Source organism: Streptomyces sp. NPDC088124 (assembly GCF_040685895.1).
Classification (GTDB): domain Bacteria; phylum Actinomycetota; class Actinomycetes; order Streptomycetales; family Streptomycetaceae; genus Streptomyces.
Genome location: NZ_JBFBJB010000005.1, coordinates 111,605 through 225,374, shown reverse-complemented (window position 1 = coordinate 225,374; position 113,770 = coordinate 111,605). Strand labels below are relative to the sequence as shown.

105 protein-coding genes and 5 pseudogenes (2 of these 110 cut by a window edge) are annotated in these 113,770 nt (G+C 70.3%); 45 read left to right on the top strand and 65 right to left on the bottom strand.

Going from position 1 to position 113,770, the window contains the following annotated elements; genetic code table 11:
- The 5 genes from AB0P17_RS06235 to AB0P17_RS06215 form a co-directional block, all read right to left on the bottom strand.
- Positions 1 to 119, bottom strand: the 5' portion of a protein-coding gene (locus AB0P17_RS06235) for a hypothetical protein (protein WP_365808036.1). The gene continues 742 nt to the left of window position 1, outside the view; the window shows 119 of its 861 coding nt (coding positions 1-119); it begins with the start codon at positions 117 to 119; the stop codon falls past the left edge of the window.
- Entirely contained in the window at positions 116 to 1,672 is a 1,557-nt protein-coding gene (locus AB0P17_RS06230) for an AI-2E family transporter (protein WP_365808035.1), read from the bottom strand. Before AB0P17_RS06230 ends, AB0P17_RS06235 begins: the two co-directional genes overlap by 4 nt.
- A 165-nt stretch (positions 1,673 to 1,837) precedes the next feature.
- Positions 1,838 to 2,563 (bottom strand): transglycosylase SLT domain-containing protein, encoded by a 726-nt coding sequence (locus AB0P17_RS06225; protein ID WP_365808033.1) that lies wholly within the window; start codon positions 2,561 to 2,563, stop codon positions 1,838 to 1,840.
- Positions 2,564 to 2,951: 388 nt separating this feature from the next.
- On the bottom strand, positions 2,952 to 4,277 hold the full coding sequence (locus AB0P17_RS06220) for a PhoH family protein (protein ID WP_365808031.1): 1,326 nt from the start codon (positions 4,275 to 4,277) through the stop codon (positions 2,952 to 2,954).
- Between the two features lie 524 nt (positions 4,278 to 4,801).
- Positions 4,802 to 5,563 (bottom strand): isoprenyl transferase, encoded by a 762-nt coding sequence (locus AB0P17_RS06215; RefSeq protein ID WP_365808119.1) that lies wholly within the window; start codon positions 5,561 to 5,563, stop codon positions 4,802 to 4,804.
- 149 nt (positions 5,564 to 5,712) lie between these two features.
- Between AB0P17_RS06215 and mgrA the strand changes: the two genes are divergently transcribed.
- Entirely contained in the window at positions 5,713 to 6,750 is a 1,038-nt protein-coding gene (gene mgrA, locus AB0P17_RS06210; RefSeq protein WP_365808030.1) for an L-glyceraldehyde 3-phosphate reductase, read from the top strand.
- Positions 6,751 to 7,358: 608 nt separating this feature from the next.
- Here mgrA and AB0P17_RS06205 read toward each other — a convergent pair.
- Both AB0P17_RS06205 and AB0P17_RS06200 read right to left on the bottom strand, forming a co-directional pair.
- A complete protein-coding gene (locus AB0P17_RS06205) occupies positions 7,359 to 8,219 on the bottom strand; it encodes a class I SAM-dependent methyltransferase (RefSeq protein WP_365808028.1) in 861 nt (286 codons plus the stop codon).
- A gap of 102 nt (positions 8,220 to 8,321) precedes the next feature.
- Complete coding sequence (locus tag AB0P17_RS06200; protein ID WP_365808026.1) at positions 8,322 to 9,521, bottom strand: A24 family peptidase; 1,200 nt, start codon at positions 9,519 to 9,521, stop codon at positions 8,322 to 8,324.
- Positions 9,522 to 9,646: 125 nt separating this feature from the next.
- Here AB0P17_RS06200 and AB0P17_RS06195 point away from each other — a divergent pair, with 125 nt between their 5' ends.
- A complete protein-coding gene (locus AB0P17_RS06195; RefSeq protein WP_365808024.1) occupies positions 9,647 to 10,015 on the top strand; it encodes a DUF192 domain-containing protein in 369 nt (122 codons plus the stop codon).
- 43 nt (positions 10,016 to 10,058) lie between these two features.
- On the opposite strand, the gene AB0P17_RS06190 is transcribed toward AB0P17_RS06195, so the two are convergent.
- The 8 genes and pseudogenes from AB0P17_RS06190 to AB0P17_RS06155 all read right to left on the bottom strand — a co-directional run bounded on the left by AB0P17_RS06190 (position 10,059) and on the right by AB0P17_RS06155 (position 18,401).
- The gene (locus AB0P17_RS06190; RefSeq protein ID WP_365808022.1) at positions 10,059 to 10,496 is read right to left on the bottom strand and encodes a DUF3592 domain-containing protein; all 438 of its coding nucleotides are present in this window, start codon (positions 10,494 to 10,496) and stop codon (positions 10,059 to 10,061) included.
- Positions 10,497 to 10,569: 73 nt separating this feature from the next.
- A complete protein-coding gene (locus tag AB0P17_RS06185) occupies positions 10,570 to 11,193 on the bottom strand; it encodes a hypothetical protein (RefSeq protein ID WP_365808020.1) in 624 nt (207 codons plus the stop codon).
- Positions 11,194 to 11,231: 38 nt separating this feature from the next.
- Positions 11,232 to 12,779, bottom strand: a complete 1,548-nt coding sequence (locus AB0P17_RS06180) for a hypothetical protein (RefSeq protein WP_365808018.1) — start codon at positions 12,777 to 12,779, stop codon at positions 11,232 to 11,234.
- The gene (locus AB0P17_RS06175; RefSeq protein WP_365808017.1) at positions 12,776 to 13,234 is read right to left on the bottom strand and encodes a hypothetical protein; all 459 of its coding nucleotides are present in this window, start codon (positions 13,232 to 13,234) and stop codon (positions 12,776 to 12,778) included. Before AB0P17_RS06175 ends, AB0P17_RS06180 begins: the two co-directional genes overlap by 4 nt.
- A gap of 148 nt (positions 13,235 to 13,382) precedes the next feature.
- On the bottom strand, positions 13,383 to 13,970 hold the full coding sequence (locus AB0P17_RS06170; RefSeq protein ID WP_365808015.1) for a hypothetical protein: 588 nt from the start codon (positions 13,968 to 13,970) through the stop codon (positions 13,383 to 13,385).
- A 337-nt stretch (positions 13,971 to 14,307) separates the two neighbouring features.
- Positions 14,308 to 15,192, bottom strand: a complete 885-nt coding sequence (locus AB0P17_RS06165) for a hypothetical protein (protein ID WP_365808013.1) — start codon at positions 15,190 to 15,192, stop codon at positions 14,308 to 14,310.
- A gap of 190 nt (positions 15,193 to 15,382) precedes the next feature.
- Positions 15,383 to 17,038: a polymorphic toxin-type HINT domain-containing protein gene (locus tag AB0P17_RS06160; RefSeq protein ID WP_365808011.1), complete on the bottom strand. Its 1,656-nt coding sequence runs from the start codon at positions 17,036 to 17,038 to the stop codon at positions 15,383 to 15,385.
- Between the two features lie 272 nt (positions 17,039 to 17,310).
- A pseudogene (locus tag AB0P17_RS06155) lies at positions 17,311 to 18,401 on the bottom strand (epoxide hydrolase family protein).
- A 53-nt stretch (positions 18,402 to 18,454) separates the two neighbouring features.
- On the opposite strand from AB0P17_RS06155, the gene AB0P17_RS06150 reads away from it, so the two are divergent.
- Positions 18,455 to 21,223, top strand: coding sequence for a SpoIIE family protein phosphatase (locus AB0P17_RS06150; protein WP_365808009.1), 2,769 nt, complete (start codon positions 18,455 to 18,457; stop codon positions 21,221 to 21,223).
- Positions 21,224 to 21,484: 261 nt separating this feature from the next.
- Here the strand turns inward: AB0P17_RS06150 and AB0P17_RS06145 are convergent, their stop codons facing one another.
- The 3 genes from AB0P17_RS06145 to AB0P17_RS06135 all read right to left on the bottom strand — a co-directional run bounded on the left by AB0P17_RS06145 (position 21,485) and on the right by AB0P17_RS06135 (position 25,352).
- Positions 21,485 to 22,378, bottom strand: coding sequence for a hypothetical protein (locus AB0P17_RS06145; RefSeq protein WP_365808007.1), 894 nt, complete (start codon positions 22,376 to 22,378; stop codon positions 21,485 to 21,487).
- The gene (locus AB0P17_RS06140; RefSeq protein ID WP_365808006.1) at positions 22,375 to 24,576 is read right to left on the bottom strand and encodes a polymorphic toxin-type HINT domain-containing protein; all 2,202 of its coding nucleotides are present in this window, start codon (positions 24,574 to 24,576) and stop codon (positions 22,375 to 22,377) included. Before AB0P17_RS06140 ends, AB0P17_RS06145 begins: the two co-directional genes overlap by 4 nt.
- Before the next feature lie 251 nt (positions 24,577 to 24,827).
- Entirely contained in the window at positions 24,828 to 25,352 is a 525-nt protein-coding gene (locus AB0P17_RS06135; RefSeq protein WP_365808005.1) for an ATP-binding protein, read from the bottom strand.
- A 279-nt stretch (positions 25,353 to 25,631) separates the two neighbouring features.
- Here AB0P17_RS06135 and AB0P17_RS06130 point away from each other — a divergent pair, with 279 nt between their 5' ends.
- Positions 25,632 to 26,483 (top strand): helix-turn-helix transcriptional regulator, encoded by an 852-nt coding sequence (locus tag AB0P17_RS06130; protein ID WP_365808004.1) that lies wholly within the window; start codon positions 25,632 to 25,634, stop codon positions 26,481 to 26,483.
- An 11-nt stretch (positions 26,484 to 26,494) separates the two neighbouring features.
- Positions 26,495 to 26,686, top strand: coding sequence for a hypothetical protein (locus AB0P17_RS06125; RefSeq protein ID WP_365808002.1), 192 nt, complete (start codon positions 26,495 to 26,497; stop codon positions 26,684 to 26,686).
- Positions 26,687 to 26,761: 75 nt separating this feature from the next.
- On the opposite strand, the gene AB0P17_RS06120 is transcribed toward AB0P17_RS06125, so the two are convergent.
- The 19 genes from AB0P17_RS06120 to AB0P17_RS06030 all read right to left on the bottom strand — a co-directional run bounded on the left by AB0P17_RS06120 (position 26,762) and on the right by AB0P17_RS06030 (position 45,297).
- On the bottom strand, positions 26,762 to 27,400 hold the full coding sequence (locus AB0P17_RS06120) for an OmpA family protein (RefSeq protein WP_365808117.1): 639 nt from the start codon (positions 27,398 to 27,400) through the stop codon (positions 26,762 to 26,764).
- A 23-nt stretch (positions 27,401 to 27,423) separates the two neighbouring features.
- The gene (locus AB0P17_RS06115; RefSeq protein WP_365808001.1) at positions 27,424 to 28,023 is read right to left on the bottom strand and encodes a hypothetical protein; all 600 of its coding nucleotides are present in this window, start codon (positions 28,021 to 28,023) and stop codon (positions 27,424 to 27,426) included.
- Between the two features lie 31 nt (positions 28,024 to 28,054).
- Positions 28,055 to 28,720, bottom strand: a complete 666-nt coding sequence (locus AB0P17_RS06110; protein WP_365807999.1) for a pilus assembly protein TadG-related protein — start codon at positions 28,718 to 28,720, stop codon at positions 28,055 to 28,057.
- On the bottom strand, positions 28,717 to 28,968 hold the full coding sequence (locus AB0P17_RS06105) for a hypothetical protein (RefSeq protein ID WP_365807997.1): 252 nt from the start codon (positions 28,966 to 28,968) through the stop codon (positions 28,717 to 28,719). The genes AB0P17_RS06110 and AB0P17_RS06105 overlap by 4 nt, the downstream gene beginning before the upstream one ends.
- A 341-nt stretch (positions 28,969 to 29,309) precedes the next feature.
- Positions 29,310 to 30,422 carry a response regulator transcription factor gene (locus AB0P17_RS06100; RefSeq protein WP_365807996.1) on the bottom strand — a complete coding sequence of 371 codons (1,113 nt, stop codon included), beginning with the start codon at positions 30,420 to 30,422 and terminating at the stop codon, positions 29,310 to 29,312.
- A 45-nt stretch (positions 30,423 to 30,467) separates the two neighbouring features.
- Complete coding sequence (locus tag AB0P17_RS06095; RefSeq protein ID WP_365807995.1) at positions 30,468 to 31,781, bottom strand: histidine kinase; 1,314 nt, start codon at positions 31,779 to 31,781, stop codon at positions 30,468 to 30,470.
- A gap of 46 nt (positions 31,782 to 31,827) precedes the next feature.
- The gene (locus tag AB0P17_RS06090; protein ID WP_365807994.1) at positions 31,828 to 32,712 is read right to left on the bottom strand and encodes a DUF5936 domain-containing protein; all 885 of its coding nucleotides are present in this window, start codon (positions 32,710 to 32,712) and stop codon (positions 31,828 to 31,830) included.
- 12 nt (positions 32,713 to 32,724) lie between these two features.
- On the bottom strand, positions 32,725 to 33,663 hold the full coding sequence (locus AB0P17_RS06085; protein WP_365807992.1) for a type II secretion system F family protein: 939 nt from the start codon (positions 33,661 to 33,663) through the stop codon (positions 32,725 to 32,727).
- A gap of 10 nt (positions 33,664 to 33,673) precedes the next feature.
- A complete protein-coding gene (locus tag AB0P17_RS06080; RefSeq protein ID WP_365807991.1) occupies positions 33,674 to 35,011 on the bottom strand; it encodes a CpaF family protein in 1,338 nt (445 codons plus the stop codon).
- 57 nt (positions 35,012 to 35,068) lie between these two features.
- Positions 35,069 to 35,461 carry a TadE family protein gene (locus AB0P17_RS06075; RefSeq protein WP_365807989.1) on the bottom strand — a complete coding sequence of 131 codons (393 nt, stop codon included), beginning with the start codon at positions 35,459 to 35,461 and terminating at the stop codon, positions 35,069 to 35,071.
- Positions 35,462 to 35,465: 4 nt separating this feature from the next.
- On the bottom strand, positions 35,466 to 35,804 hold the full coding sequence (locus AB0P17_RS06070) for a septum formation initiator (RefSeq protein WP_365807987.1): 339 nt from the start codon (positions 35,802 to 35,804) through the stop codon (positions 35,466 to 35,468).
- A gap of 158 nt (positions 35,805 to 35,962) precedes the next feature.
- Positions 35,963 to 37,255, bottom strand: coding sequence for an AAA family ATPase (locus AB0P17_RS06065; protein WP_365807985.1), 1,293 nt, complete (start codon positions 37,253 to 37,255; stop codon positions 35,963 to 35,965).
- Positions 37,256 to 37,262: 7 nt separating this feature from the next.
- Entirely contained in the window at positions 37,263 to 37,967 is a 705-nt protein-coding gene (gene cpaB / locus AB0P17_RS06060; RefSeq protein ID WP_365807984.1) for a Flp pilus assembly protein CpaB, read from the bottom strand.
- A gap of 304 nt (positions 37,968 to 38,271) precedes the next feature.
- Positions 38,272 to 39,150: a hypothetical protein gene (locus tag AB0P17_RS06055; protein ID WP_365807982.1), complete on the bottom strand. Its 879-nt coding sequence runs from the start codon at positions 39,148 to 39,150 to the stop codon at positions 38,272 to 38,274.
- Between the two features lie 564 nt (positions 39,151 to 39,714).
- The gene (locus tag AB0P17_RS06050) at positions 39,715 to 41,157 is read right to left on the bottom strand and encodes an Nramp family divalent metal transporter (protein ID WP_365807981.1); all 1,443 of its coding nucleotides are present in this window, start codon (positions 41,155 to 41,157) and stop codon (positions 39,715 to 39,717) included.
- Between the two features lie 120 nt (positions 41,158 to 41,277).
- The gene (locus tag AB0P17_RS06045; RefSeq protein WP_365807979.1) at positions 41,278 to 42,753 is read right to left on the bottom strand and encodes a gluconate:H+ symporter; all 1,476 of its coding nucleotides are present in this window, start codon (positions 42,751 to 42,753) and stop codon (positions 41,278 to 41,280) included.
- Positions 42,754 to 42,959: 206 nt separating this feature from the next.
- Positions 42,960 to 43,406 (bottom strand): RidA family protein, encoded by a 447-nt coding sequence (locus AB0P17_RS06040; RefSeq protein WP_365807977.1) that lies wholly within the window; start codon positions 43,404 to 43,406, stop codon positions 42,960 to 42,962.
- Entirely contained in the window at positions 43,403 to 44,170 is a 768-nt protein-coding gene (locus tag AB0P17_RS06035) for an IclR family transcriptional regulator (protein ID WP_365807975.1), read from the bottom strand. The genes AB0P17_RS06040 and AB0P17_RS06035 overlap by 4 nt, the downstream gene beginning before the upstream one ends.
- Complete coding sequence (locus AB0P17_RS06030) at positions 44,167 to 45,297, bottom strand: sugar kinase (RefSeq protein ID WP_365807973.1); 1,131 nt, start codon at positions 45,295 to 45,297, stop codon at positions 44,167 to 44,169. Before AB0P17_RS06030 ends, AB0P17_RS06035 begins: the two co-directional genes overlap by 4 nt.
- A gap of 208 nt (positions 45,298 to 45,505) precedes the next feature.
- Here AB0P17_RS06030 and AB0P17_RS06025 point away from each other — a divergent pair, with 208 nt between their 5' ends.
- The 5 genes from AB0P17_RS06025 to AB0P17_RS06005 all read left to right on the top strand — a co-directional run bounded on the left by AB0P17_RS06025 (position 45,506) and on the right by AB0P17_RS06005 (position 51,565).
- Positions 45,506 to 46,798: an alanine racemase gene (locus AB0P17_RS06025; RefSeq protein ID WP_365807972.1), complete on the top strand. Its 1,293-nt coding sequence runs from the start codon at positions 45,506 to 45,508 to the stop codon at positions 46,796 to 46,798.
- 40 nt (positions 46,799 to 46,838) lie between these two features.
- Positions 46,839 to 48,476, top strand: a complete 1,638-nt coding sequence (locus tag AB0P17_RS06020; RefSeq protein WP_365807970.1) for a D-aminoacylase — start codon at positions 46,839 to 46,841, stop codon at positions 48,474 to 48,476.
- 222 nt (positions 48,477 to 48,698) lie between these two features.
- Entirely contained in the window at positions 48,699 to 49,715 is a 1,017-nt protein-coding gene (locus tag AB0P17_RS06015; protein ID WP_365807969.1) for a polysaccharide deacetylase family protein, read from the top strand.
- 95 nt (positions 49,716 to 49,810) lie between these two features.
- Positions 49,811 to 51,022 (top strand): pyridoxal phosphate-dependent aminotransferase, encoded by a 1,212-nt coding sequence (locus AB0P17_RS06010; protein ID WP_365807967.1) that lies wholly within the window; start codon positions 49,811 to 49,813, stop codon positions 51,020 to 51,022.
- 81 nt (positions 51,023 to 51,103) lie between these two features.
- Complete coding sequence (locus AB0P17_RS06005) at positions 51,104 to 51,565, top strand: hypothetical protein (RefSeq protein WP_365807965.1); 462 nt, start codon at positions 51,104 to 51,106, stop codon at positions 51,563 to 51,565.
- A 139-nt stretch (positions 51,566 to 51,704) separates the two neighbouring features.
- Here the strand turns inward: AB0P17_RS06005 and AB0P17_RS06000 are convergent, their stop codons facing one another.
- Positions 51,705 to 53,567: a phosphoenolpyruvate carboxykinase (GTP) gene (locus AB0P17_RS06000; protein WP_365808115.1), complete on the bottom strand. Its 1,863-nt coding sequence runs from the start codon at positions 53,565 to 53,567 to the stop codon at positions 51,705 to 51,707.
- 376 nt (positions 53,568 to 53,943) lie between these two features.
- Between AB0P17_RS06000 and AB0P17_RS05995 the strand changes: the two genes are divergently transcribed.
- The 3 genes from AB0P17_RS05995 (at position 53,944) to AB0P17_RS05985 (ending at position 56,036) form a co-directional block, all read left to right on the top strand.
- Positions 53,944 to 54,660 (top strand): hemolysin III family protein, encoded by a 717-nt coding sequence (locus AB0P17_RS05995; RefSeq protein WP_365807963.1) that lies wholly within the window; start codon positions 53,944 to 53,946, stop codon positions 54,658 to 54,660.
- Between the two features lie 167 nt (positions 54,661 to 54,827).
- The gene (locus AB0P17_RS05990) at positions 54,828 to 55,460 is read left to right on the top strand and encodes a TetR family transcriptional regulator (protein ID WP_365807961.1); all 633 of its coding nucleotides are present in this window, start codon (positions 54,828 to 54,830) and stop codon (positions 55,458 to 55,460) included.
- A 105-nt stretch (positions 55,461 to 55,565) separates the two neighbouring features.
- Entirely contained in the window at positions 55,566 to 56,036 is a 471-nt protein-coding gene (locus tag AB0P17_RS05985) for an Lrp/AsnC family transcriptional regulator (RefSeq protein ID WP_365807960.1), read from the top strand.
- Here the strand turns inward: AB0P17_RS05985 and AB0P17_RS05980 are convergent.
- Positions 56,023 to 56,508 (bottom strand): Lrp/AsnC family transcriptional regulator, encoded by a 486-nt coding sequence (locus tag AB0P17_RS05980; RefSeq protein WP_365807958.1) that lies wholly within the window; start codon positions 56,506 to 56,508, stop codon positions 56,023 to 56,025. The two genes, AB0P17_RS05985 and AB0P17_RS05980, sit on opposite strands and share 14 nt — an antisense overlap.
- A 420-nt stretch (positions 56,509 to 56,928) precedes the next feature.
- On the opposite strand from AB0P17_RS05980, the gene AB0P17_RS05975 reads away from it, so the two are divergent.
- The 7 genes from AB0P17_RS05975 (at position 56,929) to AB0P17_RS05945 (ending at position 63,387) form a co-directional block, all read left to right on the top strand.
- Entirely contained in the window at positions 56,929 to 57,831 is a 903-nt protein-coding gene (locus AB0P17_RS05975) for an ABC transporter permease (protein ID WP_365807957.1), read from the top strand.
- A complete protein-coding gene (locus tag AB0P17_RS05970; RefSeq protein WP_365807955.1) occupies positions 57,828 to 58,658 on the top strand; it encodes an ABC transporter permease in 831 nt (276 codons plus the stop codon). The genes AB0P17_RS05975 and AB0P17_RS05970 overlap by 4 nt, the downstream gene beginning before the upstream one ends.
- A 53-nt stretch (positions 58,659 to 58,711) precedes the next feature.
- On the top strand, positions 58,712 to 59,806 hold the full coding sequence (locus AB0P17_RS05965; protein ID WP_365807953.1) for a spermidine/putrescine ABC transporter substrate-binding protein: 1,095 nt from the start codon (positions 58,712 to 58,714) through the stop codon (positions 59,804 to 59,806).
- A gap of 1 nt (position 59,807) precedes the next feature.
- Positions 59,808 to 60,905, top strand: coding sequence for an ABC transporter ATP-binding protein (locus AB0P17_RS05960; protein ID WP_365807951.1), 1,098 nt, complete (start codon positions 59,808 to 59,810; stop codon positions 60,903 to 60,905).
- An 85-nt stretch (positions 60,906 to 60,990) separates the two neighbouring features.
- Positions 60,991 to 61,779, top strand: a complete 789-nt coding sequence (locus AB0P17_RS05955) for a carbon-nitrogen hydrolase family protein (RefSeq protein ID WP_365807948.1) — start codon at positions 60,991 to 60,993, stop codon at positions 61,777 to 61,779.
- Positions 61,780 to 61,786: 7 nt separating this feature from the next.
- Positions 61,787 to 62,479 (top strand): RraA family protein, encoded by a 693-nt coding sequence (locus AB0P17_RS05950; protein WP_365807947.1) that lies wholly within the window; start codon positions 61,787 to 61,789, stop codon positions 62,477 to 62,479.
- 95 nt (positions 62,480 to 62,574) lie between these two features.
- Positions 62,575 to 63,387, top strand: a complete 813-nt coding sequence (locus AB0P17_RS05945; protein WP_365807945.1) for a 3-keto-5-aminohexanoate cleavage protein — start codon at positions 62,575 to 62,577, stop codon at positions 63,385 to 63,387.
- Here AB0P17_RS05945 and AB0P17_RS05940 read toward each other — a convergent pair.
- The 9 genes and pseudogenes from AB0P17_RS05940 to AB0P17_RS05900 all read right to left on the bottom strand — a co-directional run bounded on the left by AB0P17_RS05940 (position 63,374) and on the right by AB0P17_RS05900 (position 74,321).
- Positions 63,374 to 64,765 (bottom strand): aldehyde dehydrogenase family protein, encoded by a 1,392-nt coding sequence (locus AB0P17_RS05940; protein WP_365807943.1) that lies wholly within the window; start codon positions 64,763 to 64,765, stop codon positions 63,374 to 63,376. The genes AB0P17_RS05945 and AB0P17_RS05940 overlap by 14 nt on opposite strands.
- A gap of 122 nt (positions 64,766 to 64,887) precedes the next feature.
- Positions 64,888 to 66,708, bottom strand: coding sequence for an asparagine synthase-related protein (locus tag AB0P17_RS05935; RefSeq protein WP_365807941.1), 1,821 nt, complete (start codon positions 66,706 to 66,708; stop codon positions 64,888 to 64,890).
- A 66-nt stretch (positions 66,709 to 66,774) separates the two neighbouring features.
- Positions 66,775 to 67,380, bottom strand: coding sequence for a hypothetical protein (locus tag AB0P17_RS05930; protein ID WP_365807939.1), 606 nt, complete (start codon positions 67,378 to 67,380; stop codon positions 66,775 to 66,777).
- A complete protein-coding gene (locus AB0P17_RS05925) occupies positions 67,377 to 68,303 on the bottom strand; it encodes a hypothetical protein (protein WP_365807938.1) in 927 nt (308 codons plus the stop codon). Before AB0P17_RS05925 ends, AB0P17_RS05930 begins: the two co-directional genes overlap by 4 nt.
- A complete protein-coding gene (locus tag AB0P17_RS05920; RefSeq protein ID WP_365807936.1) occupies positions 68,300 to 69,325 on the bottom strand; it encodes a hypothetical protein in 1,026 nt (341 codons plus the stop codon). Before AB0P17_RS05920 ends, AB0P17_RS05925 begins: the two co-directional genes overlap by 4 nt.
- Complete coding sequence (locus AB0P17_RS05915; RefSeq protein WP_365807934.1) at positions 69,322 to 70,131, bottom strand: cupin domain-containing protein; 810 nt, start codon at positions 70,129 to 70,131, stop codon at positions 69,322 to 69,324. Before AB0P17_RS05915 ends, AB0P17_RS05920 begins: the two co-directional genes overlap by 4 nt.
- Before the next feature lie 186 nt (positions 70,132 to 70,317).
- A complete protein-coding gene (locus AB0P17_RS05910; protein ID WP_365807932.1) occupies positions 70,318 to 70,845 on the bottom strand; it encodes a GNAT family protein in 528 nt (175 codons plus the stop codon).
- 137 nt (positions 70,846 to 70,982) lie between these two features.
- Positions 70,983 to 73,073: pseudogene (locus tag AB0P17_RS05905) on the bottom strand (thioredoxin domain-containing protein).
- 522 nt (positions 73,074 to 73,595) lie between these two features.
- Positions 73,596 to 74,321 carry an IclR family transcriptional regulator gene (locus tag AB0P17_RS05900; RefSeq protein WP_365808113.1) on the bottom strand — a complete coding sequence of 242 codons (726 nt, stop codon included), beginning with the start codon at positions 74,319 to 74,321 and terminating at the stop codon, positions 73,596 to 73,598.
- 125 nt (positions 74,322 to 74,446) lie between these two features.
- Here AB0P17_RS05900 and AB0P17_RS05895 point away from each other — a divergent pair, with 125 nt between their 5' ends.
- From AB0P17_RS05895 to AB0P17_RS05850, 10 genes are all read left to right on the top strand, one after another.
- Positions 74,447 to 75,280: a fumarylacetoacetate hydrolase family protein gene (locus AB0P17_RS05895; protein WP_365807930.1), complete on the top strand. Its 834-nt coding sequence runs from the start codon at positions 74,447 to 74,449 to the stop codon at positions 75,278 to 75,280.
- Positions 75,277 to 76,260, top strand: coding sequence for an acetaldehyde dehydrogenase (acetylating) (locus tag AB0P17_RS05890; protein WP_365807929.1), 984 nt, complete (start codon positions 75,277 to 75,279; stop codon positions 76,258 to 76,260). Before AB0P17_RS05895 ends, AB0P17_RS05890 begins: the two co-directional genes overlap by 4 nt.
- Positions 76,257 to 77,321 (top strand): 4-hydroxy-2-oxovalerate aldolase, encoded by a 1,065-nt coding sequence (gene dmpG, locus AB0P17_RS05885; RefSeq protein ID WP_365807927.1) that lies wholly within the window; start codon positions 76,257 to 76,259, stop codon positions 77,319 to 77,321. Before AB0P17_RS05890 ends, dmpG begins: the two co-directional genes overlap by 4 nt.
- 316 nt (positions 77,322 to 77,637) lie before the next feature.
- Positions 77,638 to 78,573: a catechol 1,2-dioxygenase gene (locus AB0P17_RS05880; RefSeq protein ID WP_365807925.1), complete on the top strand. Its 936-nt coding sequence runs from the start codon at positions 77,638 to 77,640 to the stop codon at positions 78,571 to 78,573.
- Positions 78,574 to 78,598: 25 nt separating this feature from the next.
- Positions 78,599 to 79,456 (top strand): alpha/beta fold hydrolase, encoded by an 858-nt coding sequence (locus tag AB0P17_RS05875; RefSeq protein WP_365807924.1) that lies wholly within the window; start codon positions 78,599 to 78,601, stop codon positions 79,454 to 79,456.
- Entirely contained in the window at positions 79,453 to 80,502 is a 1,050-nt protein-coding gene (locus tag AB0P17_RS05870) for an LLM class flavin-dependent oxidoreductase (RefSeq protein WP_365807922.1), read from the top strand. The genes AB0P17_RS05875 and AB0P17_RS05870 overlap by 4 nt, the downstream gene beginning before the upstream one ends.
- Positions 80,499 to 81,827 carry an MmgE/PrpD family protein gene (locus AB0P17_RS05865; RefSeq protein WP_365807920.1) on the top strand — a complete coding sequence of 443 codons (1,329 nt, stop codon included), beginning with the start codon at positions 80,499 to 80,501 and terminating at the stop codon, positions 81,825 to 81,827. The genes AB0P17_RS05870 and AB0P17_RS05865 overlap by 4 nt, the downstream gene beginning before the upstream one ends.
- A 39-nt stretch (positions 81,828 to 81,866) precedes the next feature.
- Positions 81,867 to 82,541 carry an NADPH-dependent F420 reductase gene (gene npdG, locus AB0P17_RS05860; protein WP_365807919.1) on the top strand — a complete coding sequence of 225 codons (675 nt, stop codon included), beginning with the start codon at positions 81,867 to 81,869 and terminating at the stop codon, positions 82,539 to 82,541.
- 327 nt (positions 82,542 to 82,868) lie between these two features.
- A complete protein-coding gene (locus tag AB0P17_RS05855) occupies positions 82,869 to 84,179 on the top strand; it encodes an MFS transporter (protein WP_365807917.1) in 1,311 nt (436 codons plus the stop codon).
- Positions 84,180 to 84,197: 18 nt separating this feature from the next.
- A complete protein-coding gene (locus AB0P17_RS05850) occupies positions 84,198 to 85,004 on the top strand; it encodes an alpha/beta fold hydrolase (RefSeq protein ID WP_365807915.1) in 807 nt (268 codons plus the stop codon).
- 14 nt (positions 85,005 to 85,018) lie between these two features.
- Here the strand turns inward: AB0P17_RS05850 and AB0P17_RS05845 are convergent, their stop codons facing one another.
- The 7 genes from AB0P17_RS05845 to AB0P17_RS05815 all read right to left on the bottom strand — a co-directional run bounded on the left by AB0P17_RS05845 (position 85,019) and on the right by AB0P17_RS05815 (position 91,780).
- Positions 85,019 to 85,669, bottom strand: coding sequence for a TetR/AcrR family transcriptional regulator (locus AB0P17_RS05845; protein ID WP_365807914.1), 651 nt, complete (start codon positions 85,667 to 85,669; stop codon positions 85,019 to 85,021).
- Positions 85,670 to 85,846: 177 nt separating this feature from the next.
- Positions 85,847 to 87,175, bottom strand: a complete 1,329-nt coding sequence (locus AB0P17_RS05840; protein ID WP_365807912.1) for a M20/M25/M40 family metallo-hydrolase — start codon at positions 87,173 to 87,175, stop codon at positions 85,847 to 85,849.
- Positions 87,172 to 87,330 carry a hypothetical protein gene (locus AB0P17_RS05835; RefSeq protein WP_365807911.1) on the bottom strand — a complete coding sequence of 53 codons (159 nt, stop codon included), beginning with the start codon at positions 87,328 to 87,330 and terminating at the stop codon, positions 87,172 to 87,174. Before AB0P17_RS05835 ends, AB0P17_RS05840 begins: the two co-directional genes overlap by 4 nt.
- The gene (locus AB0P17_RS05830; protein WP_365807909.1) at positions 87,327 to 88,205 is read right to left on the bottom strand and encodes an alpha/beta hydrolase; all 879 of its coding nucleotides are present in this window, start codon (positions 88,203 to 88,205) and stop codon (positions 87,327 to 87,329) included. Before AB0P17_RS05830 ends, AB0P17_RS05835 begins: the two co-directional genes overlap by 4 nt.
- Positions 88,205 to 89,341, bottom strand: a complete 1,137-nt coding sequence (locus AB0P17_RS05825) for a Rieske 2Fe-2S domain-containing protein (RefSeq protein ID WP_365808111.1) — start codon at positions 89,339 to 89,341, stop codon at positions 88,205 to 88,207. Before AB0P17_RS05825 ends, AB0P17_RS05830 begins: the two co-directional genes overlap by 1 nt.
- A gap of 255 nt (positions 89,342 to 89,596) precedes the next feature.
- Positions 89,597 to 90,574 carry a PDR/VanB family oxidoreductase gene (locus AB0P17_RS05820; protein WP_365807908.1) on the bottom strand — a complete coding sequence of 326 codons (978 nt, stop codon included), beginning with the start codon at positions 90,572 to 90,574 and terminating at the stop codon, positions 89,597 to 89,599.
- 156 nt (positions 90,575 to 90,730) lie between these two features.
- A complete protein-coding gene (locus tag AB0P17_RS05815) occupies positions 90,731 to 91,780 on the bottom strand; it encodes an Lrp/AsnC family transcriptional regulator (RefSeq protein ID WP_365807906.1) in 1,050 nt (349 codons plus the stop codon).
- A gap of 143 nt (positions 91,781 to 91,923) precedes the next feature.
- Here AB0P17_RS05815 and AB0P17_RS05810 point away from each other — a divergent pair, with 143 nt between their 5' ends.
- From AB0P17_RS05810 to AB0P17_RS05800, 3 genes and pseudogenes are all read left to right on the top strand, one after another.
- Positions 91,924 to 93,213: an amidohydrolase family protein gene (locus AB0P17_RS05810; RefSeq protein WP_365807904.1), complete on the top strand. Its 1,290-nt coding sequence runs from the start codon at positions 91,924 to 91,926 to the stop codon at positions 93,211 to 93,213.
- Positions 93,213 to 94,784: an AbgT family transporter gene (locus AB0P17_RS05805; protein ID WP_365807902.1), complete on the top strand. Its 1,572-nt coding sequence runs from the start codon at positions 93,213 to 93,215 to the stop codon at positions 94,782 to 94,784. Before AB0P17_RS05810 ends, AB0P17_RS05805 begins: the two co-directional genes overlap by 1 nt.
- A gap of 144 nt (positions 94,785 to 94,928) precedes the next feature.
- Positions 94,929 to 95,009: pseudogene (locus tag AB0P17_RS05800) on the top strand (DNA-binding protein); the annotation flags it as partial.
- A 27-nt stretch (positions 95,010 to 95,036) separates the two neighbouring features.
- On the opposite strand, the pseudogene AB0P17_RS05795 reads toward AB0P17_RS05800, so the two are convergent.
- The 8 genes and pseudogenes from AB0P17_RS05795 to AB0P17_RS05760 all read right to left on the bottom strand — a co-directional run bounded on the left by AB0P17_RS05795 (position 95,037) and on the right by AB0P17_RS05760 (position 101,414).
- A pseudogene (locus AB0P17_RS05795) lies at positions 95,037 to 95,196 on the bottom strand (DUF255 domain-containing protein).
- A gap of 129 nt (positions 95,197 to 95,325) precedes the next feature.
- On the bottom strand, positions 95,326 to 96,876 hold the full coding sequence (locus AB0P17_RS05790; RefSeq protein WP_365807901.1) for a hypothetical protein: 1,551 nt from the start codon (positions 96,874 to 96,876) through the stop codon (positions 95,326 to 95,328).
- A complete protein-coding gene (locus AB0P17_RS05785) occupies positions 96,873 to 97,505 on the bottom strand; it encodes an ATP-binding cassette domain-containing protein (protein WP_365807899.1) in 633 nt (210 codons plus the stop codon). Before AB0P17_RS05785 ends, AB0P17_RS05790 begins: the two co-directional genes overlap by 4 nt.
- Positions 97,502 to 98,239 carry a methyltransferase domain-containing protein gene (locus tag AB0P17_RS05780; protein ID WP_365807897.1) on the bottom strand — a complete coding sequence of 246 codons (738 nt, stop codon included), beginning with the start codon at positions 98,237 to 98,239 and terminating at the stop codon, positions 97,502 to 97,504. The genes AB0P17_RS05785 and AB0P17_RS05780 overlap by 4 nt, the downstream gene beginning before the upstream one ends.
- Entirely contained in the window at positions 98,232 to 98,804 is a 573-nt protein-coding gene (locus AB0P17_RS05775; RefSeq protein WP_365807895.1) for a CypD family RiPP peptide-cysteine decarboxylase, read from the bottom strand. Before AB0P17_RS05775 ends, AB0P17_RS05780 begins: the two co-directional genes overlap by 8 nt.
- Complete coding sequence (locus AB0P17_RS05770; RefSeq protein WP_365807893.1) at positions 98,801 to 99,361, bottom strand: hypothetical protein; 561 nt, start codon at positions 99,359 to 99,361, stop codon at positions 98,801 to 98,803. Before AB0P17_RS05770 ends, AB0P17_RS05775 begins: the two co-directional genes overlap by 4 nt.
- The gene (locus tag AB0P17_RS05765; RefSeq protein WP_365807891.1) at positions 99,351 to 100,856 is read right to left on the bottom strand and encodes an alpha/beta fold hydrolase; all 1,506 of its coding nucleotides are present in this window, start codon (positions 100,854 to 100,856) and stop codon (positions 99,351 to 99,353) included. Before AB0P17_RS05765 ends, AB0P17_RS05770 begins: the two co-directional genes overlap by 11 nt.
- Before the next feature lie 366 nt (positions 100,857 to 101,222).
- Complete coding sequence (locus AB0P17_RS05760) at positions 101,223 to 101,414, bottom strand: cypemycin family RiPP (protein WP_365807889.1); 192 nt, start codon at positions 101,412 to 101,414, stop codon at positions 101,223 to 101,225.
- Positions 101,415 to 102,019: 605 nt separating this feature from the next.
- Between AB0P17_RS05760 and AB0P17_RS05755 the strand changes: the two genes are divergently transcribed.
- Positions 102,020 to 102,985: an EamA family transporter gene (locus AB0P17_RS05755; protein ID WP_365807887.1), complete on the top strand. Its 966-nt coding sequence runs from the start codon at positions 102,020 to 102,022 to the stop codon at positions 102,983 to 102,985.
- 132 nt (positions 102,986 to 103,117) lie between these two features.
- Here AB0P17_RS05755 and AB0P17_RS05750 read toward each other — a convergent pair whose 3' ends face one another.
- Entirely contained in the window at positions 103,118 to 103,684 is a 567-nt protein-coding gene (locus AB0P17_RS05750; RefSeq protein WP_365807886.1) for an NAD(P)H-dependent oxidoreductase, read from the bottom strand.
- Between the two features lie 242 nt (positions 103,685 to 103,926).
- Between AB0P17_RS05750 and AB0P17_RS05745 the strand changes: the two genes are divergently transcribed.
- Positions 103,927 to 104,394, top strand: coding sequence for a MarR family winged helix-turn-helix transcriptional regulator (locus AB0P17_RS05745; protein WP_365807884.1), 468 nt, complete (start codon positions 103,927 to 103,929; stop codon positions 104,392 to 104,394).
- 93 nt (positions 104,395 to 104,487) lie between these two features.
- Here the strand turns inward: AB0P17_RS05745 and AB0P17_RS05740 are convergent, their stop codons facing one another.
- Positions 104,488 to 104,976: a carboxymuconolactone decarboxylase family protein gene (locus tag AB0P17_RS05740; RefSeq protein WP_365807882.1), complete on the bottom strand. Its 489-nt coding sequence runs from the start codon at positions 104,974 to 104,976 to the stop codon at positions 104,488 to 104,490.
- A 121-nt stretch (positions 104,977 to 105,097) separates the two neighbouring features.
- Between AB0P17_RS05740 and AB0P17_RS05735 the strand changes: the two genes are divergently transcribed.
- From AB0P17_RS05735 to AB0P17_RS05690, 10 genes and pseudogenes are all read left to right on the top strand, one after another.
- A complete protein-coding gene (locus AB0P17_RS05735) occupies positions 105,098 to 106,087 on the top strand; it encodes a pirin family protein (RefSeq protein ID WP_365807881.1) in 990 nt (329 codons plus the stop codon).
- Positions 106,088 to 106,108: 21 nt separating this feature from the next.
- On the top strand, positions 106,109 to 106,447 hold the full coding sequence (locus AB0P17_RS05730; protein ID WP_365807879.1) for a GNAT family N-acetyltransferase: 339 nt from the start codon (positions 106,109 to 106,111) through the stop codon (positions 106,445 to 106,447).
- Between the two features lie 335 nt (positions 106,448 to 106,782).
- A complete protein-coding gene (locus AB0P17_RS05725) occupies positions 106,783 to 107,442 on the top strand; it encodes a hydrolase (RefSeq protein ID WP_365807877.1) in 660 nt (219 codons plus the stop codon).
- A gap of 316 nt (positions 107,443 to 107,758) precedes the next feature.
- The gene (locus AB0P17_RS05720) at positions 107,759 to 109,066 is read left to right on the top strand and encodes a PLP-dependent aminotransferase family protein (protein ID WP_365807875.1); all 1,308 of its coding nucleotides are present in this window, start codon (positions 107,759 to 107,761) and stop codon (positions 109,064 to 109,066) included.
- 63 nt (positions 109,067 to 109,129) lie between these two features.
- On the top strand, positions 109,130 to 109,423 hold the full coding sequence (locus AB0P17_RS05715) for a Dabb family protein (protein ID WP_365807873.1): 294 nt from the start codon (positions 109,130 to 109,132) through the stop codon (positions 109,421 to 109,423).
- A 3-nt stretch (positions 109,424 to 109,426) separates the two neighbouring features.
- Entirely contained in the window at positions 109,427 to 110,002 is a 576-nt protein-coding gene (locus AB0P17_RS05710; protein ID WP_365807871.1) for a hypothetical protein, read from the top strand.
- A gap of 364 nt (positions 110,003 to 110,366) precedes the next feature.
- Positions 110,367 to 111,680 carry a hypothetical protein gene (locus tag AB0P17_RS05705; protein ID WP_365807869.1) on the top strand — a complete coding sequence of 438 codons (1,314 nt, stop codon included), beginning with the start codon at positions 110,367 to 110,369 and terminating at the stop codon, positions 111,678 to 111,680.
- Positions 111,681 to 111,843: 163 nt separating this feature from the next.
- A pseudogene (locus AB0P17_RS05700) lies at positions 111,844 to 112,305 on the top strand (helix-turn-helix domain-containing protein); the annotation flags it as partial.
- A 212-nt stretch (positions 112,306 to 112,517) separates the two neighbouring features.
- Complete coding sequence (locus tag AB0P17_RS05695) at positions 112,518 to 113,108, top strand: TIGR03086 family metal-binding protein (RefSeq protein ID WP_365807868.1); 591 nt, start codon at positions 112,518 to 112,520, stop codon at positions 113,106 to 113,108.
- 18 nt (positions 113,109 to 113,126) lie between these two features.
- Positions 113,127 to 113,770, top strand: the 5' portion of a protein-coding gene (locus tag AB0P17_RS05690; RefSeq protein WP_365807866.1) for a hypothetical protein. The gene runs 10 nt beyond the window's last position; only the first 644 of its 654 coding nucleotides appear in the window; it begins with the start codon at positions 113,127 to 113,129; its stop codon lies off the right edge, out of view.

Here is a 113,770-nt window from a genome sequence, read left to right as displayed (position 1 = left end):
TGCCCGCCCCACGTCCCCTGCCCGCCCCACGTCCCCTGTCCGCCGCGCGTTCCCTGTCCGCCGCGCGTTCCCTGTCCGGCGTCGTCGTCCTCGCCTGTTAACTCCGGCTCGGAGATCATCCCTGGCCGTCTCCCCCTTCCGCCACGGCGGGGGAGGCCGAGGGCGGCGGCGGGGTGGACCGGGCGGGCCGGGACGGCTCGCCGGAGGGCTCCGGGGCCCCGGCCGCGGTCCCTGCCACCGCGCCGGCCGGAGCGGGCGTCGGCGCGATGCCGTAGGCCGTCGCGCCGTGCGGCGGGGGCGTGTTCCTCAGTTCCTGCTCCTGGCTGTACGCACGGAGATAGCCGACGACCGTGTTGGTGACCGCCACCAGCGGCACCGCCACCACCGCCCCGCCGATGCCCGCCACCAGACCGCCGACGGCGACGGCGAGGACGACGGCCAGCGCGTGCACCCGTACAGCCCGGCCCAGGATGAAGGGCTGCAGCACATGGCCCTCGATCTGCTGCACCCCGAGCACGACGAGCAGCACCATCAGCGCGGTGAAGACGTCCTGCGTGACCAGCGCCACGACCACGGCCAGCGCGCCCGAGATGACCGCGCCGACCAGCGGGATGAACGCGCCCAGGAAGATGATGACGGCGAGCGGCACCGCGAGCGGGACGTTGAGGAAGTAGATCCCCAGACCGATGAAGATCGCGTCGATCAGCGCCACCAGGACCGTGCCCCGCACATACGCGGTGAGGGTGTTCCAGGCGCGTGGTCCGGCGCCGGCGACCCCCTCCCGGGCCGCGGCGGGGACGAGCTTGAGCGACCAGTTCCAGATCGTGCGGCCGTCGTACAGCAGGAAGAGCGTCGAGAAGACGGCGAGGAACACGCCGGTCAGCAGCTCGACGATGACGGCGACGCCCTGGAGACCGACGGAGGTGATCGCCTCGGTGTTGGAGCCGACGGCATCGCTCAAGGTCTTCGCGATGCCGTTGATCTGGTCTTCCGTCACATGGAAGGGGCTGTCGAGCAGCCAGCGCTTCAGTTCGTTGATGCCGTCCGTGACCCGGTTGGAGAGATCGTCGATGTTCTCCATGACCTGCCACACCACGAACCAGCCGACCAGCCCCATCAGCACGAATCCGGAGATCGCGGTGAGCGCGGTGGCCAGCCCGCGGGGCATTCCGTACCGCCTGAGCCAGGCGACGGTCGGCTGGAGCAGCGCGGTGATCAGCAGCGCGACGACGAAGGCCATCACGACGAGTTGCAGGGCACTGATGACGTGCATCAGTGCCCAGAGCAGCCCGCCCAGTACCAGCAGCCGCCAGGCCGCCTCGCCCGCGACGCGCATGCCCCAGGGGATGGCGGTGGCGGGGTGGCGCTCCACGGGGGGCACGACGGGAACGGGCGGCGGCGCGGGAACGGGCTCCGGAGCGGCGGCCGTGACGGGGGCGGGCGCGGCGGAGGGCGCGTGCGCGGGAGGCGGCGGGGCATCGTCCCGTACGGACCCGGCCACGGCCCGCGCATCGGCCGCGGCCCGCGCGTCGGCCGTGGTCCCGCTCCCGTTCCCGGTCCCCGCGTCGATGCCGGGCTCGGCCTCGGCCTCCGCCCGGCGCTGGTCGAGGCGTTCGCCCAGGCGGGTCAGTTCCGCACCCACCTGCCCGAGCCACTCTGGCAGTCTTGACATGAAGCTTCCGCTTCCCCCTGTCTTGCTCTCCACGCCCACTCCCCGGAGCCTGCTCGCTACGACCGTACAGGGGAGAAGCCCCCCACCGTAGGACGGCGGGGGGCTTCCCGGGGTTGAGCGGGACGAGCACCGGCGAGGAAGCCGGGTGTCACTCGTCCGGTACGGCTAGTACCAGTTGTTGGCCTGCCAGAACGACCACGCGCCACAGGGGCTGTCGTAGCGCTCGTTCATGTAGTTCAGGCCCCACTTGATCTGGGTGGCCGGGTTGGTCTGCCAGTCGGCGCCCGCCGACGACATCTTGGACCCGGGGAGCGCCTGGACCAGGCCGTACGCGCCCGAAGACGGGTTCTGCGCCTTGTAGTTCCAGGTGGACTCGTGGTTCACGATGTTGCTGAAGCACTGGAACTGGTCCGCCGGGACGATGGACCGGGCGATCGACTGGACCTCGGCGACCGTGTAGGAGCTCTGCTGCGGGAAGGAGCCGGAAGCGGAAGTGGAACGCGTCGCGTCGCGGCTCGCGCGCTCGGCGTCGTCCTTCTTCTTCTTTTCGGCGGCAGCCTTCTTCTCCGCCTCGACCTTGTCGTCGGCGGCCTGCTTCTTGTCCTTGGCGTCCTGCGCGGCCTGGATACGAGCCGACTCCTCGGCGGACTTCCGGGCCGTGGTGTCGGCGGCGGCAGCCTGGGCGTCCGCCTGCTGAGTCAGCGACGCGGTCTGCACCTGGGCCTGCTGACCCGCGGGGATGTCTGCGAGGAGCGTCATGTCCGCTGCGGTCGCCTCGAAATTATCGGTCGAGGTCTGGGGGTCGCCCGAGGCAACACCCACCACAGCGCCGACGGTGGTGACCGCAGTGGCAGAAGCCACGGCAAATCCCCGGACCGAGATCCGGCTCACACGGTGTCCTTCCAGCGTCGCCCGCACACGTGACCTCGCGGACGCGATCGTGCCCCTGGCACTGGTCTCCGTACAACATGCGTCACGGGAGACACGGGCCCGGTGGGCAATCCCCCTGCGGGGAGTGCCGCGTGGTGCGCGGGCGGCATGCGGCGGCAGCTTTGGAGTTGTATGGAACCGCACCCTGTTGGTGCGCGTGTGCCGCATGCGGGGCCTGACGGAAGCAAGACTCTGCCGGAAGGCGGCACCGGGAGGCAATTCCCCGTCGGGTGGGAAAGCTCACACCACGTTCGCCCCAGGAGTTTCAGGGAAACAGGGGCGCGGCACAACGCCGCCCGGCTAAGCTCTTTCGGCTTCGCCGGGCGGCGCCAAGTGCGGTGATACGAGGTCAGATCTGGCCGTCCTCCAGCATTTCGGTCACGAGCGCGGCGATCTGCGAACGCTCGGAGCGGGTGAGCGTGACGTGCGCGAAGAGCGGATGCCCCTTGAGTTTCTCGACAACGGCGACAATTCCGTCGTACCGCCCCACCCGCAAGTTGTCGCGCTGCGCGACGTCATGCGTGAGCACCACGCGGGAATTGGCCCCGATCCGGGACAGAACGGTCAGCAGGACATTCCGTTCCAGTGACTGGGCCTCGTCGACGATGACGAACGCGTCGTGCAGGGACCGGCCGCGGATGTGCGTGAGCGGCAGCACCTCCAGCATGCCGCGCCCCAGCACCTCCTCGATCACGTCCCGGCCGGCGACGGCCGAGAGGGTGTCGAAGACCGCCTGCGCCCAGGGGCTCATCTTCTCGGCCTCCGAGCCGGGCAGATAGCCCAGCTCCTGGCCGCCGACCGCGTACAGCGGCCGGAAGACCATCACCTTCTGGTGCTGCCTGCGCTCCAGGACCGCCTCCAGGCCCGCGCAGAGGGCCAGCGCCGACTTGCCGGTACCCGCCCGGCCGCCCATCGAGACGATCCCGACCTCCGGGTCGAGGAGGAGGTCGAGGGCGATGCGCTGCTCGGCGCTGCGGCCGTGCAGCCCGAAGGCCTCACGGTCGCCCCGTACGAGCCGGACGTTGCCGTCGGAGGTGACCCGGCCGAGCGCCTTGCCGCGCTCGGACTGGAGCACCAGTCCGGTGTGCACCGGCAGGTCGCCCACCTCGGGCACGTAGAGGGTCTCCTCGCTGAAGAGGAGGTCCACCTGGTCGGCGGCGAGCGTCACTTCGCTCATCCCCGTCCAGCCCGAGGCGTCGGTGATGGCGAGTTCGGCGCGGTACTCCTCGGCGAGGAGACCGACCGACGACGCCTTGATGCGCAGCGGCAGGTCCTTGGAGACGACCGTGACGTCGTACCCCTCGGCCTGGAGGTTGCGCGCGACCGCGAGGATCCGTGAGTCGTTGTCCCCCAGTCGGAAGCCGGCGGGCAGGATGCCGGGATCTGAGTGGTTGAGCTCGACGCGCAGCGTGCCGCCCAGATCGCCCAGCGGGATCGGGGCGTCGAGACGGCCGAAACGGATACGGAAGTCGTCCAGCAGGCGCAGCGCCTGCCGGGCGAAGTACCCGAGTTCCGGATGGTGCCTCTTGGCCTCCAACTCCGTGATCACCACGATGGGGAGCACTACCTCGTGCTCCTCGAAGCGGTACATGGCATTCGGATCGGCCAGCAGGACGCTGGTGTCGAGAACGTAGGTGCGCCTGTCGGGCATGCGGCGCTTTGTGCTGGTCACCACGGAAGGACGTACCCCCTCGGATGAGGTCGGGGTTGCGACGGCGTCGCGGGCGGGTGGGCCGGGCTCGGGCCCCATGCGCGGGCCGAGCTCCGGCCCTCCATGTCGCCCGTACGACGAGGCGCACGGTCGTCCTGGTGCAAAGGGCCTCCCGGGCGGACGGCCCCATGCCGTCCGCTGAGATGCGATGTCCACGGACCTGTCTTTTCGGACATCGACCTGGAGGAGGTATTCCCTCGAACACGCGCCGCCATGCCACGGCATACGGCGGACGGTAGGTGAACCGTGGGTGAAGCACCCTGGGCCGATGGCCGGCGGAGCCGGGGCCGGGGGCCGGGCGGGACGCGCCGGGACGGCGGCGGCACCTGGCCGAAACGGTGCCGCGACCGGGCCGGGCGTGGGCGTGAGCCGCGCCCCGGAAGCCGTGCGGGGCCTTGTGGGACTTACTCCGTGCGGGGAGAGACGCGGAAGCGGCGAGAGGGAAGGAGGGGGGAGACAGAGGGAAAAGAGGGGGAAGGGGCGGGGGCTCAGGTGCCGTAGCGCCGGTGGCGCGCGGCGTAGTCACGCAGGGCGCGGAGGAAGTCGACCTTGCGGAACGCCGGCCAGAACACTTCACAGAAGTAGTACTCCGAATGGGCGCTCTGCCAGAGCATGAAGCCGGAGAGACGCTGTTCACCGCTGGTACGGATGACCAGGTCGGGATCGGGCTGGCCGCGCGTGTAGAGATGGGACGAGATCAGGTCGACGTCGACGATCTCGGCGAGTTCCTCGAAGGTGGTGCCCTTGCTCGCGTGATCCATCAGGAGGGAGCTGACCGCGTCGGCGATCTCCTGCCGGCCGCCGTAGCCCACGGCGACGTTGACGAGTATTCCCTGGTTGCCGACGGTGGCCTGTTCCGCCTCCTTGAGCACGGTCTGCGTGTGGGCGGGCAGCAGGTCGAGCGTGCCGACGTGGTGCACCCGCCAGCGGCCGTCGGCCGCCAGGTCACGGACCGCGTTCTCGATGATGGAGACGAGCGGGGCCAACTGCTCCTGGGGACGGTCCAGGTTGTCCGTGGACAGCATCCACAGGGTGACGACCTCGACCTTGGTCTCGGAGCACCAGCCGAGCAGTTCCTGGATCTTGCTGGCACCGGCCTCGTGGCCCTGTTCGGCCGTGCCGCCCGCGGCCTTCGCCCAGCGGCGGTTGCCGTCCAGGATGACGCCGATGTGCTTCGGCACCTGGTCGTGGTCGAGGCGGCCTTCCACCCGGCGCGCATAGAGCCGATACACCAGGTCGCGCACGTTCACTGAGTCCACCCTCTCGATTCCGTGGGGACCGGCGCGTCCGCTGGCGGGATCCTGGGGCCGGCCCGGGGACCCCGAAGCCGTCACATTACTGCGGACCCCGCGCGGTCACCCAACCCGGTCTGTCACAAGTCCGTGATAAGGAGGGAAGCATGACCAATTCTCCCCCTTATCTCGCCGCCGACGGCCGCTACGACGCCATGGAGTACCGCCGCAGCGGGCGCAGTGGCCTGAAACTGCCCGCGATCTCGCTCGGCCTCTGGCACAACTTCGGCGACGACCGGAGGCTCGATTCGCAGCGCGCGATCCTGCGCCGCGCCTTCGATCTCGGTGTCACACACTTCGACCTGGCGAACAACTACGGACCGCCTCCGGGATCCGCCGAGCTGAATTTCGGCAAGATCTTCGCGCAGGATTTCTCGGCCTACCGGGATGAACTCATCATTTCGACCAAGGCCGGATATCTGATGCATCCCGGGCCCTACGGCGAATGGGGTTCCCGTAAGTATCTGCTGTCGTCGCTGGACGCCTCCCTGAAGCGGATGGGCCTGGACCACGTCGACATCTTCTACTCCCACCGCTTCGACGCGAACACTCCCCTGGAGGAGACGATGGGGGCGCTGGCCTCCGCCGTACAGCAGGGGAAGGCGCTGTACGTGGGGGTCTCGTCGTACACCTCGGAGCAGACGGCCCGGGCGGCGGCGCTGCTCAGGGAGATGGGGGTGCCCGCCCTCATCCACCAGCCCTCGTACTCGATGATCAACCGCTGGACGGAGGACGACGGGCTGCTGGACACGCTGGAGACGGCGGGGATGGGGTGCATCTCGTTCGCGCCGCTCGCCCAGGGGCTGCTGACCGGGAAGTATCTGAAGGGCATTCCGGAGGGGTCCCGGGCCAGCCAGGGCAAGTCCCTCGACCCCGGGCTGCTCTCGGACGACGTGGTGCGGCGGCTGCGCGGGCTGGACGAGATCGCGCGGCGCAGGGACCAGTCGCTGGCGCAGCTCGCGCTGACGTGGGTGCTGCGTGACCCGCGGATGACCTCGGCGCTGATCGGCGCGTCCGGCGTCCGGCAGCTGGAGGAGAACATCGCGGCGCTGGCGGCGCCGAAGCTGTCCGCGGAGGAGCTGGCGGAGATCGACGGCTTCGCGGTGGACACCGCGGGCACGAACATCTGGGCCGGCCGGAGCTGACCCGGTGAGCTGACACTCCGTGACGCCCGGGGCTGACGCGCTGTGAGCGCCCGGCTCGCGCGCGGCCCACGCCCCGGGGCGTGCGGGCCGGCCGGCGGGACGGGGTGGCGGGAGAGCCCGTACGGGAGCGGCGCGGTCGGAGCGGCACGGAGCGGCGGCACGCCGGGCCGGAGGGCGAACGCCCCGGGGACGCGGCGGGAACCGGGACCGGATCGGAGCCGGCCTGGACCTGGCCTGGACCTGGGCCGGGGTTGGCCTGGACCAGAACTCCACGGGACGCCGCCGGGACCGGGCCTGTACGGGGCTGGACCGGGAGCCTGGTGAGGGTCGGCTCGGGGCCGGGTGACCGCCCCCGTCCCGGCGCTCCACCGGACCGGGACAGAAAACGGGCCGGTCCGTGGGGGGGGATACGGACCGGCCCGAGGGGGGGGTTCCACCATAACCCTTCGTGAGGGATCGTGGGCCCCCTCGTGCAGCAGGATGACGCTCCGAAAGCGGCGCGCTACGGCGCCCGGTGCCCGCCACCAGGCTTTTCCGACGGCGGGCGGCCAAAATGGCGAGTAGTCGCCATAGCGTGTCGCCCCCCCTCAGGAGCGATCCCGGAGGCCTCACCTTGACGCCGAGGGCCCGGAGCCGGCCCGAAGCCTGCCCGGTGCCTGCCCGGCGCCGAGCTCCCTGTCCGTTCCCTCGTGTCCCTCATGTCCCTCATGTCCCTCATGACGGACCGCCTCGATCAGGAAGCGGGTCGTCGTCGCCACGAAGGGCCCCTCGTCCTCGATCCGGCGGTGCAGTTCCGCCAGCCGGCCGCGGTACGCCTCGACGGTGAAGCCGGGCACCATCCAGACGACCTTGCGCAGGAAGTAGACGACGGCGCCGATGTCGTGGAACTCGGTGCGCAGCGACGCCGTCCGCAGATCCACGACGTCGAGACCGGCCGCCTCCGCGGCTGCCACGGCCCGACCTGGGTCGCGCGCGGAGCGCGCCTCGGGCGGCTGCGGCCCGAGGAAGTACTCCACCAGCTCGAAGACGCTGGCCGGTCCGACCTCCTGCGAGAAGTACCGGCCGCCGGGCCGCAGCACCCGCGCGATCTCGTCCCACCACACCCGGACGGGGTGACGGCTGACGACCAGGTCGAAGACGCCGTCCGCGAACGGCAGCGGGGGCTCGTCCGGGTCCGCCACGACGCTGACCCCGCGGGGCCGCAGCAGCGCCCCGGCCCGGGCGAGGTTCGGCGGCCAGGACTCGGTGGCGACGGTGAGCGGCGGCAGCGCGGGTACGGAGGCGAGGACCTCGCCCCCGCCGGTCTGGATGTCCAGTGCCGCACGGGCGTCGGCCATCCGGGCGGCCATGGAGCGGGCGTACGCCCAGGGCGGGCGTTCCTCGGTGGCTCGGCCGTCGAGCCAGGAGAAGTCCCAGCCGTCCACGGAGACGGCGGCCGCTTCGGCGATCAGTTCTTCGAAGGTGGGCATGGGCGCGATCGTGGCAGGGCCGGGAGCGGCGGCGCGAACGCATTTCGCGCGCGCCCGAGCCGGGTCCGGACCGGTCCGGCCCTCGCCCGGCCCGGGTCCGGCTCAGGCGGCGGAGAGGGCCCCGAGCAGGAGACCGAGCAGCGCGCCGACGATCATGAACGGGCCGAACGGGATGACGGATTTGCGCCCCGCCCTGCGCAGCACCATCAGCCCGACCCCGTACAGCGCCCCGAGCAGGAACCCGGCGAAGGCGCCGACGCCGAGCACCGGCCAGCCGTACCAGCCGAGGACGACGCCGAGGGAGAGGGCGAGCTTGACGTCGCCGAAGCCCATGCCGTTCGGGTTGATCAGGAACAGGACGAAGTAGCAGCCACCGAGGGCCACCCCGCCGAGCAGCGCCGTCGTCCAGGAGCGACTGCCGTCGGCACCGTCCCCGCCCCCGGGGCCGCCGGGGACCAGGGCGGCCAGGCCGAGCAGCACGGCGGCGGCGAGGGCCAGGGGCAGGGTGAGCTGGTCCGGGAGGCGGTGGACGTTTCGGTCGACGAGGGCGAGCAGCAGGGCGAAGGGCGCGAGCAGCAGCCAGACGGCCAGTTCGGGACGGGGCCCGGTGGCGGCGGCGAGCGCGGCGCAGCCGAGGGCGCCGAGGACGGGGACGAGGAGGGAGGGCGCGTACCGCACGAGGGACGCGTCGGGCGCGCCTGAGCGATCGGAGTGATGGGAGTGATCGGACACGGGGGTGGTGCGGGCGGAGGCGGCGCCGGGGCCATCCGCCGTACCGGGGCCATCCGCCGTACCGGGACCGTCCGCCGTACCGGGACCGTCCGCGGCGCCGACGGCCCCGGGTGTCCCGGGTGCCCCGGGTGCTCCGGGCGCTCCGGGCGCTCCGGGCGCTCCGGGCGCTCCGGGCGCTTCCGGGACGGTGACGGCTCCGGAGTCCCCGGCAGCGGTGCTGCTGTCGGCCCCGGGCTCGACCCCGGACCCGGACCCGGACTCGGACCTGGTGTCGGACTCGGCCCCGAACCCGGCCCCGGCCCCGGCGCCCACGCTCGTAGTCCCCGTACCCCCGCCCACACCCACACCCACACCCGTGGCACCCGTGTCCCCCGGGCCGGCGGTCGCACACACCGGGCACCTCGCCGGGCCGAGCCAGCCGCGGGCCGGGCCGGTGATCGGGTGGCCGGCGGGGCAGCGGTCGCGCCACGCCTCCTCCGGCTCGACGGAGAGCCGGTACGCGGGGCGCGGCAGCAGCACTCCGGTGGCGGCGCCCCAGAGCGCGGCGAGGACGATCAGCGTGGCGTACACCTCACCGAGCCTAGGCCCGGCGCCGGGCCCGGTCATGGGTCCAGGGGCCCACTTCCCGCACCCCGGGACCCAGATCCGCGCTCGGGAGCGGCCACCGCCGCGGCGGGGCGCTACGGTCTACGGCCATGGGTACATGGCGAAACGGCAGGGGACGGCTGACGGTCCCGGGGCAGGACGCCCCGGTGGAGGTGGAGCTGGAGATCGCCGCCTCGTACGGGACCCGGCGGCGCGGGCTGCTCGGCCGGACCGGGATCGACGGGGCGCTGCTGATCACGCCGTGCAACAGCGTGCACACCTTCAAGATGGGCTTCACGATCGATGTCGCCTATCTGGACAGGTCGTTGAAGGTCGTCCAGGTCCACACCATGAAGCCGGGCCGGCTCCATCTGCCGCGGCTGCGGGCCCGCCACGTACTGGAGGCGGAGGCGGGGGCGATGGAGCGGTGGGGGCTGCGGCCGGGCACCCGGGTGAGTGTGGACGTACGACCCGGGTGAGTGTGGACGTACGACCGGGTGACGTCGGCGTTCGGCGAGCCGCCTACAGCAGCCCTTCCTTCGCCGCCACCGCCAGCAGCGGGACCAGGGCGAAGAGGGCCGTGCCCAGGCAGATCAGCGCGGGGACGTAGACCGGGCCCCACGCGCCGGGGCCGGCGATGGTGGCGCGCTTGTGCGGGGACCTCGGGTCGTAACTGACCCTGACCGGCGCCCCCACCTCGTGGCCGAACATGCCGGGCCGGTCCTTGAACTCGACGGCGGTGCCGTCCTCCGTGCGGAACGTGAAGACGAACTCGGGGTGGGAGCTGGACGACCCGCTCGCCAGCCCCGAGTTGGTGACGACCCGGCGGTCCACGCACCGCCCCTCGGCCCGCCGTCCGTTCCGGAGCAGGGCGAGCACCACCAGGACCCGCCGGGCGAAGACGACGGAGACCACCAGGGCCGCCACCCCCACGAGCAGGAAGAGCGCTTCGATCCCCACGACTGACTCCGTTCCGTTCCGATCCGATCCGTTCCGATCCGCCTCGCGTCCCCGTCTGCCCCTTGGCCCTACGTCACTTCAGGGAGACGCTGGCGATGATGTCCTTGACGTCCTTGTCGGACAACAGCCCCTTCTCGGCGTTGACGGTGATGAGGTACGGCCGGTCCTTGGTGTCCAGCCCCGCCACCATCACCCCCGCCAGCGGCGTGCCCTTGGGGGGCTGCCCCTCCGCGCCGGTCGAGGTGGAGGTCCAGTCGACGCGGCGTGCCTCGGCCGTGCCGTCGGGCCCGGCGACCTCGACGTCCGTGGTCTCGACGGGGGTCGCGCCGAGCTGCACGCGGGCCTCGGCGGCCAGGCCGGCCATGTCGGCGTCGTTGATGCCCTGCCCGTAGTCGAACTCGACGTAGATCGAACCGGCCGGGGAGCCGCCCTTCGTACGGACGGCTCCCGCCGCGTCCCCCTCCGCCAGGTCCGCGGCGGCGACCTGCTTGAACTCCCCCGGGTGCGCGACGGTGAGCCGGTCGGTCGTCAGGGTGGACCAGCCCTCCGGGGTCGTCGCCGCGTCCTTGCCGCCGGCGCCGCAGGCGGTCAGGAGCACGGCGGCCAGGCCGGCGGCCACGGCCGTACGCACGCCGTACGCGATTCCCGGCTTCGGCGTGGACCGGGGCTGGGGCTGGGGCTTCGGTGTGGAGATCATCCCTGAGTTCCTCACTGGTACCGGACCGGCGGGGGTGGTCACTTGGCGCAGTAGCTGTACGGCACGTAATCGCGCTTCCCGTCCCTCGGCGCGCCGAGGAATTCGGCGTCCTTGAGGGTCTCGGACTTGTTCTCCATCGAGATGGAGGCACCGATCGAGATCCCCAGGTTCAGCTCGAATCCGTACTCCTGGGCATCGGACATGCCATCGTACGATGTCCTGCTCGACTTGCCCTTGTCGAACAGGAGCTGCCCGAAGGGATCGTCGGCGCCGGGCCGGGTGGTCGGCGCGTTGGTGTCCAGCAGGTATTCGAAGGGCGCGGTGTGGTCGCCGTTGCCGTCCAGCCAGGCCTGGCCGACGGCGCGGTCGGCGTCGCCCTTCTCGCCCTTCTCGAAGGCGATGGTGTTGGTGACGACGCCGATGTCACTGCCGCCCGAGTTGTCGGTGTTCTTGCCCTTTCCGCCGCGCTTGTCCTTGCCGTCCTTGCCGTTGTCGCCGCCGACCCCGCCGGTCTGACCGCTGAAGGTCTCGGTGGTCTGGGTGAAGTCGATGCGGAGCAGTTCGCCGGTCTTCTGGTCCCGGGTCACGGTGACGGTGGCCGAGCGCTCGCCGGTGAGGTGCTTGCCCTTCTTGGCTCCGCCGACGTCCACGCCCGCGCCGATCGTGCCGTCCGCCTTGACGGAGTACGTGAACGACTTGGTGCCGCGGAAGTCGTCCTTGGTGACGAGGGCGTCGCCGCTGATCTTCACGTCGGCGCCCAGCTTGCCGCTGAGAGTGCCCTCGGCGTCGGCGTTGAGCGACAACTCGCCGCCGGCCTTGCCGTAGACCCCGATCGAAGCCTGGCTGATGTGGCGGTCCTTGAGCTTGTCCTCGACGCGGTTGCGGATGTTCTCCTCGTCCTTGAGGGCGCCCTTGCCGAAGAGGTAGAGGATGCTGTCGCCGACGCTGGCCTCGGCGCCGCCCGGGGAGGTGCGGCGCATCTCGTACATCTTCAGCTTCTCCAGGTCCTCGCGGAAGGACTCGGCCTCCTCGCGGCTCTTGAAGACCCAGGTGTCGCCGTTGCTGACCTTCACCCCGGCGCCGAGGTCGACCGAACCCGTACCGAGCTTGCCCATCTTGCCGCCGAAGCCCCCGGTGACGCCCGCGCTCGCGGAGTCGGTGAACGTGGTGTAGATGAGCTGGTCCTTGTCGTCGACCTTCCCGTCCTCGTTCACGTCGTAGTTGGCCTGCATCGTCTTGTCCTGGAAGCCGTAGTCCTGGCCCCACTCGAACCAGCCGAGCTTCGCCTTGCCGCCCGCGGTGTCCGAGATGGTGGATATCGTGCAGAGCGGGGGCTCGAAGTCCTTGTCGGCGAGCGGCTTGTCGTCCGTACCGTCGCCACCGGAGGCACAGGCGCCGCCACCGCCGCCACCGAGGGCTGGGATGGCGCAGCGGATGCGGTCGCCGATGGACCCTCCGATACCGGCGGCGCTGACGCCGAGCACGAGGGCGACGACGACGATGATCGCGCCCAGGTACTCCATGGCGGTGGCGCCGCCGTCCGATCTGAACCGGCGCCGGGTGTCTCCCGTACGTCCCCTGCTCATCGCTCCCCCTCGCGTATGCGGTCCACGGCATATCCGGTGACCGCACCGGCCACGACGACGGCGCAGGACATCAGCACGCCTTCGAGGGAGACCCGCTCCCACCTGATGACGATGTTGAGTACCTGCGCGAGGACGGGGACCGTGAAGACGGCGAAGGCATGCCGTACGGGCAGGTCCCGGAAGGGTTCGCGGTGCGCGCGTGACGAGGCCCAGGCGCCGAGCGCCACGCAGACGGCGTTCGGCAGATGGATCACCAGCAGCCGGCCGCCGAACGATTCAAGCCGCTCGGTCGACCCCAGCGTTTCGTAGACGTAGGTGACTTGGAGGTACGAGGTGACGGCAAGCACCACGAACCCCGCCGCCCAGGCAGCGGCCATCGCGAGCAGCCCACCGCTCTCCGGCGCCGTATACCCGTAACCGGTCCCCCGGTACGGCGGCCCTCCTGTCCCACGCATCCGCGCTGCCCCCTGTGTATTGGCCGGATCTGACCGGTCCACCGTAGGGGGAGGGCAAGGACAGGTCGTGGGCCCGTGGGCCCAGAACCGGACCCAAAGGGGCCCCGACCGTGCCCGGCACTGCCTGAACCGTGCCCGACTGCCTGAACTACCCGGCGCCGCCCGACTGGAGCTTGGCCGCCTGAGCCGCACTGATCTCGGCGGGGATCTCGGGGGTCTTCGCGTTCACGAGGTTCGCGGTGTAGTAAGTGGCCACGGTCGTCCCCGTACGCACCACCTGGAACACCAGCGGTACGTCCTCGCCCTCGTAGTCCCCGGTGAGCTGGTAGGCCAGCGCCTGGTCCCCGGCCCGCGGAGCGGCCAGTCGCTTCACTCCGGAGTAGGTCGACGGGCCGTCCTCGCCGCCATCGGCCGTGAAACCGTCCGCGCAGGCGACGACTGCCGCGTCGAGACGGGACAGTACCTGCGCCGCGGACTCCCCCTTGTGGGCGGTGAGGAATTCGGTGACGACCACCTGCTCGTCCTTCCCGCCCACGATCTGGCGGTAAACGGCGGCGTCGGCGACAGGCTCCGGAGTACCGTTCATGAGCGCGGTGAGCGGACGGCACTCGTCCCGGTCCGCTGTCTCACCGGCGGGCGGCGCACCTTCCATGGGGGTGACGGCGAAGCCGGCCACGTCTCCCCCGGCCAGCACCGCGCGCTCCAGCTCTCCCTTGGACAGGGGCTTTCCGGTCACCCCGGCGGGACCCTGTTCCCGGCCCGGGCTCGGGCTCGATGACGCGTCCTTGGCCGGTTCGCTACTGGTCCGAGCGGGGGGAGCCGTCTTCGACCCGCTGGGCTCACCTGCGCTGTCCGCCGTATCGGACGAGGCGCCACCGCACCCCGTAACGGCGCTCAGAACGACGGCGACCACCAGGCCGGCACCTCGCCTCGAACCGACCGGACGACTCCGCATGCGAGACACCTCTTCTTTCCGTTGAATGCGACCTGCCGAATGTGGCCTGACGAATGTGAACTGAGAATGTGACCCGTTGAGCGCGACCCGAATGCGACCGAGTGGGGTGGATCCGCAGTCACTTCTCCTGGTGAAGTCGCTCGTCCCACTCGACCCGCCAGCCCTGGCGCCGGAAGGACGCCTCCACGCCGGCCCAGTCCTCCACCCACTCAGCGATGCAGTTGATCTCCATGCCGGGATCATCCGCGACGAGGATCGTGACACCACCGCCGGCCTCTTCCCCCTCCTCAGGCGTCTCGTCGGACGCTTCGGCGAGATCCGTCATCAGATCGGCCCGCACATAGCGCCCCGTTTCGTCACCGGAGACGATCCTGCCCACCGTCCCGAACCGTGCTCTCGCATTCGTCTCGGAAACATCACCGCGGTCGAGGGTCGCCGTGACCCGGAGCTCGACGGGATCGGCGCTGTCGCTACCGCCGCCGTACGCGGAGACGGCGGCGGCCAGATAGGAACGCCCGTGTTCAGCCGCCTCGGCGCGCAGCGATCGCAGTCGCTCGGGCGACGCCTCGTCCCAGGAGAGGATGGTCGCCACGTCCCGGTCCTGCGCCTCGTCCTCTCCGGCCAACAGATCCGCGTCCCCGCGCCGGCCGAGGGCAGCGGCGAAATCCTGGGCGAAGGAGGAGGGCTCGACCACGCCTTCCGGGCTTTCGTCGATGAGCATCGCGACGCCGGCGAGCAGAGACCTGGCCGCGATCCGGGAAAGGGTCACCACCTCCGCTTTCTCACGGCGTTCCCCGAACTCCGGACAGTCCGTCATCTTCCGGTGGATCTCCGCCGCCGTCGCCGGATCGACCGGTCCCGTTTCCCACAGCAGATCCAGCGCTTGCCGGAAGACCTCCAGGTCCGCCTCACGGCCCGACTGCGAAGTCGACCAGAGGAGAACACCACAGGTGCGCTCGGCACAGGCGGCCGCGAACGCCCTGGCCTGATCGAAAGACCCCATGAAGGCCATACCGCGCACACTTTCCAGGATCTTCACACCGCTTCACTCCCACAACGTAGCCACGTGCCTGTGTCCGGATCCATGTGTCCAGGTCCATGTGTCCAGGTCCATGTGTCCGGGCCGCGTTCACCAAGAACGCGGCTGTTCCCGCCGGAGCGCCGGGTGTCCGGCGCTCCGGCACACCGCGACTCTACGGCCACCAGAAGGTACGCACCTTGCTTCCTCCCTTGCCTGTCACCTCGCCGCTGACAACGCCCTGAGAGCCTCTGATCAGGGGCGGGCAGGTGTCCCTGCACACGTTCCTCGACGCACCGCCCGCGATGGGTTCACCGCCCAGTTTGTTGATCTGGAGCAAGGCGTTCTGCTCCGCGTGGGTCGCCCCGTCCTGGTTGACCCGAACCGGCAGGTCGCCGCGCTTCTTGGCCTGGGTGAGCTGCGCGGGCGAGAGTCCGGGCCCGCTCCGGGCCACCACGTTCCGCTCGACCCATTTGCCGGGCTGCCCGGGTACGGGGAACCGCGCGCGGATGACCGCGGTCGTGTTCTTCTTCTCGGCCCACTCGACCGCCGTCTCGATTTCCTCCGGTGACTTGCCCTTGGCCTTGGCCTCGGCACGCACTTCCCGGAGAAACTCGTCCTGGTAGCTCCTGGCATCGTCCGCCATGTCCTCGGCGAGGGCCTTGAGCTCTTTCTGGGTGCGCTTTTTCTTCGGACCACAGTCGTTGTTGTGTACGAGAACGTTCCGGCTGCCGACGCCCACGTAATAGGTGTGGGTGGACTCGACCGTCAGGTCGTGGGTGCGCTGCCGCCGCTCATAACGGCTGACGTCCGCGACCGCGACGGTCGCCCCGTCAGGGAGGCGCAGTTCATCGCCTGCCCCGATCTCCCCGGCGTCCGCCCAGCGGTTCTTGTCGACCAGCCAGAACGGGTGTGTGTCCGTGGCCGTCAGGGTCGCGGTGCCGGATACCCCCGCGCCGTCGGCGAGACGCACGGTGAGCCGGGTGAAGTCCTTGTCGTCCTCGGTCGTGATCGTGTCCGTGACCGCGCGGGACGCCGTCAGCCCTCGTACCGGATCGGTGGCCAGCACCCGGTCGCCGGCTCTGACATCCTCGATGGCGCGACGTGTACCGTCCGCGAGCAGGACCGGGGTGCCGGGCAGGAAACTGTGCTTGACGGGGCAGGCGGGTTCCTTGGGCTTGCCGCCGGCGTCGGGGTCCTCGGGCTTCTTCTCCCGCTTGGGGAGCTTCTGCTTGAGGTCGTCGACCTTCTTCCTGAGCTGGTCGGCCTTCTGCTTGGCCTTCCACATGCCCTTCGCACCGCCGACGACGTCTCCGCCGTGCTTGACGATGCTCTCGACGACCTTCTTGCCCTTCTTCCACTCCGTGGGCCAGCCGTACTTCTTGAGGACCTTGGCGGGGAGCGAACCGAGCAGCGCCATCACCACATTGATGGCCGTTTCGGAGCAGGAACTGGGATCGCCCTCGGTGAAACACTTGACGGCATCCGTAATACCCAGCTCGTCCGCGAGGATCGCGCCGAGCTTCTTGGCCGCCTCTACGGCCCGCTTCTTCTCCTTCTCGTACTCACCTTCGGCGTCCTCCAACTCCTTGACGGCGGCGTCGTAGTCCTTCTCCGCCTGGGTCTTCTCCGTCGGGGAAGGCCCCGGCTCGCCCTGCCCCCCGGTGCCCTTCGGACCATCGGCCTCGATGTTCCCGTCGTCACCGTCGCCGCCGTCACCGTCGCCAGGGCCACCACAGTCGCCGCCGCCGATGCAACTCACCTGCGCGGCGATCTTCTGCGTCAGCTCGGTACCGATACCGGTGGCCACCAAGGCGCCGACGATCGCCACGACGACCAGAATCAGACCCAGATACTCCAGCCCCGTCTGCCCCGACTGTGCGGACTGCGCCGATTGCCTGAGCCCTAACAACCGTGCTCGGGTTCGGGAGGGTCGTAAGACGGGACGGTTTCTGGTACTCCGGGCCCGATTCCGCGAGAGAAGAGGCATACTCCCGAGACTAGGGAAATGACCGCATTACGTCGTGGGCCCTGGGACCCAACTCGCGGGCCCATGAGGGGTCGTGCGGGGCCCGTGCGTGACCCGTGCCCGTGCGTGGCCCCTCAGCCCGTCACCGCTGTTCGGTAGGGGCGGAAGAACGCGCGGAGTTCCTCCGCGTAGAGCTCGGGTTCCTCGAACGGGGCGAAGTGCCCGCCGCGGGCGGGGTCGGTCACGCGGACGGTGTTCGCCGTACGCTCCATCCATGCCCGTGGCGGGCGGACGAGGTCACCCGGGAAGCGTGCGAAGCCGGAGGGAACCTCGACCCGGCGGGCGTGCTGCGCGGGCGGATTCGCCGCGTTGGCGCGGTACATCCGCACCGTTCGATGCCGCCGTCACAGTCGCTCCAGGCCCGGAGCTTCTCGACGATCCACGCGGCGAGCCCGGCCGGCGAGTCGGTGAGTCCGAAGGCGGCGGTCTGGGGCTTCGTACGGTGCAGGGCCGCGTAGGCGCCCTCGGTCGTGCCCCAGGCCACGGCGCCGTCGAGCCAGGCGCGTTCCTCGGGCGCGAGGTCCGCCGGGTCGCCACAGTAAACGGGCACCCCCGCATCCATGCGGTGGACGCCGACCACGCGGTCGGGGTGGTCGAGGCCGAGGTAGCGGCTCATGTGGCTGCCGATGTCCCCGCCCGCCGCGCCGAACCGCGGGTAGCCGAGGACGGTCATCAGCCCGGCCCACAGACCGGCGACGGCGATGGAGTCGAGGGGCGGACCGGTGGGGCGGTCGGAGTATCCGTAGCCCGGCATGTCGGGCACCACCACGTCGAACGCGTCGGCGGGATCGGCACCGTACGCGCCGGGGTCGGTGAGGAGCGGGACAACCTTCGAGTAGCGCCAGAACGAGTCGGGCCAGCCATGGCTGAGGACCAACGGCAGTACGGGCGCGGCCGCCGCGGCGGCCCGGGCGTGCACGAAGTGGATCCCGAGCCCGCCGAGCGGGACACGGAACCGGGGCAGCCGGGCAAGCTCCGCCTCCTGCGCCGGCCAGTCGAACCCGTCCGCCCAGTACGCGACGAGCTCCCGGAGGTAAGCCAGATCGGTCCCGAGCGACCACCCGGCATCCTCGGGCGAGTCCGGCCAGCGCGGGGCGCGCAAACGACAGACCCTAGTGCCGGTCCGCACGATCTGGCGCAAAATAAGCGCATGAATCAGCTGAATCAGCATGCTTGCGGCGGCGGCCTTCGATGACCCCTGCCGGGGCCATTCGTCGAATGATCCCGCGCACGGTGGCCGGTCAGATGTTCGCCCTGCTCGTGGTGATGGTTCTGCTCCTGGGCGCGGGCGCCGTGTCGGCGCTGGTCGTGCAGGCGGGCAACAACAGCGAGGACGTGGCCCGGGTCCGCGCGCTCGCCGTCGCCGAGACCTTCGCGCACGCGCCGGGCGTGCTTGCCGCGCTGGAATCTCCTGACCCGAGCGCGACGCTGCAGCCGATCACCGAGGTGACCCGGCGCCGGACCGGTGTCGACTACATCGTCGTAACGGACACGAAGGGAGTCCGCTACACCCATCCCAACCCGGCGGAGATCGGGAAGCGCATCACAGGACCGCTCTATCCGGCCACGGCGGGAAGGGCGTTCACGGACCGGGTCCCGGCTCATACGCTCTCGTCCCCGTCGATCCGCGCGGTGGTCCCCGTGTTCGACAAGAAAGGCTCGGTGGTGGCCCTCGTCAACGCGGGGGTGACGATCGCGGACACCTCGGGCACGGTCAACCGGCAACTGCCGGCGCTCATCGGTGGCGGCGCGGGGGTGCTCGCCCTGGCGACCGTGGGAGTGGCCGCGGTGAGCAGACGGCTGCGGCGCCAGACCCGCGGGCTCGATCCGGTCGAGATCACCCGGATGTACGAGCACCATGACGCCGTTCTGCACGCTGTCCGGGAGGGCGTCCTCATCGTCGCCGACGACGGCCGACTGCTGCTCGTCAACGACGAGGCACGCCGCCTGCTCGGCCTGCCCCCCGACGTACCGCTGCGCGACATCACCGATCTCGGGCTCGACGAAGCCCTCACCCGCCTCCTGGCCGAAGGACACGTCGCCACCGACGAGGTCCACCAGGCGGCCGGTCGCTTCCTGGCCGTCAACCAGCAGCCGACGCGCTCGGACGGGCGTGCGCTGGGCAGCGTCGCCACGCTCCGGGACACCACCGAACTGCGGGCACTGGTCGGCCAGGCCACCGAGGCCCGCGAAACCCTCACCCTCCTCTACGACGCCAGCGTGAGCATCGGCAAGACGCTCGATCTGACCCGGACGGCCGAAGAACTCGCTCAGGCCGCCCTTCCGCGGTTCGCCGACTTCGCCACCGTGGACCTGTTCGATTCCGTACTGGAAGGAGCGGACCCGGCGCGGGAGAAGGACGAACTGCGCCGGGCGGCCGCGGCCGGGGCGCACGGACAGCGCGCCTTCTTCCGGTCCGGCCGGCTCGTCAGCTTCCACCCCCACTCTCCGCAGGCCCGGTGCCTGGCAAGCGGGAGGTCGGCGCTCGAAACGGATCTGGCCGGGGCTTTCGTGGGGAAGGACCAGGACCCCCTGCACGCCGAGTGGCTCCGGTCGCACGGGATGCGCTCGCTGATCACGGTTCCGCTGCGCGCCGGCGGCGCGGTCCTGGGCGTGACGAGCTTCTACCGTGGCGAACGGCTCCCCACGTTCGACGAGGAGGACGTGTCGACCGCCGAGGAACTGGTGGGGCGCGCCGCGGTCTGCATCGACAACGCCCGGCGCTACGCCCGGGAGCACACCATGGCCGTATCCCTGCAGCGCAGCCTGCTCCCGGGGGACCTGCCGCGGCAGAACGCGGTCGAGGCCGCGTACCGGTACGTCCCGGCGCGGTCGGGGGTGGGGGGCGACTGGTTCGACGTCATCCCCCTGTCCGGCGCCCGCGTCGCCCTCGTCGTCGGGGATGTCGTCGGCCACGGGCTGCACGCCGCCGCCACCATGGGCCTCCTGCGCACCGCCGTCTTCAACTTCTCGGCGCTCGACCTGGCACCCGACGAGCTCCTCACCCACCTCGACGAACTCGTCGCCCGCCTGGACCAGGAGGAGAGCAACCGCGGCCGGGAGCGGGGCGCGGCATCCACCGGCGGCGCGGGGGTCATCGGGGCCACCTGCCTGTACGCGATCTACGACCCGGTCTCCCGCCACTGCACCCTGGCCCGCGCCGGCCACCCGGGGCCCGCGATCGTCCGCCCCGACGGCACCGTCGCCTTCCCCGACGTGCCGGGCGGGCCGCCGCTCGGCCTGGGCGGCTTCCCCTTCGAGACCATCGACATCGACATCGCCGAGAACAGCGAGATCGTTCTCTACACGGACGGCCTCATCGAGAGCCGCAGGCAGGACATCGGCACCGGGCTGGAACGGCTGCGGCAGGCACTGGCCCATCCCGGCCGGTCCCCGGAGCGGACGTGCGACGCGGTACTCGACGCGCTGCTGCCCGCCGACGCGGCTGATGTGCGCGACGATGTCGCCCTGCTCGTCGCCCGCACCCGCGTCCTGGACGCCGAGCACTTCGTGGCCTGGGACGTACCGACCGATCCCGCCGCCGTCGCGGACACCCGCGCCGACGTCACGAGCACGCTCTCCTCCTGGGGGATGGACGAGGCGGCCTTCACGACGGAACTCATCGTCAGCGAACTCGTCACCAACGCGATCCGCCACGCGGTCGCCCCCATCCACCTGCGTCTGGTGCGCGACCGCGCACTCATCTGCGAAGTCTCCGACGGCAGCAGCACCGCCCCCCATCTCCGCCGCTCCACCGCCGGGGACGAAGGCGGACGCGGCCTCTTCCTCGTGGCCCAGCTCACCGAACGCTGGGGCACCCGCTACACGTCGCGCGGAAAGACGATCTGGGCCGAACAGGTCCTGCCGACCGCGGAGCCAACGGAGCCCACCGGGCCCGTTGAGCCCGAAGAACCCACTGAGCCCACGGGACCCGACCCCACACATCCCAGTGAGCCCACGGAGCCCAACCAGCCCGCCTCGCGGTGAGCTCGGTGGGGAGGGCACACACGAACGGCGCGCCGGGAGCCCGGATCACCCGCCTGCTCCAGGAATGTTGTGGTCCTCGGCATTCCTGCCCCTCTGCGCCGCCCAATCGGCCTCTCGCCATCCGTGCACCGGTACGGCACCGTCCCGGTGCCGTACCGGTGCACAGGTCACAGCTGCTGCTGTGCGAAAGGGCCGAAGATCCCTGGGGACGGGCTACCTCCCCGACGACCACGCCGGTCGCGCAGGTCACGCTGGTCGAGCTCACGGCCGGCCCGACTCGCCAGGTCGTACCCAAGGCAGCCTGACCGGGCGGCGATGCCACCACCAGCCGCGCTCAGCGACCGCCGAACCCGACATGCCCAGAGGCCCGAGCAACTCCCCACCGTCCCCCACCGTATGCGCGAGGAACACCGCATCGAGTGCCTCGACCGCGCGGGCGAGCGGCTCCCGCAACTCTGCCGGTGCGGTCGTCAGCCGTACGTCGAGGTGGTCGCGGGTCTGCAGGTCCTGCACATACGACTCCAGCGGATAGCGCCCCGTCGGCGCCCAGTCACCCGCCATCCGACGGACGAGCCGCTCCCACAAGAGCAACCATTCTCTCGCCTTATTCGGCGGGTCTTCAGCCCGTGCGACCCGCTCGGGATCGACAACAGTGACAAATGCGTCCGTTGCAGGAGTCGCGATCTTCTCCTCTCTGAAGATTTCCGGCAGCAGATCGACCCGAGCCAACGGAAACCGAGGGACGGATGCCTCAACTACCGAGACCGTGTAGTCGATGTCAGGGCCGTCCGCCTGCTCGACCCGTGCCCGAGCGACCAGGCCGTCAGGTGTGACAAGCCAGTAGGCGGAGGGAATGACCTCCTCCGCATGCCATAGCAGAACCGTATTCAGACGCTGCGAGAGTGCGGCCGCCAGCTCCGCCGTAGCAGGAGCTTTGCGGAACTGCTCCCCGAGTTGAATTTCCAGCAGTGCGGCCAGATCTCCGTGCACGATGGCATAGTCACACAGCACCAGAGCCTCCCAGTCCCGCCCCTCCAGGCATCCGTCCGCGTCTGCCGTGTCCACCGTGGCCGGGTCCACGTTCAAGACTTCAGCCAGAACACCGCCGAGAACATCAGGAGGGAACATGTCGGAGACAAGAAGGTTATAGATCACTTGTACGTTCCTTCATATATCGCCTTGGCCTTGGCAACTCGCTCCGGATGATTAGTAAAACGGGGATTCCTCTTCAGTTGAGGAGAGGCATCGACATCACCCTTACACTTCGCAACCTCGATGAGCGCGGCATATTCATGCGTATCCATCTCAACCATACCCGGACCCGATTCAGGGTAGACCCTACCCGTATCCTCGACCCCGTACGTCCGCCCGTCGACCTCGTACCGATTCCCATCTTTCAGCAGCTCGGCTTTCCCTTCGGCGATGACCTTAATATCTGCGTCTATCTGCTTCTCGTAACCACGCAGGATGACGGTATTCTTTGCCGCTTGCGGCTTTTTCTGATGTGCCACACCTCTGAGATAATGGCGATCATTCGGCCGCTTCAGCACCAGCCCCTTCGCAGGACCAGAAATGTCATCCCTGGCCTGCCATTCACATCCATTATTGTTGTGGACGAGGGCATTCGCAGAACCGATACCAACGTAGTAGGTGTGAATTCCAGCGACAGCCAGGTCATACGTGGTTCGGCGCTGAACGTATCGGGAGACCGAAGCCACCTGAATGGATACCCCCGCGGAGGTCCTCAGTCGGTCGCCGACACGCACTTCTCCGGCATCGGCCCAGCGGCGCCGGTCAGAGAGCCAGAACGGATGCGTGTCCGTGGCAACCAACTGGTGCACACGGCCTCCCGTCCGGACCGTCAGAACCGTGAAGTCCTTGTCGTCCCTTGTGGTGAACGTCCTCGTCACGGGACGCTCAGCGGTAACGCCTGTCAGCGGATCCGTGGCAATGACTTTCTCACCGACATACACATCCTCAATGGCGCGACGTGAGCCGTCCGCCATCAGCACCGGGGTACCGGGCAAGAAGCTGTGGCTGACGGGGCACGCGTTCAGCTCTTTGTCCGGCTTCTTCGGTTCCTCGGCGTCTGGCTTGCGCTTGGCGTCCGGAGCCTTGTCCGCAGCCTTCTTGGCGTCCTTGCCCAGCTTGCCGATTCTGCCGATCAGCTTGGCTTCGCCGTAGCCGGGGATGAAGAGCGAGCCGACGTTCCAGCCGACCGTACCCACCGCTCGGCCGTAGTCGCCCTGGTTCCACATGTCGCGGACCTCGTCGCCGACGAACATGTCGTCTGCGACCGTCACAGGGGTCTTGACCGTCGCCTTGCCCCAGTCCCAGACGGCGCCGAGGTAGTTTCCCTCGTCCCACTTGTCGCCGGCGTCCTGAGAGTCCTTGCTCCACTGGGCTCCCAAGCCCTTGCCGTATTCCTTGAGGCCGTCCAGGGCGTCGATCGGATGCGTGATCGTGTCGAAGGTCCCGGTGACATCGCCCCAGAATCCGTCGACAGTGGCCCCCTTGAAGAAGCCTCCTACTTGCTTGACACCGCAGGAGAAGGCCCCCCACCCGCTGCAATCGTCGTCGTCTTCCTTCTTCTCCTGATCGCTCTCTTTGCTCTCACCCTCCCCTTCGCCCGCTCCCTGGACCTCATCTTCAGCGGTCCTGACATCGCCCGCGCCCGCGTCGTCGGCCGAGGCACCCGGGCCGCCCGCCTCCGTATTCACATCCCCGTCGCCGCTCTCCGCGCCTGAGGTGGAGGCGGGGCACGCGCCGCCGCTGAGTTCGCAGACCGCCGACTGAAGGCCATCGGTGATCCGGCCTCCCACCCCGGTCGCGACGAGGCCGCCAATGATGGCGACGACCACCACGACCAGCCCCAGGTACTCGGCCGCCGTCTGGCCGCCGTCCGTACGCCACTTGATCATGCGAGCGAGCCGGAACGGACGTCGCTCGGCCCGGTCGAGCGGCCCGAGCAGGAACCACTCGCGCGACGGACGGCGGCACAGCAGCACGATGATGACGACGGGCAGCACCAGTTGCGTCAGCCCACGCCCGCCCCCGTCACCGAGGGTCCGCAACGCGCCGACGAGGAGCCAGCCCTGGACCGCCAACAGCCCCCACCGAACCCATGCCCCGCCCGTCCACACCCACCGGGTCAGCACCAGTCCGACGACCCCGGGAGCGCCCGCGTACGCCAGCAGGCCCAGGAGTTGGCCATCCACCGCGTCCACGGACACGGCGGTCATCAGCGCCCCGACCCCGCCCAGCACGGTCAGGCCGAACAGCGCGCGCACAAGGATCAGCGCGACCTGAAGCGCCCGCGGCAGCGGCTGCCGCCCCGAGCCGTACGCGAACACCCCTCGCGGGGTGGGCGGAACGGCGACTCCCCCTATACCTGACATGACCGGGCACCCACTCCTCAACGACGCGCGACGACTCGACCATCAGATTCAAGCACGTTCGCGATCGCGAATCTTGGGCCCTAGGGCCCAAAGCTTTTTGGGCCCTAGAACCTCTATACCGTGAGCACTTTGGAGCCAATCTGAGTACCCGAGCGGGTTGTTTTCTAGGGTTGCTCAGGCAATTTTCAGGTCAGATCGGCCCCGGTTCAGGCACGCATCCCGCGTCCATCGGGGCGCCGACACGGCAGAAACGCCCAGGCCTTGACCCCTCGCTGCGGCGGCTCCGCCTCCGCCGTTCCCCACTCGCCACCACAGTCACCGACCATCACGGCGAGCAGCCAGAGCGCACCACGTCGGCGCTCCTCGCAGACGCTCACGTCGTCGGGGTCGATGTGGTGCGGATGCTGGTCCCAGAGAACGAGCCGGACGGCGCCCCTGCGGTAGCGCAGGGAGAGGTAGAGCTCCCGGCCCGGCGTCAGCTTGACCGCCGTGCCGACCAGCTCCGTGGCAACCAGTACGGCCAGATCCGTGTACGCCGCGAGCCCGTGCACCTCCAGCGCGGAGCGGATCGTCGTACGCGCGGTGGCCGCGCAGTGCGGTTCACCGGGAAGGGTGAAGCTGTAGGCCAGGCCCTCGGGGCGCGGCGGGCGGTTGCGGCGGCGGCCACCGAGGCCCGCGCCGGCGAGGACTGGTTGGACCACCGGGCAGTGCGTAGCACGCATGAGCGGCATGGATGTCTCCCTTGTCTGGGGCGAGTTGAGTCGAGTCGCTCCGCGACGCGGCTGAGCAGTGGCCTGTCTCCCTGACGCGGGACTGCCCCTCCCAGGGAAGGAGCGTGCGGGCAGGACCGCGTGATGCACTTCCAACTCACCTGCGTGAGCGATGCGTTACTCAATGTAGAGTGAAGAGTGGAACGCGTGCCACTCACCCGTGAACATTGCCCCCTAACGAGTGGACCCCGCAAGCAACACCGGGGCAGACTGACCACACCAGGCCGGAGGAAGAAACGTATGGCTACGAGAGCAACACCAACCGAGCGCCAGCGGCGGCTGGGCGCCGAACTGCGCAAGCTGCGGACAGCGGCGGGACTGACGACGGAATACGCCGCCGGTCTGCTCGGTCTCGACCGCACGAAGGTCTCGAACATGGAGTCCGGCGTCCGGGCGACTTCGCCTGAGCGCGTGCGCATACTGTGCAGCAACTACGACTGCCCGGACGAGAAGTACATCGCCGCCCTCGCCAATATGGCCGCCAACCGGCAGTCGGGCTGGTGGGAGCAATATCGGGGCATGATGCCTCACGGGCTGCTCGACGTCGCCGAGTTGGAGTGGCGCGCCACACGTCTGCGCACTCTCCAGACCGTTCACCTTCCGGGGTTGCTGCACCTGAGCGGCTACGCGCGCGCCGTGTTCGCTTCGGCCATTCCCGCGCTGCCCACCTCCGAGATCGAGCTACGCGTCTCGCTCCGACTCCAGCGTCAGCAGGTGCTGGAGCGCGACAACTCCGTCCAGTACGTGGGTTACGTACACGAAGCCGCCCTCCGTATGCAGTTCGGGGGCCGTCGGGCCACGCGTGAGCAGCTTGACCATCTGTGCGCCATGTCCGAACGCGAGAACATCGAAGTGCGCGTACTGCCGGTCGGCGTCGGGGAGTTCCCAGGTGCCGGGCACGCCGTCCTGTACGCCGAGGGTCCGGTGCCTCAGCTGGACACCGTTCAGCTCGACTCGGCCCATGGTCCCGAGTTCAGTCACGCCGAGGCGCAACTCGCCAAATACCGTGGTCACTTGGACTGGATGGAGAAACACACCCTGAACTCCAAACAGTCGCGTGACTTCATCCGCGGGATCGCACACGAACTCTGAGAGGGGTCAACATGCCAGAGATCCACTGGGAAGATCCGTTCTGCGCGGAGGGCAACAACTGCTTCCGCATAGGCACGGACGAGGACGGCAACGGCTACATCTCCGTACGCGGCCAGGAGAACCACTACCTCAGCGACAGCCGTGATGCCCTGCGCAATCTGATCCGTGAGATCAAGGCCGGCAAGGCCGACCATCTGCTCTGAGGGCACGCAAAGCGGCGGATCTGCGTGTCCGTTACAGATCCGCCGCTCAGTGGTCACGCGGTGAGAGATGAGGGCCTACGAATCGTCACCGCGCGGGAAGGAGACCTCCACGCGGCGGTTCTTCTTGCGGCCTTCTTCCGTGCTGTTGTCCGCGATCGGATAGTCCTCGCTGTATCCCCGAACCTCATAGGTGATAGCGGAGTTACTCAGCGCCTCACTCAGAACCTTCTGGACCGCGTCCGCGCGCTGCTTGGAGAGCACCTTGCCGTGCTCGTAGGAACCGAGATCATCCGTGAACCCGAAGACACGAATCTTCGCGGCATTCTGCTTCTTGATCTCATCGGCGATCGCGGTGATACGGCCGTTCGCCTTGCTACTGAGCTCTGCGCTGTCCTTGCCGAAGAGGACCTCGGCCTGGAGCGCGAACTTCACGGTTTCGTTCGTGTCTTCGCGTCGCTCTTCGCCGCCTTGGTCCTCGACGATGGACTTGATGTCCAGCACCTTGGCGGGTGCGAGCGTCGCCCCGTCGGCCAGCTTGAGCTCGGGAGATTTTGCGTCAATATTAGCCGGCGGTTCCGCCGAAGCCTCGGTGCCAGGTGGAACGCTTGGCCCTTCGTCGCCGCGGGCACCTGAGGCGCCGAGAAAACTCACACCCGCGATCATTACCACTGTCGCGATTGTCGACGCCGCATAACGCGACGAGATACTCCTCATGAAAATAGAACTCATCGCGACGATCACCCGGAGATCTTGATCGAGGTCGTAGCAAAAGTAGGCAAGCTGAAGTCCACCGCGGTGGTACCGGCCGGCGGCGCGGGGAACTGCATGAAGACCGGTACCGACTCTCCCGCGTCAACACTCGAAACGCCTGTGGTGCACAAGCACCGGCCGTCCGTGTCACGAAGAACGTAGTAGCGCTTCTTACCCTGAACGTCCACCAGGGTCCCACCACTCACGGCGTCTCCGTTGCCGGCGAGCAACTCCTTCTCATTGCCCCGCCAGGACGAGACACTAAAGAAATCCTTGTCGCTTGTGTTCTTCATCTGCCCTGTCACCGTGACGAATCCCCCACCGTCACGGACCACCGAGTTGATCACGTACTCCATGCCACCGGCACCCTTGACCACAGCAAGTTTGGCATTCGGGTCCACCTCGTCCCCGGCGGCGGTACCAGCCTGCGGAGTACTGCTGCCGGAGGACTTTGCCGACGACGCGGTCTCCTTGGCTTTCGCGTCGTCGTCACCGCCCCCGCAACCAGCCACAGTCAAGGCCAGAACGGCCGCCGTCGCGGCCACCGCCACTCCCCTGCGGCTCTTCGTGGTGCGCCGAATGCTCATGTCTGCTTTTCCTTTGTTCGTCATTCGCTTGTCAGTTCACGTCGACCAAGTGCACCGTGAAGAGGGTCTTGCTCAGCTTGTCCCAAAGAAGACCCGGGTCACTTGGGTCGATGACGACCTCGCCGCCACTGCCGCAGTCGAATTCGACCGGCTTCGGCTCGTCGGCCTCTTCGTCCCCTGTGCCCTCGTCCTCGCCGGGCGACGCACCGTCATCGGACTCCTCCTGCGGCAACGAGCATCGAAACTCGACCGCCGCGGTTGCCTGGGCCTCGGCTTTCGCCCGCTCAGTACCGGGAATCACGGACTTGCCCACGGCGTAGCGAGTCTCAACCTCTACAGTGATCTCATCTCTCACGAGACCGAGGTTCGGGTCGCAACGAGTAACTTCCGAGCGGTTCTTCTCCGCAAGCGCCCGCGCCGCGGCGCACGGACCGGACTCGAAGAACTTGTTACCTTCGAAGAAGTCCTCCAAGCCGCCCGGCTGCAGCAGGGCCCCGAGGAATCCCGTCTCCATCTCGTCACGGGCCTCCTGAGCTGCAGCGAGTGCCGCGGCGTCAGCCGCCCCCTGAGCATCGTTACGGAGCGCAGATGCCCTACCGACCGTGAAGAACGCGAACGCGACAAAGAGCAGGCCCGCCACCATCATGATGTAGATGGGGAAAGCCTGCCCTCGATCGCCGCGAATTTTCGCGGTCACTCGCCTCCGCCACCGGCCTTGAGGTTCTTGATCTGCTCGCTGATCTTGTCCTTGATCTCGCCACCGATACCCGACGCGGCGATACCGCCGATGATCGCCACGACCACGAGGATGATGCCCAGGTACTCGAAGGCGGTCTGGCCCTTGGTCCGGTTCTTGTCCGTCATGTGGCTGACGACGGTCTTCTTCCAACCGTTCACACGGATCTGGGTGTCGACGGCGGCCTTCAGCATCATGTTGTTCGACATGGGGTTCCCCTCCGAGTTCGGCCGACCGCCTGCCGGCCGACGAGTAAGTCTCTTCCGCGTCACTCCCGTTACCGACTTCCTCCCGGCCGGTTCCGTTTGCGACATGAGAAACGTACGCCGAACCACCGGCTGCATCGGAGGGTCCCAGGGCCCAATCCAGGGCCCAAAGCGAAGCTTGGGCCCTCCCGTACGACGACTGGGCCCACAGGCCCAGGTCTGCACCCAGGCCCGTAGCCGGCCCCACACTCAGGTCCCCGCGCACGCCCGCAGGCGGACACCCGGGCTCGTTCGAGCCGCTCAGCCCGCTCCGTCCGGCCACCTCGGCCCGTGCACTTCCCTGCTCAGCCATGGCCGACCGCGCTCCTTCCCGCTCCCCCGCCCGGCGTCATACCGAGCCACTTCGCTATCGCCTCGCTCCGGCTGCCGCAGTGCAGCTTGGCGAAGATCCGGTTGATGTGGTTCTTGACTGTCTTCTCGCTGATGAAGCAGGTGGCGGCGATCTGCTGATTGCTCATGCCGGACGCGATCAGCTCCATGATCTCCACCTCCCTCGAACTCAGCCCGAACTCTTCCCGGTTATGACCTGCGGGGGCACTCTGCGGTCCACCCCTAGACTGTGCCACATTAAATTGCATTTGCGAAACCCCTTGAGGAGTTCGAGGCCCAATCGGCGTCAACTCGTCAGCATTTTGGCCGCTTCTGCCACTTTGCGGCGAGGGGACGCCTGGAATGTTTGCATGTGCATTCGCATCATGGTGTGGCAGGTGGGGCGGGTGCTGAGCGTCGCCGCCATACGGAACGCCTGTCGTATAGACCGCGCCCAGGCCCTCCGGCAGCGGACGGCCCTGGGTCGAGGCCGGGCCGCTGCGCATGTGGTCCAGCAGTGCGCTGGCCGCCGTGGGGGTGAAGTGGGCCCGCCCCTGCTTGATGTCCCGCACGGCCGAGACGAGTTGGTCCGCGGTGAACTCGCCGTGGACCAGGTAGCCGCCGGCCCCCAGCCGCAGCGCCTCGTGGACGATCTCGCTCTCCCGGCTGTACGTCAGCATCATCACCGGGGATATCCGTACGAGGTGGGGCAGCGCCGAGATGCCGTCGACGCCCGGCATCCGTACGTCGAGCAGGACGACGTCGGGGCTGGTCCGCTGGGCCACCTCGTAAGCCTGACGGCCGTCCGTGGCCTCGCCGACGACCTGGATGTCGTCCCGGCCGGAGAGCAGCACCGTGAGCCCGGCGCGTACGACCGGGTTGTCGTCGGCGACGACCACCCTCAGCGGTACGGCGGCCGTGGGTCCTGGGAAGTCCGGCAGTCCTGGCGCCTCGGCGGCGGGCGGGGGTACGGGGAGAGGCATGGACGGCAGCGGGGAGTGAGGAGCCCCGTCGTGCGCAGACGTGTACTGGGACGCATGACGTGGCGTGTGCTGCTGCCCTGAAGTGCGGGAAGGGTCGTCCGGCATCGTGCGGTCTCCTCTCTGGGGAGTCGGAAGCGGAAAGCGGGCAGGTCAGTTGTGTTTTGGCGGTGGCGCCGAGCGGAGCGCCACCAGCGGCAGGTCGACACGTACCTCCGTACCGACCGCCGCCTTGCCCCTGCCGATCCGGATACGGGCCCCGATCGCGGCGGCCCGTTCGACCATCCCGACGAGGCCGAAGTGGCCGGCCCGCCGGAGGCCGTCGAGGGTGGTGCCGGGCGGGAGCCCCCGGCCGTTGTCGTAGACGCTGATACGGAACTGGTCGCCGACGGTGCCGGCGGACACGTCCACCGTCTCCGGCCGGGCGTGACGGTGCGCGTTCTCCATCGCCTCGGAGGCGATCGTGAGCAACTGCCGGGCCACCACGTGCGGCACGGCGGGCATGGTCTCGTCGCCGAACTGCCGGAACGACACCGCGAGGCCGCTACGGCGGCCGAAGTCCTCCGTACGGGCGGCGAGTTCGTCGATGACGGCCACGCCCCCGTCGAGCCCCGATTCGCGGCGCAGGTCCGAGAGCAGTTCCCGCGACTCGCCCGCCGCGCGGCGGGCCGAGCGCGCGACCAGCTCGGCCTGCTGCCGTACGGTCCGCGCGTCCATCCGGCCGGCGGAGCCCGCGAGCCCTTCGGCCGCCATCGCCAGTCCGTGCAGCGTCTTGGCAACCGAGTCGTGCATCTCCCGGGCGAGCCGGGCCCGTTCCTCCTCGATCGCCTCGCTCACGGCGAGCCGCGCCCGGGTCTCGGTCAGCGCCTGGCTGGCGCTGCCGAAGCGGAGCAGCAGGCCGCGCAGGGTGACACCGACCGCGCCCGCGATGACGCAGAAGCCCGGAAGCAGCAGCGCAGTGGCAAAAGTCGCGTTCAGGTCCTCATTGGTGGCGTACACGAGGCCGAGGATGACGATCTGGAGTGACGTGAAAAGCGCCGCGCCACGCCAGCCGTAGACGAGACCTGCCAGCAGTGGGGTGCAGACAGTGACGTACCCCAGGGTCGAGTCTGGCGATGCGGTGATCAGCAGGAGAGCGCCGAAGACGGTGTCCGCGCCCAGCAGCCAGGGATGCCTGAGCAACAGCGGGCCGAACCGTTCCCAGTCACGGAACAGGACGTAGGAGCCCATGAACGTGACCAGGACAGCTCCGCTGACCAGGACCGTCGGAAGGCCGGGCGCAGTGCCCGCCAGGGCGAGCGGAGTGCCCATGGCGATCATCGCCAGCCGGAATCCGAAGACCTGACGGCACATCGCCTGGAGCGCATTGAGCTGGATCGGAAGCGCCGGCGTCGCCTCGGGCTCGGTCGGCGCGATCCGCAGGTCTGCGGTCAACCCACCTCGCAAACGGGCCAGTTGGCCTGGCATGCGCCTGACGCCCCCTTTCCCTGTTTCCCCCGTGACGTGCGTCATGTCATCCGCCCAGATTGCCGAAGTCCACATTTGCGCCGTAGTAGAAGCCCACGGTGAGCAGCAGCAACGTTCCGGGAAGCAGGAACGAGGTGACCGCGAATGTCGCCTTGGGGACGGCCTTGGCCGCCTTGCGTCGCGCATTCTGCGCGTCCGTGCGGCGCATGTCGTTGGCGATGGCAATGAGCGTGTCGACGATGGGCGCGCCCAACTCCTCACCCTGCTGGAGCGCGGTGACGAACATCGCGACCTGCTCGGAGTCGTTGCGTTTACGCAGTTCCTCGAAAGCCTGTTTGCGACCCACACCCATGTCCATCTGGCGCAGGGTGATCCGAAGTTCGTCGGACCAGGGCCCGGCGTACTTCTCAGCCACCCGGTCAAGAGCCTGGCGGAACCCGAGCCCTGCACTGACAACCACGGCGAGGACGTCCAGAAAGTCGGGCAGAGTGCGCTCGATGTGGTCCCTGCGGATACGGACGGCGGACCAGATGCCCACCTCGATCCAGAAGAAGCCGAAGACAACCATGAGCAGAGACAGGAAAATCTCACCACGGATGATCATGGAGAAGGCGCCGGCCGCGCCGAGGGCACCGTACACGGCACGCCGGGCCGCGTAGCGGTCGATGGTGAGACCGCCCGGGTTACCCGCCAGGTCGATCTGGCGGCGCTTCTTGTTGACCTGTTTGGGGCCCATCAGCCTCAGCACCGCTGGGGCCCAGCGCATGCCGAGCCGGTCGATACCGGAGCCGACCGCGCTGGTACGGGTGGCGCCGACCTCCAGGGCGATCGCCAGGTCACTAGGCAGTTTGGCGTCCGCTCGGTACATACGGATGCCCTCAAAGGCACCGTAGACAGAGAGCCCGATGACAATCGCGAGCAACAGTTCCATTTCTGCCTCCCCTCAGATGTCGATACGGGACAGGCGGCGGACCACAACAAATCCGATGGCGTAAAGAATCAATGCGGCGATGACCGAGACCTGCCCGACCAGCGCAGCGGTCATTCGGTCAAGCGCACCCGGCATCACGGAATTCAGCAGCAGCAGCGAGCCGAGTCCGAATGCCGGTACGGCGTAGGCGGTTACGGTCACCTGCGAAAGCTGGGTCTTGACCTCGCGTCGGGTCTCCTTGCGTTCCTCCAAGGTCTCGGTGAGGTTCCGCAACGAGCTGACGACCGTACCGCCGGCCCGGTTCGAGAGCACCAACGTGGACACCAGGACGACCAGCTCACGGGACGGCAGGCGCTCGGCCAGCTCCCCCAGCGCGGTATCGAGCGACTCCCCGACGGCCAGTCGGCGCGCGACCCAGCTCAGCTCCTCGCCCGCCGGTGCCTCCAGTTCGTCGGCCGCCATGGCGATGGCGGTACGCAGTGCCAGACCGGCCTGAGTGGCGTTGGCGAGGATGCGGGAGAGTTCGGGAAGCTGATTGATGAAGCGTTCGGTGCGTTTGGTGCGCTGCCAGTTGAGGAAGGTGTTGGCGCCCCATAGCCCCGTGAGCCCGGCCAAGGGGCCGAAGAACGAAGTGAGAATGGACGATGCGGCCATCCACAGCACGGCAACGGCCGCGATCATGTAAACGAAATACTCACCCGGAGTGACATCGAGGCCGGTCGCGGCCAGCTTCAGTTCAAGCTTCTTGCCGAACTTCGTCTTGCGCAGTCGACGGTCGACACCGCCGAATCGCTTTCTACGGCCGACGATCGGTATCTGGCCTGTGGTCGAGAGCCGGTCGACGAGCGCCTGGCGCTCGGACTTGCCCGCCGCGTAGGCGTGCACACCCATGACGCCGAGCAGGCAGCACAGCAGCGTGACGCCGATCGTGGGGAGAACGAGATTGTTCATGACGGGCTACCTACTTGGCCTCTCGGGTGAGAAGTTGTTCTTCGGACGCGGCGACTCCGAAGGCCTGCGGAATGGGCTGGTTGGCCATGTAGAGACGCTCGGCCACGCGTCGCGGAAGTGGAAAATACTGGAAGGTGCCCTGGATCCGTCCGTCGGCATCCATGGGGCGGGCGTTGAAGCGGGCGGCGCTGACGATGCGGTACGGGTCCCTACCGTGCGAGTCGAGTACCGCGATCTCGGTGACCCGGCGGGAGCCGTCGGCGTGCCGGGTGAGCTGCACGATCACATCGACGGCGCTGTTGATCTGGTCGTGCAGGGCCTCGAAGGGGATTTTGATCTCGGACATCGACGCCAGGGTCTGGAGACGCATCAGCGCGTCCTCGGCGTTGTTCGCGTGGACCGTGGCGAGGGATCCGTCATGACCGGTGGACATCGCCTGGAGCATGTCGAGGGACTCACCGCCTCGGACCTCACCGACGACGATACGGTCGGGGCGCATACGCAGGGAGTTGCGGACGAGGTCACGGATACTGATGTGTCCCTTGCCCTCGACGTTGGCCGGGCGGGACTCCAGCCGGATGACATGGGCCTGCTGGAGCTGGAGTTCGGCGGAGTCCTCGATGGTGATGATGCGCTCACCCTCGGGGATCAATCCGGAGAGCGCGTTGAGCAGGGTCGTCTTGCCGGTGCCGGTGGCGCCCGAGACGATGATGTTGAACTTCGCCTGGACGAGCCCGGACAGCAGGAGCACCATCTGCTGGTCCAGCGAGCCGAAGTTGAGCATCTCGGTCAGGGTGAAGGCGCGGGGGAACCGGCGGATGGTGAGCGTGGCGCCGGTCAGAGAGAGCGGCGGGATGATGACGTTGACACGCTCACCGGACGGCAGCCGGGCGTCGACCATCGGAGTGGACTCATCGACACGCCGGTTGACGGTGGAGACGATGCGCTCGATGGTCTGCATGAGCTGGTCGTGCGAGCCGAAGCGCAGCGGGAGCTGTTCCACCCGGCCGCCGCGCTCGACGAAGATCTGGTCGGGCCCGTTCACCATGATTTCCGTGATCGAGGCGTCCTCGAGAAGAGGTTCCAGGATGCCCAGGCCCAGGGCCTCGTCGACGACCCGGCGGATGAGTTGCGCGCGCTCGACCGTGGAGAGTACCGGACCCTCGCGGCTGATGATGTGCCCGAGGACACGCTCCAGCCGGGTGCGCCGGTCGGCGGCCGCGAGGGCGGACATCTCGGCGAGGTCGATCTCTTCCAACAGCTTGGCGCGGTAGGTGACGACGAGGTGACTGTCCTCGCCCGTAGCGCCGTTCTCCTCGGGAGAGGTGATCCGTGCCCGCAGGCTCATGGTGCGTAACTCCTCGGTGATGCTGGCCTGCTGGGGTGCCAGTCGGGCCGGTGGTGCTCAGTCAAGTGGCATGGTGGAGCTGCGCTCCGTCTCTCCCCAGTCCCTGATACCCGGGACCACGGACGGGATCTTGATCTTGGCCGTGTAGGTCACTTCACCGATGCCTCCGCTGCGGTCCAAGCGGAGGTCGTCCGAGAGCCAATCGCTGATCGCTCGGTGGCCCGCTGCTCGTGGGCGCAGCTCCCGGTCCAGTGCGTCCTGGCTCTCCGTCCGCGCCGCCACGCGGGCCGCCGTGCCCGCCTGATTCGCGGTGTACGCCGCGACCCCGAGCTGGATGGCGAAGAGCCCCACGAGCAGCAGCAGCGGGACGAAGCCCAGATACTCAAGGGCGACCTGTCCGGACTGGCGGCGGAGGTTTCGGCGGCTTGTGGTGTCTTTGCGCTCTGTCATGGCTTCAGTTCTCCTTGACTGACGCGGCATCGCCGTCCACCGGGAACGGAAAATTCAGCACACCAGGCATCATGACGGGGACGTTGAGCGTGACCTTTGCGCGATAGAGACCACGCTCACCACTGTGGCATCCGTAATCCACGTCGCTGGTCCAGGCACCCGGCAGGTCTTCCCGCGCAGCCTCCTCGCACGCCGTCCTCTGGGCATTCGCGGTGCCCTGGGTTCCGGCGCCCGCACGCGCACCCACGTCCGCGGCGTTCCCCGCGAGGATGAACGTGTACCCGATCAGCGCGCACTGCCAGAGCGCGACCAGGAGCAGGATGATCAGTGGCGTGACGCCCACGAACTCGATCGCGGTCTGTCCCCGGTCACGGTGGCCTGCATGGTCCCGTGACCGGATCCCGGTACGGGAGCGGATCCGGTCACGGGAGCGTCGTACGGTCGCGTCCGGGCCGTACGTCTGCCTTCGCCGGCCAGTTCGTTCCCCCGAAGCGCACATGGTCAGCCATTCCCCTCATTCGAGCCGGAGCCGGAGCCCGACCGCCCTCCGCCGCCTCTGCGGCGGCGGGTGCCGATCGCGCCCCGGTCGTTGCGGAACTTGGCGTTCTTTTCGGCGGCCTCGGGGACCTTCACCAGGCCCAGTTCTCCGGCCAGTCCCCAGAGTGCCTGTTTGACGACGCTCTTGCTCTCCAGTTCGTGCAGCCGGCCCGCGTCCACCACGCTCTGGAGTTCCTTGAAGTTGGCGGGGACCGAGGAGGTCGCCAGCCGCGTGCCAGTGATCTTCTGGATCAGGGGCGGCTGGATCTCGGTGGCGCGGCTGTAGCGGTTGACCACCGTCGTGGTCTCCTCCGCCTTGCGGATCTGCAGCCGGTCCCACAGCCGTACGATGCGCTTCGCGCCCCGTACCGCGATCACGTCCGGCGTGGTGACCAGGATCGCGCTGTCGGCCATTTCCACGGCGGCGGCATTGGCGCCCGTCATCTGGGTGCCGCAGTCGATGACGACCACCTCGTACCGCGAGCGGAGCGCGCTGACGATCTGGCGGACCGCCCGGTCAGTGACCTCTTCGCCGCGTTCGCCCTCGCCCGGGGCAAGGAGCAGGGCCAGGCCGCTGCCGTGGCTGAAGACGGCGTCGGACAGGACGCGGGGTGAGATGTCCGTGATGGCGGCCAGGTCGACTATCGACCGGCGGAACTGGACGTCGAGGTACGAGGCGACATCGCCGGCCTGGAGGTCCATGTCGACCAGTGCCACCGTCCTGCCGGACGCCTGGGCGGCCAGGGCCAGCTGGATCGAGACGAGCGTCGCGCCCACGCCGCCCTTGGCCCCGGTGACCGTGACGACCGTACCGCCGGGGCCCGTGAAGACGTCGCCGCCGTGGCCGAGGTGGCGGCGGACGCCGACCGACCACTGGGCGGCGGCCTGGAGGCGGTTGGCCAGTTCCTCGTAGCTGAGGGGCATCGCGACCAGGCCGCGGGCGCCCGAGTCCATGGCCGCCGCGAACAGCCCGGGGCTGGCGTCGGCCGTGACGAGGACGACCCCGACCGCCGGGAAGCGGAGCGCCACCTCGCGGATCAGCTCCAGCGCGGGGACCGGGCCGATCCGCTCGTGTACGAGGACCACTTCGGGCAACTCGTCGAGCGACTCCCCGGCGAGCCGGGCGAGCAGATCGATCAGTTGCGTCGAGTCCGACACGGGCGGCGCCGGCTCCACGTCCGGGAGCTGGCTGAGCAGGGTCGTAATGGATCTGGCCGCGTCGGCGTCCCCGACGGCCGGGATGATCCTCGTGGACATGAGTACCTCACTTGTCCTTGCCGAGCTCGTACGTGCGTTCCCCGGGACGGAGCGTGGTGTCGCTGCCGGGAGCGACGAGCGCGAGGCGGACGTGCTGCGCGAAGGACTCCGCGTACGCGATGCGCTGGGCGTCGAGGGTCTTGAGGGCGAAGGTGATCGGAACGGCCTCGGTGGTCTGGTTCTTCGAGTCCCTGCTCGGCTCCAGCGCGGTCAGCTTGCCGACGTCCAGCACCTTCGCGTTGGAGACGATGATCTTCGACTGGGCCGCCGCGCCCTGGCTCTCGGCGGCGAACGTGGCGAAGACGTTGACCGAGGCCCCCGGGGTGATCTTGCCCGCCACACCCGTGGCGGCATCGATCATGATGGCGATCTCCTGCTCCCCGGGCTGAAGCGCGGGACGCTTGACGATCATGTCGTTCTGGAGGAGCGAGCCTTTGCGCAGCTGGGTGATGGCGACCTTGCCGCCGACCTCGGAGAGGTTGGTGACCGCATTGTCGGAGAGCCAGCGCTTCGGCATGGTGATCTTCTCGAACTGATCATTCCGCAGGGCCTCGTAAGGGGCCACGTCCGACTTGATCCGGTAGGCGGTCACTTCGGGGCCGACCTTCGAATTCACGTCGCTGATCACCGAAAGGACACCTACGAACGCGGCGAAGGCGCAAAGAACGGAAAGGAGCAGAAGTATGACGCCACGGCGCTGGCGGGAGTTCATGGACCGTACAACCTCGATCGGGGACGTTGGTGCGGACGGACAGGAGATCGGAGAGGCGGAGCAGCGGCTGGGGTGCGAGCGGGCGGCTGGCGGGCGAGCGGACTGGCGGGCTGGCGGGGATTCGGTGGGTACGGAGGGAACTGATGGAGCGGAGGGAACGGACGGCGGGCGTGGAGCGTTTGCCGGTTGTACGGCGGAGAACCACCCCCGTACTGCCTAGCAGTGTCCGCCGTTGTGTGTCAGGTGTCTGTAGGGCTCCGTAGCAGCTCCGTTGCGACTCCGTAGTGACCCACGGCTCCCGCGACTACGGCTCCTTACCCACAGGAGCCCCATCGTTCAGGACACCAGTTGGCTGAGATTGGTTCTCCGGAGTGTGCAGCGGTGAGGAACAGAAGCCGCACCGGTCCCCTATCAACTCCATTCCGCACCAATGACACCGTTCGCGCCGGACGGATGCCACCAATTGGTACGTTACCGAGATGTCCGGAAGGTGTGCCGCGAATTCGACGAGCTTGCCGGTGCCCCACCACCGCGCGGAATCCGCGGGCAGCTCGGCCTCGGACACCCCCGCGACCTGCCAGGCGGGGGCGAGCGTGGAGGCGACCCAGTCGGACTGCGACTGACCCCGGGCGACCAGGAGTTGCGTCGCGAAGTCGGGGCCGGTCAGTTCACCGGAGCCGATCTTGACGAGCTGCGGCTGCGGGCTGGCGACCACACCGAACTGCGAACCCGGCACCCAGGACCTGGCGTGCGCCTTGAGACTGACGGGGACGCGGTCCAGCTTGGCGACGGAGCCGAGCACCGCCCCCGCGTGGATGTAGTGGGAGAGCAGCCGGGCGGCCGAGGCGACCACACCGGGGCTGAAATCGCAGATGGACAACTGGCGCAGTTGCCGTACGAGTACGGCCAGCCCGAGCGGCGGCAGCTCCGATCTGAGCAGCGCGACGCGGTCCGTCTCCAGGACGGACCGCACGGCGAGGAGCCGACGTTCGTACGCGGCCGGGATCGTGGACGGATAGACGGCGACGACATATCCGTACTGCTCGACCAGCATCTGCATGTCGGTGAGCGCGTCCTCGAACGACTGCGCCTCGGGCGGCTTGAAGGCCGCCGCGGTGGGCGTCTGCTGGTCCTGTGCCGGCAGCACCAGGTCGGCGCTGGTGACGGCGATTGCGGTCGACACGTACTGATTCCCCGTTTCAATCCGGTTCCCGGCGGAGCCCGCCGGGAACCGCGGGTCGCTCACTGCTGAATACACCCGCATCGGCACTTTATCCAGCTCAATCCGCGACTACCAAGCTTTTCACTGAACGGAAGGCCATAAAGGCCCATAGGTAGTCGAGTTGGACAAATCGGAACGAAGATTACGAAGATTGCAAAGATATCGAGCGGCGACGTGACGGGGATTCCGCACGCGACACACCCGCCACCGCCTCCACTTGAATGTGAAAACGAAACAATTCACTTTGCCAAAAGTTCACCGTCATGCAAGTTTCACCGCACAAATGCCCGGCCGCCGCCCCCGCCCACCGGCACAACTTCAATGGCCTGAACCAACTTTACGCACGGCGAACAGGGGCTCGGCAAGAGCTTCCGTCACGATCTTCACCACGGGCACCACACGGGCGCCACTCGGGCCCGACCGGGCGCATCGCGGGCACCGACACGAGCACCGGGCCGGCACCGGGCCGGCGCCGACACTGCTCCGGCCCGGCACCGGCCCTGCACCGGCCCGGCTTCGCCGGGTCTACCAGGGAATGTCCCGTACCTGTTGCACACACAGCACGATGAACAGCAGCCCCGCCGCCGCCAGCATCACATTGCTCAGGATTCCGTTACGCCATTCCGTGGGCGTACGGGAGGAATTGAGCAGCCAGATCAGGGTGAGCGCGAGGAACGGCATGAAGAAGGCGCCCAGTACGCCGTAGACCACGACCAGGCCGAAGGGCTCGTCGAGGAAGAGCAGCGAGATCGGAGGGAAGGTCAGCCAGAGCAGATACGCGCGGAACGGCACCGACCGCTCGCGCTCCCCGGACGCGACGTCCTCGGCCGTCGTCCCGGCCGTCGTTCCGGCCGTCGTTCCGGTCGTCGTTCCGGTCGTCGTTCCGGTCCCGGAGGACACCGCGGTTCCGTCCGCGGTTCCCGGGGCCACCGGGGCCTCGTCCCCGGTCTTCCTCCCCCCGTCGGCGCGGACGCGCTCCACGAAGTCCGCGAACATCAGGCTCACGCCGTGCCACACCCCGATGAGCGACGAGAACGACGTGGCGAAGAAGCCGATCAGGAAGAGCTTGGCGGTGGCCGGACCGAAGCGCTCCTCCAGGATCGTGCCGAGATCGATCAGGCCCCGGTCCCCCGAGGTGAGCGCGATGTGGGAGGAGTGCAGCAACTCGGCGCCGACGACCAGCATCGCGACGACGAAGAGCCCGGTCGTGATGTACGCGACCCGGTTGTCGAGCCGCATCACCTTCATCCAGGAGGAGTTGGTCCACCCCTTCGCGTTGACCCAGTATCCGTACGCCGCCATGGTGATCGTGCCGCCCACCCCGCCGATCAGCCCGAGCGTGTAGAGCAGTGAGCCGTCCGGCAGGACCGGGGCGAGCCCGGCGAAGGCACCGCCGAGGTCGGGCGCGACGCGGATCGCGACGTACATGACGACCACGAACATGATGCCGATCAGCACCGTCATGACCTTCTCGAAGACGGCGTACTGGTTGAACCAGACGAAGACCAGGCCGATCAGGCCGGTGACGACCGCCCAGGTCTTGAGCCCGGGACCGTCCGGGAAGAGCGCGACGATGGGCAGCGCGCTGGAGGACATGGCCGTCGCGCCGTAGACGAAGCCCCAGACCACGACGTACACCGCGAAGTACACGGTGGTCCACCGGCCGAGGCTGCGCCAGCCGTCGAAGAGGGTGCGTCCGGTGGCGAGATGCCAGCGGCCGGCGGCCTCGGCGAGGGAGATCTTGACGACGCAGCCGATGACCGCCGCCCACATCAGGGTGTAGCCGAACTTGCTGCCCGCGATGAGCGTGGCGACCAGGTCACCCGCGCCGACGCCGGTCGCGGCGACCACGATCCCGGGGCCGATGTACGTCCAACTCGACTTGCGGGGACGGGAATCGGTGGCGCCGGCATCGTGTGTGCCGACGCCGCCCGTGCCGGTCTCCGTGGTTCCTGCCATACGTGTCATCGCCTCCCGCTCGCCTCGTTACGTGACCCAAGTCACCAAAGCGGGGTGTCGATCATCGCGCAAGAGGGCCTGCGGTGAGGGTTCGGTGGGCGCCCGCCCCCTGCGGGGCCCTGGACACGCCTAGATCACCAGGCTCAGCAGCGCCGCCACCACGAATCCCGCCACCGACAGCACGGTCTCCAGCACCGTCCAGGACTTGATGGTGTCGCGCTCCGATATGCCGAAGTACTTGGCGACGATCCAGAATCCCCCGTCGTTGACGTGCGATGCGAAAATCGATCCCGCCGAGATCGCCATGATGATCAGGGCGAGATGCGCCTGCGAGAGCCCCTGGTTCTCGACCAGTGGGACGACGATGCCCGCCGTGGTGACGATCGCCACCGTCGCGGAGCCCTGGGCGACGCGCAGGACGACCGAGATCAGCCAGGCCAGCACGATGACGGGCAGACCGACGTCGTTGAAGGTGTCGGCGAGCGCGTCCGCGATCCCGCTGCCCTTGAGGACCGCGCCGAAGACCCCGCCCGCGCCGACCACCAGCAGGATGTTGCCCACGGGCTTGAGGGAGGCGGTGGAGACCGTCTCCAGGGAGCCGCGCGACCAGCCGCGCCGGATGCCCAGCAGGTAGTACGCGAGCAGCAGCGCGATGGTCAGCGCCACGAAGGGGTGGCCGAAGAACTCGATGACCGACCGGAGTGTCGAAGGATCGAAGGCGATGGAGGAGAAGGTCGCCAGCAGGATGAGGATCAGCGGGGTGCCGATGATGGCGAGGACCGTGCCGAGCGCGACGGGAGTCTCCCGCGGCGTGACACCCGACGCGCGCTGCTCGGCGGCGACGGCCTCCTTCGCCTCCTCCGCCGCCTCCACCATGTCCTGCGGTACGTCGACGAAGAGGCGGTTGCCGATCCACGCGGCGTAGGCCCACGCGGCGAGGACGGCCGGGATGCCGACCAGGGTGCCCATCAGGATGACCCAGCCCAGGTCCACCTCGAAGAGCCCGGCGGCGGCGACGGGTCCCGGGTGCGGCGGCAGGAACGCGTGGGTCATGGAGAGCCCGGCGAGCAGCGGCATCGCGTACAGGATGACCGACTTGCCGGAGCGCTTGGCGGCGGCGTACACGAGCGGCGCCAGGACGAAGATGCCGACGTCGAAGAAGACCGGGATACCGAAGACGACCCCGGTGACGCCCATGGCGAGCGGGGCGCGTTTCTCGCCGAAGAGCCGGAGCAGCCGGGTGCTCAACACCTCGGCGCCGCCGGAGACTTCGAGGATGGCGCCGAGCATCGTGCCGAGTCCGATGATGATCGCGACATGGCCGAGGATGCCGCCCATCCCCGATTCGATCATCGAGACGGCGGCGGACTTCTGGACCGTACCGAAGAGTTCGGTGACGGAGAGACCGGCGGCGAGGCCGACGGCTATGGAGACGCCGAGCAGCGCCACGAAGGGCTGGAGCCTGACCTTGATGATCAGGACGAGGAGCAGGGCGATACCGAGGGCGGCGACGGTCAGCAGACCGGGGGTTCCGCCTATGAGGAGCAGCAGGCCACCCGTGTGGGGTGGGGTGGCGGGGGCGGGTGTGTCAGCGGCGAGCAGCATGATTTACCTCGGGACCTCTGGTCGGGGAAGGACGTGGAGGATCGCGGTGCGGCTGTGCTGTACAGGTGAGGGGGAAGCGGGGGCCACGCGTGTGTGGGGAGTGTGTGTGTGGGGGGGTGCGCAGGTGGGGGTGCGCGGGTGGGGGGTGCGCGGGTGGGGGGTGCGCAGGTGGGGGGTGCGCAGGTGGGGGGTGCGCGGGTGGGGGGTCAGTCCAGGACGGCGAGTACGTCGATCTCGACGAGGAGGCCCGCGGGCAGCCCCACGTAGACCGTCGTCCGGGCGGCGGGCGGCTGCGTCAGTCCCTGCGCGGCGAAGTAGGTGTTGTAGATCTCGTTCATCTCGGCGAAGTGGTCGACGTCGGTGAGGTAGACGCGCACCATCATCGCGTCGTCCCAGCTCGCGCCGCCCTCCTCCAGGATCGACTTGACGTTGTCGAGGGTCTGGAGTGTCTGCTCGCGCAGGGTCGGCCCCGCGGGCGTGGGCGGCTGGCCCTCGGCGGCCGGCAGGAAGCCGACCTGGCCCGCGACCTGGAGGATGTTGCCCTTGCGGACGCCGTGCGAGAAGCGGGCCGGCGGGGTGGTGTGCGTGGCGGGCGTCAGGGCGGTCTTCTCCGCCTTGCCGGTCGTGTCGGTCGTGTTGGTCTTGTCGGTCATCGGGCTTCCTTGTCGGGGTGGGGAGCGGTGCCGGAGTACTCCCGGCTGATCGCGTCGGCGGTACGGCGCACCAGCGGGAGCAGGGTGAGGAGTTCCTCGGCGCCGACGACGACGTTCGGCGCGGAGACCGACATCGCGGCGACGACGCGGCCGTCCGCGCCCCTGATCGGGGCGCCGACGCAGTTGATGGACTCCTCGTGGCCGCCGAGATCGGTGGCCCACCCCTGTTCGCGTACGGTCGCCAGTTCCTTGAGGAAGGCGGCCGCGTCCGTCGTCGAACGGGGCGTGTACGCGGGGTAGTCGAGGCGTTCCGCGACGGCGCGGCGCTCGGCTTCGGGGAGGTCGGCGAGGAGCAGCTTGGCGACGGCGGCGACGGTGATCGCGACCGGTCTGCCGATCCGTGAGTACATCCGGACCGGGTAGCGGCTCTCGACCTTGTCGATGTAGAGGACGTCGCCCTCCTCGCGCACGGCGAGATGGACGGTGTGGCCGCACTGTTCGTTGAGCGCGACGAGATGCGGGTGGGCGATCTCGCGCAGGTCCAGGTTCTCGACGGCTTCCTGGGCGAGCGCGAAGAGCCGGGCGCCGAGGCGGTAGCGCTGGTCCTGCTGGCGGTAGACGAGGCCGTGTTCGTGGAGCGTACGGAGCAGCCGCAGCGCGGTGGACTTGTGGACGCCGAGCCGCTCCGCGACCTGTCCGAGGTCGGCGGGGCCCTGGGCGAGCAGCGGCAGGATGCTCAGCGCGCGGTCGACGGTCTGGCTCATGGCGTACGTACCTCCGGCTCGTCCGCGCCCGTCCAGCCCGGTCCGAGACGCAGTGTGCCCCAGGCGTCCGCGTCCAGTGCGGCGAGCCGGTCGGCGTGGGCCCGGGACGGCGGCGTGGCGAGGTCACCGGCGACGGTGAGGGCGGCGGCGGCCATCAGGTGGCCGTGGCGCAGCCGGGCCTCGACGGGCAGGCCGCGCAGGGTCGCGGAGAGGAAACCGGCGGCGAAGGCGTCACCGGCGCCGACGGGTGCCACGACGTCGACGCGCAGGGCGGGGACGGAGACGACGGTGTCCCCGGCGCTCCTGTCCCGAGCGCCCCCGCCGCCCCTCTCCCCGGTGTCCCCGGCGCCCCTGTCCGCGCCTCCGGTGCCGGAGGAGACGGTGCGGGTGTACGCCGTCGCGCCCTCGCTGCCGCGCTTGACCACCAGCGTCTCCGGCTCGGGCAGCGCCGCCCGGATCGCGTCCGCGCCGTGCAGGTCCCAGGCCTCGGCCGCCTCGTCCTCCCCGACGAGGACGAGGTCGGCGCCGCGCGCCAGGTCGAGCAGGACCCGGGCGCCGTCCGCGTCGCGCCACAGACCGGGACGGTGGTTGATGTCGAAGGAGAGGAGGGGGCGGCCGGGTACGCGGCGGGTGAGTTCGCGCGTGAGGGCGAGGCAGTCGTCCGAGAGCGCGGGGGTGATGCCCGAGAGGTGCAGCACGCGTCCGGCCCACAGGTCCTCGGGCGCCAGGGTGCCCGGCGCCATGGCGGAGGCGGCGGAGCCGGCCCGATAGTAGGCGACCTCGTGGGTGTCGGTGGCGCGGTCCGTGGCCGTACGGAAGTAGATGCCGGTGGGCCGGTCCGGGTCCCGGCGGACGCCCGAGGTGTCCACGCCGTACGCGCCGATCGCCTCGACCAGGTGGTCGCCGAAGCCGTCGGCGCCGACCCTGCTGATCCACTTCACGGTGTGTCCCGCGCCCGCGAGCGCGCAGGCGACGTTGGACTCGGCGCCGCCGATCGTCCGGTCGTACGACGGCACGTCCGCGAGCCGGCCGGGGCGCGTGGGCAGGAAGGTGACCATGGACTCGCCGAGGCAGACGACGTCCACGCTCGGGTGGACGGCACGGTCCGCGGCTACGGTTCCGGTCACGCTGGGGCTCCTCGTGGTTCGTGATGCGTGGTTCGTGATGCGTGATGGGTGGTGCGTGGGTCGTAAGGGGTTACGCGAGGGGTTGATGGCGTCGATCGGGGCAGCATTGTCCCGTTGACCCGTTGTCTGCCCGGATGTTAGACAACCCTGAGCGACATACGCAATGGACGTTGCACATGGCGCAACGACGATACGGGAGGCACTGCCCATGGCCACCGACGGGTACGACGCGGACGCCTCGTACGACACCGGCTCCGAGTACGTCGACCACCGCTTCAAGGGCCTCCCGCCGGACGCCGAGGGGCTGACCGTCGGCGCGCTCGCCGCCGAGCGCCGCTCCCTCTTCACCGGCGGCTTCACCACCCCCGTGCTCGCGCTGTCCGCCGAGTCGGTCGAGCACAACCTCGCCCTCCTGGAGACATACGCCGAGCGCCACGGCCTCGCCTTCGCCCCGCACGGCAAGACGTCGATGGCCCCCCAGCTCTTCGCGCGCCAGCTCGACCGGGGCGCCTGGGGCATCACCGCCGCCGTCCCCCACCAGGCCCGGGTCTACCGCGCCTTCGGCATCCGGCGGATCTTCCTCGCCAACGAACTGGTCGACGCCGCCGCGCTGCGCTGGCTCGCCGCCGAGCTGGACCGGGACCCCGGCTTCCGTTTCGTCTGCTACGTGGACTCCGTGCGCGGCGTCGAGCTGATGGACGAGGCGCTGCGGGCCGCCGGCGCGCGCCGCCCGGTGGAGGTCGTGGTGGAGCTGGGCGCCGGCGAAGGTGCCCGGACCGGGGCCCGTACGGAGGCGGAGTGCGCCGCGGTGGCGGACGCGGTGGCCGGCGCCCCGACCCTGCGGCTGACGGGGGTCGCCGGTTACGAGGGCGAGGTCCCCGGCGCCGACGACGGCACCGTACGCGACTGGCTCCGCCGGCTCGTGGCGCTGGCGGCCGACTTCGACGGGGCGGGCCGCTTTGCCGCCGCGGAGGAGATCGTGATCAGCGCGGGCGGCAGCGCCTGGTTCGACGCGGTGGCGGATGTCTTCGCGGACATCCCGGCGCTCACCCGCCCCGTGTGCAAGCTGCTGCGCTCCGGCGCGTACATCTCGCACGACGACGGCCACTACCGCCGGATCACCCCCTTCAACCGGGTCACCGGGGAGGGCGCCCTCCAGCCCGCGTTCCGGCTCTGGGCGCAGGTGGTCTCCCGCCCCTCCACCGCGCAGGCGTTCGTCAACGCGGGCAAGCGGGACGCGGCGTACGACCTGGACCTGCCGGAGGCACAGGTCGTACGGGACGGCCGCACCGGCGAGATCCGCCCGGCGGCCGGGATCACGGTCACGGGCCTGTCCGACCAGCACGGCTGGCTCACCACCGCGCCCGGGGCGGCGCTGGAGGTCGGGGACTGGGTCGGGATGGGGCTGTCGCATCCGTGCACGTCGTTCGACAAGTGGCAGCTCATCCCGCTGGTGGAGGCGGACGGCACGGTCACGGACTTCGTCCGCACCTACTTCTGAGTACGTACTCACCAGGTACTGGCAGGGCAGGGAGGGTGGCATGGATCTCGTCATTCGCGACGCGCGCGTCATCGACGGCACGGGCGGCGCTTCGTACCGCGCGGACGTCACCGTCGACGCGGGCCGTATCACCGGCATCCGGCGCGCGTCCGACGGCGGCCCCCGGACGCCGCGCCCGACCGGGGCGCGGGTCCTGGACGCCGCCGGGCTCGCCCTCTCGCCCGGCTTCATCGACATGCACGCGCACAGCGATCTCGCGCTGCTGCGCGACCCCGACCACTCCGCCAAGGCCGCGCAAGGCGTGACCCTCGAAGTCATCGGCCAGGACGGCCTGTCGTACGCCCCCGTGGACGACGCCACCCTCGCCGGGGTCCGGCAGGCGATCGCCGGCTGGAACGGTGACGGCTCCGACCTCGACCTCGACTGGCGCACCGTCGGCGAGTACCTCGACCGGCTCGACCACGCCTTCGAGGGCCGGGGCTTCGACGGTGGCGGCATCGCCGTCAACGCCGCCTATCTCGTCCCGCAGGGCACGGTCCGCGCCCACGCGGTCGGCTGGGACGACCGCCCCGCGACGGAGGGCGAACTCGCCGCGATGCGGCGGCTGGTGGCCGAGTCGCTGGAGCAGGGCGCCTTCGGGATGTCGTCCGGACTGACGTACACACCCGGGATGTACGCGGACGACGCCGAACTGACCGAGCTGTGCCGGGTGGTGGCGCGGTACGGCGGCTATTACTGCCCGCACCACCGTTCGTACGGGGCCGGGGCGCTGCGCGCGTACGAGGAGATGGTGGCGCTCACCCGGCGGGCCGGCTGCTCGCTCCATCTCGCGCACGCCACCATGAACTTCGGGGTGAACAAGGGGAAGGCGCCCGAACTGCTCACCTTGCTCGACCGGGCGCTGGACGCGGGCGCGGACATCTCGCTGGACACGTATCCGTACACGCCGGGGTGCACCACGCTCGTGGCGATGCTGCCCAGTTGGGCGAGCGAGGGCGGGCCCGGCGCGGTCCTGGAGCGGCTGCGGGACGAGGAGTGCGCCGAGCGGATCCGGTACGTACTGGAGGAGGTCGGCGCGGACGGCTGCCACGGTGTGCCCATCGAGTGGGACACCATCGAGATCTCGGGGGTCACGGACCCGGAGCTCTCCCACCACGTCGGCAGGACGGTCGCGGAGTCGGCGGCCCGGGCGGGCGAGGCGCCGTGGACCACGGCGCGCCGGCTGCTGATCGAGGACCGGCTCGGCCCGACGATCCTCCAGCACGTCGGGCACGAGGAGAACGTCCGCGCGATCATGCGCCACCGGGTCCACACGGGCGGCAGCGACGGCATCCTCCAGGGCGCCAAGCCGCATCCGCGCGCGTACGGCACGTTCCCGAACTATCTCGGCCGGTACGCGCGTGACCTGGGCATCCTCTCGCTGGAGGAGTGCGTGGCCCATCTCACCGCGCGCCCGGCGGCCCGGCTGGGGCTGCGGGACCGGGGGCTGGTCAGGGTGGGCCACCGCGCCGATCTGGTGCTCTTCGACCCGGACACGGTGGCGGCGGGATCGACCTTCGAGAAGCCGCGCACCCTGCCGGTGGGGATCCCGTACGTCCTGATCGACGGCCGGTTCGTGATCGAGGACGGGCGCCGTACGGATGTCCTGGCCGGGAGGTCGCTCCGGCGCGGCCGGTGACCCGGCCGCGGCCGGTGACCCGGCCGGTGAGTGGGTACGGACGCGGCCGGTGCGGCGCGTGCGTACGGACGCGCCCGGTGGGAACGGGCGGGCGAGCCGCTTCACACAAACTTGTGACCGGGCCACCGGAAACGGATCCTCACCGGCCTTTCACTCGTCTCTCCTCCCGGACACCTCCCGGACACGGTGACCGGGTGAGCAGAGGCGAAAGCGGTGGGGACCATGGGGCGCACGGGTACGGCCCGCAGGGGCGGGGGCGCCCGTGGAGGCGCGCGGCCGACGGCCGCGCGGCTGCTGACGGTGGCGCTCGCGCTGGCCGGGGCCGCGCTGCTCACCGGGTGCGGCGAGCAGACGGCCGACGGCGGCGACGCGAAGGCCGCGGTGCCGCGCCCCCGGATCGCCTCACCCGTACCGTCCCCGCCGTCCCCGCCCGACGACGGACGGAACGACGGACGGAACGGCGGACGGGACCCCGACGGGCGGGACAGGCCGGACGCACGGGACGGCGGACGCGACAGCGCCCGGGACCGGCGCGGGGAGCGCCTACCCGCACCGCCCGCACCGCCCGCACCGCCCGCACCGCCCGCACCGCCCGCGCAGACCTCGAAGCCGGACCCGAAACTGCCGCCGCCCCAGGTCAGCATGGACATCGCCCATGCCGTGGAGGGCGGTGGCAAGGCCGTCGGTCTCACCATCGACGACGGTCCCGACCCCGTCTGGACGCCGCGGATCCTCGCGATCCTCCGGCAGAACGAGGCACGGGCGACCTTCTGCATGGTCGGCCCGCAGGCCGCCGCGCACCCCGGTCTGGTCCGGCGGGTGGTGGCCGAGGGGCACCGGCTGTGCGATCACTCCGTGACGCACGACACCGGAATGGACCACAGGTCGCGCGCGTACCAGAAGGAGCAGATCCTTGACGCCGCCCGGCAGATCGAGCGCGCGTCCGGCGGGGTGAAGCCGCTGTACTACCGGGCCCCCGGGGGCGCCTTCACCCCGTACAGCCGACAGATCGCGGCGAGCGCGGGGATGCGGCCGCTGGGCTGGAACGTGGACTCGAAGGACTTCGAACAGCCGGGCTCCGGGGCGATCCTGCGTACGGTGAAGGGCGAACTGGGCAACGGCCCGACGCTGCTCTTCCACGACGGCGGGGGCGACCGCTCGCAGACGGCGCACGCGCTGAAGCGACTGCTGCCATGGCTGCGCGGGCAGGGGTACGCCTTCGGCTTCCCGGAGCGGTGAACACCCCGCACGTACGTACGAGGCATACGCCCCAGTGGAGCAACGTGGGGAAGAACACCACGCGGGCTCCGTTACGCGGCCGTAAGGTGGCGGACATGCAGGTCATCCAGTCGACGAAGCTCGCCAACGTCTGTTACGAGATCCGGGGGCCGGTCCTCGACGAGGCGATGCGGCTGGAGGCGGCGGGCCACCGCATCCTCAAGCTCAACACCGGCAACCCCGCCGCCTTCGGCTTCGAGTGCCCGCCCGAGATCCTGGAGGACATGCTCAGGAACCTGGGCGGGGCGCACGGCTACGGCGACGCGAAGGGGCTGCTGTCCGCCCGCCGCGCGGTCATGCAGCACTACCAGACCAAGGGCATCGAGCTGGGCGTCGAGGACATCTACCTCGGCAACGGCGTCTCCGAGCTGATCCAGATGTCGATGCAGGCGCTGCTGGACGACGGCGACGAGGTGCTCGTACCGGCCCCCGACTACCCGCTGTGGACCGCGTCGGTCTCGCTCGCGGGCGGCACGGCCGTGCACTACCGCTGCGACGAGCAGGCCGACTGGATGCCGGACCTCGCGGACATCGAGCGGAAGATCACCGATCGGACGAAGGCGATCGTGATCATCAACCCGAACAATCCGACGGGTGCCGTGTACGACGACGCGATGCTCGGCTCGCTCACGGAGATCGCCCGCCGCCACAACCTGGTCGTCTGCTCCGACGAGATCTACGACCGGATCCTGTACGACGGCGCGACGCACACCCCGACCGCGGCGGTCGCGCCCGATCTGCTGACGCTCACGTTCAACGGACTGTCGAAGAACTACCGGGTGGCCGGGTTCCGCTCCGGCTGGCTGGCGGTCTGCGGCCCCAAGGCGCACGCCTCGTCGTACATCGAGGGGCTGACGATCCTGGCCAACATGCGGCTGTGCGCCAACATGCCCTCGCAGCACGCGGTGGCCACCGCGCTGAACGGCCGGCAGTCGATCGAGGACCTGGTCCTGCCGGGCGGCCGGATCCTGGAGCAGCGGAACGCGGCGTACGACCTGCTCACCCAAATCCCCGGCGTGACCTGCGTGAAGCCCAAGGGCGCGCTGTATCTCTTCCCCCGGCTCGACCCGAAGGTCTTCAAGATCAAGGACGACCGGCAGATGGCGCTCGACCTGCTGCGGGCCGAGAAGATCATGGTCGTGCACGGTACGGGGTTCAACTGGCCGGAGCCGGACCACTTCCGGATCGTCACGCTGCCGGCGGCCCAGGACCTGACGGACGCGGTCACGCGGATCGGGACGTTCCTGGACGGCTACGCACAGCACTGAGCCCACCAGTACCGGATCGCACTCAACTTTAGACTGATTCCAAGGTAGGATGGTCTCCTGACCACGCAAGGAGGCCGTCCCATGTACGAGCCCATCCGTACGAAGTCGGTCCACGCGACCTCCGACGACGTCGACTTCCCGCACCGCAGCCGCGAGGACGAGCTGAAGATCCAGCTCTCCGGCCATCTCTCCGCGCTCCTCGCGGTCACCGACGAGCTGGGGCTCGACGAGGCAGCGGAGGCCATCGCCGGGCAGATCGGCAGACTGCGCGGCGCCCCGCCGGCCCGGCACGCCGGGCTGAGCGGCGCCGACCCGGCCGCGCTGCACCGCCGGGCGCTCGCGCTCGCGGGCCGTGCCCTGGTCGTCGCGGCATCACGTGCCGACACGGCCGCGGCGATCCTCTCCGCCGAACGGATGGACGCGCACACGGCGGCTCTGGCCGAACCGCTCCCCGACCGGAGCGGCCCGGACCAGAACCACCTCCCTGACCGGAACCGTCCGGGCCACAAGAGCCCGGAACAGCGCCTCGTCGGCGCCCACTGACGGCCCCGGCCCGCGGACCGCGGAGGCGCGCGGACCGGGTGCCACCCTCCGGTCAGGCGTCTACAGGTCGGACGTCTACACGTCAGACCTCTGCAGGCCAGGCGTCTGCGAGGGGCGTCGGAACGCCCCGCCCAGAGAGTCAGCCCAGGCGCTCGACCAGCGCGTGGTACTCGTCCCACAGTTCCTTCGGCGTATGGTCGCCGAAGGTGTTGAGGTGCTCGGGGACGAGGGCCGCCTCCTCACGCCAGACGTCCTTGTCGACCGAGAGCAGGAAGTCCAGCTCCGCCTCCGAGAGCGCGAGGCCGTCGGTGTCGAGGGACTCCTTGGTCGGGAGCACGCCGATCGGGGTCTCGACGCCCTCCGCCGTGCCGTCCAGGCGCTCCACGATCCACTTCAGGACGCGGCTGTTCTCGCCGAAGCCGGGCCAGACGAACGAGCCCTTGTCGTCCTTGCGGAACCAGTTGACGTAGTAGATCTTCGGCAGCTTCGACCCGCCGTTCTCGCGCACGGCGTCCTGGCCCACCTTGACCCAGTGGCCCATGTAGTCGCCCATGTTGTAGCCGCAGAACGGCAGCATGGCGAACGGGTCGCGGCGCAGTTCACCGACCTTGCCTTCGGCGGCCGCCGTCTTCTCGGAGGCGACATTGGCTCCGAGGAAGACGCCGTGCTGCCAGTCGAAGGACTCGGTGACCAGCGGCACGGCGGAGGCGCGACGGCCGCCGAAGAGGATGGCCGAGATCGGGACCCCCTTGGGGTCCTCCCACTCGGGCGCGATGATGGGGCACTGTCCGGCGGGGACGGTGAAGCGGGCGTTGGGGTGGGCGGCGGGCGTGCCGGACTCCGGGGTCCAGTCGTTGCCCTTCCAGTCGGTGAGGTGCGCGGGCGGCTCCTCGGTCATGCCCTCCCACCAGACGTCGCCGTCGTCGGTGAGCGCGACATTGGTGAAGACCGAGTTGCCCCACATGGTCTTCATGGCGTTGGCGTTGGTGTGCTCGCCGGTGCCGGGCGCGACGCCGAAGAAGCCCGCCTCGGGGTTGATCGCGTACAGCTGGCCGTCCTCACCGAACCGCATCCACGCGATGTCGTCGCCGATGGTCTCGACGGTCCAGCCGGAGATGGTGGGCTCCAGCATGGCGAGGTTGGTCTTGCCGCAGGCGGAGGGGAACGCCGCCGCGACGTACTTGGCCTCCCCCTGGGGCGGCGTCAGCTTGAGGATCAGCATGTGCTCGGCGAGCCAGCCCTCGTCGCGCGCCATGACGGACGCGATGCGCAGGGCGTAGCACTTCTTGCCGAGCAGGGCGTTGCCGCCGTAGCCGGAGCCGTATGACCAGATCTCGCGGGACTCCGGGAAGTGCGAGATGTACTTGGTGGAGTTGCAGGGCCACGGCACGTCGGCCTCGCCCTCGGCGAGCGGGGCGCCGAGGGTGTGGACGGCCTTGACGAAGAAGCCGTCCGAGCCCAGTTCGTCGAGGACGGGCTGTCCCATGCGGGTCATGGTGCGCATGGAGGCCGCGACGTAGGCGGAGTCGGTGATCTCGACGCCGATCGCGGAGAGCGGCGAGCCGAGGGGGCCCATGCAGAACGGGACGACGTACATCGTCCGGCCGCGCATCGAGCCGCGGAAGACGCCGTTCTCGCCGGTGAAGATCTCCCGCATCTCGGCGGGGGCCTTCCAGTGGTTGGTCGGGCCCGCGTCCTCCTCCTTCTCGGAGCAGATGAAGGTCCGGTCCTCGACGCGCGCCACGTCGGAGGGGTCCGAGGCGGCGTAGTACGAGTTGGGCCGCTTGGCCGGGTCGAGTTTCCGGAACGTGCCCTTGGCGACGAGCTCCCCGCACAGGCGCTCGTACTCGCTCTCGGACCCGTCGCACCAGACCACGCTGTCCGGCTGGGTGAGGGCGGCGATCTCGTCCACCCAGGAGATCAGTCCCCGGTGACCGGTGGGGACCGCTCCGGAGGTGCCGGCGCTGCCCGTCGTGCCGGTATTACCCGTCGTGCCTGTGATGCCTGTGGTGCCGGAGGTGCTGGGAGCCGCGTTGTCGCGCGCCACGATCGCTCCTTTTTGAGGGGTTTGATGATGTTTGCCCCTTGGGGGCTCCGACCCGGATGCTTCGTAGCCGCTCATCCGGTGCCGACCGCACTCATTTGATCATCCGACCCATCCGCCCATATGTCCAGAGGGCCGCCCACGTGAGCATCGCCACTCCGGGAGCACCGGGGGGACACATGGAGGGCGCGCGGATGCCACCGGAACGGCACCTTCACGCACATGCGTGTGCGGCGGGAAGGGTGGGGCGGCCCGGGGCGGCCGCGTCGCAACTCACAGCGGGGAGAGGCTTGTACCGGGCCGTAACTTACGGAGGCGTAGGTAGCATGAGTCCATGACTCCTGCTGCGTCCGATCCGCCCGCGCACCCCCCGCAGAGCGAAGGGGGGCCGGCCGAGATCCTGTCGTCGCTGAATCCGGTCAAGCCGAAACTGCGCGGCTGGCTGCACGCGGGAATGTTCCCGGCCGTGCTGGTCGCGGGCGTGGCCCTGATCGCTCTGAGCGGCTCCACCCGGGCCCGGATCGCCTGCGCGATCTACGTCCTGACGGCCTGTCTGCTCTTCGGCGTCAGCGCGGTGTACCACCGCGGCGAGTGGGGACCGCGCGGCGAGGCCGTGCTGCGCCGGCTCGACCACGCCAACATCTTCCTGATCATCGCGGGCACGTACACCCCGCTGACGATGCTGCTGCTGCCGGACTCGACGGGCCGGACCCTGCTGTGGGCGGTCTGGGCGGCCGCCGCGGCGGGCATCGCCTTCCGGGTCTTCTGGGTCGGGGCCCCGCGCTGGCTCTACACCCCGTGCTACATCGCGATGGGGTGGGCGGCCGTCTTCTTCCTGCCGGACTTCCTGCGGACGGGCGGGATCGCGGTCCTCGTCCTCGTCGTCGTCGGCGGGCTGCTGTACAGCGCGGGCGGTGTGATCTACGGGCTGAAGCGGCCGAACCCGTCACCCCGGTGGTTCGGATTCCACGAGGTCTTCCACTCCTTCACCCTGGCCGCGTTCGTCGTGCACTTCGTGGGCATCTCCCTGGTCGCCTCGCAGCACTCCTGAACTCCGTCACGGCGTCCCGGACATGGTCCGCGGACGCCGTTCTCTCGTTGTCTCCCGCCTTCTCTCGCCGTCTCCTCTCGCCGTCTCCCGTGGAGGCTCCGGCCGGGCTCCCGCCCGGGTCCCGCCCGGGTTCCGGCCGGGGTCCGGGTGGCGGCGGATGCACGACAATGAGCACCATGGCCGCCACCCCCCACACCCCCCTCGAAGAACAGCTCTCCCGGCTCCCCCTCCGTGAGCGGAAGAAGCTCAGAACGCGCGTCACGATCCGCCGGACCACCTACCGGCTGATCACCGAGCAGGGGTACGAGGCGACGACCGTCGAGCAGATCGCGGAGGCGTCCGAGGTCTCGCCCTCCACCGTCTTCCGCTACTTCCCCACCAAGGAGGACATCGTCCTCGCCGACGCGTACGACCCGGTGATCGCGACGTCCCTGCGGGCCCGGCCGGCCGGCGAGTCCCCGCTGGAGTCGCTCCGCGCCGTGCTGGCGGAGGCACTGGCGAAGTCCCTGGCCCACGAGTCCGCGGAACTGGTCGAGCGGACGCGGCTACTGGTCGAGGTGCCCGCCGTCCGGGCCCGGATGAGCGAGACCATGTCGGTGACGTCGAGGCTCCTCGCCGATGTCCTCGCCGAGCGCACCGGCCGGGACCCCGACGACCTCGACCTGCGGATCCTCATCGCCACCGTGCTCGGCGCGCTGTGCGAGGTCACCCTCCACTGGGGTGAGCACGGCTGCCGCGACGACCTGGTGGCGCTGGTCCACCGGGCCCTCGACCGCCTCGCGGGCGGCCTGCGCCTCTGAGCCTCCGAGCCCCGAGCCCCCGAGCCTCCAAGGCTCCGGCGGAGACGGCCCGCGCCTCCGCCGGGGCCTGGAGGTACGCTGCGAGCAGGAGTGGGAGGCAGGACCATGATCGACGATCTCGACCGCGGGATCATGCGGATCCTCACCCGCAACGGCCGCACGCCGTACACCACGGTCGCCCGCGAGCTGGGCACCTCGGAGGCGACGGTACGTCAGCGGGTCGCCCGGCTCCAGGAGAGCGGGACGCTGCGCATCGTGGCGCTCTCCGACCCGCTCACCCTCGGCCACCAGTCGGTGCGGCTGATGATCCGGGTGCGGGACCTGACACCCCGCGCGGTGGCGAAGAGCCTGGCGGACCTGCCGATGATCAACCATGTCGCGCTCTGCGCCGGCAGCCAGGACATCTTCCTGGAGGGGACCTGCCGGGACCAGGCGCAGCTCGTCCAGCTCCTGGACGACATCCGCATGCTGCCCGGGGTGTCCGAGGTCCAGGTCCTGCTGTTGCTGGAGCTGTTCAAGGACTACTCGTGGGACGGGCTGGCCAGCGCGGTGGGGCAGGGCGTCACCGCGGAATGATCCGTTCGCCCGGCCCGGCGGGCAGCTCGCGGAAGCCCGCCCACAGGTAGCTGTCCTTGATGACCTCCAGCACGGTGAGCGCCTCGGCGTGGGCGACTCCGTTCACGCGCCGGACGCGTTCGGTGAGCAGCTCGGCGAGATGGCCGAGGTCCTGGCAGCGTACGTCCGTGATCAGGTCGTACGGGCCGACACACGAGGCGACGTAACGGACCTCCGGCATCCGGGACAGCTCGCGGGCCACCAGCGCGACGGGCATGTGGTGCACCTTCACGGCGAGATGGACCTCGATCTCGCCGACCTTCACCGAGTCGGTCATGCCGACGACCTGGAGCACGTTCATGCGTCGCAGCCGCCCGAAGCGGGCCCGTACGGATGCCTCGGACAGCCCGATCGAGCGGCCGATCTCACCGAAGGAGCGGCGCCCGTCGACGCGTAGCTGATCGATGATCTGCCGGTCCAGGTCGTCGATCATCGGACCTCAGCTCCTCAACTGCCGCTCGGCTCCCGTGCCCCACTCGTCGGCTCGCGGGGCCGTCCCGCTCATCCGTCCGTTCATCCGTCCGTTCATCCGGCCGTCCGTCCATCATCGCCCCGCTCGCGTTGCCGCGTCGTTTCGGATCGGTCACGGTGGACCGCGCGCTGCGAAATTCGCGGAAACCGGGGGTTCATTCCACGGGATCCGCTGACATTTCACCTGTTCAGCGGGGCCGGTCCGCCGGAAGCTGTTCCCCACCCGGAACGCCCGTCACCCGGAGCACACCGGTCACCTGCCGTGCACCACCCCGCCGTGCACCTCCTGCCTTGCCTCGCCTTGCCTCGCATCGCCCTTGCGCCGCCCTGCCTTGCGCTCCTCTGCCTTCCGCCTTCGCCTTTCGCCTCTGGAGGTCACCGTATGACCGCACCACCGCCCGCCGCGACGGCGGGCGACCGGCCCGTCGGCACCCGGGCCCGCCGGGGGCTGCTCACCACGGCGCTGCTGGCGCCCGCGGGGCTGACCGTCGCGGGGCTGGTGCTCGTCCCGCTGCTGCTGGTGGTGCGCGACAGCTTCGCCGCGCCCGACCGGTACGGCGGCATCCAGGGCGGTTTCACCCTCGCGAACTACCGGAGCCTCTTCGACCCGGTCTACCTCAAGGTGTTCGGCTACAGCCTGGGCATGGCCGGCCTCAACATGGCGGTCTGTCTGCTGCTCGGCTACGTCGTCTCGTACTACCTGGTGAGCCGACCGCCGCAGCGGCAGTTGCTGCTGCTCCTGCTGATCATCGTGCCCTTCTGGACCGACTTCCTGGTGCGCACCTTCGCCTGGATCAATCTGCTCAGCCCCGGCGGTCCGGTCAACAGCCTCACCGACGCGCTCGGGCTCACCGACGGCGCCACCGGATGGATCCCCAGCCAGGGAGCCTCGTTCATCGGTCTCGTCTACGCCTTCCTGCCCACGGCGATCTTCCCGGTCTACGCCTCGCTGCGCGGGGTCGACCCGTCGCTCGGCGAGGCCGCCCGGGATCTCGGCTGCGGCTGGTGGCGGGTGCACACGAAGGTGCTGCTGCCCATCGCCCGTCCCGGGATGCTCGCGGCGGCGCTGCTGACCTTCATCCCGACCCTGGGGGTCTTCGTCATCCCCGTCCTGCTGGGCGGCGGCAAGAACCAGCTGGTCGGCAATCTCATCGTGACGCTCTACACCGAGTTCCGTAACCAGCCGATGGGCGCCGCCGCCTCCGTCGTGCTGCTGGTGCTGATGCTCGTCTCCCTCACGGTGTTCGGCACGGCCGCCCGGCGGCTCAGGAGGAAGACCGCATGAAGCAGCGCACGACGCACCGGATGGACTCCGCCGCCGCCTGGGTGGCGCGCGCCGTCATCGCCTTCCTCTACGTGCCGATCGTGGTCGTGGTCGTCCTGTCCTTCAACGACTCGGACATCACCTACAAGTGGGCCGGTTTCACGACGCGTTGGTACGGGGTGCTGGCCCGGGACACCGAGCTGCTGGACGCCCTGGGGGTCAGCGCCGAGGTCGCCCTCGTCTCGGCGACCCTGGCCACGCTCTGCGGCCTGCTCGCCGCGATGGGGATGGCCCGGCTGCGGCCCCGGCTCCGCGCGGTGTTCGGGGGCGGGCTGTTCCTGCCGCTGGTCATCCCGGAGATCGTGCTCGGCGTCGCCCTGCTCTCGGTCTTCGGCACTCTCCACGCCGATCTCGGCCTCACCACCCTGGTGCTGGGCCACCTCGTGGTGACCCTGCCGTACGCGGCGCTGATCATCCTCGGCGCGCACGGCGCCCTGGACCCCTCGCTGACCGAGGCGGCGACGGACCTCGGCTGCAACGCCTGGGAGAGCTTCCGGCGGGTGACGCTGCCACTGCTGCGGCAGGCGCTGGTGGCCGCGTGGCTGCTCTGCTTCACCATCTCGTTCGGCAACATCGTGATGTCGACCTTCACCAACGGCGTCGGCAGCACCACACTCCCGCTGCGCGTCTACTCCCTGCTCAAGGTCGGTCTCACTCCCGAGATCAACGCGCTGGGCACCCTGCTCGTCCTCTTCACCTTCCTGATCATCCTCGGCGTCGGGCTCCGCCAGATGCGCCGCGTCCTGCTGGGCGGCGACCCGGTCCCGTCCGCAAGCCGCAAGCCATAGCCATAGCCATAGCCGTAGCCGTAGCCGTAGCCGTAAGCACGAAAGGTCTCGTCATGCGCAGAAGCACCGTCTCCCGAACCCTCCTGACCACGGCCGTCGTCACCACCACCGCGCTCCTCGCCACCGCCTGCGGGGGCTCCGGTGACTCCGGCGGCTCCGGCACCGGGTCCTCCTCCGGTGGCGGCAAGACCCTCAGCATCTACGCCTGGGCCGGGGAGATCCCGGACAGTGTGGTCAAGGGATTCGAGAAGGAGACGGGGATCAAGGTCACCGTCGACACCTTCGACAGCAACGAGACGATGACCGCCAAGCTCAGCTCCGGCGCCTCCGCGTACGACCTGGTCGAGCCGAGCCAGTACACCGTCCAGCAGCTCATCGGACAGCAGCTCATCCAGAAGCTCGACCACTCGAAGATCGAGGGCCTGGACAATCTGGCGCCGAAGTTCCGCAACCCGTCCTACGACCAGGGCAACGAGTACAGCGTCCCGTGGATCTGGGGCACCACCGGCTTCGCGTACAACGACACCTGCGTCAAGTCGGCGACGAGCTGGAAGACGCTCTTCGACCCGAAGTACAAGGGCAAGCTCTACATGCTCGACAACATGCTGGCCTCCTACATCGCCGGCCTCCAGGTCAGCGGCTACCGCGCGACCAGCACCGACAAGGACCAGATCGCCAAGGCCACGGACACCCTGCAGAAGCAGAAGAAGATCCTGGCGGGGTACAACTCGACCAACTACGCGCAGCTCCTCTCCACCGGCCAGGCCTGTGCCGCCGAGGCGTGGAGCGGTACGGCCATGGCGAAGGTCGTGCAGTCCAACCCCCGCGTCCACTACGTGATCCCGTCCGAGGGCGGTTCCATCTGGACCGACGGGCTGGCGGTCCCCCGGGGCGCCAAGAACACCACGTCCGCGTACAAGTTCATCAACTACCTGCTGCGCCCCGAGGTGGCGGCGCTCGCGACCGACGACGGTTCGTCGGCCAGCACCAACCAGGCCGCCCGCGCGCACATCAAGAACAAGGCGGCCCTGAAGAACCCTGCCGTCTACGCCCCCGACTCGGCCATCGCCACGTCGGACTTCCTCCTCGACCCCGGCACGGCCATGCAGTACTTCCAGCAGGGCTGGACGAAGATCAAGGCGTCCTGACATGACAGCTGACACGACAGTGAACACTCCCGCCGTACGGCTGAGGGGCATCGGCAAGGCATTCGGCACGGCGTACGCCGTCCGGGACGTCACGCTGGACATCCGGGCCAACGAGTTCTTCTCGATCCTCGGCCCGTCCGGCTGCGGCAAGACCACCCTGATGCGGATGATCACCGGCTTCGAGACGCCCAGCGAGGGCACGATCGAGCTGGGCGGCGCGCCGGCCACCGGCGTTCCGCCGCACAAGCGGGACCTCAACATGCTCTTCCAGAGCTACGCGCTCTTTCCGCATCTCAGTGTGTACGAGAACGTCGCCTTCGAACTGAAGGTACGCGGCCGCCCCCGCGGCGGGATCCGCGCCGCCGTCGACGAGGCGCTGGCACTGGTCAGGCTGGAGGGGTACGGCGACCGGGCGATCGCCCAGCTCTCCGGCGGCCAGAAGCAGCGCGTGGCGATCGCCCGCGCGCTCATCGGGCGCCCCTCGCTGCTGCTGCTCGACGAACCGCTCGGCGCGCTCGACCAGAAGCTGCGCGCGGAGATGCAGCTCGAACTGAAGAAGCTGCAACGCGAGGTCGGCGTCACCTTCGTGACGGTCACGCACGACCAGGAGGAAGCACTCACCATGTCGGACCGCATCGCGGTGATGGACGGTGGACGGGTGCTCCAGGTCGACACCCCGGAGGCGGTCTACGAGCGCCCCGCGACCCGCTTCGTCGCCGACTTCATCGGTACGTCCACCTTCCTCACCGGCCGGCTGGCCGCGGCGGAGCTGGTGGTGGCCGGGCTCGGCGCCCTGCGGGTGCCGGCGCACACACTGCCCGAGGGGACGTCGGCGCACCTCGCGGTGCGGCCGGAGAACGTCTCGGTCGCCCGTACGGAGGAGGAGCTGCCGCGCGTTCCGGACGGCCGGGGTGTCGCGCTTCCCGCGACGCTCCAGCAGACGGTCTACCTGGGCAGCGCCACGCGCCACCACCTCACGCTCGCCGACGGCGGCGAGCTGCTGGCGGAGTCCGGCGGCGCGGACCGCGGCGGGCTCTCCGTCGGCGAACGGGTCTGGGTGGGCTGGGACGCGGAACGCTCCCGGGTGCTCGCCGAATGAACGTCTCGCGGATCACCCACCAGAGCCACCACCGCCCGCACAGCCCGCACAGCCCGCACAGCCCGCACAGCAAGGAGATACGGCCGTGAAGGTCGCCGTAGCGCAGTTCGCCCCGACAGCCGACGTGCCCGGCAACCTCGCGGTCATCGAGGAGATGACCCGCGAGGCCGCCGCCTCGGGCGCCCGGCTCGTCGTCTTCCCCGAGGAGTCCATGATCCCCTCGGAGGCCACCCCGTCCCTGCGCGAGTCCGCCGTGGCGCACTGGGCCGGCTTCCGGGAGGCGCTGACCCGTACCGCCGCCGCGCACTCCGTCGCCGTCATCGCCGGCGGCTACGAGGACAGCGGCGCCTCCCTGCCGTACAACACCCTCGTGGCCGTGGACTCCGACGGGGCCGTGCTCGGGCAGTACCGGAAGATGCATCTCTACGACGCGTTCGACTACAAGGAGTCCCGCGAGGTCCAGCGCGGCGAGAACGGGCCGTGCGTCGTCCGGATCGGGGACTTCAACGTCGGCCTGGTCAACTGCTACGACCTGCGCTTCCCCGAGTTCACCCGGTCCCTGGTGGAGATGGGCGCCGACCTGCTCTCCGTATCGGCCGCCTGGGTGCGCGGGCCGCTCAAGGAGGACCACTGGACGACGCTGCTGCGCGGCCGGGCCATCGAGAACACCTGCTGGGTCGTGGCCTCCTCGCTCACCACCCCCGCCTGCATCGGCATGAGCATGGCCGTCGACCCGCTCGGCGTGGTCAGGGCGGCGCTCGGCGAGGAGAGCCGGGCCCTCTTCGTGGTGGACGTCGACAAGGACCGGATCGACACCGCCCGCACCGTGCTGCCCGTACTCCGCAACCGCCGCATCATCATCGGACCGAGGTGACTCCGCCGTGCCCATCACCCTGCACGACCTTCCCGCCCCCGGCCCCGCCGACGCCGCACTCCTCGCGCGGCTGGAACGGGTCGACTTCCCCACGCTCGGCCACTACTTGGAGGAGGGCTTCTGCGATCCTCGTCTGCACCGGATCGCCGGTGAGCGCAGACTCCTCGGCCGGGCCGTGACCGTACGGATCACCGCCACCGACTCGACGATGCTGCACCACGCCGCGGGCCTGGTCCGGCCGGGCGACGTGGTCGTCGTCGACTGCGGCGGCGACCGCAGACACGCGCCCTTCGGCGAGGTCGTCGCCAACGCCCTCGCCGCGCGCGGCGCGGCGGGTGCGGTGGTGGACGGGGTCTGTACGGATATCGGCGCGCTGCGCGCGGTCGGGCTGCCCGTGTACGCGTACGGCCTGTCGATGCTCACCACCAAGCTGCACGGGATCGCGGACGGCGGCCTCAACACGCCCGTCAGCTGCGGCGGCGTCTCCGTACGGGCGGGCGATCTCGTCCTCGGCGACGAGAACGGGCTGCTGATCGCCCCGGCGCGGCGGCTGGCCGCCGTGGTGGACGAGGCGCTCGCGGACGACGCGGAGGAACCGGCGCTGGTGGCGGAGGTCCGGCGGGGCAGTCCGCTCGGCACGCTCACCGGCGCGACGGCATCCGTCGAGGCGGCCGTCGCGGCGGCGTCCGCACCAGCCTGATCCGGCCGGATCACCTCCATCTCCCCCTTCAACTCCCTTTCACACCAACCCCGCTTCGGGGCATCCTGCTCCCCCACACCCCGGAAGGACCCCCTGTGTTCCTCAAAGCCGCCGTCAACGGTGGACGGCTCAGGACCGAGCATCCCGCGGTCCCCCTCACGCCCGCCGAACTCGCCGCCGATGTCCTCGCGGTGACCGCCGCCGGCGCGGATGTCGTCCATCTCCATGTACGGGACGAAGCCGGCGGCCAGACCATCCGCCCCGACGCCCTCGCGGAGGTGCTGCGCGCGGTCCGCGCCATGGCCCCCGGCGCGGTGGTCGGCACGACCACCGGGCTGTGGACCTGCTCGGGACCGGAGGAGCGTTACGCGCTGGTCGAGGCGTGGGACGTACTGCCGGACTTCGCCTCCGTCGCGTTCGGTGAGGAGGGTGCCGCCGAGACGGCCGCGCTCGTCGTGGCGCGCGGCATGGAACTGGAGAGCGCGGTCTGGAGCCTGGACGACGTCCCGGCGCTGCTCGCCTCGCCGACGCTGCACCGGAACGTACGGATCCTGATCGAGCCCATGGACGAGGACCCGGACACCGCGGTCGCCCACGCCAGGGCGATGGCCGACGCCGTGCTGGCCGCCGGTGTCACCTGCCCGATCCTTTACCACGGCGAGGAGGCGACCGTCTGGCCGGTGCTCCGCGCCGCCCTGGCCGACGGCCGGCAGGCCCGTATCGGCTTCGAGGACGGCCTGGAACTGCCCGACGGCACCACGGCCCCCGACAACCGGGCGCTGGTCGCGGCCGCCCGCGCGCTGGCCCCGGAACAGCCGGCGTCCCCGGCGCGGGCGGGGGCGGAGTCGGAGGCGGGGGCAGGGACGGGAGCGTCCGAGGAGCGGGCGGGGGAGGTCAGTCCGGCCTGACGGCCCCCGGCTGCCGGATCCGGGCCGTGACCGTCTTCGGCCGCTGGTACTCGTGCAGGGCCAGCGTGCTCAGGTCCGTACCGTGCCCGGAGGTGCCCCGGCCGCCGTGCGGGAGTTCCGCCGTCTGGACGAGATGGCAGTTGAGCCAGGCCTCGCCCGCGTCCAGCCGTCCGGCGAGGGCGAGGCCCGTCTCCAGGTCCCGGGTCCAGACGCTCGCGGCCAGCGCCTGCGGCACCCCGTTCGCCAGGGCCAGGGCCTCCTCGACGCCGTCGGCCGCCTGCACCGTCAGCAGCGGTCCGAACACCTCGTCCAGCACGGCCGGGTCGTCGTCGGGCAGTTCGGCGAGGACGCGGGCCGGACGCCAGAAGCCGCCCTGTTCGTCCGCCCCGAGCGCCAGCTCGCCCTCCGCGGTCGCCTTCGCGGCCGAGGCGCCGACGATCCGGTCGTAACGCGCCGCCTGGTCGGCGTTGTTGAGCGGCCCGAAGTCCCGGCCCGCCGCGCGCTCCCGCATCGCCGCCGTGAGCCGGGAGAGCGCCGATTCGTGGTTCTCGCGCAGGGTGATCACCCGGGCGGGTACGGCGCAGGACTGCCCCGCGTTGTATGTCGTGGCCCGCGCCAGCTCCGTCCAGGTGTCCTCGGGGGCGTCGGGCAGGACGAGGACCGGGCTGTTGCCGCCGAGTTCCAGGCTGATCCGCTTCGTCCCGGCGCGCGCCGTCACATCGGCGCCCGCCGCCGCGCTCCCGGTGAAGGCGATCGCGTCGACCCCGGCGGAAGCCACCAGCAGCCGCCCCGTCTCCCGGTCGCCGGGGAGGGTCTGGGCGACGGCCTCGCCCAGCGCCTCCCGCGCGTGCTCGGCGAGGAGGAGCAGCGAGTCGGGCGTCGTCTCGGCCGGCTTCGTCACGACCGTGTTCCCGGCGGCGAGGGCGGGCGCGCACCGCCATGTGGCCATCATCAGCGGGTAGTTCCAGGGAACGACGACGCCGACGACGCCGAGCGGTTCCCAGCGGACCCAGCTCTCGTGGCCCGCGACGAAGCCGCCCGCCGCCGGTGCGGACCGGGTGCGGGCCGCCCAGGCGTAGAAGCGGAAGAGGTCCGCCGCGTTCTCCACCTCGCCGGCGGCCTCGTGCGCGGGCTTGCCCGTGCCGGCCCGCTCCGCGGCGATGTACGCGGCCGCGTGTTCCTCGATCAGTCCGGCGAGGCGGTCGAGCCGCCGGGAACGCTCCCTCGGGGTCAGCGCCCGCCAGCCCGCGAGGGCCCGGCGGGCCGCCGCGACGGCCTCGGCGACCTGCGACGCGCGGCCGGCCGTCGAGCTGCCCCGGACCCGGCCGGTCCGGGGGTCCGTCAACGGCACCGTGCGGGGATCGGCGTCGGTCTTCACAGTGTCTCCGTGTTCTCGGTGTCTCCGTCTTCGGAGTGTCTTTGCCTTCGAAGCGTGTTCGTCGTCGGAGTGTGTTCGTCTTTGAAGTGTCTCCGTGTGTCTCCGTGTGTCTCCGTCGGGGGTCACGTCACGTCGTACGCGCGCAGCCACAGCTCCAGCGTGAGCACGAGCCACAGCTTGCCGCCCTGCCGGGGCAGCAGCGCGCCCTCGCCCTTCATCCAGGTGCGTACCGTGGACGGCCGGAAGAGCCCCCTGGCCCGTGCCTCCCTGCCGAGCAGCAGATCGCCCGCCAGTTCGCGCAGCGGGCCGCGGAGCCACTGCTGCACCGGTACGCGCATGCCGCTCTTGGGCCGGTCCACGACCGTGCCGGGCAGCAGGTCCCGTACGGCCTCCTTGAGCACCCACTTCTCGACGGCGCCGTTGAGCTTCCAGCGGGGCGGGGTGGCGAACGCCTGGTCGATCACGCGGCGGTCGAAGAGCGGGGAGCGGCCCTGGATCGCCTGGGAGGCGGTGAGCCGTTCGACCTTGGTGAGGATGTGGTGGGCGCCCTTGGTGCGCAGGTTGCAGTGGAGGAGCTGGTTGAGGAGGTGGTCCATCCGGCCGTCCCTGGCCTCCGGGCGCAGATACGGGGTGATGAACCGCTCCGGGCGCGGCAGCGTCTCCAGTGCCTCCAGCGCGTCGGCGGTGAGCAGGTCGGGCAGGTCGGTGTAGCACTTGCGGTACGAGCGGAGATACGCGTTCTCGCGCGCGTCCGCCGCGTCCGCGTCGTCACCGGGGAACCCGCCCGTGCCATCGCCGCGGTGCATCTCGTACACCAGCATGGGCAGGTTCTTCGGGCCGCCGAACACCGGGTCGCCGCCCTCCCCGTTGAGCACGACGCGCAGTCCGTCGCCCGCGACCGCTTCGGCGAGCATCAGGTTGGGCACGGTCAGCGGATCGCCGACGGGGCTGTCGAGCAGCGCGGCGGCCTCCGCGAGACGGGCGGCGACGGCGTCGCCGGAGACGCTGAGCACCCGGTGGCGGGTGTCGCAGTGCGTGGCGACCAGGCCCGAGTAGCCCAGCTCGTTGGGGAGTTCGTCGCCGAAACTGATCGAGTACGTGTGTACGGGGTGGCTGTGCAGCTTGGCGGCGAGGGCGGTGACGAGTGAGCTGTCGACGCCGCCGGAGAGCAGGACGGCCACCGCCTCGGCGTCCGGCAGCCGGCGGGCGGTCGCCTCCTCCAGCAGGCCGCGCAGTTTCAGGGCGTACTCCTCCGGGGGCGCGTCGCCGCCCTCGTACCACTCGCGCAGGCCCTGTCCGATCCGCTCCTCGGGCTCCCAGTAGTGCTCCTCCACCACCGTCCCGTCGTCGGCGAGCCGCAGGCAGCGGCCGGGGAGGACTTCCCGCACGCCGCGCAGCAGCGTCTCCTCGCCGGGGAGGTAGGCGAAGGTCAGGAAGGAGCGTACGGCGGCCAGTTCGAGCCCCGTGCCGAGCGCGGGCCAGCGGCGCAGGGCGCGCAGGGAGGTGGACGCGGCCCAGGCGTCGTCGGCGCGGGCGTAGAAGAGGGTACGGGCGCCGACGTGGTCGCGGATCAGGACGAGGTCACCCCCGTCGTGCACGGCGAGCGCGAACATGCCCTCCGCGAGCCGGATCCCGGCCGCCCCGAACCGCGCCCAGCAGCGCAGCAGCAGCTCCCCGTCCGGGCAGTCGGGCCGGGCGTGCGCGCCGGAGCGGGCGAGCGCGGCCAGCAGCTCGGGCCGGTTGTGCAGCGTGACCTCCCCCACGGCGGTACGGCCGCAGGCGGTGAACGGCCCTGTGGCGTGCCCCGGTTCGTCGAGGATCAGCGCGGCGCCGGGGCCGGGGCCGACCGCTCCGGCGTCGTACCGTACGGCCGCGCCCATCGAGGCGAGGTGTGACCGCGCCCGTTCGGGGGTCGTCGCCAGGCAGGCACAGAAACGCGCCACGGTCCCCCTCCTCTCGTCTCGCTTCTCTCTTGCCGGCCGGTCGGTCGTTCACGGGAGGAACGACGGTCACCCGAAGTCGTCGTCGCTCCAGCCGCCGTCGTCGGAGCCCCAGCCGTCCCCGGCGTTCCAGTCGTCCCCGTCAACGGAGTCACCGGAGTCACTTCCGTCGCCGGAGCCGCTTCCGTCCCCGGAGCCGCTTCCGTCGCCGCCGCCCCCGCCTCCCCCGCTGCCGCCCGCTTCGGCGCCGGAGGAGCTCTGGGCCGCCGCCTGCTGCTGTTGCCGCAGCGCCTCCTCCTCTTCGGGGGTGAGGCTGACGGGCGGGAACTGCGCGGCGGTGACGGTGAGCGCCGCCAGGCCGACGCCGCCCAGGACGAGGCCCATGCGGCCGCCGAACGAGCTCCGGTTGACCATCACCGACTCGCCCTGGCCCCAGACCGTACGGCCGTAGCCGATGTCCCGGCCGTACGTGACGGTGCCGTCGGCGTACCGCCGCTTGATGATCCGCTCGCCCAGCAGCTCGTCGGTGCCGACGGCGCCCTCGTTGTCGTGCCACCGCACACGGGTGTCGCCGTCCCTGCGCCGCCATTCCTCGCGGCCGGACTCGTAGGTGCGGTGGACGCTCCCGTCGGCGAGGAGTTCGTCCCGGTACGGGGTTTCGCGTGGCCGGATCATCGTCTCGTGTCCTCGTGTCGCCGGGCCGGTCCCGCCGGCCAGGTCATGAAGCCTGTCGTACGCAGCTCGCGCAGGCCGGTCCACACGGAGGGCCCGGCGGTCCGCGGGCCGCGCACCAGCCGCAGGACGGTGCGCAGCAGCCGGGCCGGCGGGACGGACTCCACCTCGGCGGAGCGTCCGCGCGCGAGCCACTCCAGCTCGCGCGCTTCGAGGGCGGACGGCAGCACGGAGCGGAGCCGCCCGTCCCGGTCCGCCATGTCGCCCTGACCGGATGCGGGACCTGCTTCGTGCCGGGAGGTCAGATGCAGCGCCACCGCGTGCCGGGGGACCAGCCCCATCGAGGCGACCCGGGCGCCGGGTGCCGTGTCCCGCAGCGCGGCGCGCACCCGCGCGGTGAGGGCGATGCCCGCCACGCTCGCGTCGTGCAGGACGTGCACGGTGGCGTCCTCGACACGGCCGAGCCCGGCCGTCATCCGGGGGTCGAGCGGCAGGTCGTCGGCGGCGAACACCGGGCAGGCGGCCTCCAGATGCACATCGTTGGCGAGCAGCATGCGCGCCACGGACCGGCTCTCGCAGACGAGCAGCCGGGGCAGCCCGTAGTCGTGGAGATCCGGCTCGGCGGACGGCGGCGCGCTCCGCCGCGCTCCGGCGGGCACCGGCGGCAGCAGCCCGGGGAGCGTCCCGCGCGCCTGCTGTCTCCGCAGCGCCTCCTCGAACCGCTCGTACCGTACGGGCGGGGCCGGTGTGAGCGGAACCCGGCGCGGAACGGCGCGCACGGGACGCAGCACGCGGCACGTCTCGTAGTAGAGCTGCCGCTCGGTGAAGCGGATCCGCCCCGGTGCGCCCGCGCGGCCGACGGCGGCGAGCACGGCGCGGTCGAGCACGGCGTCCACGGCCCGGTCGACAAGCCCGTCGGCGGTCATGAGGCGGCCTCGCCGGGCCAGGTGAGGAATCCGACGGCCTCGGCCTTCGCCCGGTCGGCGTCCTTCGCCCCCGTGGAGCGTTCGATCACGCGGGTGACGGCGGCGAGCAGCTTGCCGGGCGGTACGGCGCCGAGGGGGCTGGTCCACCCCTTGGCCAGCCACTGGAGCTCGGCGTCGGTGAGCGTACGGCTCTCGCGCAGCCGGCCCAGCGCGTCGGCCGGCGGCCTGGGTCCCCGTACGGGCAGGGCGCCCGGCGCGCTCATGACGGCGCGCGGCGGCAGCCCGGCGTCGACGACCCGGCGGCCGGGCAGCGCGGCGCGGGTGCGCGCGGCGAGCTGGCAGCCCGTCGCGTCGGCGTCGTGCAGGACGATCACCGGCGCGGAACCGGGCGCCACCTCGTCGGCGCGGGTGACGAGGGCTATGTCGTGCCTCCGGGGGAGTTCGTTGGCCGCGAGGAAGACGGCGATGCTCGCGTCAGCGCAGAGCAGCACGGCCCGGGGCCGCGCGGGCGGCGCCGGGTGCGTGAACTGTCTCTCGTCCACGACTCCGGTCGGGAGGGCGCCGTGGACCGACAGCCACAGGCTCATCGTCGAGCTGCGGAACTGGGAGAGCGGGTGGGCCTCCACCACGCGTGTGGGGCTCTTCACGGCGGAGCGGAACTGGGCGAGGGTGACGATGAGGAACAGCGAGCCGAAGACGGCGAGCGGGCCGGCTCCGTCGACGGACAGGGCGACGATCAGCAGGGCGATGCTGACCGGCACCCCGATGACCAGGCATCCGATGGCGGTGGCCCGCCCGCTGTCCTTCGCCTTCCTGCGGCTCAGGGCGTACCAGAGCTGGCTGACGGTGATCGGGGTCCGGCCGTCGCCGGTGAGCTTCGCGGCGACGCGGCGGACCCGTACGTCGCTCAGCCCCAGCGAGTTGGTCTTGGGGTCCAGCGCGAACTTCCGGTTGCACTTGGAGCATGTACGGCCCGTCCGCTCCCGCTGGAGCAGGTTCTGGGCACAGTGCGGGCAGATCATCGGGGCCCCTCCAGCACGGCCGCGGCCCGCCGCAGCCCGGCGGCCAGCCGCTCGCGCGCGCTGACGGTGCCGATGCCGCCGAGGCGCTGGGCGCGCTCGATGTCCCGCAGCGCGGCGGCGAGGATCGCGAAGTCGGTGGAGACCCGGCCGGCGGCGGCAACCCGGTCGGCGGTGGCGATCCCGCCGTCCGTGGGGCTCCGGCCGTCCGTGGGGCCCCGGCCCGCGGTGGAGCCCTCCGCTCCCGCCGCGCCCTCCCCGGCGGCGCGCCGCTCCGCCTCGTCCGCCGTGATCGCGTAATCCTCGTGGTCGATACCGAAGCCGGTGTTGGCGGCGAGGATGTTGAGCGGCCGCGCGCTCCGGTTGGCGAAGGAGTGCGGCATCATCTCGGGGATCCGGATCATCGCCCCGGGGAACAGCCGGACTTCGGTGACCCGGCGCCGCACCGGGTCGTACAGACCGCAGGAGGCGTGCCCCAGGCTGAGCACGATGTGCTCGCCGCCGTGGGCGTGCGGGGTGAACGCGCTGCGCGGCCCGACGACCCCGAGCTTGTACGTCGCGTTCGACGGCCGCTCCGGGGAGGTCCTCGCGTCCCCGACGAGGTAGTGCGCGAACTGCCCGTCGTCGATGAACCGGAGGAACTCCTCGCTCGGCCCCAGCTCCCGGGCCCCTTCCCGGTCCGCGAAGAGCACCCGGCCGTCGGGCCTGAGGTGGAACACCTCCACGCCGTACGGAAGTCCCCGCGCGAGCCGTCCCATCCCCCGCACCCCGGAGGGACCGGACCCGGCCCCGAAATCCCCGTCGAACATCAACGCCCCCCTTGCGTCACCGACCACGATCGCAGCGTAGGGCTGTGATCGGGAACACTCGGAACTGATGATAAGGCGGAGGTCTGACATCGCGATGAAGTCCAGGGATCTTGCCGCCGCCCGCGCCCGGCCGGACGCCCTTCCCCTGTCTCCGTCGGGCTCCGTCGGGCCCCCGTTCAGGCTTCGTCAGGCGAGGAGTTCGCCCTCCAGCAGGCCCATCGTGAACATGTCGTACCACTGACCGTCCCGCCGGAAGACCTGGCGGAGCCGGCCCTCCTCGACGAAGCCGATCTTCCGGTAGACGTGGTGGGCCGCGTGGTTCTCGGTGACGACCCTCAGCGTGATCTTGTGCAGCCGCATCTTGTCGAAGCCGTAGCGGCAGATCGTCCGCATCGCGTCGGTGGCGTAGCCCTGCCCCCAGTACTGCTTCTCACCGAGGTAGATGTCGAGCGCCGCGCAGCCGGTCTCCGGCTCGGTGTCACGCAGCCGGACCAGCCCGATGAGCGTGGCGTCCGCGAGGGTCTCGACGCCGTACAGCACGTCGCCGTACGCGTTGCGCGGACGCTCCTCCATGCCCTTCCTGACCTGGGCCAGCGACTGGGCGTAGCCGTCGCTCATCCAGCGCATGACCTCGGGGTCGTGGTTCCAGTGCCACAGCTGTTCGGCGTCCGCCGGCTCCATCGCCCGCAGTTTCACCAGCTCTCCGAGCACCATGCGCGGTCCAGCCTTTCGTTGTCCGTGCCGCCGATTTCGTACGACCGGTTCGCATGACCGGTTCGTATGAGTAACACGACGTCGGCCCGCCACCCAAGCCGATAACCGGGCGGCGGGCCGGTCGGACGCGCGTGCCGTTATCGGAGAACGCCCAACTCACCCTTCAAACGCCCGAGTTCGGTCGTCGGCGCCGAGCAGACGAAGCGTCGGCAGACATAGGCGGTGGCCTGCCCGTCGACGAGCGGACGCCCCGCCAGCAACGGGAACTCCTCGCCTCCGGACTGATCTCCGGACCCGCCTCCGGACGCGTCCCCGGGCTCACCGGACGCGACGACGGCTCCGGGCGCGGTGGCCAGCAGCGCGGCGCGGTGCAGGGCGGCGGCCTCCTTCCCGGTACCGACGACCGCGACCTCCCGGGGCCCGTCGAGCGCCGCCTCGGCGACCGCGAGCCCCCAGCCGATGAAGCGGGGCGCCCGCGGCCCGAGCGCCTTCACCACGCCCAACGCCCCCTCGGCCGCGCTCCGGTGACGCTCGGAGCCGGTGTGCGCGGCGTACGAGAGCAGCGCCCCGGCGGCGGCCGTCCAGCCGGAGGGCGTGGCGTTGTCCATCGGGTCCTGCGGCCGGCGGATCAGCTTCTCGGCATCGTCGGCGGTGTCGTACAGGGCGCCCCCTTCCGCCACGAACCGGTCGAGAACGATGTCCAGCAGGAATCCGGCGAACTCCAGCCACACGCCCTCACCCGTGACCCCGGCGAGCGCGAGGAACCCCTCCGCCACATCGCCGTAGTCCTCCAGCACCCCGGCGTTCGCGCCAGCCCGGCCGTCCTTCGAGGTACGGGTCAGCCGCGCCGCTCCGTCCAGGTGGACGCGGACGAGCAGATCGGCGGCCTCCGTGGCCCGCTCCACCAGATCGGGGCGGTCGAAGTACGCGCCGGTCTCGGCCAGCGCGGCGATGGCCAGCCCGTTCCAGGCGGCCACGACCTTGTCGTCGCGCCCGGGCCGCTCCCGCGACTCCTCACGGGCCGCGAAGAGCCGCGCCCGTACGGACTCGACGCGTCCGGCGTCCACCACACCCTCGCCGAAGGGCAGTTGCAGCACGGAGGCGCCCTCCTCGAAGGTGCCTTCCGGTGTCACCCCGTAGTACTGCGCGGCGAACTCCGCGTCGGACTCCCCCAGGACCTCCCGCAGCTGGTCCGGCGTCCAGACGTAGAAGGCACCCTCCACATGGCGTCCGCCACCGCTGCCGTCCGCGCTGTCGGCGTCCAGCGCCGAGGCGAACCCGCCCTCGGCGGTGCGCAGTTCACGGACCATGAACTCGGCGGTCCCGATCGCCACCCGGCGGGCCAGATCGGAGCCGGTGGCCCGCCAGACGTGCGCGTACGCCCGGCACAGAAGGGCGTTGTCGTACAGCATCTTCTCGAAATGGGGGACGGTCCACTCGCCGTCGACGGAGTAGCGCGCGAACCCGCCCCCGAGCTGGTCGTAGATCCCGCCGCGTGCCATCGCCTCGCAGGTGTCCGTGGCCATCTGCAGCGCGCCCTCGGAGCCGGTCCTGGCGTGGTGCCGCAGCAGGAACTCCACCACCATCGACGGCGGGAACTTCGGCGCCCCGCCGAACCCGCCCCGCCGCGCGTCGTACTCCCGGGTCAGCCCCAGCAGCGCCTGGGCCAGCTCCGACTCCCCGGGCGGCCCGTCACCGCCCTGCGCGAGCGACCGCCCGGCCAGCTCCCCGACGATCCGCGCCGCCACCTCGGCGACCTCCGCGCGCCGTCCGGTCCAGGCGGCGCTGACGCCCTCCAGCACCTGCGGGAAGGAGGCCATGCCGCCCCGAGGCGCGGGCGGGAAGTACGTACCGAAGTAGAAGGGCGCTCCCTCGGCGTCGAGGAACACGGTCATGGGCCAGCCGCCCTGCCCGGTGGCGGCCTGCACGGCCTCCATGTAGACGGCGTCGACATCGGGCCGCTCCTCGCGGTCGACCTTGATGTTGACGAAGTGGGCGTTCATGTACTTGGCGGTGGTGACGTCCTCGAAGCTCTCGCCCGCCATCACATGACACCAGTAAATCAGCAGAAGCTATAAGTGACAGGACGCATAGCCCACACTCAAGAGGATGGGCACGTCCCGCCGCTTAGCTTCTTCCATCGCCTCCTCTCCCCATGGCCACCAGTCCACTGGATTGGAGGCGTGCTGGAGTAGGTAGGGCGACTGCTCATCGGCAAGTCGGTTCATACCGCCATCGTTGCACGATCCAACCTGAGGCGGGTGGCCATCCGCACCGCGGGCAGGTCGCGGAAGCCGGCTCGCTCGGTGCCGTCGGATCGTCTCGACCGGGGCTGTGGAGCATGCCGCGGACCGCGTCCGGGTCGTCGGTCAGCGCTACCGGGCCGCCCACCGCGTGTACCGCCTGTCCGAGCTGCACCTCGAATGCGGCGTGCGTCCTGAGCCAGGCGTCCATCCGCGGCTCGGCCTTGGTGTTGATCCCGGCGGTACGGATGCAGCGGCGGATCATGCCGCCCTGGAACCCTCGGCGGTGACTACGCTCGGCATGGGCGTGCCTTCCCAACCCGTGCCGCATCGCAGGTCTACTTGGTGACTCCTCGGTCAATCCCCCGGGAAGGTACGCCCTTCGCGCGTTTCCAAGGCTGATCCACAAGTCCTGAGCATTGCTCGTCACAGGTTCACCGCGAAGAGACCGTCTCAACCATGCGAATAACCGACAAGGGTTTCGCGCTGCCGCACTGGTTCGGCCGGTTACGCCGCCCCCTGGCGCAGTACTCGCGACAGACCGAGGGCCACGGTGCGTACGGCCGGCGCCAGCAGGGCGGGGCGGAAGCGGGTGCGCGGAACCGATACCGAGAGTGCCGCCACGGTGACGTCGCCCGCGAAGACGGGGGCCGCGACGCAGCTGACCCCCATCGTGGACTCCTGTTCCTCATAGGCCAGCCCGGACACCTGGATCTTCTCCAGTGCCGTACGCAGCCGGGCGGGATCAGTGATCGAGTAGGGCGTGATGCTGGGCAGGGGGCGGGACAGTACGTCTTCCCTCAGCTCGCTGCCGGAGAAGGCCAGGAGGACCTTGCCCACACCGGTGCAGCTCAGCGGCAGGCTCCCTCCGACGTGCGAGGGCAACTGCGGGGCGTTGTGCCCGTGGATGCGTTCGAGGTAGACCACTTCCAGACCTTCACGGACGCCGAGGTTGACCGTCTCGTGGGTGGCTTCGAACAGATCCTGCAGGAAGGGGAGCGCCACATGGCGCAGATCTCGTCTCCGGGGTACCAGCGCACCCAATTCGAACATCTTTACGCCCAAATGGTAGTGGGCTCCTGACCGCTCCAGCCAGCCCAGCCGCACCAGGTCGGCCGCCAGCCGGTGCACGGTCGTCTTCGGCAGACCCGTCAGCTCCGACAGCTGTGTGAGGCGGAAGGGACCTCCGGTCGGCGGGAAACAGTTGAGGATCAGGGCGCACTTGTCGAGCATGTTGTCGCCCCCACTGTTCCGTGCCACGGAACAAACATTGGCTCACCACGGATGATGCGTCTATACCGGAGGCCACATCGAGGGCACTGACGGCCTCGGTCCTCGCTCGTCCCTGGAGGTATCCCGTGCCCACCGCACCCCCCGCTGTTCCGCCCGACTCCGTATCCCCGGCCGTGGTGCAGGCCGCCGGCGTACTGGCGGACTCCGCCCGGTCCAAGATCCCCTGCGACCCGGTACGCGTGCTGTTCGACGACGGTGACATCGAGAGTGCGTACGCCGTGCAGCGGCTCAACGTCCGGCACGGCCTGGAGGCAGGGCGACGGGCGGTGGGCCGCAAGATCGGCCTGACCTCTCAGGCCGTGCAGTCCCAACTCGGGGTCGGTCAGCCCGACTTCGGGGTGCTGTTCGCGGACATGGAGGTGCCGGAGGGCGGCGAGGTGCCCGCCGGCCGGCTGATCCAGCCCAAGGTCGAGGCCGAGGTGGCCCTCGTACTGGGCCGCGACCTGCCGCACCGGCAGTGCACCGTCGTCGATGTGCTGCGGGCCACCGACTTCGCGCTGCCCGCACTGGAGATCGTCGACAGCCGGGTGTGCGACTGGGACATCTCCATCGTCGACACGGTCGCCGACAACGCGTCCAGCGGGCTGTACGTCCTGAACGGCACCCCGGTGCCTCTGACGGCGCTGGACCTGGCCTCCGTGCAGATGACGATGACGCGCAACGGCGAGATCGTCTCCCGGGGAAGCGGCGCCGACTGCCTGGGAAGTCCCCTCAACGCCGTCGCCTGGCTCGCGTCGACCCTGGCCGGACTGGGGGATCCGCTCAGGGCAGGTGACCTCGTACTCACCGGAGCGCTGGGCCCGATGGCACCCGCAGTCCCTGGTGATGTGTTCGAAGCCCGTATCTCGGCCCTGGGTTCCGTACGGGTCGGGTTCGCCCTGCAAGGAGAAGACCGGTGAGCGCGGACACACGCCCCGAGGCGGCCACGGGCAGGCGCCCCAAGGTGGCCATCATCGGATCCGGCAACATCGGCACCGATCTCATGATCAAAGTCCTCCGGCTCTCCGAGAGCCTGGAGGTCACGGCCATGGTCGGCATCGATCCCGACTCCGAGGGCCTGGCCCGGGCCCGGCGCCTGAAAGTGGCCACCACCCACCGGGGGATCGACGGGCTGCTGGAGATGGACGAGTTCGCGGACGTGGAGATCGTCTTCGACGCGACCTCCGCCGGCGCGCACCGGCGCCACGACGAAGTGCTGGGCGCGCTCGGCCGTACGGTCGTCGACCTCACGCCGGCGGCGATAGGCCCCTACGTGGTGCCCCCGGTCAACGGCGACGCGCACCTGCGGTCACGGAACGTCAACATGGTGACCTGCGGTGGCCAGGCCACGATCCCGATCGTCGCCGCCGTCAGCGCGGTCACCCCCGTCCACTACGGGGAAATCGTCGCCTCCATCGCGTCCCGGTCGGCGGGCCCCGGTACCCGGGCGAACATCGACGAGTTCACCGAGACCACCGCTTCCGCCGTCGAGGCCGTCGGCGGAGCCGCCCGCGGCAAGGCCGTCATCATCCTCAACCCGGCGGAGCCACCGCTGATCATGCGCGACACCGTGTACTGCCTGGTCTCGGAGTGCGACACCGAGGCGGTGACGGCTTCCGTGGCGGACATGGTCGGCCGTGTCCAGGCGTATGTGCCGGGCTACCGCCTCAAGCAGAAGGTGCAGTTCGACCGGGTGGGGACCGACGATCCGCTGCGGTCCTGGCTGCCCGCCGGGTCCGGCCGCCCCGACGCGGTGAAGATCTCGGTCTTCCTGGAGGTCGAGGGCGCCGCGCACTACCTCCCCGCCTACGCGGGCAACCTCGACATCATGACCTCGGCCGCGCTGCGCACCGCGGAACGCATGGCCGCGCACCGCCCCGGCGAAGGGATGGCACGATGACCAGGACCAGCTCCGCGGCCCACGCGGCCGCGGCCTCCGCAGCACCCGTTCTGTATGTACAGGACGTCACCCTGCGGGACGGCATGCACGCCGTAAGGCACCGCTACACGGTCGAACAGGCTCGCCGTATAACCGCCGTCCTGGACGCCGCCGGGGTGTCGGCGATCGAGATCGCCCACGGCGACGGTCTCTCCGGCTCCAGCATCAACTACGGTGTCGGCGCCCACACCGACTGGGAGTGGATCGAGGCCGTCGTGGACGCCACGATCACCGCAATTCCCACCACGTTGTTGCTGCCGGGCATCGGCACCGTGCGCGATCTGGAGCAGGCGCACCGCCTCGGCGTACGTTCCGTGCGCGTCGCCACCCACTGCACCGAGGCCGACATCTCCGCCCAGCACATCTCGGCCGCCCGTTCCCTGGGTATGGACGTCGCCGGCTTCCTGATGATGTCGCACATGGCGGAGCCGGCCGAGCTCGCCCGTCAGGCCCGGCTGATGGAGTCGTACGGCGCCGGCTGCGTGTATGTCACCGACTCCGGCGGTCGGCTGACCATGGACGGTGTCCGGGCCCGTGTGCGGGCCTATCGAGACGTTCTCGACCCTACGACCGGGCTCGGTATCCACGCCCACCACAATCTCGCCCTCGGCGTGGCCAACACCGTGGTCGCCGTGGAAGAGGGTGTCACCCGGGTGGACGCCTCCCTCGCGGGCCAGGGCGCCGGCGCCGGCAACTGCCCGCTGGAGGCGTTCGTCGCCGTGGCCGATCTGATGGGCTGGGAGCACGGCTGCGATCTGTTCCCCCTCATGGACGCGGCAGACGACCTGGTCCGGCCGTTGCAGGACCGTGAGGTCCGCGTCGACCGCGAGACACTCACGCTGGGCTATGCGGGCGTCTACTCCAGTTTCCTGCGTCATGCCGAGGCGGCCGCCGCCCGTCATGGGGTGGACACCCGCGCGATCCTGGTCGAGGTCGGCCGCCGCAAGATGGTCGGCGGCCAGGAGGACATGATCACGGACATCGCGCTGGACCTGCTGAGCCGGGCGGACCTCGCGTCCTGACCTGTCGGTTCCGGGTCGGCCGGGCGACAGCCGCGGTGCCTTCTTCCACCCTCGTAGGACTTTCCGGCAACCGATTGACATCCGTACTATGTACGGTACGTTGTAATTATTCGATACCTCCGGCCAAGGCGCCGTTCGGTACGTGCCACCCGACCGACAAACTCCCGCTCTTTCACACGGGGAACGTGCGAATAGCCGGAAGACCATTGCGTCGGGATTCGGCTTGACGGGCAGGACGCCTGCCGCCTCGTCGATTCCTCTTGCGTCGTCGACGCCTGTCGCGCCTCGCCGCACCACACCCGGAAGGAAGAACAGGATGAGTTCCGTGGTCCTCGGAGTGGGTGCCTCCCACAGCACCCTGATGAACACGCACTGGGCGGAGGTGGACCATCTGGAAGGCGCGCACCGGTTCCGCGACGGACTGACCGGGGCCCGTGAGGCACTGGCCGAGGCCCGCCCCGACGCGGTGGTGATCATCGGCTCGAACCACTTCCGGGGATTCTTCCTCGACATGATGCCCGCGATCACCGTCGGCGTCGGAGAGGTGCTGGGGGCGGGCGAGGCCGGAACGCCTTCGGGCCCGCTGCCGGTGGACATCGGGCTGGCACGCCACCTGGTGGACTCCCTCGTGCGCGAGGAGTTCGATCCGGCCTTCTCACTCCGGCTCACGGTGGATCACGGCATCACCCACAGCCTTCAGCATCTGCTGCCCGGGCTGACCGTCCCCGTGGTGCCCGTGGTGATCAACATGTTCGCGCCGCCGCTGCCCTCGCTCGCCCGCTGTCACGCACTGGGGGAGGCGATCGGCGCGGCCGTGCGCGCGGACGGCACGGCGAAGAGGGTGGCGGTGATCGCCTCCGGCGGGCTGTCCCATCAGCTGCCCTGGCCCGCATGGTTCGACGCGCTCAGCGATGACGACCGCTTCCTGGTGGAGGCGTGGCTGAACGGGCGCGACTCGTGGAGCGAGTACGAGGTCCGCCGTCGCGAGATCATCCGGGCCGCCCGGCCGCAGATCAACCAGGATTTCGACAGGCGCTTCCTCTCCCTGGTCGAGAAGGGGGACCTGAGTCCGCTCCTCACGCTCACCTCCGAAGAAGTGGCGGCCGAGGCCGGTAACGGAGCCCAGGAGATCAGGTCGTGGATCGCGATGATGGCGGCTCTCGGCCCGTGCGAGGGGCGCACTCTGGCCTACGCCGCGATGGACGAGTGGCTCACCGGAATGGGCGTAGCGGTTCTGGAACCCCGTTCGTAATTTCCATGAAAGAGGAGAAGAAAACATGAGTATCTGGACCGATCTGGCAGGGGTGGAATTTCGTCTCGCCTACGTGGACGCGGGAGGAATGCGCACCCGGTCGCTTCAGGCGGGATCCGGCGAGGCCGTGATATTCCTGCACGGCACCAGCGGCCATCTGGAAGCCTTCGTACGCAACATCCCCGCCCACGTGGACGCCGGGTACGCCTGCCACGCGATCGACATGATCGGCCACGGTTACACAGCGGGCCCCGACGCGCCGTACCGGATTCCCCGCTACGTGGAGCATGTGCTGGCGTACATGGACGCCCTCGGTATCGACCGGGCCCACTTCGTGGGCGAGTCGCTGGGGGGCTGGGTGGCCGGTCGGCTGGCAGCCGACCATCCCGACCGGGTGAGCCGGCTGACCCTCGTCGCCCCCGGTGGAACAGTCGCCAATCCCACGGTGATGGAACGGATCAGGACCAGCACCCGCAAGGCGGTGGAGGAGGACGACATCGCCTTCACCCGCAAGCGGCTCGAACTTCTCATGTTCGACCCCGCGGCGAACGTCAGCGACGAACTGGTCGAGGTCCGCCACCAGATCTACCACCAGCCGGAGTTCGTCAAGGCACTGCCCAACCTGCTGTGCCTGCAGGAGATGGACAACCGTCTGGAGGACCTGCTCAGCCCCGAGCAGCTGGGCCGGATCACCGCGCCGACGCTGATCGTGTGGGGTGCGCAGAACCCCTTCGGCGACGTTCCCGAGGCACACGCCCTCAACCGCGGCATCCCCGGATCGAAGCTGGAGATCTTCGCCGAGTGCGGCCACTGGCCCCAGCACGAGCACGCGGACCGGTTCAACGCGCTGCACCTGGACTTCCTCAGCGGGGCACGGGCATGACCTCCCCCGGAGACGGCGCGCTGCGCGTCGGCATACGGATACCGCCCTGCGATCGCGCGGACCGGCTGGTGGAGAGCGTCCGGCGGGCCGAGGACCTCGGCTTCGACCAGGCGTGGTTCCCCGACTCGCAGCTGCTGTGGCGGGACGTGTTCACGGTGCTGACCGCCGCCGCGCTGGCCACGGAGCGGATCGGCCTGGGCAGCGCGGTCACCAACCTGGCCACCCGCCACCCCGCCGTCGTCGCCTCGGCGGCGCGCAGTGTGGCCGAACTCGCGCCCGGCCGGTTCATCCTCGGCCTCGGCGTGGGCAACAGCTCGGTCGGCCCCGTCGGCATGCGTCCGAGCACCGGGGCGGAGATGCGCGCCGGGCTCACCCTGCTGAAGGCACTGCTCGACGGACAGGAGTGGGACTTCGGCGGCGTCAGGTCGCGGCTCCGGGACCCCGGCCCGGAGATCCCCGTCCACCTCGCCGCCAGCGGTCCGCGGAACCTGAAGCTCGCCGGCGAGATCGCCGACGGAGCCATTCTGCTCAGCGGTGTCTCACCGAAGACCCTCGCGAACGCCACCTCACACGTACGGGACGGCGCCATCGCCGCAGGACGCGCCGCCGGGGAGGTCTCCCTGACGGTTTCGGCGTTCTGCGCGGTGACCGACGACCCGCTGGCCGCGGCCCGGCGTCTCAAACCGATCTGCGCGTCGATCGCACAGAACGGCGGAGCGGCGTCCCTCGCACTCGCCGGGATCGAGGTGGATGTTCCCGCGAAGGTCGAAGGGGTCTACCCGGATCTCGTGCACGCCGAGGACTGGGACGCGGCCGTGCAGATCTGCTCCCAGTGGGTGAGCGACGCCGCCGCCCTCCGGTTCGCCGAGGAGTTCTGCCTGGTCGGAACGGCCGAGGAGATCGTCCGCAAACTGCGGGCCCTGCACGCCGACGGAGTGACCAGCGTCTTCCTCCAGCATGTGGGGTCCTACGATCCGCCCACCGATCTGATCGAGAGCGTCGGCTCCGAGGTGCTTCCCGGCCTGGCGTCGGGGAGCGGCCTGTGAGTGTGATCGAGGAGTTGGCGGAGCAGGGCGTCCACCGCCCGACCATGGCGGACGGGGACACCCGGCTCCTGACGGCTCTGCACGTGCTGGACACCATGGGGTGTGTGGTGGTCGGTGCCTCCCATCCCCTGGCGGACCAGCTCTCCGCGCTCATGTCGAGTACCGGCGCGGGCGGCGGTCTGCGCTCGCCGGTACTGACGGGCACGCACTGCCTGCGCACGACCGTACTGGTGGAATCGGTGCTGGCACACGCCGACGAGTACGACGCCCTGCATCCCGCCTCGGCGGTGGTGCCGTCGGCCGTGGTCATCCCGGCCGCCCTGGCCGTGGCCGACCACGAGGGACGACCGGGCAGTGCCGTCGTCGACGCCGTCCTGATCGGTTACGAGGTGGCCGTCGAGGCGGGGCTGCGGTTCGGCGGGCCCCGGCTCTACGAACGGTCCTGGTGGCCCACCGCGGTCTTCGGAGCGCTGGGGGCGGCTGCCGCCACGGCACACCTGTTGGGCCTGGACCGCGCGGCCACCGTGGCCTCGCTCAGCCTGGCGGCGGCCGGGCTCGGCGGGCTGCTCAGCCAGGACGAACTGGGGGCGGGACACTACCTGCTGGCCGGACACGCGGCAGCGAACGGGGTCGAGGCCGCCTACCTGGCCAGGGCGGGCGCGCGGGCCAGCCGGACCTTGCTGGACGGCCCGGCTGCCGCAGCACTGGGCACGGCACCAGCGACCCGGGCGCCCAGGGCACGCCCTCACCTCGACGCCTGCGTCTTCAAGGCGTATCCGTGCGCCCTTCCCCTGCACGCGGCGCTCCGGGCACTGGATGCTCTGGCCGAGCGGCAGGTACCGGTCGGCTCGGCTCACCGGGTGGAAGTCCTTCTCCCCGACGCCCTGTCCCGTTTCGTCACCGCCGACCGGGCGCCCTCAGGGCCCACCGAAGCCGCGGCCAGCGCGGCGTACGCCGTCGGAGCCTGGCTCCGCGGAGCCGCCGGGGACGTCGCCTTCTTCCGCGGTGAACTGCCCCCCGACACGCCGGATGTGGTCCTGGGTCCAGCGCCCGACCTCGACGCCGGTCTGCCGGACCACTGGGGTGCCCGGGTGGTCGTCCACCTGCCGGACGGGCAGCGGGTCGTAGGGGAGGATGCCGGCGCGGCACGGGGGACCGCCCTGCCCGCGCTCACGGAGATGGTGACGGCCAAGTTCCGCCGCCGGACGGAAACAGCCGGGGACGGCCTCCGCCCGGAGCGGTGGATCGCGCAGTGCCTGGCGCTGGACGCCGTGGGAGACATCCGCGGCCTGCGGCTCGCACTCAGCTCGCTCACGGGGCCCTGAAGGTCCCTTCATACAGCTCGTACAGCACAAGGAGTCGCAGTGACCCTCTACAAGATCGCTGTCATCGGTGGCACGGGACCTCAGGGGAAGGGCCTCGCCTACCGGTTCGCCAAGGCCGGCCACACCGTGGTCATCGGTTCACGCTCCGCCGCGCGGGCACAGGAGACGGCCGACGGCATCGCCGACCGGATCGATGAGGCGGGCCGGGTCAGCGGGGCGGACAACGACGCCGCCGCGGAGGCGGCGGACGTCGTCCTGCTCGCCGTGCCGTACCGGGGGCACGCGGATCTGGTCGCCTCCCTCGCCGACCGGTTGACCAGCAAGGTGCTGATCTCCTGCGTCAATCCGCTCGGCTTCGACGAGTGGGGCGCCTACGGCCTTGATCTCGCCGACAGCAGCGCGGCCGAGGAGGCCCTGCGGATCGCCCCCGGTGCCAGACTGGCCGGAGCGTTCCACCATGTGTCAGCGGTCAGTCTCTGGGGCCGGTCCGAGGTGCTGGACCACGAAGACGTACTGGTCTGCGGGGACGACGAGCAGGCCAAGGACGTCGCGTGCGATCTCGCGCGCGCCGTCACCGGTCGCCCCGGTGTCGACGCGGGCGCGCTCCGACAGGCCCGGCACCTGGAACCGCTCACCGCCACCCTGATCAGTGTCAACAAGCGCTACAAGGTGCGTTCCGGCCTCCGGATCACCGGTCTGGCCCAGACCGGATGACGACGGTGTTTCCGACCTGATCCGCTGGATCCGCGGTAACGGAAGAGTTTCGTCTTTGCTCCTCCCGGCTACCGGCCCTTGACGCCCGTGCATTGAACCGTACATCGTACGGTCACGTGCTCCGGCGCCGCCGCAGGTCATGCGCCGCGGCCCTGCCGCACAGCACTCGACGGACATCCACTTCTCGCCGAGCCCCCCAGCAGTGCCTCTGCCGGGCGGCGGCCCCGCTCGACACCGAGCGGCCACCTCATTCCTCACGTTCCCGCTCCAGCCGCTGTCCGCGGCCCGGCGTCGCACCCATTTGCGGCTCACCTCATGGAGGATCCGATGAGCGTTTCCAGCACTCCCGCGAGACAACGGACGAAAGCGGTGGTGGCGAGCTGGATCGGCACGACCATCGAGTACTACGACAACGCCGCCTACGGCCTGGCCGCTTCGCTGATCTTCGCCCCGCTCTTCTTCCCCAGCACGGACCCCACGGTCGGCACCCTGCTGTCACTGTCCACCTTCGCCATCGGCTTCGTCGCCCGGCCGGTGGGGGCGGTCGTGTTCGGACACTTCGGCGACCGGGTCGGCCGCAAGACCACGCTCATGATCACACTGATCATGATGGGGATCGCGACCTTCGCGATCGGCGTGCTGCCGACGTACGACCAGGTCGGGCTGGCGGCGCCCGTCCTGCTCATCGTCTGTCGCATCCTGCAGGGCATCAGCGTCGGCGGTGAGTACGGCGGGGCCGTTCTCATGACCGTTGAACACGCGGGGGAGAACAGGCGAGGCTTCTTCGGATCGCTGGTGAACACCGGGTCCACCGCCGGTCTGCTGCTGGCCAACCTCGCCTTCCTGCCAGTGTTCTCCCTGCCCACCCAGGACATGCTCGACTGGGCCTGGCGCGTCCCCTTCCTGGGCAGCGCGGTCCTGGTGGTGGTGGGCTACTTCGTCCGCCGCGCGGTCGACGAGAGCCCGGACTTCGCCCGGGCCAAGGAAGCCGGAGACGTGGCCAAACTGCCGATCGTCGAGGTCCTGCGCCACAACGGACGCACCGTGGCCCTGCTGGCCCTCGCCATCCTGGCGGCCGGTGTGTCGTTCACGATGGGGTCGGTGTACTCGTTGAGCTACGGGCCCGACGGCCTCGGACTCAGCAACGGCACGATGCTAGAGGTGCTGCTGCCGGCCACCGCCGTGATCCTTGTCTGCGTTCCCGCGTTCGGCGCGCTGGCCGACCGGGTCGGGGTACGCCGGGTGTTCCTGATCAGCGCGGCGTCCCTGGTGGTGCTGCCCTTCGCCTGGTTCGCGCTGCTCGGCACCCGCCAGTACGGACTGATGCTGCTCGGCTTCGTGGTGCTCTTCATCGGCTACTCCGCGAACTACGCCGTCGTCCCCGCGCTCTTCTCCCAGGCATTTCCGCCCGCTCTGCGCTACACCGGCATGTCCATCGGCTTCACCACCGGCCTCATCCTCGGCAACGCCTTCGCCCCGGCGATCGCCACCTCGCTCCTCGACAGCACCGGCGGCTGGTTCGCCATCGCCCTCTACATGGGCGGCGCGGCCCTGGTGTCCCTGATCGCCGGATTCTTCCTCCACCCCACCCCCGTCCCGGCCGACAAGCCGGCGTCCCTGACCGTGCCCACCCACTGACCCGTCCCGGGAGAACAGATGCGCCACCATTTCGCCGACAGCCGCTTCGGCCAGCTCCACTACGTGGAGGAGGGAACCGGGGAACCCGTGCTCCTGCTGCATCAGACACCCCGGTCCTGGGACGAATACCGGGATGTCCTGCCCCTTCTCGGCCGAAGGTTCCGCGCCATCGCCATGGACACCCTCGGATTCGGCGCGTCCGCCCGCCCCACCGCGGAGTGGAGCGTGGAGCTCTTCGCGCAGGCCGTGCTCGACCTGTGCGACGCCCTGAGTCTGGAGCGTGTCGCGCTGGTGGGCCATCACACCGGCGGTGTGATCGCGACCGAAGTGGCGGCGGCCGCGCCCGACCGGGTACGCGCACTGGTCCTCTCGGGCATGCCCTACGTCGACGCGTCGCGCCGCAGGGAGGTGGCCTCCGGACGTCCGCCCATTGACCATGTCGAACGCATGGCCGACGGTTCGCACGTGCAGCGGCTCTGGGACAACCGGGCCAGCTACTACCCGGCCGACCGACCGGACCTGCTGGAGCGCCTGGTCCGCGACGCCCTCCAGGTGCTGGACCGGGTCGAGGAAGGGCACCTCGCCGTCAACCGGTACCGCATGGAGGACCGGATCGGCTCGGTCACCGCGCGCACCCTCGTGCTCTGCGGCGAACTCGACACCTTCTCCCTGCCGGACGTCCCGAGAATCCTCGAAGCGCTGCCAGGCGCGGTCTCGGAGCTGCTGCCGGGTACAGGTGTTCCCTCCGTCGACCACCGGCCGGACCTGTTCGCGGACGCGGTCGGCCGGTTCCTTCTTCAGAAGGGGACGCCAACCCGCCGGTGAATGACCGATGCCGGCTATGACGACGACAGGTCCGACCAGGACAGGACGGAGGAGATGAAAGCCTCCAGGCCGGCCAGATACTGCTCGTTCGTGGGCAGGGTGGGAAGCTCGTCGGCGAGCTCGACCAGACGCGGGAACTCGTCGCGAGGCAGCGCCGAGTAGACGTGCGAGCGCTGCCGGCGCTGCTCGGCGCGTTCCCCGTCGTCGGCGTCCGCCGCGCGGCCCCAGGGCCTGGGGGCCTGGTAGGTGGCGAACCCGATCGAGTACGTGATCAGGAACCCGTAGCAGCGCACCGCGACCGAGGCCGGGATGCCCGCGTCGACGAGCCGCTGCAGCGGGGCCTCCATCGCACCACGGAGCGCCGGACGGCTGTCGGTGACCCTGCTGCCGAACAGGCGGATGACGGTCGGATGTTCGTACATCATGTCGAGGAAAGCGAGCCCGACCTCGCGCATCGCCTCGGCCGGGCCCGCCGGCGGCTCCGCCGGCAGCCGCATCCGGCCCAGCACATAGTCGGCCATGCCGTCGAGGATCTCGTCGCGGCCGCGGAAGTAGCTGTAGAGCGTCATAGTCCCGACGCCCAGCTCCGACGCGATTCTGCGCACGGTGAGCCGGTCCAGGCCGCCTTCATGGTCGGACAGGCGCAGTGCCGCCTCGATGATCATGCCGGGCGTCAGACCCGCTGTACGTTTCCGGCTTGAGCTCCGCTGTGTCATGCCCACTTCCGCGTTTGGTCTGCTCCGGACGAGTCTAATGCCGTGACCGGCGATATCTGCCCGACGGGGCAAAGCTTGCGGGCAGGGACACCGGGGCAGCCAGCGGCCGTCGGCTGCCCCGGCCCGTCATCGTGAGGGGCCCGCGAGAGCGACGACGGTGTGGATCAGATGCCGGGCGAGCCGCTCGGCCTCCCGGATGTCGACGACGTTCATCCCGGCCGGAAAGTCCAGCGGGATCGGAGCGTCGGGACCGATCCGGTCCATGCCGACGCGCGCGGTGGCCAGCCCCCGGGCGCGCAGGATGTTCGCGTCCGTGGCACCGGAGTTGGCGGTGATCGGAGCGTGCGGACGCCCCTCGATCTCCTCCCAGGCCGCGATCGCGGCCCGCACGACCGGGGCGTCCTCGGGGGTGGCGGTGCCGGGGATGGACAGGACCATGTCCCACTCGACATCGATCTCGGGAAACGCGGACCGAATGGAGGCGATCGCGGCACCGAACTCGCGCCGTACGTCCGCCGGCGTGGACCGCGGGTTCGTCCGCAGGTCCACCACGAACCGGCAGAGCGCCGGGGTGGCCGAGGCCAGCCGGGGCCAGCCGCCCTCGATCGCGGCCACGATGCCCTGAGGCGCGACCAGCCCGTCCGTGTGCCGGGCGGCGTACCGCGGGAACCAGTCCTCCAGCTCCTGAACGACCCGGGCCGCGTGCGCGATCGGGTTCCGGTACGGCATGCGGTGCCGGGAACCCACGTACGAGAAGGTGCCGCGCACCCGCACCTCGAACCAGCAGAGCCCGACCTCCTCCCAGGCGACCGCCCAGCCGGGCTTGGCGATGATCGCGTGGTCGGCCCACACCCCCTGCTCCAACATGAACGAGCAGCCGACACCCTGACCGGCGTTACGCCGCGTCAGCCCCCGGGCGGTCCGGCCGTTGGTCGGCATCCCGCCCGCCCCGAGCCCCACGACGACATCACCGGCCAGCGGAACTCCGGCGGCGGCGAGCGCCTCCGCGGCGGCGATCACCGCCGCCCCGTGCCCCTTCGGATTGCTGGCGCCGAGCCCCACGACATGGTCACCGTGCACTTCGGCGCGCGGGCGCATGTCGGGACGCAGCTCGTCACCGATCCACGGGATGTCCTCCGCCTCGTCGCCGACGGTGAAGGTGTCGATCGGCGCGTAGAGAAGCACGTCCTCGCCGCCGCCGGTGCCGGGGAGCACACCGACCGCGTTGCCCTGCCGGTCGTCGATCTCCTGGTAGCGGCCGCGCAGCCCCGCCCCGGTCAGGGTGGCGGCGAGATGCCGGGCGAGCTCGGCCTCCTCGCCGGTAGGGCTGGGGATGTCCACCATCCCGACGACCAGTTCGGTGATCCGGGTGCGGTCGAGGCGCGCCCGGGCCGCGTCGACCCACGCACGCCGCTCGTCGTCGAGCCCGGTCGCGCGGGGCCGGGGGGCGCTCACGCGGGTCGCCGTACGGTCAGTACGGTGGTGCCGCGACCCGCCTTGGCGAGCAGGCCGGCGCCGTAGCGGCGGCGTATCACGGTCCGGTCGGCAACGATCAGTGCCGCGAGCGCCGCGGCGCCCAGGGAGGCGGTGAGCAGACGGGTACGGGTCACGGGTTCTCCTGCTGAAGAGGGACGGGCGGGTTCGTCGGGGCGGAGGCGGGTATCGGCCCGCCTCCGCGGCCGGGCTCCGGGAGGAAGGCGTCGGCCAGAGCCGCGACGGCGTCCGGGCGTTCGGACTGCGGATGGTGCGCGGTACGGCCGAGGACCACCAGGTCTCCGTGGGGCAGCGCACCGGCGAGCGCGGCACCGTAGGCGGGCTCGGAGAAGGGGTCGTGCGCCCCCCAGACCGCCAGCGTCGGGGCGGTGACGGTCCCCAGCAGGGGGCCCAGGTCCTCGTCAGCGCCGCGGGCCGCCGGATCCGTCGCGACGGCGAGCGCCGTCGCCGTGGTGGCCGCCCGCAGGCGCCCGGCGACGAGTTCCTCCGGGGGTGTGGCGCGGTGCCATTCGGCGCCCTCCATGAGCGCGCGCATCCGGGCGGGCCCGGGATCGGCGTACAGCTCGTCGCGCAGCCGGGCTCCGAGACCCGGATCCGTGTGCACACCACGGAAGGCGGCCGGGGTGCTGCCGATCAGCACGATCCGCTCCACCAGGTCGGGACGCCGCGCGGCGAGCGCGAGCGCTACCGCGCCACCGAGCGACTGCGCGAGGATGGGCACGGGACGGCCGATGCCGTCGAGCAGCCCGGCGAGCGCGGCCGCGGGTCCGGAGAACCGGCCGGGCGGCAGCCCCGGTCCTGGCAGGGGCGAACCGCCGTAGCGGGGCAGGTCGACACAGAGCCACGCCCGGCGGGGGCGCAGGGCGAGCACCGCGGCGAAGTCCGCGGCGGCGTGGCAGCCCGGCCCGCCGCCGTGCAGTACGACCGTGGGGACGATGTCCGGCGGACCGAGCCTGGTGTGGTGGAGGCCGGTGGGGCCGCGGCCCGGCATCAGTGCCCTCGGCGTTTCTCGGTCGGCTGGACCACTGGGGCGGCCTGCTCGATGTGGCGGCGCCAGGCTGTCAGCGACAAGTCCGGCCGGTACAGGCGCTCCGGCGGGGCGTCCATCACATCGACCATCCAGGCGTCCTGCGCGGTGAACTGCCCGTGAAAAAGCCAGCGGATCGCCGCGAGATACTTCGCCTTGAACGCCAATGCCTTGCGGCCGGTCTCGAACCGCACCATGAGCTGGACGTACCGGACGTGGTCGGCGTCGACCGGCACGTACCACTCGTAGTGGATGAACTGCGGGTAGGCGACGCGCAGCAGGCCGGGCAGTCGGATCGACACGAAGCCTGGCAGGTCCAGGGCGGCGATGACGGGGTTGGCATCGCCGTTCTTGCCGGGCCGGTCGGGCAGGGGCGTCCGCTTCCACCAGCGCCTGTTGGTGAAGGTGCCGACACCGGGGAACTCGGCGTCCCAGTGCACCTCGTCCTGTACGCGGATCAGCCAGCCGTCCCGCTCCACGATCCGGGTCATGTTCCAGGTCGGCATGACCTTGAACAGCCGCCAGAGCGCGGTGTTGTGCAGGTATTTGGCGTGGCCCTCGTCGAAGCCGTTCTCGGCGGCGAACCGCCAGTTGCCGTCCCGTATCTCGGTCCGCCCGCCCAGGACCAGGGAGTTGTCGTTCAGCTCCGCCGGGATGTCCCGCTCGACCGGAGGCGGTTCTTCCCCTTGCACGACGTCCCCGATGTAGACGAAGACCAGGCCCAGGCGCTCGGCCACGTGATAGGTGGTGACCTTGACCTTGCCGCAGATCGGCGAGCTCGGTCCGTCGGTGATGACGGCGCAGAGCCTGCCGTCGGTCAGGTCGTAGGTCCAGCCGTGGTAGGGGCAGCTGATGGTGCCGTCGAACTGCCGGCGGCCCAGCGAGAGCGGTACGCCGCGGTGCGGACAGCGGTCGTGCAGGGCGCGGACCGTGTTCGTGGTCTCGTCGCGGACCAGCACGATCTTCTCTCCGGCCACGGTCACCGGGACGGGTTTACGGCCGACCTGGTGGGCGAAGACCGTCGGGTACCAGAAGTCACGGAAACCGAGTTCGGCGGCGTCGTAGGTGGCCCAGGAAGCCCAGTCCGCACCGACCTGCACGGGTGGCCCGGGGGGCAGTTCCGGCGCGGCCGGCCTGCCGCGCCGGCGCGCGGGCCGCCGCGGGGCTTCCGCCTCGGCCGGGTCGGACCCTGCCGCGTCGGCCGGTCCGCCGGGGGTGGCCGCCGCCGCGACGGCCGGATCGGGGGTGGTCCCGGCGGTGCCGGGACCGTCGTCGGAGGCCCGATTGCTCAGCTCGGTCAAGGGAATGCCTTTCGGGAGGGCGGTTCGGGGCGGGCGGCCGGACGGGGTGGCCGGTCAGAGATCGAGGACGAGTTCGGCGGTACGGGCACGGGAGACACAGGGCATGACACGGTCGGTCACCCCCGGATCCGTAAGGGTGTCGCGGTGCTCGGGAAGCCCGGACAGGACGCGTGTCTCGCAACTGCCGCAGATGCCGTCGCGGCAGGCGTTGGGCACCTCGATCCCGGCGGTCTCCAGGACATCGAGGACGCTCTCGCCCGCGGGCACGGAGAGCCGGGTGTTGCTGCGCCGCGCGACCACGTGGAAGGCCACGTCGGCGCTGGTATCGATGTCGGCGGCGGAGAATGGCTCGACGTGCAGGGTGCCGGCCGGCCACGCGGCGCAGGCGGCCTCCATCGCCGCGATCAACGGCTCCGGACCGCAGCAGTACACGGCCACTCCGGGACGTGGTTTCCCCAGGGCTCCGGCCAGGTCGAGCACCCCGTACGTGTCCTGCGGGCGCACCAGGACCCGCGGGTCGCTCCCGAGACGGTCGGTGAAGGCCATGGAGCGACGGGTACGGCCGCCGTAGAGCAGCCGCCAGTTCTCCCCCGCCGCCGCGATCATCGGCAGCAGCGGTGTGATGCCGATGCCGCCCGCCACGAAGAGGTATTCCTCCGCCGGGACCAGCGGAAAGTTGTTGCGCGGCCCGCCCACCTCGACCAGGTCGCCGGGCCGCAGCGCGTCGTGGACGTAGGACGATCCGCCCCGGGACGCCGCCTCGCGCAGGACCGCCACCCGGTACTCGCGGCGCTCGGCCGGATCGCCGCACAGCGAGTACTGCCGTACATGATCGGGCAGCCCGAGGTCGATGTGCGCGCCCGGCGTCCAGGCCGGCAGCAGCCGGCGCTCGGGATCGGCAAGTGTCACCGACAGCACACCGTCGGACTCCCTTCTCAGCTGCACAACCTCCAGTTCGAGCACACCGGAAGGTTGGCCTCCGGCGCTCCGCGTGACGCCCGCGCGAGCGGCCCAACCGATGTCGGTTGACATGTGTACCTCCAGCCATGACCTGATCGTACTAAGTACGGTACACAAAAGTCACCAGTTGGGAAGGGGTCGGTCCACACAAAGGAGCGAGGGAGGGAGCGATAGGTTCTACGTGTTCCACGGGCCGTCCGCGATTTCGGTCGCGATCACGGCGGAGTTCTACGGCGCCTGGTGCCGGATGTCGACCGGGTGTGCGCCGGCGGAGTGCCGGAGCGGGACGACCCCCACGCAGGTGCCGTCGCGGTCCAGCAGTCTTCCCATGTGCTTGACCGTGCGCAGCACGACCGAGCGGTCTTCGACGGTGAGACGGGGCAGTTGCCGTGAGAGGTGGGCCTCGAAGGCGTGCACATCGCTCAGGTCCCGTAGCCAGACGTCGATCACCAGGGTGTGCGGGCCGGCGGCGACGAAGCAGGATCGGACCTCGCGGACACCGGCCAGGATCCGGCTGGTCTCGTCCAGGTACTTGCCGGGAACGGAGGCGAAGTACACGGCGGACAGCGGCCATCCGGACAGGGGCCGGGCCAGGTCGCAGCGCAGGTTGAGACGCGAGGCGAGCAGGGAGTGCAGACGGCGGCGCACCGTGGAGATGCCGGCGTCGGTCCGCGCGGACAGTTCGCGCAGCGGCATGCGGCCGTCCGTGCTCAACAGTTCCAGCAGGTGGGCGTCGAGGGAGTCCCAGACCGCCCCGGTGCCCGGCGCGGCCCGGTGGACCGGGGGGAGGGCCGCCTCGATGCGTGCGCTCTGTGTGCTGTCCAGGCTGCGCAGACGCCACTGGCTCCCTTCGGTGGGAACGCCGGTGGACACATGGGTACGGGTGGCCCTCACTCCCTGCGTGCGCTGGAACTGGGACGTGGTGAGGCGGGCCAGCTCGTCGAGGCTCACGGTCTGCACGGTGGCCACGATGTCCCGGCCGCCGGCCGTGAGCTTGATGTTCGGCATGGAGGGGTGGGCGGCCAGGGCCCACGCGACGTCCTCAGCGGCCCCCGGCTCGGTGTCCACCTCGATCACACCGGTCACGACGGCCCGCGTGTTGGAGACCCGGGGATAGGCGGTCACCCAGGCGAGACCCGCCCCGGTGAGGCGGCTCCACCGCCGCGCGACGGTGACGGGGTTGATCCCGAGCACCTCGCCGATCAGCGTCCAGGGGGCCCGCGGGTGGATCTGCAGGGCGTGCACGAGGCCACGATCCAGCTCGTCGAGCTCCGCCACGGCACTATCCTGCGCGCTCAGGGGCGGCACTTCTCTGCGTACCGGAACGAATTCGGCACGGAAACTGCGCTGTGACACCGGGGTTTCATGTGCATTCCACACTCTCCTCGCCTACTCTCCATCGCCAGAGGAGCGTCTCCCGAATGTCGGATGCTATGACACAGAACGCGTCCCGGACCCCGCTGAGGATCCACAACGCCCGGCTCATCGACGGCACAGGTTCGTCCCCGGTGGACGACGCCGTCATCCTCGTCGACGCCGAAGGGGTCATCACCTACGCCGGCCCCGCGGCCGCCGCGCCGCCGGTGACCGGCCAGGACGACCCCGTCCGCGTCCTCGACGCCGGCGGCCGCACGGTGCTGCCCGGCTTCTTCGACTGCCACGTCCACCTGTCCTACGCGCATGGTTCCCCGCCCCACCGCCGCGCGGAACTGGACCGGGTCCTCGTGACCCTCGACACCGTCACGCGGCTGCGGCAGACACTCGACGCCGGTATCACCAGCGCCCGGGACCTCGGAGGACTGTCCGCGGGCTACCGCACCGCGGTCGAGACCGGGCGGATCGTCGGCCCGCGGCTGCACACCGCCGTGCGGATCCTCAGTCACACCGGCGGGCACGCCGATCTGCGTCTGCCCGACGGCACCGACCTGACCGCGGGCATGTCGGAGATCACCGACACCGCGGACGAGGCGAGGCTCGCCGTACGGCGGGTGCTGCGCGAGGGTGCCGACCTGATCAAGGTCTGTGCCACCGGCGGCATGGGCAGCCCGTACGACCAGCCCGACGACGAGGGCCTGCTGGAGGAGGAGATCCGCGCGGTCGTGGACGAGGCCCGGCGTCACGGCGGCAAGCCGGTCGCGGCACACGCCCAGGGCAACGCGGGCATCCTCAACGCCCTGCGCGCCGGAGTCACCAGCATCGAGCACGGCTACGGCCTCGACGACCGGGCGCTGGACCTGCTCGCCGAGCGCGATGCCTTCGTCGTCCCCACGCTGTCCACGGTGTACGCGGGCATCAACAAGGACACGATGCCCGACTATCACTACCAGAAGAAGGTCCGCTGGTCCGGCATCACCAGGACGAACATCGCCCACGCCATCGAACGGGGTGCCCGGATCGCGCTTGGCACCGACGCCGCCGTCGGTCCGCACGGCGTGAACCTGATGGAACTGAGCTATCTCGTGGACCTGGGGATGGATCCCATGGACGCCATCGTCGCCGGTACCCGCACCTCCGCCGAACTGCTCGGTGTGGCGGACCGGCTGGGCAGTCTGACGTCCGGCCGCGTCGCGGACCTCGTCGTGTGCGACGGGGATCCGCTCACCGACATCGGTGTGCTGGGCGATCCGGCCCACATCGTGTGCGTGATCCAGGACGGTGTGATCCGCAAGGGTTCGCTGCGGCCGGGCACCCCCGCCGCGGGGAGGCCATGATGTCGACACCGACTCCCGCACCGGCCCGGGAACGTGAGACCCCGGCCCCGGGCGGACCCCGTGGCCTCGACCGGTTGCTGTCCCTGATCGAGCGGGCCGGGAACGCCCTGCCCAACCCGATTCTCCTGTTCACCGGGCTCTTCGTCCTCCTGGCCGTCGTCTCCACCGCGCTCGCCCTGGCCGACGTGTCGGTCACGGTGCCCGGAGCCGACGAGACCAAGAAGGTCAGCGGGCTGTTCACCGGCGAGGGCATACGCTGGCTGCTGGAAAACTTCGTCCCCAATTTCGCCACGTTCCCGCCCGTCGCCGCCGTACTGCTCATGATCATGGCGGTGGGGGTCGCGGAGAAGACCGGCCTCCTGGAAACCGTCATGCGGGCCACCCTGGCCCGCGCGCCGCGCGCACTCCTGCCCTATCTGGTGGCGCTGGTCGCCTGCCAGGCGCACATGATGAGCGATGTCGCCTCCATCGTGCTCCCGCCCCTGGCAGCCGTGGTGTTCAAGAGCGCGGGGCGCCACCCCGTGGCAGGCCTGATCGGCGGATTCGCGTGCGTCGGCGCCGGTTACGCAGCGGGCTTCACCCTCGGTTCGCTGGACGCCCTCTACGTCGGCATCACCCAGCAGGCGGCCTCGGTCCTGCCGGGCGGCGCGGACCAGCACCTGAACCTGCTGGTCAACTACTACTTCACCGCGGCCAGCAGCCTTGTCCTGGGACTTCTGGGCGGCTTCCTCATCAGCCGTGTCCTGGAGCCGCGCCTCGGCCCGTACCGGGCCTCCGCGGACGAACCGGCGGAGCAGAACCTCGCTCTCACTCCGGCCCAGCGGCGGGGACTGCTGCTGACCGCTCTCGTCCTCCTGGTCTACGCGGCGGTGGTCCTCCTCCTGTGGCTGCCCGAGGGGAGCCCGCTGCGCGGTGAGGCCGGGGCGCTGGTCCCTTCGCCGCTGCTCTCCGGCATCGTCCCCGTGCTGTTCGGGGCGTTCATGCTGGCCGGACTGACCTACGGGGTCACGGTCAAGGCCCTGACGGGCGCGGAGAGCGTGGTGACCGCCATGTCCGACTCCGTGAGAACCATGTCGGGCTACCTCGTCCTCATGTTCGTCGCCGCCCAGGTCATAGCGCTCTTCAACTGGTCCAACGTGGGCGTCCTCCTCGCCGTGAAGGCCGCCGCCGGTCTCGAATCGATCGGACTGACCGGCTTCTGGGTGGTGACCGGCTTCGTCCTCCTGGTGTCCGTCCTCAACCTGTTCATCGTCTCCGGGTCGGCCCTGTGGTCGCTCGTCGGTCCCGTGTTCGTCCCGGCCTTCATGCTCCTGGGCATGAGCCCGGCCCTCAGCCAGGCCGCGTTCCGGATAGGCGACTCCGCCACCGGAATCATCACACCGATGAACCCCTACGTGTTCCTGACACTGGCGCTGCTGCGCCAGTACGAGCCGGACGCACGCCTGGGCACACTCATCTCACGACTGTCGATCTTCGTCGTGCCCTTCCTGCTCGTCTGGCTCGCGATCCTGAGCGTCTTCTACGGGTTCGACCTGCCGCTCGGACCCGGTGCGCGCATCGGTCTGGACTGAGCACATCGGTCCGGACCGGGAGGATGTGGCAGGCACGGTCTTCCGTCGTGGTGGCCGGCGAACCCGGCACTCCGTGACCACCGGAGGCCGTGCCTGCGCGCGTACCGGCTGAGGGTGCGCAGAGCATTGACTTGCCTTCCTGATCCCCCCGTGATCGTCCTGACCTCCGACCGCGACGACTGGTCGAAGCTCTGTGGGAGCCGCGTGATCATCAGAGAGGTGTGAGCACCGCCGGCTACTGGGTCTTTGCATTCACAGGCACCAGTGGCACGAGGAATACCCCACCGACAGCAGTACCGGCACGTCCCGCCGTCTCGCCTCCGCGAACGCCCCCCCAGGGCCACCAGTCCACTGGATTGGAGGCGTGCTGGAGCAGATAGGGGGAGGTCTCATGGGCCAGTCGGTTCGGCATGGCCCCATCTTGCCCTGCCGCCGCGCACGCACACGGGAGCCGGTACCCGGCGGCAGGGCGGGCCCGGACCTGGCCTGGGCGGGCCCAGACCCGGCCGAGGCGAGCGCTCAGAGCCGGCCGGGCGAGCGCTCAGAGCCGGCCGAGGCGGGTGAACAGTCCCCTGCGGGCCCACCCGGTCCTGCGCAGGCCCGCCCAGACCGACCAGGCGGCCATGCCCAGCGCGACCAGCGCCGCACCGGTCGCGGTCGGCATCTCGTTCATCACGAGGACGCCGGCCAGTACGACGACGAGGCCGTCGAACTGCCACACGAAGACCCGGAGCCCGGAGAGGTCGCCCAGGGGCGTGATGACGGGGAGCAGCAGTTCGATCGGTAGGTTCATCTTCATCTCGCGCAGGAACCTGGCCCCGAGCACGAGCACCACCGACGCCGCGCCGAGCAGCAGCACCTCGGCCGTCCTGCCGTCCTGGAGCGGCCACCGCGTCAGGGCCGCGACGCCACCCGCCGCCCCCACCGTGACCGCCACCGCGACGACCGGCCAGGCCAGGGTGCGTGCGAGCATCCCGCCCCACCACTCGCCGAACAGCGGGGCCAGCGTCAGCTCGTCGCGCAGGCCGCGCCAGGTCTCGCCGACCCAGCCCGAGCCCCAGTACACGGCCGCCGCACCGGCCACCCAGGAGAACGTCGCGAGCCGGGCGTCCGGCTCCGCGAGGCCGAGCGTCAGGACGGCGCCGCCGGCCGGCAGGAACACCGCGGCCGCGATCGCGCGGCCCCGGGTGCGCAGGGCACGGACCGCCCCCTGCGCGAGGTATCCGCGCAGGCGGCCGTCGGGGCGCACCAGGGCCGAGGTGTGTCCGCGCGGCTCGGGGCGGTACAGGTCGAGCGCGTGGTGGAGCGTGCCGGTCCAGGCGAAGGTCTGGGCCTCGGCGGCACGCGCCGACTCACGGGCGAGCCGGGCGAGGTCGACCGCGCGGACGGACCGGAAGGCGGCCCTGCCGAGCAGCGCCGCCGAGACGACGAGGACACCGGCGGCGAGCCCCGGGCCGCCCCCGCCAAGAAGCCCGGACCCGCCGAGCAGCGCCACGACACCGGCCGCGGCGGCCACGCCGCAGGCGAGCAGGAGGTTGTCGCGCACCGTCCGGACCTGGCCCCACAGCCATGCCACCGGGGCGACGGCGCCGATGCCCACCGCGACGGCCACGCCCTGTGCCGCGAGCACGGCGTCCGAGCGGTCGAGGAGGTCGGTCAGCAGGAACGCCGCCGTGCACATCGCGAGCAGCGTGCCGAGTCCCGCGTACGCGAGGCGGCGGCGGGCGATCGTACCGAGGTAGTGCGTCGGGGAGAGGTCCGTGGACATGAACACGTGCAGCAGGAACGGCTTGAGAACCAGCGGCCCCCAGAACCGGCCGGCCATCTGCGCGCCCCAGACCACAGCCGCCGCGACCAGGCACACCACGGGCGTCGCCGCCTCGGAGGAGTCCAGGGGGACGAGCGCCCGCGAGGTCCTGACCAGGTAGACGACCGGCGCCACGTAGACGAAGCCGAGGATGGCGGTGAGGTAGATCGTGTACGCCCAGTCGTGGACCGTGGCACGGTCGCCGCGGCGGGCGTACCGCTGGCGTACGGCGTGGACGCGGGCCCTGGGGTCGGCCTCCACCGCGGTGATGCTGTCCGTGGTCATCCCAGCTCCATGACGCCGTCGCAGGCGTCCACGACGGCGGACTCGTGGGTGGCGACGAGGAACGCGGTTCCCTCCTCCGCCCGCTCGACGAGCAGCTCGGCGACGAGGTCGACGCGGTCGGTGTCGAGATGCCGCTCGGGCTCGTCGAGCAGGACGACGTCGGCGGGGCGGACCAGGGTCAGCGCGAGGCTGAAGAGCTGCAGCTGGCCGGAGGAGAGCTGCGAGGGGAACCGCTCGCCCAGGTCGGAGAGGCCGAGGCGCCCCATGACCTCCTCGGCGCGCTCGGCGGTCGCCGCGGTGTTGCCGTACCAGGAGGCGGCGACCAGCGTCACCTGCTCGCGCAGCGTCATGTCCCGTGCGACCGGCACCGGTTCGACGAGCGAGGCCACGATCCGCCGGTGCCGGGGCCTGGCCAGATCGACGGTCTCGCCCTGCACGCGGACGGCGCCGTCCGTCAGCCGCCGACTGCCCAGGAAGGCCCGCAGGAGGGTCGTCTTGCCGGAGCCGTTGCTGCCGGTGAGACACCAGAACTCGCCCGGCATCACCGTGAACGTCGTCGGCGCGAGCAGCGTGGTCCCGTCCAGGACGACCGTGGCGCCCTCCGCCTCGATCGCGGGCACTGTGCTCACTGTCGCTCCAGAACTACCAGCATCTCCCGGGAGCGCGCGTCGTAGGGCTCTCCCGCGTACGATCCGTCGACGGCCGCCACCTTCAGGCCCGCGGCCCGTGCCATCAGCCGGATCTCCGCGAGCGTAGCCCAGGTGGCCTTCTCGTGGAACGCGGTGAGGGTCGACGCACCCTGGACCAGGAAGATGCTCAGGATCTCCTGGCTGGCCCGGTCCGCGGTCTGGGTGATCGTCACCATCCGTTCGCGGCCCAGCGGATAGGTGACCGAGTGTGCGTCGCCGCCCGTGCGCTGGTACTCGGAGGGGTCGGTACAGTCGAGGAACGCGGCGCCGCCCGGCTCCAGATGGCGTGCGACGACCCGCAGGAGCTCGATCTTCTCCTCCTGCTCCTGGGCGAGGAAGAAGGTGTTCCGCGACAGGGTGACGACATCGAAGGCGGAGTCGAGCCGCAGATCGCGGAAGTCGCCCTCCACCGGCCCCACGTCACGTTCGAGCCGTCTGCTCCTGAGTACGTCGAGGGACGGTCCGGAGGCGTCGACCGCGACGACCTTCGCGCCGGCGTCGGCGAGCGCGAACGAGGACACGCCCGTGCCGCACCCCAGGTCCAGGACGGTACGTCCGGCCAGCGGCCGGTGCGAGCCCACCCAGGCGGCGAGCCCCGCCCCCGGGGAGAGCATCGAGGACACCAGGTCGTAGGCCTCGATCGCCGCCTCGTCGTACACGCTCGGGTCACTCACGGGAACGGCTCTCCTTCAGCAGGGCGTTGGCCACGGAGAGGGCACCCGGCAGGTTGAACCCCACCTCGGCCGTGGTCCGGTTGCTCGCGCGGACGCCGTTGACGCGCGGTGCGAACGCGACGTTCGGGCGGAGCTTGAGAGTTTGCAGGTTGCTCTCGACGATCTCGTTGGACCCCGGGAACGTGTCGGCGATCACGATGGGCGCGTCGGTGACCTGGAGCATCAGGAGGGCGGGCGAGTCCGCCCGTCCCTGCGCCAGGCGCATGACGGTGTCCAGGGTGGCGGGGAAGACGAGGAAGCACTCGGAGCCGCCGCTCTTCCCGGAGTTGACCTCGCGCGGCAGCCCCTCGTCGTCCCAGGAGTCCACCCACACCGCGCCGTTGGCAAGGTGACGGAGCGACCGCACCGCCAGGAACCGCGACGCGGCGGGCGTCACCGACACGTTCACGACCAGGTCCGGATGGAGCTCCCGCAGCCAGTGGATCCACCACGGTACGAGCGCCGCGCTGATGGAGCCCGTGATGTGGACGTGCAGTTCGGAGCCCTCGAACTTCTCCACGTTCACCGGGCGGCTCCCGCCGCGCCGGTCGCGGTGGCGAGCGGGATCCACTCGGAGGTGAGGATCGGCTTCATCCGGTGCTCGGGCGGCGCGCTGGGAAACACGTTCATCAGCAGGAACTGCAGGGTCTCCGCGTCCTCGACCGCCGCGGCCCGGCTCGCCGCGAGCACCAGGTCGTACGGCAGACTCCGGGTGACCCAGGTGAAGTCGGCCTGGTTCGCGCTCATGACGGAGAGCTGCTGCATGGCGTCGAACAGCGCCTTGGGCCCGCGGCTGCGCGGGTTGTACAGCACCTGCGTCCACCCGTGCGGCACGACGGGCGTCACGTCCCGCCACCGCGTCGGGCCGTCGGCGGTGGTCTCGCGCACCAGCAGGTGGACGTTCTGCACGCCCGGGTTCGGCGCGAAGAACCGCCAGCCGGGAATGGGCCAGCCGCCGGTGAACATGCGCAGGTCCTGGTTGTAGGAGTCGGGGGTGTTCTGCAGGACGGTCGCGACCAGGTGCGCCGTGAGCACTCCCACGGCGCAGGAGGCCGCCGCGCCCTTGATCCGGTCAGGAAGCATCCAAGAACCTTCTGATAGCGCCTTCGACCTGCTCGGCATGGTCCCGGTATCCGATGATCGAGCGGTGCCCGGAGCCGCGCACCACCTGGTACTTCGCCCCGAGCTTCTCGGCGAGCACCGCCTGCTGCTCGGCGTACTCGTCCGAGGCGACGACCAGGACCGACTCGACCGCGCCGAGGCGGGAGACGGCGTCGTCGGTCCGCATCTCGCGGTACTCGCGTACGGAGTTGACGATGTTCCTCGGCGAGAACACGAACTGCACGTGGCTGTACTGGGTGTCGGGCGTGTAACCCGCCTGCCGCTCCACGGCGTTGGGCGCCCATTCGTAGATCCCGGTCACGGCCGCCACCAGGGTGTAGAGCTGCGCCTGGAGGAACTTGCCGAGCCGCCTGCGGTCCGTGCGGTCCTCCTCCAGGAGGACCGGGTCGGTGCCGTCGACGACGACCAGCCTGCCGACGCGGCCGGCGAAGCGCTCGTCCCTCACGTACGAGGCCGCGCTCAGCGAACCGATCGAGTGGGTGACCACCACGACCTCGCCCTCGGCCCCGGCCTCGTCGAGGACGGCGGCGAGGATGTCCCCGCCGGCGGCGCGCGAGGTCGTGAGGCCGTATCCGGGCCGGTGGTAGCGGATGACCGTGTGGTGCCGCGCCAGGCTCTGCGCGACCCACTCCCACGATTCGAGGGACTGGCCGAGGCCGCACTCCAGGACGATCACCGGGCCGGCCGCCGCCTCGTCCGCGGGGCGGTCCACGCGGTACTCGACCTGGCCGTCCCCGAGCTCCAGGCGCGCGGCGCCCTTGGGCCCGGTCCGCCGCTGCTCGGCGATCCGCCGCTTGTCGCGGGCGATCAGCGCGCTCGTGAGGGTGACGCCACCCGCGATGCCGACCACGGTCTTCTCGAACGTGCGGGGCGCGCCCCGGGTTTCGAGGACATAGCCGACGGCGCCGTGGGAGCCGAAGAACCCCCATACGAAGCGGGGCAGTTCCATGGCCGTGGCCACGCCGACGTGGAAGGCCTTGACCGCCCGGAGCACCTGCGTCGCCTGCTTGCGCGGCAGCAGGTAGATGAGCGGGAAGGATGCTTCCCACACCACGGTGCCGACGGTCAGGGCCCTGCAGAGTCGCGGGTACGTGCGCAGGAGGGCCGCGGCCGGTCCCCGGCCGTATGCCTCGGTCTGCAGGACTTCGAGCAGGGCGTCGCCCTGGACCCAGCTGCTGCCGAAGGCCTTGGCGACGCCGGAGACCGCATAGCTCAGCCCGGCCTGGAAGTTGACGGCGCGGAGGAAGAGGTCGTCGGAGACCCGCTGGTCCGGTATCAGCGCGGTGAGGGCGCGGTACTGCGTGATGACCGCGGTCATCTGGTCGGCGCCGTCGCGCCCGTACGGGGTGCGGATCTCGCTCAGGCGGTTGCAGGTCCCGATGACCGTCGCCGCGGCGATCTGCGCCGTGCGGTCGCCGCGCGCGAGCAGCAGCCCGGCCGACGCGGCAAGGGTCACTCCCGCCAATACCCGGGGGGTGCGCGGATGATCGAGTACGCGGCCCATCCGGTGCCTCAGGCTGCCCGGCGGATACTGCTGCGCCGAAACGCCCCTGAGATATCCGTCCTCTTCGAATTCCTCACGGAGGAAAAGGGTCTCCGCAGCCGCAAGGGCCTGCCCGATCGCAATAGGGAGAAATACACGATCAGCCGCTTCCTGTGCGGCAGTCGTGTTCGAGGCGCGCCGCCTCCACCGCTTCCAATTCACCGTACTCTTCGTCTCCCCGTTCGCATGCCTGACCGCCGACATGAGCACCGCATGAACCATGCACCGGAGAAGCCCGGTGATACGGGCTTCTCCGGCCATGGGTCAATCAATTCATCGTCAGCAGACGAGGCATATCGTGCTGCCCTGGATGACGAACTGAGCCGCGGCGGGCGTGGCCGGCGTGGCCATGGCGGGCGTCTCGCAGTCCGAGTGGAAGCCCGGCGCCGCACCGCCGAGAACGGTGTTGGCGAAATCCTGAGCGGCCAGCGCCTCGGGGCGAATGACAGCGGAATCCGGTGTCACGGTCATTTCAGATCGCACTTCACTAACCTTTCGTCGGTGATCACGCGAGCGAATGGTCCCGGCGCATCGAACATTGCCGCCCCCGTCGCTCACTCCGAGTGAACGTGCATAACGTCTGCAACTCGACGTCACCGCCCGACCTTAAACAGACCTCAAAGAACAGGTCAAGCATATTTGGCCTCATCAATAACAGTACATAACCCGAGAGTTGGCACGCCACCGGAGTCACAGCCGCATCAGATCTGTTTTCAGCCATTACGCAACTTCCGGGCCCCGCACGCAGGACATTCGCGAGCGGCGCGCGCCGGCACCGACACCAGGCCCACAGTCGTCACGCCACACGGCATGCCCGGCTCGGGGCAGCCTTCGCTCGCGCTGCGGGCACACACTAAGTTGATACGTCAACCAAACGGAGCTAAGGTGATGTCCCGACGGATGGTCCTGTACCAGTCCCGCAGCAGGGTCAGCGACTGAACAAGGCCGGACACGGCGATGACGGAGGCCGGTATGGGCGACCGATCCGAGATGAAGACGTACGAGGGGCAGTCGGTCACGGTGATTTTCCCCGATGACGTCACGGCCGGCCGACTGGCCGAGGTGCGCCCCTCGTGATGAGATCCGCGTCGCCGGCGTTCGGAGGAACCGCCGTTCCGCTCGCCGCGACCTGGCTCGTATGGGGAACCACCTATCTGGCGATCGCGTTCGGGCTGCGCGGGACGGAGCCTCTCACGCTCAGCTCGGTCCGGTTCCTGACGGCGGGTCTGCTGCTGTGGGGCCTGGCCGAACGCCGCCGCGAACCGCGGCTGACGGCCCTTCGGTGGCGGCGGGCCACACTCGTCGGGGTGCTGCTCTTCTCCGTGGGCATGGGTGGCGTGGCGTTGGCCGAGGAGTATGTCGACTCGGGCACGACGGCGCTGTTCATCGCCACGGTTCCGCTCTGGAGCGTGCTGCTGAACACCGCACGGGGACGGCCGGCGCGCGGCGCGGAGTGGGCGGGGGTCTGGCTCGGCCTGGCGGGCGTCGCGGTGCTGTCGGCCGGACTGGGACGCGGCGGGCTGACCGGCGCGGTGATCCTCCTGCCGGCCGCCATTTGCTGGGTACTCGGCTCCCATCTGGACGACCACTCACCCGGCGTGCGCGGGCCGGCCGCGCAGATGATCGCGGGCGGCGCGGCGCTGGCCGTGGCGGCCGCCGTCCGGGGCGAGTTCGCGGCACCGCCGCGGCCGACCTGGGGCGCCGGGCTCGCCCTCGCCTACCTGGTGGTCTTCGGGTCCCTGCTGGCGATGGCCGCCTACCGCCACCTCACCGCCCACACCAGCCCGGCCCTGGCCACGAGCTACGCCTTCGTCGCCCCGGTGATCGCCGTCCTGTCCGGTGCCCTCTTCCTGGACGAGCCCCTCACCGCCCATGTCCTGGCCGGAACCGCCCTCATCGCCGTCGCCCTCTCCACGACCCTCCTCACCGGATCCCGGCCCGCCGCAGAACCCACGACGACCGCGCCGGGACATCCTGACGCCGTACGTATGCGGCGGCGCCCGGCGCGGCTCGTCAAGACCCGGCGGCCGAGCCGTCCCTGAGATGGTTCGCCGTCCTCACCGGGGCCCGGTTTCACGACCCCAACGGCTACCGGGCCCGGCGGAACCGGACCCAACGGCTACCGGGCCCGGCGGAACCGGGCCCGGTGCGGACGGACCGGCGTCCCGAACGGCTCAGGCGGCGGCCGTACGGAGCGGCGCCAGGGCCTGGCTCCAGGCGACGACCTGGTCGAGCAGGGTGTCGAGGGCCCGCACGTTGTACTCGCCGGGCTTGAGGACACTGAAGTTCTCGAACTCGGTCATCAGCGACAGCGCCACCTGCTGGCGAACGTCGGCCATCTGCAGCTCGCCGGCGACCAGGCGCAGGTGTTCCACAGCCCGGGCGCCGCCGACACCGCCGTACGCCACGAAGCCGGCCGCCTTGTTGTTCCACTCGGTGTAGAGGTAGTCGATGGCGTTCTTGAGCACGCCGGAGGTGCTGTGGTTGTACTCCGGGGTGACGAAGACGAACCCGTCGAAGGAAGCGATCTTCTCCGCCCACTTCTTCGTGTGCTCGCCCTGGTACTGGCCCATCGCCGGGGGCAGCGGCTCGTCCAGGTGCGGCAGCGGGTAGTCACGCAGATCGACGAGCTCGAACTCGGCGTCACCGCGCTGAGAGGCGATGTCGTAGACCCACTTGGCGACCTGCTCACCGTTGCGGTTGGGGCGGGTGCTGCCGAGGATGATGCCGATTCTGGTCATGGATTCCCTTAAGTGTGCGAATGGTTGTGCTGTCCTGAACGAGAGTTCAGGAAGTGCGAGGGGGTGGTGGGCGACGGCGACCGGCGCGTGGGTCACTCCGGGGCCGACGAGGACGTTGACGCGTCATCCAACTTAACGGGAAGGCAGGCGACGCATCAAGATAGATGACGCATCAACCTAAAGAGTACAGTCGGCACACGACGCCTATTCAGTGAAGTGTCAACCACGCTTAAACTTGCTCCATGGAAGAGACAGTGCGTTGGCTGACCCCGGAGGAGCAGCTTGCGTGGCGGAGCTTCGTCCGCATGCACGAGAGGCTCATGGGCCGGCTGTCCCGCTTGCTGCAGACGGAGTCCAACGTGTCGCGCGCGGACTACGCCGTACTGGTCGAGCTGACGGACGTACCGGACGGGCGGCGGCGGTTTCTGGACATCGCCAGGGCGCTGGAGTGGGAGAAGAGCCGGATGTCCCATCACATCGCCCGGATGATGAAGCGCGGGCTGGTGGTGCGGGAGGAGTGCGCCGAGGACGGCCGTGGCGCGTTCGTGGTGATCACGGACGAGGGGCGAGCGATGATCGAAGCCGCCGCCCCGCGTCACGTGGAGGCGGTGCGCGAGCTCTTCCTCGACAACGTCACACCGTCGGAACTGCGGCTGCTGACCCGGATCTCCGAGCGCGTGGTGGAGAAGCTGGACGAGGGACAGCCCTGACCGGAACGGGCGGCCCGGGGTGCCCCGTACGGCCGGCGTGAGCGTCGCCGCGTCGGCCACACCGAAGGCCAGGGGGTGGCGGGCCGACCGCCCCTACGTGTCGCGAAGCGGCGGTACCGGGTGCTTGCTCATGATCGACACGCGATTGAACGCGTTGATGGTGACCGCCACCCAGATCACGGCTGAGATCTGGTCCTCGGAGAGAACCCGCCGGGCGGCCTCGTAGGCGGACGCCTGGGCCCCGGCGTTCACCGGATCGGTCGTGGCCTCGGCCAGCGCCAGGGCGGCGCGCTCCGCGGAGGTGAACAGGCCGGTGTCCCGCCACGCGTTCAGGATTCCGAGTCTCCGCGGCGATTCGCCGGCACGCAGGGCCGCTCCGGTGTGCACGTCCAGGCAGTAGGCGCAGCCGTTGAGTTGTGACACGCGGAGATTGATCAGCTCTACGGTGGTGCGGTCGAGCCCCGCCTCGGAGGCTGTCGCCCGGACCGCCTCCGAGACCTGCACGAGGGCATGGAAGGCCTTGGGGCTCTGTTTGTCGATGAAGATCCTGCGGGGTGGGGAGCCGTGGGCGCGGTTGCTCACGTCGGGGCCTCCTTCGGACCATGCTCGGAGTGACCCGTGTGGTACGGGCGCTGTGGCTATCGGCCTGCCTCCGTGACATCATAGTTGATGCGACAACCAGATTGTGCGGGAGGTGCTCTCGGTGAGCAATGCGGAAAACGATGCCGCGGCACTGCGGTGCGGTGCACGCGTCGAAGGCGACCGGCCGACCGGAGCGCCGCGGGTCGATGTCCTGTCCGCGCGCGAGGTCCCCCTGGGCGGCCCGCGTGCGATGCGCGTGCGGCGGACGCTGCCCCAGCGGGAGCGCACACTCATCGGCGCCTGGTGCTTCGCCGATCACTACGGGCCGCACCAGGTCGCCGCGTTGGGCGGCATGAACATGCCCCCGCATCCGCACACCGGACTGCAGACGGTGAGCTGGCTGTTCAGCGGTGAGGTCGAGCATCGCGACACCCTCGGCACCCACGCCCTGGTCAGGCCCGGCGAGATGAACCTCATGACCGGCGGACACGGCATCGCCCACTCGGAGGTCTCCACCCCGAACACCACCGTCATCCACGGCGTCCAGCTGTGGGTCGCGCTGCCCGGGGAACACCGCGACACCGCCCGGGACTTCCAGCACTACGCGCCCGAACTCACTCAGGTCGACGGGGCCGGGATCAGGGTCTTCCTGGGCTCGCTCGCCGGCCGGACCTCCCCGGTCCGTACCTTCACGCCGCTGCTCGGCGCCGAGATCGTCATCGAGGCGCACACGACGCTCACTCTCGCCGTGGACGCGGCTTTCGAACACGGCCTCCTCGTGGACAGCGGGGACATCCGCCTGATCGACACCGCGCTGCGGTCCGCCGAACTCGGCTACGTCCTGCGCGGCGCGGACACCCTGACGATGACGAACGAGACCGGCGCCCCGGCGCGGACCATCCTTCTCGGAGGGCCCCCCTTCGAGGAGGAGATCGTCATGTGGTGGAACTTCATCGGCCGCAGCCACGAAGACATCGCGAAAGCCCGCGAGGACTGGGAGGCCTCCTCCGACCGCTTCGGCGTCATCGAGGACTTCCCCGGCGGCCGCCTTCCCGCACCGGCCCTGCCGAACGCCGTCATCACACCGCGCCGGAACCCACCGGCGCGCTGACCTCCTTACGAAAGGCGCACCATGAGCGAGTCCTCCACCACCACGGTCACCGAGCGCAACGACGCCGAACGCCGCTACGAGATCCTGGTCGACGGCCAACGCGCCGGCCTGACCGCCTACCGCGACCTGGCCGCGCAGCGTGTCTTCTTCCACACAGAGATCGACAATGCTTTCGCCGGCCAGGGGCTGGGCCCGCAGCTGGTCGAGCAGGCGCTCGTCGACGTCCGCGCGTCCGGAATGCGGATCGTCCCCGTCTGCCCCTACGTCGCCAAGTTCCTCAAGCGCCACGACGAATTCGCAGACATCACCGACCCGGTAACCCCCGACATCCTGCGGTGGCTGAAGACACAGCTCGGCTGAGCGCGGTCCCGCCGAGGGGGCGACCGCCACCGGCCGCACCACGGCGTACGCGGCCGACCACCAGCGTCGCTCCCCCAGGTCGGAGCCACCAACTCCCGCCCGCAAGCGTTTACTTGACGTATCAACCTCCAGCCTTAATATAGGTGATGCGTCATCTACTTGGTCGAGCCGGTTGCTTCTGATGCCCGGGGGGGGCCGCCTCTCCGCACGGGGTCCGAACCGGTTCGCGGGGCATTCAGCGTGATGGCTTGCCGGCTCGGCCGAGGAGCGGTGTACGGCCGTATCGACGATGACCCGTCCGAGCACGCAGACACAGACATCAAGAAAGAGATCCCATGAGCAAGGAAGCGAAGTCCGGACTGCAGGCACTGCTGACGCCCGAGGAGAGCGTCCTCGTCCTGATCGACCACCAGCCGTTCCAGTTCGCCAACCTGCACAGCCACGAGCCCACGATGATCGTGAACAACTCTGTCGGCCTCGCCAAGGCCGCCAAGGTGTTCGACGTACCGACCATCCTGACGACCGTCCTGGAGGAGCGCGGCGGCTACCTCATCAAGCAACTGCAGGACGAGTTCCCGGAGCAGAAGCCCATCAACCGCACGATCATCAACACCTGGGAGGACCAGGTCGTCGTCGACGCCGTCAAGGCGACCGGCCGCAAGAAGCTGATCATCGCCGGTCTCTGGACGGAGGTCTGTGTCGCGATGCCGGCGATACAGGCGGCGGGTGAGGGCTTCGATGTCTACGTCGTCACCGACGCTTCGGGCGGTGCCTCGACGGAAACCCACGACATGGCTGTGCGGCGCATGGTCCAGGCGGGCGTGGTGCCGGTCACCTGGCTGGCCGTACTCAGTGAGTGGCAGCGCGACTACGCCCGCGAGAAGACCCTCCCGGGCCTCACCGACGTACTGCTGGAGCACGGAGGCGCATCCGGCGTCGCCTTCAGCTGGGAGACGCAGTTGCTCGCCACAGGACGCGGTGGAAGCAACGCCTGACCTGACGACGCGCGGGCCCCGACGATCCGTATCGGGTACCGCCCGCCGCCGACCGGTCCCTCGCGGACACCAGCCTCCGGCCCGTCCCGCCGATGAGATCTGGAGCGAGGACCATGCCCGGCCGTCGAGGCGATCGGCAGCGCCGGCCGGGCGCGCCGGGGAGAACAGGGGGCACACTCCCGCACTCCCCGGCGCGGCACACGACGGCCACAACGATCGTCCTTGACAGCACTTTCTCGCATCCACGCCTTTGGGCGAACGGTTCCGGTGTGCACGATCCGGACCTTCGGCTCCACAGGGACGGAGAATCCCAGAAGTGGCTGAATTATCTCTCGCGCAGCTGCATCCCTCGCTGGACGACCCCGTCCTGCTCTCGATGAATCTGCTGAACGACATCGCCTCGGACCACCCTCGGGCGGTGTCCTTCGCCGCCGGCCGGCCCTACGAGGAGTTCTTCCGGGTCGAGCAGCTCCACGACTACCTGGACACCTTCGTCACCCACCTCACCGAGGTGGTGGGGCTGACGGACGAGGAGGCCCGCAGAACCCTGTTCCAGTACGGACGGACGAAGGGCATCATCCACGACCTGGTCGCCCGCTACCTCGAAATCGACGAGGGCATCACCGTCGACCCCGACGCGGTGGTGGTGACCGTCGGCAGTCAGGAGGCGATGTTCCTCACGCTGCGGTCCCTGTGCGCCTCCCCGCGGGACATCGTCCTCGCCGTCGCGCCCACCTACTTCGGGCTGACCGGCGCCGCGCGCCTGCTGGACATGCCCGTGCTGGACGTCGGGGGCGGAGACGGCGGCCTTGACCTCGCCGACCTGGAACGACAGGTGGCGGCGGCCCGCGCCCGTGGACAACGGCCGCGCGCCCTCTATCTCGTGCCCGACTTCTCCAACCCCACCGGGGTGAGCCTGGACCTGGCCACCCGGACCGCCCTGCTCGGCCTTGCGGCCGACCTCGATCTGCTGATCATCGAGGACAACCCCTACGGTCTCTTCCAAGCCGACCCCGTCACCCGGCCGCCGACCCTCAAGGCCCTCGACACCCAGCACCAGGTCGTACACGTAGGCTCCTTCGCCAAGACCGGCCTGCCCGGCGCCCGCGTCGGCTTCGTCGTGGCCGACCAGCCCGTCATCAGGGACGGCCGCCCGGCGGGTACGCTCGCGGACCAGCTGTCGCTGATCAAGAGCAACGTCACGCTCAACACCTCACCCGTCGCCCAGGCCGTCATCGGCGGCAAGCTGCTGCGCCACGGGTGCAGCATGGTCGCCGCGAACAAGCGCGAGATCGAGGTGTACCGCGCCAACCTGCGGCACGTGCTGGCCGGCCTCACCGCGCGCTTCGCCGCCACCGGCCCGGTGACGTGGAACACCCCGGCCGGCGGGTTCTTCGTCGTCCTGACGGTGCCGTTCACCGTGGATGACCGTTCGCTGCGCAGATCGGCGCGCGACCACGGGGTCATCTGGACCCCCATGCACCATTTCCACACCGGCATGGCCTCCTCGCACCAGATCCGGCTGTCCTTCAGCCTGCTCGACGACGCGTCGATCGACGAGGGGCTCGACCGACTGGCCGCCTTCGTGGCGGCCGAGACCCGGGCACCCGGCCATTCCGCCTGATCGCCGGCCCCGCGTGCCGCCGCGCGGATGGTCCGGTGGCCATTCGGCCCGAAAAGGATGCCAATGATCAGACACATCGTGCTGTTCAAGTTCAAGCCGGGCTACGGCTGGCAGGATCCCGCGGCCCTCGCGGCCGAGCGGTCCTCGCGGCTCGTCGGCGAGCGAGTGCCCGGCCTCCTTCACTGGCAGGTGGGCCGCAACACCGCCGATCGTCCGATCGCCTACGACTTCGCCGCGATCGGCCTGCTGCCCGATCAGGAAACCCTGCGCGGCTACCAGGACCACCCCTTCCACCAGGAGTCCGCGACGCTGTGGCGCGCCATCAGCACCTGGGTCGTCGCCGACATCGAGGAGTGACGCATGACCGTCGAGCTCGGCTGGATCGACGTACGGCCCGCACCGGCCGGGTCTCCGGCCATCGGAACGCTCGGCCCCGAGGGCACGAGCAGCGAGCAGGCCGCCCGGCTGCTGCGGACCCATCTGCCCGACGAGCCGTCGATCGTGCTCAGGGCGACCTACGAACAGGCCGTGGAGGACCTGAAGGCCGGCACCGTCAGCCATGTGGTCGTCGCCAACGCCTATCGGGACATCCACCACTTCTACATGGCCGACGACATCGCGCTGGCCGGCGTCTTCGTCATGGACACCCCGCTGTACGGCATCGCCCGGCGCGCCGACGGCGGTCCGCTGTCCAACCGCCCGAGCGTGGTCACACACCCCTCGCCACGACCGCTGGTCGACCAACTGCTGCCCGTTGCCTACCAGTTGCCCGAAGTGGCCACCGCGGACTCCACCAGCCAGGCGGCCCAGGCCGTGGCCGAGCGCCGATACGACCTCGCGCTCACCACCGAACCGGCCGCCACCCGGCACGGACTGCGCTTCATCTCCCGGCTGCGCCCGATCCGCATGGTCTGGTCGGTCTTCGTCCGCACCTGACGGCGCGGGCCAGGACCGGGGTCCGGCGCACGGACCGTGACCGGGAAGACCACGCTGCCGCTCTCGACTGCGTGTCTCCGGACCGGATACGGTGCTCGGCGTCGACAGTGGGCAGCCGACAACCCGAACTACCGCCTTCTGGCGGCACAGCAACACCCGGAACAAAGACCCCGGCGAGGCATCACCGGTCAGGGGCGTGGTTGCGGTCGAAGATACGACGCTGCCCCAAGAGGCGCTGAACGGATGCCCGTTGGGCAGCCACACACTGCCCTCGCGTCCATGGCGTCCCAGACTTCGCCCCACTACACCTGGAAGGTGGCAGTAAAGCCGGGGGGACCGCCCAAAGACCCGAGGAGCCGAGCCCTTGTACGCATACAGAGATCGCGAAGCCAACGGCGCCCGAGCGCCGTTGGCACGTCCGCCGCAGAACGCGGCCGGGGCCACGCCCGACACGTTCCTCTCCCTCTCGGCCATGCAGACCCAAGCGGGCAACGCCGCGACGTCGGCAGTCCTGTCCGGTGCCGCGCCCGTGCAGCGGGCGCCCCAGGTGCAGCGCGCGCCCCTTCAGGTGCAGCGCGGCCGGGAGCGGAAGTATGCACATATGACGGAGGAGGAGAAGTACCAGGAGGCGCTCGCAAGGGAAAGGAGGGCGCACGAGCGAGCCTTGAGACGCGACGCGGAATATGACGACGGGGAGCTGTCCTTCGGTCCGAATCACGATCCGTTCGGCGGCCATACCATCAAGAAGGGCTACGCGAACGACAAGGGCCCGATGGCCGTGACGAACAAGACGCAGCACCCCGGCAGCGGCAAATTCAGCGACAGGTACCACGAAAAACGCCCTGGCAAGCCCCCGGGCTTCATGTCCCAGCTGACCGACGACGATCTCGGGGTCGCCGTGGACGTCCTGCGGAATGAGCCGCCGGACCAGGACAGGATCGACAGCATGGGCTCCACCCGCCGCCGTGCCTCCTCCACACTCTACGGCGCCTCGTATTCGGAGCATAAGCGTCGCCCGGGTTCCAACAAGGCGTTGCGTTCCGCGCTGGAGCGCCAGAGAAGCGGCAAGGCCGGCCGCGACGATTTCATAGACGACTTCCCCATGGCCGGATCCGTGACACACGACGGGGACCGCTACGGCGCGCAGGCCTACCCCAAGGCACAGTCCGGCAAGCACAAGCTCTCCGCGGGGGCAGTCGACACCCTGCTGGAAATGTCGGATTCCTCCGATGATGGCCGGGGAGGCGGGCCGGTGATCGTGGACGCCGCACCGCCGGGCCACTCGCGTCCGCGTCCGTCGCACGCGCCCTACCCCGGCCCGCCGCCGGGCCCCTCGTACGGAGGCCCCTCGTACGGAGGCCCCTCGTACGGAGGCGGCCCGTCGCACCCGCCCTACCCCGGCCCGCCGCCGGGCCCCTCGTTCGGAGGCCCCTCGTACGGAGGCCCACCGCCCGGCCCCTCATACGGAGGCCCCTCGTACGGAGGCCCACCGCCCGGCCCCTCATACGGAGGCCCCTCGTACGGAGGCCCGCCGCCCGGCCCCTCATACGGAGGCCCCTCGTACGGAGGCCCGCCGCCCGGCCCGCGCGGAGGTGGCGCGCCGGCCTCGGAGCCCGTGTACGAGGTCAACGGACGCCCCTGCGTCATCCGCAACGGCCAGTACGTCCCGATCAGGTGAAGCGCTCCCTCCAACAACGGCCTGACACCGCATCACGCCTGTAGCCCGCCGGGCGGCCCCGCACGGGACCGCCCGGCACCTCCCCGCCGACCGCGGCCGAGGCTCCGTGTCTGCTACTCGCAGGGGCAGGCTGGATATGGCGGGACTGGCCATACTCGACCGCATGGACGAGACAGCGAACGGCAAGTCCCTCCTCGGCGAGTTCCTCACCACTCGCCGGGCGCAGCTGAAGCCGGCCGACGTGGGGCTGCCGGACTACGGCGACCGGCGGCGGGTGCCGGGGCTGCGGCGGGAGGAGCTGGCCCAGCTGGCCGGGGTCAGCGTGGCCTACTACATCCGGCTGGAACAGGGGCTGTCGCTCAACGCCTCGCCGCAGGTCCTCGACGCACTGGCCACGGCTCTGCGGCTGGACGACGCGGAGCGGCGCCACCTGCACACCCTGTCCGGTGATGCCCGTAAGAGCCGCCGCCGGCTCCCCGCCGAGCGGGTCACCCCGGCGGTGCGCCAACTCGTGGACGCCCTGGGGGACTCCCCCGTGGTCGTCCTCGGCCGGCGCTCGGACATCCTGGCGTGGAACCGCGCCGGGCACGCGCTGTTCGCCGGGCACCTGGCCCCGGACCGTCCGTCTGTCCGTCCGAAGCGTCACCCCTGAAACATCACTCGTCACTCCCGGCCCGAGGCCGGCCGGAGAGTGCCGCGGGGCCTCGTCACGCGCGCCTTCCCGCCGCCGCCCCTCTCTTCTCCTGAGTCCCCGCCCAGCGGCGATCACCCGTCCGGTGCTCGCACGCCACGGGCGCGTACCCGCCTTCCTCTTTTCCCCCCTCCCGGAGGTTCCGCATGTCCGCTACACCCGTGACGGCTTTCACCGAGGTCGTCGACACCGTCGCCTACCTGGTCGAGCACGTGGAGGAGCAGCGGTGGAGCGCGCCCACGCCCTGCACCGACTGGACCGTCCGGCAGCTGATCGACCACCTGGTCGCGGGAGAGCGGACGTTCGCCCACGTGATGGGGGCGGAGGCGCCCCTGCCGGCGCTCGACGCCGACACCGCTCCGGAAGAGCTCAAGCGGACGTTCCGGACGTCGGCCGCCACCCTGGTCGCCGCCTTCGAGGCTCCAGGAGCGCTGGAGCGCACCGTGCAGGCGCCGGTCGGTGAGGTGCCCGGCGCGGTGGCGCTGCATCTGCAGACCATCGAGCACCTGGTGCACGGCTGGGACCTGGCCCGGGCCATCGGCCAGAAGGCCCTGTTCGACGACGCCACGGTCGAGCGGGAGACCGAGTTCGCCCGCGGCCTCCTGGCGCGGCTGCCGTCCGGGCCGGGCGCTCCGTCCGGGCCGGGCGCTCCGTTCGCGCCGTCCCGGACCGCTCCGGAGGACGCCCCCGCGCTCGACCGGCTGGCCGCCCTGCTCGGACGTGACATCACCGGGTGACCGTTCGGCATCGCCGGTGTGGGCAGCTACGACCTGGTCACCGGGAAGCAGGACTGGTGCGTCGATCTGACGGCGATCGCCCTCGACGGCAAGAAGCACCTGATCTCCGACGTGACGGTGGCGCCCGACGGCACCGTCTACGCCGTCGACGAGTTGACCCCCACGGTGTTCCGCATCGACACCGAGGGCCGCGCCTCGGTCTTCCCGCGGAGCGACCTGCTCCAGGGCAAGCTGGACATCCCCGACTTCCTGAACGATGTGGGCATGACCGCGGTGGAGTGGGTCGAGGGGGACCGGCTGATCATCGCCATGGCCGACGGCTCCCTCGTACGGGTGCCCGTCCAGCAGCCCGAGGACGCGGAGCCGGTGAAGCTGTCGGGGACGCCGCTGTCGGCCCCCGCCGCCGGCATGCGGCTCCTGGAGGACGGCTCGATCACGGCGGTCAGCAGCGGTCTGCTGAACGGCAAGCCCGCCCGGATCCAGCACGTGGAGCCCAGCGACAACTGGAAGGAAGCCACGGTGACGGTCACCGACACCGTCCAGGACCCCGTCACCAGCGACGTGACCGCGGGCCCGAACGGGAACACGTACGCGCTCAGCGGCGGACTGGCCGATCTCCTCGCGGGCAAGCCCAACGACGGCTTCACCCTGACCCCCGTCAA

Bases quoted from the DNA above. Each gene is read 5' to 3' on its own strand.
- AB0P17_RS06230 (WP_365808035.1), bottom strand. From the start codon at position 1,672: ATGTCAAGACTGCCAGAGTGGCTCGGGCAGGTGGGTGCGGAACTGACC.
- mgrA (WP_365808030.1), top strand. From the start codon at position 5,713: ATGACCAATTCTCCCCCTTATCTCGCCGCCGACGGCCGCTACGACGCC.
- AB0P17_RS06205 (WP_365808028.1), bottom strand. From the start codon at position 8,219: ATGCCCACCTTCGAAGAACTGATCGCCGAAGCGGCCGCCGTCTCCGTG.
- AB0P17_RS06195 (WP_365808024.1), top strand. From the start codon at position 9,647: ATGGGTACATGGCGAAACGGCAGGGGACGGCTGACGGTCCCGGGGCAG.
- AB0P17_RS06185 (WP_365808020.1), bottom strand. From the start codon at position 11,193: ATGATCTCCACACCGAAGCCCCAGCCCCAGCCCCGGTCCACGCCGAAG.
- AB0P17_RS06180 (WP_365808018.1), bottom strand. From the start codon at position 12,779: ATGAGCAGGGGACGTACGGGAGACACCCGGCGCCGGTTCAGATCGGAC.
- AB0P17_RS06175 (WP_365808017.1), bottom strand. From the start codon at position 13,234: ATGCGTGGGACAGGAGGGCCGCCGTACCGGGGGACCGGTTACGGGTAT.
- AB0P17_RS06165 (WP_365808013.1), bottom strand. From the start codon at position 15,192: ATGGGGTCTTTCGATCAGGCCAGGGCGTTCGCGGCCGCCTGTGCCGAG.
- AB0P17_RS06150 (WP_365808009.1), top strand. From the start codon at position 18,455: ATGATCCCGCGCACGGTGGCCGGTCAGATGTTCGCCCTGCTCGTGGTG.
- AB0P17_RS06135 (WP_365808005.1), bottom strand. From the start codon at position 25,352: ATGCCGCTCATGCGTGCTACGCACTGCCCGGTGGTCCAACCAGTCCTC.
- AB0P17_RS06130 (WP_365808004.1), top strand. From the start codon at position 25,632: ATGGCTACGAGAGCAACACCAACCGAGCGCCAGCGGCGGCTGGGCGCC.
- AB0P17_RS06125 (WP_365808002.1), top strand. From the start codon at position 26,495: ATGCCAGAGATCCACTGGGAAGATCCGTTCTGCGCGGAGGGCAACAAC.
- AB0P17_RS06120 (WP_365808117.1), bottom strand. From the start codon at position 27,400: ATGAGGAGTATCTCGTCGCGTTATGCGGCGTCGACAATCGCGACAGTG.
- AB0P17_RS06115 (WP_365808001.1), bottom strand. From the start codon at position 28,023: ATGAGCATTCGGCGCACCACGAAGAGCCGCAGGGGAGTGGCGGTGGCC.
- AB0P17_RS06105 (WP_365807997.1), bottom strand. From the start codon at position 28,968: ATGTCGAACAACATGATGCTGAAGGCCGCCGTCGACACCCAGATCCGT.
- AB0P17_RS06100 (WP_365807996.1), bottom strand. From the start codon at position 30,422: ATGCCGGACGACCCTTCCCGCACTTCAGGGCAGCAGCACACGCCACGT.
- AB0P17_RS06095 (WP_365807995.1), bottom strand. From the start codon at position 31,781: ATGCCAGGCCAACTGGCCCGTTTGCGAGGTGGGTTGACCGCAGACCTG.
- AB0P17_RS06090 (WP_365807994.1), bottom strand. From the start codon at position 32,712: ATGGAACTGTTGCTCGCGATTGTCATCGGGCTCTCTGTCTACGGTGCC.
- AB0P17_RS06085 (WP_365807992.1), bottom strand. From the start codon at position 33,663: ATGAACAATCTCGTTCTCCCCACGATCGGCGTCACGCTGCTGTGCTGC.
- AB0P17_RS06080 (WP_365807991.1), bottom strand. From the start codon at position 35,011: ATGAGCCTGCGGGCACGGATCACCTCTCCCGAGGAGAACGGCGCTACG.
- AB0P17_RS06075 (WP_365807989.1), bottom strand. From the start codon at position 35,461: ATGACAGAGCGCAAAGACACCACAAGCCGCCGAAACCTCCGCCGCCAG.
- AB0P17_RS06065 (WP_365807985.1), bottom strand. From the start codon at position 37,255: ATGTCCACGAGGATCATCCCGGCCGTCGGGGACGCCGACGCGGCCAGA.
- cpaB (WP_365807984.1), bottom strand. From the start codon at position 37,967: ATGAACTCCCGCCAGCGCCGTGGCGTCATACTTCTGCTCCTTTCCGTT.
- AB0P17_RS06050 (WP_365807981.1), bottom strand. From the start codon at position 41,157: ATGACACGTATGGCAGGAACCACGGAGACCGGCACGGGCGGCGTCGGC.
- AB0P17_RS06045 (WP_365807979.1), bottom strand. From the start codon at position 42,753: ATGCTGCTCGCCGCTGACACACCCGCCCCCGCCACCCCACCCCACACG.
- AB0P17_RS06040 (WP_365807977.1), bottom strand. From the start codon at position 43,406: ATGACCGACAAGACCAACACGACCGACACGACCGGCAAGGCGGAGAAG.
- AB0P17_RS06035 (WP_365807975.1), bottom strand. From the start codon at position 44,170: ATGAGCCAGACCGTCGACCGCGCGCTGAGCATCCTGCCGCTGCTCGCC.
- AB0P17_RS06025 (WP_365807972.1), top strand. From the start codon at position 45,506: ATGGCCACCGACGGGTACGACGCGGACGCCTCGTACGACACCGGCTCC.
- AB0P17_RS06020 (WP_365807970.1), top strand. From the start codon at position 46,839: ATGGATCTCGTCATTCGCGACGCGCGCGTCATCGACGGCACGGGCGGC.
- AB0P17_RS06015 (WP_365807969.1), top strand. From the start codon at position 48,699: ATGGGGCGCACGGGTACGGCCCGCAGGGGCGGGGGCGCCCGTGGAGGC.
- AB0P17_RS06010 (WP_365807967.1), top strand. From the start codon at position 49,811: ATGCAGGTCATCCAGTCGACGAAGCTCGCCAACGTCTGTTACGAGATC.
- AB0P17_RS06005 (WP_365807965.1), top strand. From the start codon at position 51,104: ATGTACGAGCCCATCCGTACGAAGTCGGTCCACGCGACCTCCGACGAC.
- AB0P17_RS05995 (WP_365807963.1), top strand. From the start codon at position 53,944: ATGACTCCTGCTGCGTCCGATCCGCCCGCGCACCCCCCGCAGAGCGAA.
- AB0P17_RS05990 (WP_365807961.1), top strand. From the start codon at position 54,828: ATGAGCACCATGGCCGCCACCCCCCACACCCCCCTCGAAGAACAGCTC.
- AB0P17_RS05985 (WP_365807960.1), top strand. From the start codon at position 55,566: ATGATCGACGATCTCGACCGCGGGATCATGCGGATCCTCACCCGCAAC.
- AB0P17_RS05980 (WP_365807958.1), bottom strand. From the start codon at position 56,508: ATGATCGACGACCTGGACCGGCAGATCATCGATCAGCTACGCGTCGAC.
- AB0P17_RS05975 (WP_365807957.1), top strand. From the start codon at position 56,929: ATGACCGCACCACCGCCCGCCGCGACGGCGGGCGACCGGCCCGTCGGC.
- AB0P17_RS05970 (WP_365807955.1), top strand. From the start codon at position 57,828: ATGAAGCAGCGCACGACGCACCGGATGGACTCCGCCGCCGCCTGGGTG.
- AB0P17_RS05965 (WP_365807953.1), top strand. From the start codon at position 58,712: ATGCGCAGAAGCACCGTCTCCCGAACCCTCCTGACCACGGCCGTCGTC.
- AB0P17_RS05960 (WP_365807951.1), top strand. From the start codon at position 59,808: ATGACAGCTGACACGACAGTGAACACTCCCGCCGTACGGCTGAGGGGC.
- AB0P17_RS05930 (WP_365807939.1), bottom strand. From the start codon at position 67,380: ATGATCCGGCCACGCGAAACCCCGTACCGGGACGAACTCCTCGCCGAC.
- AB0P17_RS05925 (WP_365807938.1), bottom strand. From the start codon at position 68,303: ATGACCGCCGACGGGCTTGTCGACCGGGCCGTGGACGCCGTGCTCGAC.
- AB0P17_RS05920 (WP_365807936.1), bottom strand. From the start codon at position 69,325: ATGATCTGCCCGCACTGTGCCCAGAACCTGCTCCAGCGGGAGCGGACG.
- AB0P17_RS05915 (WP_365807934.1), bottom strand. From the start codon at position 70,131: ATGTTCGACGGGGATTTCGGGGCCGGGTCCGGTCCCTCCGGGGTGCGG.
- AB0P17_RS05910 (WP_365807932.1), bottom strand. From the start codon at position 70,845: ATGGTGCTCGGAGAGCTGGTGAAACTGCGGGCGATGGAGCCGGCGGAC.
- AB0P17_RS05900 (WP_365808113.1), bottom strand. From the start codon at position 74,321: ATGCTCGACAAGTGCGCCCTGATCCTCAACTGTTTCCCGCCGACCGGA.
- dmpG (WP_365807927.1), top strand. From the start codon at position 76,257: ATGACCAGGACCAGCTCCGCGGCCCACGCGGCCGCGGCCTCCGCAGCA.
- AB0P17_RS05880 (WP_365807925.1), top strand. From the start codon at position 77,638: ATGAGTTCCGTGGTCCTCGGAGTGGGTGCCTCCCACAGCACCCTGATG.
- AB0P17_RS05875 (WP_365807924.1), top strand. From the start codon at position 78,599: ATGAGTATCTGGACCGATCTGGCAGGGGTGGAATTTCGTCTCGCCTAC.
- AB0P17_RS05870 (WP_365807922.1), top strand. From the start codon at position 79,453: ATGACCTCCCCCGGAGACGGCGCGCTGCGCGTCGGCATACGGATACCG.
- AB0P17_RS05855 (WP_365807917.1), top strand. From the start codon at position 82,869: ATGAGCGTTTCCAGCACTCCCGCGAGACAACGGACGAAAGCGGTGGTG.
- AB0P17_RS05850 (WP_365807915.1), top strand. From the start codon at position 84,198: ATGCGCCACCATTTCGCCGACAGCCGCTTCGGCCAGCTCCACTACGTG.
- AB0P17_RS05845 (WP_365807914.1), bottom strand. From the start codon at position 85,669: ATGATCATCGAGGCGGCACTGCGCCTGTCCGACCATGAAGGCGGCCTG.
- AB0P17_RS05830 (WP_365807909.1), bottom strand. From the start codon at position 88,205: ATGCCGGGCCGCGGCCCCACCGGCCTCCACCACACCAGGCTCGGTCCG.
- AB0P17_RS05820 (WP_365807908.1), bottom strand. From the start codon at position 90,574: ATGTCAACCGACATCGGTTGGGCCGCTCGCGCGGGCGTCACGCGGAGC.
- AB0P17_RS05810 (WP_365807904.1), top strand. From the start codon at position 91,924: ATGTCGGATGCTATGACACAGAACGCGTCCCGGACCCCGCTGAGGATC.
- AB0P17_RS05805 (WP_365807902.1), top strand. From the start codon at position 93,213: ATGTCGACACCGACTCCCGCACCGGCCCGGGAACGTGAGACCCCGGCC.
- AB0P17_RS05790 (WP_365807901.1), bottom strand. From the start codon at position 96,876: ATGACCACGGACAGCATCACCGCGGTGGAGGCCGACCCCAGGGCCCGC.
- AB0P17_RS05770 (WP_365807893.1), bottom strand. From the start codon at position 99,361: ATGCTTCCTGACCGGATCAAGGGCGCGGCGGCCTCCTGCGCCGTGGGA.
- AB0P17_RS05760 (WP_365807889.1), bottom strand. From the start codon at position 101,414: ATGACCGTGACACCGGATTCCGCTGTCATTCGCCCCGAGGCGCTGGCC.
- AB0P17_RS05755 (WP_365807887.1), top strand. From the start codon at position 102,020: ATGAGATCCGCGTCGCCGGCGTTCGGAGGAACCGCCGTTCCGCTCGCC.
- AB0P17_RS05750 (WP_365807886.1), bottom strand. From the start codon at position 103,684: ATGACCAGAATCGGCATCATCCTCGGCAGCACCCGCCCCAACCGCAAC.
- AB0P17_RS05745 (WP_365807884.1), top strand. From the start codon at position 103,927: ATGGAAGAGACAGTGCGTTGGCTGACCCCGGAGGAGCAGCTTGCGTGG.
- AB0P17_RS05730 (WP_365807879.1), top strand. From the start codon at position 106,109: ATGAGCGAGTCCTCCACCACCACGGTCACCGAGCGCAACGACGCCGAA.
- AB0P17_RS05725 (WP_365807877.1), top strand. From the start codon at position 106,783: ATGAGCAAGGAAGCGAAGTCCGGACTGCAGGCACTGCTGACGCCCGAG.
- AB0P17_RS05715 (WP_365807873.1), top strand. From the start codon at position 109,130: ATGATCAGACACATCGTGCTGTTCAAGTTCAAGCCGGGCTACGGCTGG.
- AB0P17_RS05710 (WP_365807871.1), top strand. From the start codon at position 109,427: ATGACCGTCGAGCTCGGCTGGATCGACGTACGGCCCGCACCGGCCGGG.
- AB0P17_RS05695 (WP_365807868.1), top strand. From the start codon at position 112,518: ATGTCCGCTACACCCGTGACGGCTTTCACCGAGGTCGTCGACACCGTC.